General features: G+C 65.5%; 84 protein-coding genes and 1 tRNA gene. 69 read left to right on the top strand and 16 right to left on the bottom strand.

Annotated features, from left to right (window positions below):
• Positions 1-236: 236 nt before the first annotated feature.
• From DK926_RS21335 to DK926_RS21370, 8 genes are all read left to right on the top strand, one after another.
• Positions 237-1,499 (top strand): aminotransferase class III-fold pyridoxal phosphate-dependent enzyme, encoded by a 1,263-nt coding sequence (locus DK926_RS21335; protein ID WP_114332133.1) that lies wholly within the window; start codon positions 237-239, stop codon positions 1,497-1,499.
• Positions 1,500-1,545: 46 nt separating this feature from the next.
• On the top strand, positions 1,546-3,003 hold the full coding sequence (locus DK926_RS21340; RefSeq protein WP_114332134.1) for an NAD-dependent succinate-semialdehyde dehydrogenase: 1,458 nt from the start codon (positions 1,546-1,548) through the stop codon (positions 3,001-3,003).
• A gap of 14 nt (positions 3,004-3,017) precedes the next feature.
• Entirely contained in the window at positions 3,018-3,737 is a 720-nt protein-coding gene (locus DK926_RS21345; protein WP_243636944.1) for a GntR family transcriptional regulator, read from the top strand.
• A 237-nt stretch (positions 3,738-3,974) separates the two neighbouring features.
• Positions 3,975-5,171: a Xaa-Pro peptidase family protein gene (locus DK926_RS21350; protein WP_279387099.1), complete on the top strand. Its 1,197-nt coding sequence runs from the start codon at positions 3,975-3,977 to the stop codon at positions 5,169-5,171.
• A 1-nt stretch (position 5,172) separates the two neighbouring features.
• Positions 5,173-6,402, top strand: a complete 1,230-nt coding sequence (locus tag DK926_RS21355) for a PLP-dependent aminotransferase family protein (RefSeq protein ID WP_114332078.1) — start codon at positions 5,173-5,175, stop codon at positions 6,400-6,402.
• Positions 6,399-7,604 (top strand): M20 family metallopeptidase, encoded by a 1,206-nt coding sequence (locus DK926_RS21360; protein WP_114332079.1) that lies wholly within the window; start codon positions 6,399-6,401, stop codon positions 7,602-7,604. The genes DK926_RS21355 and DK926_RS21360 overlap by 4 nt, the downstream gene beginning before the upstream one ends.
• 100 nt (positions 7,605-7,704) lie before the next feature.
• Positions 7,705-9,159, top strand: a complete 1,455-nt coding sequence (locus DK926_RS21365) for an MFS transporter (RefSeq protein ID WP_243636945.1) — start codon at positions 7,705-7,707, stop codon at positions 9,157-9,159.
• On the top strand, positions 9,156-10,124 hold the full coding sequence (locus tag DK926_RS21370; RefSeq protein WP_114332081.1) for a D-2-hydroxyacid dehydrogenase: 969 nt from the start codon (positions 9,156-9,158) through the stop codon (positions 10,122-10,124). Before DK926_RS21365 ends, DK926_RS21370 begins: the two co-directional genes overlap by 4 nt.
• A gap of 51 nt (positions 10,125-10,175) precedes the next feature.
• Here DK926_RS21370 and DK926_RS21375 read toward each other — a convergent pair whose 3' ends face one another.
• Positions 10,176-11,279, bottom strand: coding sequence for an NADH:flavin oxidoreductase/NADH oxidase (locus tag DK926_RS21375; protein ID WP_165839643.1), 1,104 nt, complete (start codon positions 11,277-11,279; stop codon positions 10,176-10,178).
• Between the two features lie 112 nt (positions 11,280-11,391).
• Between DK926_RS21375 and DK926_RS21380 the strand changes: the two genes are divergently transcribed.
• The 11 genes from DK926_RS21380 (at position 11,392) to holA (ending at position 21,935) form a co-directional block, all read left to right on the top strand.
• Positions 11,392-12,675 (top strand): glutamate-5-semialdehyde dehydrogenase, encoded by a 1,284-nt coding sequence (locus tag DK926_RS21380; protein WP_114332082.1) that lies wholly within the window; start codon positions 11,392-11,394, stop codon positions 12,673-12,675.
• A gap of 23 nt (positions 12,676-12,698) precedes the next feature.
• Positions 12,699-13,586: a MoxR family ATPase gene (locus DK926_RS21385; protein ID WP_114332083.1), complete on the top strand. Its 888-nt coding sequence runs from the start codon at positions 12,699-12,701 to the stop codon at positions 13,584-13,586.
• Position 13,587: 1 nt separating this feature from the next.
• Positions 13,588-15,003 carry a VWA domain-containing protein gene (locus DK926_RS21390; RefSeq protein ID WP_114332084.1) on the top strand — a complete coding sequence of 472 codons (1,416 nt, stop codon included), beginning with the start codon at positions 13,588-13,590 and terminating at the stop codon, positions 15,001-15,003.
• A 28-nt stretch (positions 15,004-15,031) separates the two neighbouring features.
• Positions 15,032-15,796, top strand: a complete 765-nt coding sequence (gene nadD, locus DK926_RS21395; protein ID WP_279387098.1) for a nicotinate-nucleotide adenylyltransferase — start codon at positions 15,032-15,034, stop codon at positions 15,794-15,796.
• On the top strand, positions 15,797-16,192 hold the full coding sequence (rsfS, locus tag DK926_RS21400) for a ribosome silencing factor (RefSeq protein ID WP_114332085.1): 396 nt from the start codon (positions 15,797-15,799) through the stop codon (positions 16,190-16,192).
• Positions 16,189-16,854, top strand: coding sequence for a histidine phosphatase family protein (locus DK926_RS21405; protein ID WP_114332086.1), 666 nt, complete (start codon positions 16,189-16,191; stop codon positions 16,852-16,854). Before rsfS ends, DK926_RS21405 begins: the two co-directional genes overlap by 4 nt.
• A complete protein-coding gene (octT, locus tag DK926_RS21410) occupies positions 16,841-17,611 on the top strand; it encodes a diglucosylglycerate octanoyltransferase (RefSeq protein ID WP_243636946.1) in 771 nt (256 codons plus the stop codon). Before DK926_RS21405 ends, octT begins: the two co-directional genes overlap by 14 nt.
• Positions 17,608-18,441: a DegV family protein gene (locus DK926_RS21415; RefSeq protein ID WP_114332088.1), complete on the top strand. Its 834-nt coding sequence runs from the start codon at positions 17,608-17,610 to the stop codon at positions 18,439-18,441. The genes octT and DK926_RS21415 overlap by 4 nt, the downstream gene beginning before the upstream one ends.
• 90 nt (positions 18,442-18,531) lie before the next feature.
• On the top strand, positions 18,532-19,383 hold the full coding sequence (locus tag DK926_RS21420) for a helix-hairpin-helix domain-containing protein (protein WP_114332089.1): 852 nt from the start codon (positions 18,532-18,534) through the stop codon (positions 19,381-19,383).
• A complete protein-coding gene (locus DK926_RS21425; RefSeq protein WP_114332090.1) occupies positions 19,380-20,918 on the top strand; it encodes a ComEC/Rec2 family competence protein in 1,539 nt (512 codons plus the stop codon). The genes DK926_RS21420 and DK926_RS21425 overlap by 4 nt, the downstream gene beginning before the upstream one ends.
• A gap of 48 nt (positions 20,919-20,966) precedes the next feature.
• Positions 20,967-21,935, top strand: coding sequence for a DNA polymerase III subunit delta (gene holA, locus DK926_RS21430; RefSeq protein WP_084423640.1), 969 nt, complete (start codon positions 20,967-20,969; stop codon positions 21,933-21,935).
• 83 nt (positions 21,936-22,018) lie between these two features.
• Here holA and rpsT read toward each other — a convergent pair whose 3' ends face one another.
• Entirely contained in the window at positions 22,019-22,279 is a 261-nt protein-coding gene (gene rpsT, locus DK926_RS21435) for a 30S ribosomal protein S20 (RefSeq protein WP_068423699.1), read from the bottom strand.
• A 380-nt stretch (positions 22,280-22,659) separates the two neighbouring features.
• Between rpsT and DK926_RS21440 the strand changes: the two genes are divergently transcribed.
• From DK926_RS21440 to DK926_RS21455, 4 genes are read left to right on the top strand one after another with little or no spacing between them, the layout of a single operon-like run.
• Positions 22,660-24,189 carry a circularly permuted type 2 ATP-grasp protein gene (locus DK926_RS21440; protein ID WP_240931447.1) on the top strand — a complete coding sequence of 510 codons (1,530 nt, stop codon included), beginning with the start codon at positions 22,660-22,662 and terminating at the stop codon, positions 24,187-24,189.
• Positions 24,190-25,164 carry an alpha-E domain-containing protein gene (locus DK926_RS21445; RefSeq protein WP_068423697.1) on the top strand — a complete coding sequence of 325 codons (975 nt, stop codon included), beginning with the start codon at positions 24,190-24,192 and terminating at the stop codon, positions 25,162-25,164.
• A gap of 8 nt (positions 25,165-25,172) precedes the next feature.
• The gene (locus tag DK926_RS21450; protein WP_068423695.1) at positions 25,173-26,003 is read left to right on the top strand and encodes a transglutaminase family protein; all 831 of its coding nucleotides are present in this window, start codon (positions 25,173-25,175) and stop codon (positions 26,001-26,003) included.
• 54 nt (positions 26,004-26,057) lie between these two features.
• Complete coding sequence (locus DK926_RS21455) at positions 26,058-26,831, top strand: aquaporin (protein WP_114332091.1); 774 nt, start codon at positions 26,058-26,060, stop codon at positions 26,829-26,831.
• 45 nt (positions 26,832-26,876) lie between these two features.
• Here the strand turns inward: DK926_RS21455 and DK926_RS21460 are convergent, their stop codons facing one another.
• Positions 26,877-27,440: a type II toxin-antitoxin system PemK/MazF family toxin gene (locus DK926_RS21460; protein ID WP_068423691.1), complete on the bottom strand. Its 564-nt coding sequence runs from the start codon at positions 27,438-27,440 to the stop codon at positions 26,877-26,879.
• A 150-nt stretch (positions 27,441-27,590) separates the two neighbouring features.
• Here DK926_RS21460 and lepA point away from each other — a divergent pair, with 150 nt between their 5' ends.
• Both lepA and DK926_RS21470 read left to right on the top strand, forming a co-directional pair.
• Entirely contained in the window at positions 27,591-29,438 is a 1,848-nt protein-coding gene (lepA, locus tag DK926_RS21465; protein WP_243636952.1) for a translation elongation factor 4, read from the top strand.
• Between the two features lie 91 nt (positions 29,439-29,529).
• Positions 29,530-30,549: a nitronate monooxygenase gene (locus DK926_RS21470; protein WP_114332092.1), complete on the top strand. Its 1,020-nt coding sequence runs from the start codon at positions 29,530-29,532 to the stop codon at positions 30,547-30,549.
• A 55-nt stretch (positions 30,550-30,604) separates the two neighbouring features.
• Here DK926_RS21470 and DK926_RS21475 read toward each other — a convergent pair whose 3' ends face one another.
• Positions 30,605-32,647, bottom strand: coding sequence for a glycoside hydrolase family 15 protein (locus tag DK926_RS21475; protein WP_114332093.1), 2,043 nt, complete (start codon positions 32,645-32,647; stop codon positions 30,605-30,607).
• Positions 32,648-32,724: 77 nt separating this feature from the next.
• On the opposite strand from DK926_RS21475, the gene DK926_RS21480 reads away from it, so the two are divergent.
• The 5 genes from DK926_RS21480 to DK926_RS21500 all read left to right on the top strand — a co-directional run bounded on the left by DK926_RS21480 (position 32,725) and on the right by DK926_RS21500 (position 37,117).
• Entirely contained in the window at positions 32,725-32,955 is a 231-nt protein-coding gene (locus tag DK926_RS21480) for a hypothetical protein (RefSeq protein WP_207890882.1), read from the top strand.
• Positions 32,956-33,403: 448 nt separating this feature from the next.
• Positions 33,404-34,426 carry a sulfate ABC transporter substrate-binding protein gene (locus DK926_RS21485; RefSeq protein WP_114332095.1) on the top strand — a complete coding sequence of 341 codons (1,023 nt, stop codon included), beginning with the start codon at positions 33,404-33,406 and terminating at the stop codon, positions 34,424-34,426.
• A 5-nt stretch (positions 34,427-34,431) separates the two neighbouring features.
• Entirely contained in the window at positions 34,432-35,295 is an 864-nt protein-coding gene (gene cysT, locus DK926_RS21490; protein WP_207890883.1) for a sulfate ABC transporter permease subunit CysT, read from the top strand.
• Positions 35,292-36,092: a sulfate ABC transporter permease subunit CysW gene (cysW, locus tag DK926_RS21495; RefSeq protein WP_114332097.1), complete on the top strand. Its 801-nt coding sequence runs from the start codon at positions 35,292-35,294 to the stop codon at positions 36,090-36,092. The genes cysT and cysW overlap by 4 nt, the downstream gene beginning before the upstream one ends.
• Entirely contained in the window at positions 36,092-37,117 is a 1,026-nt protein-coding gene (locus tag DK926_RS21500; protein WP_114332098.1) for a sulfate ABC transporter ATP-binding protein, read from the top strand. Before cysW ends, DK926_RS21500 begins: the two co-directional genes overlap by 1 nt.
• Here the strand turns inward: DK926_RS21500 and DK926_RS21505 are convergent.
• The 5 genes from DK926_RS21505 to DK926_RS21525 are packed head-to-tail and all read right to left on the bottom strand — an operon-like array spanning position 37,114 to position 42,586.
• Positions 37,114-37,908, bottom strand: coding sequence for a sirohydrochlorin chelatase (locus tag DK926_RS21505; RefSeq protein WP_114332099.1), 795 nt, complete (start codon positions 37,906-37,908; stop codon positions 37,114-37,116). The two genes, DK926_RS21500 and DK926_RS21505, sit on opposite strands and share 4 nt — an antisense overlap.
• Before the next feature lies 1 nt (position 37,909).
• On the bottom strand, positions 37,910-39,214 hold the full coding sequence (locus DK926_RS21510; protein ID WP_114332100.1) for a GTP-binding protein: 1,305 nt from the start codon (positions 39,212-39,214) through the stop codon (positions 37,910-37,912).
• Entirely contained in the window at positions 39,214-40,149 is a 936-nt protein-coding gene (cysD, locus tag DK926_RS21515; protein WP_068420397.1) for a sulfate adenylyltransferase subunit CysD, read from the bottom strand. Before cysD ends, DK926_RS21510 begins: the two co-directional genes overlap by 1 nt.
• Positions 40,146-40,856, bottom strand: a complete 711-nt coding sequence (locus DK926_RS21520; RefSeq protein ID WP_114332101.1) for a phosphoadenylyl-sulfate reductase — start codon at positions 40,854-40,856, stop codon at positions 40,146-40,148. The genes cysD and DK926_RS21520 overlap by 4 nt, the downstream gene beginning before the upstream one ends.
• Positions 40,853-42,586, bottom strand: coding sequence for a nitrite/sulfite reductase (locus tag DK926_RS21525; RefSeq protein ID WP_114332102.1), 1,734 nt, complete (start codon positions 42,584-42,586; stop codon positions 40,853-40,855). The genes DK926_RS21520 and DK926_RS21525 overlap by 4 nt, the downstream gene beginning before the upstream one ends.
• A gap of 377 nt (positions 42,587-42,963) precedes the next feature.
• Between DK926_RS21525 and hemW the strand changes: the two genes are divergently transcribed.
• Complete coding sequence (gene hemW / locus DK926_RS21530; RefSeq protein WP_114332103.1) at positions 42,964-44,172, top strand: radical SAM family heme chaperone HemW; 1,209 nt, start codon at positions 42,964-42,966, stop codon at positions 44,170-44,172.
• A gap of 4 nt (positions 44,173-44,176) precedes the next feature.
• Here the strand turns inward: hemW and DK926_RS21535 are convergent, their stop codons facing one another.
• On the bottom strand, positions 44,177-44,482 hold the full coding sequence (locus DK926_RS21535) for a type II toxin-antitoxin system VapB family antitoxin (protein ID WP_068378754.1): 306 nt from the start codon (positions 44,480-44,482) through the stop codon (positions 44,177-44,179).
• A gap of 119 nt (positions 44,483-44,601) precedes the next feature.
• On the opposite strand from DK926_RS21535, the gene hrcA reads away from it, so the two are divergent.
• The 27 genes from hrcA to DK926_RS21670 all read left to right on the top strand — a co-directional run bounded on the left by hrcA (position 44,602) and on the right by DK926_RS21670 (position 68,798).
• Entirely contained in the window at positions 44,602-45,645 is a 1,044-nt protein-coding gene (gene hrcA / locus DK926_RS21540) for a heat-inducible transcriptional repressor HrcA (protein ID WP_068420403.1), read from the top strand.
• Between the two features lie 74 nt (positions 45,646-45,719).
• Complete coding sequence (dnaJ, locus tag DK926_RS21545) at positions 45,720-46,874, top strand: molecular chaperone DnaJ (RefSeq protein WP_114332104.1); 1,155 nt, start codon at positions 45,720-45,722, stop codon at positions 46,872-46,874.
• A 2-nt stretch (positions 46,875-46,876) separates the two neighbouring features.
• A complete protein-coding gene (locus DK926_RS21550; protein WP_114332105.1) occupies positions 46,877-47,653 on the top strand; it encodes a 16S rRNA (uracil(1498)-N(3))-methyltransferase in 777 nt (258 codons plus the stop codon).
• The gene (locus DK926_RS21555) at positions 47,650-48,408 is read left to right on the top strand and encodes an alpha/beta hydrolase (protein ID WP_114332106.1); all 759 of its coding nucleotides are present in this window, start codon (positions 47,650-47,652) and stop codon (positions 48,406-48,408) included. The genes DK926_RS21550 and DK926_RS21555 overlap by 4 nt, the downstream gene beginning before the upstream one ends.
• Before the next feature lie 135 nt (positions 48,409-48,543).
• Complete coding sequence (locus tag DK926_RS21560; protein WP_240931419.1) at positions 48,544-49,545, top strand: PhoH family protein; 1,002 nt, start codon at positions 48,544-48,546, stop codon at positions 49,543-49,545.
• 41 nt (positions 49,546-49,586) lie between these two features.
• On the top strand, positions 49,587-50,129 hold the full coding sequence (ybeY, locus tag DK926_RS21565; protein WP_068420416.1) for an rRNA maturation RNase YbeY: 543 nt from the start codon (positions 49,587-49,589) through the stop codon (positions 50,127-50,129).
• Entirely contained in the window at positions 50,126-51,448 is a 1,323-nt protein-coding gene (locus tag DK926_RS21570; protein ID WP_068420418.1) for a hemolysin family protein, read from the top strand. Before ybeY ends, DK926_RS21570 begins: the two co-directional genes overlap by 4 nt.
• A complete protein-coding gene (gene era / locus DK926_RS21575; protein WP_114332137.1) occupies positions 51,441-52,355 on the top strand; it encodes a GTPase Era in 915 nt (304 codons plus the stop codon). The genes DK926_RS21570 and era overlap by 8 nt, the downstream gene beginning before the upstream one ends.
• 219 nt (positions 52,356-52,574) lie before the next feature.
• Complete coding sequence (locus tag DK926_RS21580; RefSeq protein WP_243636947.1) at positions 52,575-53,267, top strand: response regulator transcription factor; 693 nt, start codon at positions 52,575-52,577, stop codon at positions 53,265-53,267.
• A gap of 280 nt (positions 53,268-53,547) precedes the next feature.
• Positions 53,548-55,152 (top strand): ABC transporter substrate-binding protein, encoded by a 1,605-nt coding sequence (locus DK926_RS21585; protein WP_068420420.1) that lies wholly within the window; start codon positions 53,548-53,550, stop codon positions 55,150-55,152.
• Positions 55,149-56,108 carry an ABC transporter permease gene (locus tag DK926_RS21590; protein ID WP_068420421.1) on the top strand — a complete coding sequence of 320 codons (960 nt, stop codon included), beginning with the start codon at positions 55,149-55,151 and terminating at the stop codon, positions 56,106-56,108. Before DK926_RS21585 ends, DK926_RS21590 begins: the two co-directional genes overlap by 4 nt.
• A complete protein-coding gene (locus DK926_RS21595; protein ID WP_114332109.1) occupies positions 56,105-57,028 on the top strand; it encodes an ABC transporter permease in 924 nt (307 codons plus the stop codon). Before DK926_RS21590 ends, DK926_RS21595 begins: the two co-directional genes overlap by 4 nt.
• Entirely contained in the window at positions 57,025-57,903 is an 879-nt protein-coding gene (locus DK926_RS21600) for an ABC transporter ATP-binding protein (protein ID WP_114332110.1), read from the top strand. Before DK926_RS21595 ends, DK926_RS21600 begins: the two co-directional genes overlap by 4 nt.
• Position 57,904: 1 nt before the next feature.
• Positions 57,905-58,717, top strand: coding sequence for an ATP-binding cassette domain-containing protein (locus DK926_RS21605; protein ID WP_243636948.1), 813 nt, complete (start codon positions 57,905-57,907; stop codon positions 58,715-58,717).
• Positions 58,714-58,896 (top strand): hypothetical protein, encoded by a 183-nt coding sequence (locus DK926_RS21610; protein ID WP_114332111.1) that lies wholly within the window; start codon positions 58,714-58,716, stop codon positions 58,894-58,896. The genes DK926_RS21605 and DK926_RS21610 overlap by 4 nt, the downstream gene beginning before the upstream one ends.
• Positions 58,893-60,311 carry an amidase gene (locus DK926_RS21615; RefSeq protein WP_114332112.1) on the top strand — a complete coding sequence of 473 codons (1,419 nt, stop codon included), beginning with the start codon at positions 58,893-58,895 and terminating at the stop codon, positions 60,309-60,311. The genes DK926_RS21610 and DK926_RS21615 overlap by 4 nt, the downstream gene beginning before the upstream one ends.
• Complete coding sequence (locus DK926_RS21620) at positions 60,308-60,505, top strand: hypothetical protein (RefSeq protein WP_068420430.1); 198 nt, start codon at positions 60,308-60,310, stop codon at positions 60,503-60,505. Before DK926_RS21615 ends, DK926_RS21620 begins: the two co-directional genes overlap by 4 nt.
• 28 nt (positions 60,506-60,533) lie before the next feature.
• Positions 60,534-61,949 carry an amidase gene (locus DK926_RS21625; protein ID WP_114332113.1) on the top strand — a complete coding sequence of 472 codons (1,416 nt, stop codon included), beginning with the start codon at positions 60,534-60,536 and terminating at the stop codon, positions 61,947-61,949.
• Positions 61,946-62,422: an urease accessory protein UreE gene (locus DK926_RS21630; protein WP_068420433.1), complete on the top strand. Its 477-nt coding sequence runs from the start codon at positions 61,946-61,948 to the stop codon at positions 62,420-62,422. Before DK926_RS21625 ends, DK926_RS21630 begins: the two co-directional genes overlap by 4 nt.
• Positions 62,419-63,069, top strand: coding sequence for an urease accessory UreF family protein (locus DK926_RS21635; RefSeq protein ID WP_114332114.1), 651 nt, complete (start codon positions 62,419-62,421; stop codon positions 63,067-63,069). The genes DK926_RS21630 and DK926_RS21635 overlap by 4 nt, the downstream gene beginning before the upstream one ends.
• A gap of 22 nt (positions 63,070-63,091) precedes the next feature.
• On the top strand, positions 63,092-63,730 hold the full coding sequence (gene ureB, locus DK926_RS21640) for an urease subunit beta (RefSeq protein ID WP_114332115.1): 639 nt from the start codon (positions 63,092-63,094) through the stop codon (positions 63,728-63,730).
• Complete coding sequence (ureC, locus tag DK926_RS21645; protein ID WP_206031261.1) at positions 63,730-65,433, top strand: urease subunit alpha; 1,704 nt, start codon at positions 63,730-63,732, stop codon at positions 65,431-65,433. The genes ureB and ureC overlap by 1 nt, the downstream gene beginning before the upstream one ends.
• Positions 65,430-66,044: an urease accessory protein UreG gene (ureG, locus tag DK926_RS21650; RefSeq protein ID WP_114332117.1), complete on the top strand. Its 615-nt coding sequence runs from the start codon at positions 65,430-65,432 to the stop codon at positions 66,042-66,044. Before ureC ends, ureG begins: the two co-directional genes overlap by 4 nt.
• Positions 66,041-66,814 carry an urease accessory protein UreD gene (locus DK926_RS21655; RefSeq protein ID WP_114332118.1) on the top strand — a complete coding sequence of 258 codons (774 nt, stop codon included), beginning with the start codon at positions 66,041-66,043 and terminating at the stop codon, positions 66,812-66,814. Before ureG ends, DK926_RS21655 begins: the two co-directional genes overlap by 4 nt.
• Positions 66,811-67,635: a DNA repair protein RecO gene (gene recO / locus DK926_RS21660; protein ID WP_114332119.1), complete on the top strand. Its 825-nt coding sequence runs from the start codon at positions 66,811-66,813 to the stop codon at positions 67,633-67,635. The genes DK926_RS21655 and recO overlap by 4 nt, the downstream gene beginning before the upstream one ends.
• Entirely contained in the window at positions 67,592-68,410 is an 819-nt protein-coding gene (locus DK926_RS21665; protein WP_114332120.1) for an isoprenyl transferase, read from the top strand. The genes recO and DK926_RS21665 overlap by 44 nt, the downstream gene beginning before the upstream one ends.
• Positions 68,403-68,798 (top strand): hypothetical protein, encoded by a 396-nt coding sequence (locus tag DK926_RS21670; protein WP_068420445.1) that lies wholly within the window; start codon positions 68,403-68,405, stop codon positions 68,796-68,798. Before DK926_RS21665 ends, DK926_RS21670 begins: the two co-directional genes overlap by 8 nt.
• Before the next feature lies 1 nt (position 68,799).
• On the opposite strand, the gene DK926_RS21675 is transcribed toward DK926_RS21670, so the two are convergent.
• On the bottom strand, positions 68,800-69,222 hold the full coding sequence (locus DK926_RS21675; RefSeq protein WP_114332121.1) for a Fur family transcriptional regulator: 423 nt from the start codon (positions 69,220-69,222) through the stop codon (positions 68,800-68,802).
• A 5-nt stretch (positions 69,223-69,227) separates the two neighbouring features.
• Entirely contained in the window at positions 69,228-69,617 is a 390-nt protein-coding gene (locus tag DK926_RS21680; RefSeq protein ID WP_068420448.1) for a metalloregulator ArsR/SmtB family transcription factor, read from the bottom strand.
• A gap of 205 nt (positions 69,618-69,822) precedes the next feature.
• Here DK926_RS21680 and DK926_RS21685 point away from each other — a divergent pair, with 205 nt between their 5' ends.
• Positions 69,823-71,208 carry a glycine--tRNA ligase gene (locus tag DK926_RS21685; RefSeq protein ID WP_114332122.1) on the top strand — a complete coding sequence of 462 codons (1,386 nt, stop codon included), beginning with the start codon at positions 69,823-69,825 and terminating at the stop codon, positions 71,206-71,208.
• An 87-nt stretch (positions 71,209-71,295) separates the two neighbouring features.
• Here the strand turns inward: DK926_RS21685 and DK926_RS21690 are convergent, their stop codons facing one another.
• The gene (locus tag DK926_RS21690) at positions 71,296-73,308 is read right to left on the bottom strand and encodes a TPM domain-containing protein (protein WP_114332123.1); all 2,013 of its coding nucleotides are present in this window, start codon (positions 73,306-73,308) and stop codon (positions 71,296-71,298) included.
• Positions 73,309-73,421: 113 nt separating this feature from the next.
• On the opposite strand from DK926_RS21690, the gene DK926_RS21695 reads away from it, so the two are divergent.
• From DK926_RS21695 to dnaG, 7 genes are all read left to right on the top strand, one after another.
• Positions 73,422-74,333, top strand: a complete 912-nt coding sequence (locus DK926_RS21695) for an ABC transporter ATP-binding protein (RefSeq protein WP_114332124.1) — start codon at positions 73,422-73,424, stop codon at positions 74,331-74,333.
• Complete coding sequence (locus DK926_RS21700; RefSeq protein WP_114332125.1) at positions 74,330-75,112, top strand: ABC transporter permease; 783 nt, start codon at positions 74,330-74,332, stop codon at positions 75,110-75,112. Before DK926_RS21695 ends, DK926_RS21700 begins: the two co-directional genes overlap by 4 nt.
• Before the next feature lie 22 nt (positions 75,113-75,134).
• Positions 75,135-76,253, top strand: a complete 1,119-nt coding sequence (locus DK926_RS21705; RefSeq protein ID WP_243636949.1) for a histidine kinase — start codon at positions 75,135-75,137, stop codon at positions 76,251-76,253.
• Positions 76,250-76,858, top strand: a complete 609-nt coding sequence (locus DK926_RS21710) for a response regulator transcription factor (RefSeq protein ID WP_114332127.1) — start codon at positions 76,250-76,252, stop codon at positions 76,856-76,858. The genes DK926_RS21705 and DK926_RS21710 overlap by 4 nt, the downstream gene beginning before the upstream one ends.
• Positions 76,859-77,024: 166 nt before the next feature.
• A complete protein-coding gene (locus DK926_RS21715) occupies positions 77,025-77,633 on the top strand; it encodes a YdcF family protein (RefSeq protein ID WP_243636953.1) in 609 nt (202 codons plus the stop codon).
• Positions 77,630-78,907: a deoxyguanosinetriphosphate triphosphohydrolase gene (locus DK926_RS21720; protein ID WP_114332129.1), complete on the top strand. Its 1,278-nt coding sequence runs from the start codon at positions 77,630-77,632 to the stop codon at positions 78,905-78,907. Before DK926_RS21715 ends, DK926_RS21720 begins: the two co-directional genes overlap by 4 nt.
• Before the next feature lie 31 nt (positions 78,908-78,938).
• The gene (gene dnaG / locus DK926_RS21725; RefSeq protein ID WP_114332130.1) at positions 78,939-80,864 is read left to right on the top strand and encodes a DNA primase; all 1,926 of its coding nucleotides are present in this window, start codon (positions 78,939-78,941) and stop codon (positions 80,862-80,864) included.
• Here dnaG and DK926_RS21730 read toward each other — a convergent pair.
• The gene (locus DK926_RS21730) at positions 80,861-81,109 is read right to left on the bottom strand and encodes a hypothetical protein (protein WP_068420463.1); all 249 of its coding nucleotides are present in this window, start codon (positions 81,107-81,109) and stop codon (positions 80,861-80,863) included. The genes dnaG and DK926_RS21730 overlap by 4 nt on opposite strands.
• Before the next feature lie 161 nt (positions 81,110-81,270).
• Between DK926_RS21730 and DK926_RS21735 the strand changes: the two genes are divergently transcribed.
• The 3 genes from DK926_RS21735 to DK926_RS21745 all read left to right on the top strand — a co-directional run bounded on the left by DK926_RS21735 (position 81,271) and on the right by DK926_RS21745 (position 82,673).
• Positions 81,271-81,343: transfer RNA gene (locus DK926_RS21735), tRNA-Asn, on the top strand.
• A gap of 299 nt (positions 81,344-81,642) precedes the next feature.
• Positions 81,643-82,158, top strand: a complete 516-nt coding sequence (locus tag DK926_RS21740; protein ID WP_114332131.1) for a helix-turn-helix transcriptional regulator — start codon at positions 81,643-81,645, stop codon at positions 82,156-82,158.
• Complete coding sequence (locus tag DK926_RS21745; RefSeq protein WP_207890884.1) at positions 82,155-82,673, top strand: nucleotidyl transferase AbiEii/AbiGii toxin family protein; 519 nt, start codon at positions 82,155-82,157, stop codon at positions 82,671-82,673. Before DK926_RS21740 ends, DK926_RS21745 begins: the two co-directional genes overlap by 4 nt.
• A gap of 153 nt (positions 82,674-82,826) precedes the next feature.
• On the opposite strand, the gene DK926_RS21750 is transcribed toward DK926_RS21745, so the two are convergent.
• Positions 82,827-83,117, bottom strand: a complete 291-nt coding sequence (locus DK926_RS21750) for a hypothetical protein (RefSeq protein WP_243636950.1) — start codon at positions 83,115-83,117, stop codon at positions 82,827-82,829.
• Between the two features lie 121 nt (positions 83,118-83,238).
• Positions 83,239-83,446, bottom strand: a 208-nt coding sequence (locus DK926_RS21755; RefSeq protein WP_165839644.1) for an IS3 family transposase, incomplete at its 5' end; no start/stop codon positions are given.

Genomic DNA, 83,446 nt, shown 5'->3' on the forward strand with positions numbered 1-83,446 from the left:
CCCCGGAATCGATCATGGCGTAGAAGCTATCGCGCACTTCTTCCGATTTGCCCCGCGTTCTACCCACGACACACCACCTACTTCTTCCTGGTCAGGAGCGGTGGTGCATCGACCGCTTGAGACTGCCCCGAGTGACCGAATGTGACATTCGGTCCGGAAAAGGGGGGGGTGGGCGAACGCAGGAAGTCAGTTGCAGATTGTTGACAATCGGCAATGCTGCGCCCACGATGGACCGCATGACAGCGTCGACCACTCACCTCAGTCCAGCCCTGAAGCAGGCGACCCCTGTCGTCGTGGACCATGCGATCGGTAGTTGGATCCACGGGACGGACGGGAACCGGTACCTCGACTTCACGACGGGGATCGGCGTCACCAGCACCGGGCATTGCCATCCGAGGGTCGTCGAGGCCGCGCGCGAGCAGGTCGGCAAGATCATCCACGCGCAGTACACGACCGTCATGCACAAGCCTCTCCTCGAGCTGACCGAGAAGCTCGGCGATGTCCTGCCGGCCGGTCTGGACAGCGTGTTCTACGCGAACTCCGGCTCGGAGGCAGTCGAGGCGTCGATTCGTCTGGCGCGCATGGCAACCGGGCGTCCGAACATCATCGCCTTCCACGGCGGGTTCCACGGCCGGACCGTCGCGGCTGCGTCGCTCACCACCGCGGGCACGAAATTTCGGTCCGGCTTCTCGCCGATCATGGGCGGCGTCCACATCGCACCGTTCCCGTACGCGTTTCGTTACGGCTGGGACGTCGACACCGCCGTGGCCTTCGCGCTGAAGGAGCTCGACTACCTGCTCGCCACCGTCTCGAGTCCCGCCGACACCGCGGCGTTCATCATCGAACCGGTCCTCGGCGACGGCGGTTACATCCAGACCCCGCCCGCGTTCCTCGAAGGACTGCGCGAACGCGCGGACAGGCACGGCATCGTGTTCGTCGTCGACGAGGTGCAGGCAGGCGTCGGACGCACCGGCAAGTTCTGGGGTCACGAGCATTCGGCAGCGAAGCCCGACATCGTGATCACGGCCAAGGGGCTCGCGTCGGGCTTTCCGATCTCGGCGATCGCCGCGTCCACCGAGCTGATGTCGAAGGCATGGCCGGGTTCGCAGGGCGGCACCTACGGAGGCAACGCAGTCGCCGCGGCCGCGGCCATCGCAACGCTCGACGTCGTCCGCGACGAGGGTCTCGTCGAGAACGCGGCCAAGCAGGGCGCTGCGCTGCTCGACGGTCTCCGGGGTCTGAAAGAGCAGTACTCGGCGATCGGTGATGCACGTGGCATCGGTCTGATGCTCGCGCTCGAATTCGTCGACGACGCAGGTGCACCCGACGCGGCCGCCGCGACCCGTGTGCAGCAGACCGCGATCTCCGAAGGCCTGTTGCTGCTCACGTGTGGAGGGACGGGCAACGTCGTCCGTGTAATTCCTGCGTTGGTGGTGACCGACGACGAGATCGCCGAGGGCGTCGACGCGCTCGCCCGGACCTTGAAGCGTGCGCTGTGACCGAATCGGCGATGATCGCCGCCCGCTACGGAAAGGAGCGGCTCCGGTGACCGCGACAACTACTCGACCCCACATCGATACTCCGACAGGACTTTTCATCGCCGGTGCGTGGCGCGATACGGACGCGACATTCGACGTCGTCGACCCTGCCACCGGTGAGGTGATCGCCGCCGTCGCCGATGGAACGGTCGCCGACGCAGAAGCTGCGATGACAGCCGCCGCCGATGCGCAGGAGGCCTGGACTGCGACGGCTCCTCGCGAACGCAGCAACATCCTGCGTCGGGCATTCGAGCTGATCGTCGAGCGCACGGAGCAACTGGCGGCCGTGATCACCGCCGAAATGGGCAAACCGCTGGCCGACGCCCGCGGCGAAGTCGCCTACGGCGCGGAATTCTTCCGATGGTTCTCCGAGGAGGCGGTACGCATCTCGGGTGATCACACGTCGACCGGCGACGGCAAGAACCGCATCATCGTCACGCGTGCGCCCGTCGGGCCGTGCATTCTGGTGACGCCGTGGAACTTTCCGCTGGCCATGGGTACCCGCAAGATCGGGCCTGCGCTGGCTGCGGGATGCACCGTCGTGTTCAAGCCCGCCGAGCAGACTCCGTTGACCGCGCTGGCGCTCGCGGACATCCTTCACGAGGCGGGCGTGCCCGCCGGTGTCGTCAACGTCGTTCCGACGACGAACGCGTCGGACGTCGTCGGCTCGTGGATGGCGAGCGGCCTCGCGCGCAAGATCAGCTTCACCGGCTCGACCGAGGTCGGCAAGATCTTGCTGGCGCAGGCTGCACCGACCGTCATGCGGGCGTCGATGGAGCTCGGTGGCAACGCACCGTTCATCGTGGCCGAGGGCGCCGACATCGATCGAGCGGTCGACGGGGCGATGGTCGCCAAGATGCGCAACATGGGGGAGGCGTGCACCGCCGCCAATCGATTCTTCGTCCACCGCAGCGTCGCAAAGGAATTCGCCGACAAGCTCGGCGCGCGCATGGGGTCGCTGACGGTCGGTGCCGGCGCTCGGGACGGTGTCGAGGTGGGCCCGCTGATCGACCAGGACGGACGCGCCAAGGTGCAACGCCTCGTCGACGACGCACTGTCGCGGGGAGCTCGTGCGGTGGTCGGCGGGATCCAGGACGACGGACCCGGCTACTTCTATCCGCCCACCGTGCTCGACGACGTCGACGCCTCCTCCGATCTCATGTCGACCGAGATCTTCGGTCCCGTCGCCGCGGTCGTACCGTTCGACACCGAGGACGAAGTGATCGCGCTCGCGAACGACACCGAGTGGGGACTGGTCGGGTACGTGTTCACGCAGGACATCGACCGCGCGCTGCGCATGGGGGAGCGGCTCGAGGTCGGCATGGTCGGCCTCAACACAGGATTGGTGTCCAATCCGGCGGCGCCGTTCGGAGGCGTCAAGCAATCCGGGCTCGGTCGTGAGGGTGGCAAGGTTGGCATCGACGAGTTCTTGGAATACAAATACTTTGCGATCCCGAGGTCTTGACAGGAGGCATGACGATGACCGGTTCGAGGCGGCTGACGCCGATCGATGCGCGGAACACCTCGATGGTGATCGCGGATCAGATCCGCGATCGCATCATCGACGGCTCCTACGCACCAGGGGAGCAGATCAACGAGGCGAATGTCGCTGCAGAGCTTCAGATTTCACGTGGCCCGGTACGGGAGGCGTTGCAGCGTCTCAATCAGGAAGGTCTGCTGGTCAGCTACCGGAACCGCGGTGTCTTCGTCGTCGAACTCAGTGTCGACGACGTCGCCGAGATCTACGGGGCTCGCGCCGCGATCGAGGTGGGTGCCGCGTGGACGCTCGTGAACGGAGATCTCGCGGTCCTGAAGTCCACCGCGGTGGAATTGTCGGACATCGTCGGTCAGATGCAGCCGTTCATCGATCGTGCCGACTGGCTCGGGCTCGCCGAGCGTGACCTGGCCTTCCACACCGCGTTGGTGGCGGCGACGTCGAACAGCAGGATGTCTCGGATGTACGCGACGCTCGCGGCCGAAGCGCGAATCTGCATGGCCAATCTGGAAACCGCGTACTACCGACCGGAAGCACTCGTCGAGGAACACCAATTGCTCGTCGACCTGCTGCTCGGCTCGGATTGGGCGGCGCTCGAAGCGGGCCTGCACGAGCACATGGACACGGCCGTCCACGATCTGACGACGGCGATGACGGCGGAGTCGGCCCCCGCCGAGCACGTTCCACTCCCGGCCTCGTCCTGAGCGGTCCGGGCCGCCGTCGGCTGTCCGCAACGCAGAAGTAACACGACATCCCTTGCAGTGGCTGGGTTTCAGCACCTAGCCTGATTGTCAACAATCTGCAAAACGCGTACAGGCTGGTCGCTGCCGTCCGCGACATCTCGAAAGGGGGTACCAGTGAACGAGAACGAACATCCCGTCGTCGCGCTCACCAGCGCAGTCGGACCGGAGCATGCACCGGGTCTCGCCGAATACGTGGATCTGCCGAACAGCACGCCGATCACCTTCACCGAGGACGAGTACTCCCGTCGTCTGGCCGCGGTGCGGGAACGCATGGCCCGGCAGAATCTGACGGCCCTCATCGTGACCGACCCGTCCAACCTCTACTACCAGTTGGGCTACAACGCTTTGTCGTTCTACACCCCGCAGATGCTGTACGTCCCGCTCGAAGGGGAGTTGTACTTCTTCGCGCGGGCGATGGACGCGGCAGGTGCATTCCGGACGTCGTGGTTGCCGCAGGATCAGACGTTCGGCTACCCCGAAACGTTCGTGCAGCGCAAAGATACGCACCCGTTCGTGTGGGTCGGCCAGAAATTGCGGGAACTCGGTGTGGTGAACAACTTCTCGCACGGCCAGGTCGGTCTGGAGATGGATTCCTACTACTTCAGCCCGCGCGCCTTCGAGGTTCTCGTCAAGGCACTGCCCGAGTATCGATTCACCGATTCCTACGAGTTGGTCAACTGGGTGCGCGTCGTGAAGTCACCCGCCGAGATCGATCTGATGCGGGGCGCCGCGCGTGTGTGCGAATCGGCGATGGAGGCGGCGTTCGAATCGGTCGAGATCGGACGGCGTCAGTGCGACGCGGCCGCCGCCATCATGAGCGCGCAGGTGAAGGGCACCGACGCCTTCGGCGGTGACCACCCGGCAATCGTGCCCATGCTTCCCACCGGTGCGGGCGCGGACACACCTCACCTGACGTGGTCCGATCAAGCTTTCATCGCCGGTGAGACCACCGTCGTCGAGTTGGCCGGTGTGTTTCGTCGGTACCACGTACCGATGGCCCGCACGATCGTCCTCGGCACTCCGAGCACGCGGCTCGACTATCTGGCGAATTCGACCGGCGAGGCCTTGAACGCCGTTCTCGACGCCGTTCGTCCCGGTGTCACGACCAGCGATCTGGCACAGACCTGGAACATCGCTCTCGCCGAGCACGGCTTGCACAAGCCATCGCGCATCGGATACTCGATCGGCATCGCCTACGCACCCGACTGGGGCGAGCGCACGGTGAGCATCCGCACCGACGACGACACCGTTCTCGCCGAGAACATGACCTTCCACATCATCGGTGGAATGTGGATGGACGACTACGGATACGAGGTATCCGAGGCCGTCCGCGTAACCGACAGCGGAGTCGAGACGTTCACGTCCTTCCCGCGGCACCTGCTGACGAAGGAGTGAAATGATTGCGACCACACTGCCCTGGGCGATGCGCACCGACAAGCTCGTGGGTTCGGTGATCGACTCCTCGACATCGCTCCTCGCGTCGCAGAAGCACGACATCGTCCGATTCGCCATGGGATCACCTGCCGCCGAAACGGTTCCGGCGCAAGCGTTCTCGGAGATCGCGTCGTCGGTCCTGACGGCCGATGCGATGGATTACGCCGCGACCGAGGGTGATCCGGCGTTGCTCGACGCGCTGCTCGGCTATCTGGATTCGGTGGGGGAGCCGACGTCGGCGGACCGACTCGTCATCACCTCCGGTGGTATGCAAGGTCTCGACCTCGCGTGCAAGTTGTTCGTGGATCCGGGGGATCTGGTGATCGTCGAAAGTCCGACGTACACGAACGGAACGGCGACGATTCTGAGCTACGGAGGCGACGTTCTCGAAGCGCCGATGGATTCCGACGGTCTCGTCGTCGAGGCCCTCCCGGAGCTGGTCGAACGCGCGGGCAGACGCCCCAAGATGATCTACGTCATCCCGAACTTCCAGAACCCCTCGGGCACAACGATGTCGCTCGCGCGTCGGACCATGTTGCTCGAGCTCGCGCACGCATGGGGCTCGGTGATCCTCGACGACGACCCGTACGGGCTTCTCCGATTCGAGGGCGAGCACATTCCGAGCTTCCCGTCGCTGAGCCCGAACGATCCGCTCGTGTTCTCGGTACGCACGTTCTCCAAGATGATCGCTCCGGGCCTACGCGTCGGATGGGTGGACGCCGCCCCCGAGGCTCGGCAGCTGATCGTCAACGCGAAGCAGGCGATGGACACGTGCACCAACTTGCCGAACCAACGGATGATCGCCGAATTCATTCGACGCGGGTACCTCGACGCTCATCTTCGGTCGCTTGCGGCGGTCTACCGCCCACGGAAGATCGCCATGCAGCAGAGCATCGCGACGTACTTCGGCGACAGCCTCGTGACCACCGACCCCGAGGGTGGATTCTTCCTGTGGGCCACGTTGCGTGGCGAGGCCGCATCGATCTCGACGCAGGAGTTGTTCGAAGTCGCACTGGCCGAGGGTGTTGCCTACATTCCCGGGCCTGCACTCTCGGTCGCGGGCGCGTTCCACGACTCGCTGCGGCTGTGCTTCGCGTCGTCGACTCCGGATCGGATCGACGAAGGTGTGAAACGCCTTGCGGTGGCGGTCGACAAGGTCGTCGACGCACGATCGGGTAGCTCCCGTCGATGACGGACGCCCTCGAGCGTCGAATTCTCGAACGTATCGACGACGACGCAATCGTGTCCCTGGCGTCGGCGCTGATCGATGCCGGTGGTGAGAACCCCGGCAGCACGGAGGGCTCCGTCGCGGCAGTACTCGACGAGCATTGTCGCGCTCTCGGATTCGACGTCGAGTGCGACGATGTCGCGCCCGGACGTCCCAATGTCGTTGTGTCGGTGGGTGGTTCCGACGAGCCAGGGGTTCTGTTCGTCGGCCACTCCGACGTCGTTCCGGCGGGGAGCGGATGGACGTCCGACCCGTTCCGCGCAAAGGTGCGAGACGGCCGACTGTTCGGCCGTGGAGCATGCGACATGAAAGGTGGTCTCGCAGCGGTCGTCATGGCCATGGCTGCGTTGAAAGAGGCAGGCGCGCTGGGTGCTTCACCGGTGACGCTCGCCTGTCTGGTCGACGAAGAGGACACCGGACTCGGCATTCGCGCGTACGTGCGTGCGCCGCGTCGGAGGACGTATGCGTCGTGCATCGTCGCCGAGCCGACGGATCTGGTGACCATCGTGGGATGCCGGGGCGCTGCGAATCTCGAGATCACGGTGACCGGTCGGTCCGCACACGCGGGGCGGCCCAGCAACGGTCGCAATGCGATCTCGGCAGCCTCGCGCATCGTCGGGCTCCTCGACACCATGGCCGAGGAACTGACCGCATCCGCGCACCCGACCCTGGGGCCGGGCACGTGGAACGTCGGAACGATCGCGGGCGGCACGGGTACCTCGATGGTCGCCGATCGCTGCGTCATCACCGCCGACCGCCGACTTCTTCCCGGCGAGGATGCGCACGACATCGCAGCACACCTGGCGAACCGTGTCCGCGCAGCAGGCATCACAGGCGATGGAATCGACGTGTCGGTCGATGTCTCGATGGAGATGCCCGGCTTCCTGACCTCGAACGATGCGGCTGTCGTCGGCACGGTCGTCGGCGCCGTCACCGATGCGGCAGGATTCCGCGGAACCGACGTGTGGACGGCGTCGTGCGACGGAGGTTTCGTGGCGCGCGATCTGGGTACACCGACCGTCGTGTTCGGCCCAGGAGAAATAGAAACGCAGGCTCACCAGCCCGACGAATCGGTGTCGGTTCGGCAATTGTGCGACAGCGCAAGGGCGTACGCATTGATGGCGTCCAGAACCATTGTGCGACCAGCAGTTATGACGAAAACCTAGGGGTAGTGCGAAAACTCTGAATTTTGCTTCCGTAGTGTGAAACGCTGCGAAGTACCTGCCCGACGCTCCACGTTGTTCACAAAGCGAGAGGTAATGGACCGTGACACGATCTTCCAATAGTGGGTCTAGCAGTAGCGAGTCCGACAGTTCGACCACCGGTTATCCGCCGGACACGAAAGAGTTGAACCCGGAGGAGAAGAAAGTTCTGCATCGAGCCATCGGTGGCTCTGCACTCGGTAACGCCGTCGAATGGTTCGACTACGCGGTCTACGGCTACCTGGCCGTCTACGTCGCCGCGAACTTCTTCCCGTCGGAGGACGGCGGGGCCAGCCTGTTGTCCACGTTCGCGGTTCTCGCGGCGTCGTTCATCATTCGCCCGATCGGCGGAATCGTTCTCGGACCACTCGGTGACCGTATCGGTCGCCAGAAGGTCCTGGTCCTGACCGTCACGATGATGTCGGTCGCGACCGCAGCGATCGGCATTCTGCCGACCTTCGACACCGTCGGCATCCTCGCGCCGATCCTGCTCCTCGTCTGCCGGCTCGTGCAGGGGTTCTCCACCGGTGGCGAATACGGCGGCGCCGCCGTGTTCATGGCGGAATACGCCCCGGACAAGCGTCGCGGATTCTTCGGTTCGTTCCTCGAATTCGGCACTCTCGCAGGTACTGTCGCAGGCGCTACTCTGTGCACGTTGCTCAACCTCGGTCTCGGCGACGACACGATGGAGGCATGGGGTTGGAGAATTCCGTTCCTCGTGACGTTGCCCCTCGGCATCATCGCGCTGTGGCTGCGCACGCGACTCGAGGACTCGCCGGTGTTCTCCGAGGCGAAGGCCGACGGCGAGACCGTCTCCGAGGGCTCGGAGGGTGGCGGCGCGATCGCGTCGCTCAAGACCACGATGACGTACTGGCAGCGCATTCTCATCCTGATGGGATTCGTTCTGCTGCTGAACATCGCCTACTACACGGTGCTCACGTTCCTGCCGTCGTACCTCAGTGACACGTTGGGGCACAGCACGACTCAGTCCAACTTCACGCTGGTCGTGATCATGCTCGTCATGATGGCGATCATCAACCCGATCGGCTCGCTGTCCGACCGCGTCGGCCGCAAGCCGCTGCTCCTGGCAGCGTGCGTCGGCTACTTCGTGTTGAGCGTGCCGCTGTTCCTGCTCATCATCAACACCGGACTGGTCGGTCAGACGATCGGTCTGCTGGGTCTCGGCATCCTGCTGGTCATCATGTGTTCGTGCGTGTCGTCGACGCTGCCGGCGCTGTTCCCGACGCAGGTTCGGTACGGCGCGTTCGCGATCGGCTACAACGTCTCGACGTCGTTGTTCGGCGGTACCGCGCCCTTGATCTTGACGTTCCTGATCGACCGGACCGGCTCCAACCTGGTGCCCGGTTTCTACATGATGCTCGCTGCCGCAATCGCTTTCGTCCCGATTCTGCTGATGCCGGAAACCGCAGGACGTTCGTTGCGCGGCACCCAGTGTCCAGGTGACAACGACGACGAGGTCGCGGCGTCGGGCGTCGAGCTGGTGGGGTACAAGGGTTGACGGTCGATCGGCCGATCGTCGTCGTCCTCCACGCCGATCACCTCCCCGAGGGGCTGGACGCGGTATCCGCTGTGGCCGAGGTGCGTTACGCCACCGCGGATACCCTCGGGGATGCCATGCCTGGCGCGGACGTCCTGCTGCTGTGGGATTTCTTCTCGTCGGCGGTCCCCGATGTGTGGGAACGTTGCGATTCGCTGAGATGGATTCACATCGCCGCGGCGGGCGTCGACTCGCTGATGTTCGACGCCCTCGCGGAATCCGATGTCGTCGTGACCAATTCGCGAGGAATTTTCGACCGTCCCATCGCCGAATTCGTACTCGGCCAGATCCTGGCGTTCGCCAAGGATTCCGCGGTGTCCGCGCAGCTGCAGCAGCGACGCGAATGGCGGCATCGAGAAACGGAACTGATCGACACCACGCACGCGATGGTGGTCGGTACCGGCGCCATCGGCCGCGAAATCGCCCGCATCCTGACGGCGGTGGGCATGAAGGTCAGTGGCGTCGGACGCACCTCTCGCGACGGGGACCCCGATTTCGGTGTCGTGCATGCCAGTTCGACGCTGGCGCACGTGGTGCACGATGTCGACTATCTGATTCTCATCGCCCCGCTGACCGACGCGACGCGGCGGGTCGTCGACGCAGACGTGCTCGCCGCGGCCAAACCGGGTGTTCGCGTCGTGAACGTCGGGCGCGGTGAATTACTCGACACCACAGCGCTTCTCGACGCGCTACGCAGTGGTCACGTCGGCGGGGCGGCGCTCGACGTGTTCGACACCGAACCGTTGCCGGAGGACAGCCCTCTGTGGTCTGCCGAGAACGTCGTCGTCACACCGCACATGAGCGGCGACGCCGTGGGCTGGCGCCGCCGCCTGGCGGATCTGTTCGTCGCGAATTTCGAGCGGTATGCGTCGTCGACCGATCTCGAGAACGTGGTCGACAAGAAACTCGGTTTCGTCTCGAGCTGACCCCATGTGCACGAAAATACACAGCGGGCTACGTATTTTCGTGCACGTGGATCAGAAAGCGCGCTCGTACTGCGGAGCCACGGCGGGCGCGATGTCCGCACCGAGTTCGCGCGCCGCGCGACGGGGCCAGTACGGGTCGCGCAGCAGTTCACGGGCGAGCAGGACGGCCTCCGCCTCACCGGAGGACACGATGTCCTCGGCCTGCTTCGGTTCGGTGATGAGGCCGACGGCCGCGGCGGGGATCTTCGTCTCGTTCTGCACTCGCTTGGCGAACGGAACCTGGTACCCGGGTTCGACCGGGATCCTCGCGCGCACGTTGCCGCCGGTGGACACATCGATCAAGTCGACGCCGTGGTCGGCCAGCAACTGAACGAGCGCGACGGTCTGATCCGACGTCCAACTCGGCGCCTCGAGACCCGCGGTGTCCTCGTCCAGCCAATCGGTTGCGGAGACACGGACGAACAGTGGCAGTTCGGCAGGCCAGACCTCACGCACCGCGTCGACGATCTCGACGAGCAACCGGGTACGGCCGGCGAAGTCGCCGCCGTACTCGTCCGTGCGAGTGTTGCTGGCGGGGGACAGGAACTGGTGCACCAGATATCCGTGTGCGGCATGGATTTCCGCGACCTTGAAGCCGGCGCGCAACGACCGTTCGGCCGCGGCGGCGAAGTCGCGCACGATCCGCGAGATGTCTTCGATCGTCGCGGCGCGCGGCGTCGAGTAGTCACCGAACGCGACAGCGCTGGGTCCGATGGTCTCCCATCCGAGTTCCTCGTCGGCAGGAATGGACTTGCCGCCGACCCACGGAGCGGTCGTCGACGCTTTCCGTCCTGCGTGTGCGAGCTGGATCCCCGGAACCGAGCCGTGCTCCTCGATCTTCGCGACGATCTCGGCGAACGCCTCGGTCTGCGTGTCGTTCCAGATTCCGAGGTCCGCTGGACTGATTCGCCCGTCCGGGCTCACCGCAGAGGCCTCCGTCAGAATGAGACCCGCTCCGCCGAGCGCACGACTGATCAGATGGGTCCGATGCCAGTCGTTCGGCGCTCCGACGCGGTCACCTGCGGTATCGGCGGAGTACTGGCACATCGGTGCCATCCACACGCGATTCGGGAACGTCACGCCGCGCAGGGTCAGGGGTTCGAACAGGGCACTCAAGAAACTCTCCTTCGTCGAAATACACTCGCCGTTTCGGTAACCCACCCGAGCGGAGGTGCATTCCCTCGATCACGCTGCAACCCGCCGGGCCGTTCTGGTTACTGTGTAGTGCATGACTGCACCATCCTTTGCGGAGTCTCAGGCCACCGGCGGCACGGAGGAGCGTGAGCAGGTGCACGCTGCAGCTCGGCGTGCACGGGTGGCGTCGCGGGCACTGGCCCTGCTGACCACCGCAGAGAAGGATGCGGCGCTGCATGCGGCAGCCGACGCAGTGCTGGCCGCCGCGCCGCAGGTCATCGCAGCGAACACCGAGGATGTCGACGCTGCTCGCGCCGCGGGGACCGACGAGGGACTACTCGACCGACTTCGCCTGACCGAGGCGCGAATCGACGGCATTGCCGCAGGACTACGTCAGGTGGCCGGGCTGCCCGACCCCGTCGGCGAGGTCGTACGCGGATCGACGCTTCCCAACGGCCTGGACATTCGCCAACTGCGGGTTCCGCTCGGCGTCGTCGGCATGGTCTACGAGGCTCGTCCCAACGTCACCGTCGATGCGTTCGGACTCGCGTTCAAGTCGGGCAACGCCGCGCTGCTGCGCGGCTCGTCGTCGGCTGCACGGTCCAACGCTGCCCTGGTCGACGCGATCCAGGGTTCGCTCGCTGCGCGCGGCCTACCCGTGGACGCCGTACAGCTGCTTTCCAGCGCGAGCCGCGCGTCCGTGACCCACCTCATCCAGGCTCGTGGTCTCGTCGATGTCGTCATTCCTCGCGGAGGCGCAGGGTTGATCTCGGCGGTCGTGCGCGACGCCACGGTTCCGACCATCGAGACGGGCGTCGGTAACTGCCACGTCTACGTGCACGCGGCAGCAGACCTCGAGATGGCCGAGAGGATCGTGCTGAACGCCAAGACCCGACGCGTCAGCGTGTGCAACGCCGCCGAGACCATCTTGGTCGACGCGGCCGTCGCGGAGACCGCCGTGCCACAGTTGCTGCAGGCGCTGCAGGCGCACAGCGTCGTCGTACACGGCGACCTGCCCGGCCTGGTTCCGGCGACGGACACGGACTGGTCGGAGGAGTATCTGTCGCTCGACGTCGCGCTGAAGGTCGTCGACGGCATCGACGCGGCGATCGCACACATCGACACGTTCGGCACCGGCCACACCGAGGCCATCGTCACCTCGGATCTGAAGGCCGCCAAGGAGTTCACCACCCGAGTCGACGCGGCCGCCGTCATGGTCAACGCGTCGACGGCGTTCACCGACGGTGAGCAGTTCGGGTTCGGCGCCGAGATCGGCATCTCGACGCAGAAGTTGCACGCACGCGGGCCGATGGGTCTCCCCGAGCTGACCTCCACCAAGTGGATCGTCTGGGGCGAAGGCCACACCCGACAAGCATGAGCTGACAGCAAAGGACACCAGACGTGGATCGAGCGCTTCCGACTTCCCCTCCCTTGTTCGGCAGTGTCGACGACGTAGTCGCACGACTCGCCGAGACCGGATATCTGGCGAACAAGGCCACGGCGACGTCCGTGTTCCTGGCCGACCGGCTCGGCAAGCCGCTTCTCATCGAGGGTCCTGCCGGTGTCGGCAAGACCGAGCTGGCCAGGGCGGTGGCACAGACGTCGGGCGCCGAGCTCGTTCGACTGCAGTGCTACGAGGGCGTCGACGAGGCGAGAGCGCTCTACGAGTGGAACCACGCGAAACAGATTCTGCGTATCCAGTCGGGATCCGGCGGCGCGCAGGATTGGGACGAGACCAAGCTCGACGTGTTCTCCGAGGAGTTCCTGCTCGCGCGGCCGCTTCTGCAGGCCATTCGTCGTGAGGAACCGACGGTCCTGCTGATCGACGAGACCGACAAAGCGGACGTCGAGATCGAGGGCCTGCTGCTCGAGATACTCAGCGATTTCGCCGTCACCATCCCCGAGCTCGGAACCATCACGGCGACGCGCACCCCGTTCGTCGTGCTCACCTCGAACGCGACGCGCGAGTTGTCGGAGGCGCTGAAGCGGCGATGCCTCTTCCTGCACCTCGATTTCCCGGACGCCGATCTCGAGCGACGCATTCTGGCCAGCCGGGTGCCCGAGCTCCCGGAAGCCGTAGCCGAACAGATGGTCCGTACGGTCCGTGTGCTGCGCGCGATGCAGCTCAAGAAGCTGCCGTCGGTTGCCGAGACCATCGACTGGGGACGCACGCTGCTCGCCCTCGGGCTGGACACCCTCGACGACGACGCGGTGCGTACGACGCTCGGCGTGGTGCTCAAGCACCAGTCGGACCAGGACAAGGCTGCAGCCGAGCTTCGGCTGAACTGACATGCACTCCCCGCACGGGTTTCCCGGTCATCTCGTCGACTTCGTCGAGGCGTTGCGCAGGCGTGGTGTGGCCGTCGGGCCGTCGGAGACCGTCGACGCGGGCAAGGTCGTGTCGGTCCTCGACCTGATGGACCGGGAGGCGCTGCGCGAGGGGCTCGCGTGCTCGCTGCTGCGTCGCCCGACGCATCGGGCCACGTTCGACGCGCTGTTCGACCTGTGGTTCCCCGCCGCGTCGGGGCATCGGGAGTCGGGAAACATCGACACGTCGCTGCCGCGCACACCGGACGGGCAGGTCGATTTCCCCGCACTGCGCGACCTGATCGCCGAGCTGCTGATCGACGGCAGCCCGGACGCCGTCGAACTCACCGAACTGCTCGCGGCTCAGATGGTGGAAGAACTCGGTCAGTACAAGTCCACGAACGGTCCGTCGTTCTCGGCGTATCAAGCGCTACGCGACGTCGCACCCGACACGCTGCTCAGCAGGATTCTCGAAGGATTGCTCGGTCAGGCGGACGACGGGTCCACCCGGTCGGCAGGCGGTTACCAGGACGAGGTGGCCAAGCGGACCGCAGCGCAGCGACTCGCAGATCTGCGCAGAATGGTCGACCAGGAAACACGCCGCCGCGCCGCCGAACAGTTGGGACGCGAACGCGTCGCGAGTTACGGAGTTCCCAAGCTGGCCGAGGAAGTCGACTTCCTTCGCGCGTCGGACACCGAGATGGTTGCGCTTCGACGCAGTGTCGCTCCGCTCGCGCGCCTTCTGGCCAGCAGGTTGGCCGTGCGACGCAGTCGAAGCAGGGCAGGCGCGATCGATCTACGACGCACGCTGCGCAAGTCCATGTCGACGGGCGGCGTCCCGATCGACCTCGTGCAACGCAAGCCGCGCCGGGCGCGTCCCGAGCTGGTCGTGTTGTGCGACGTGTCGGGATCCGTCGCTGGTTTCAGCCACTTCACGCTGCTGCTGGTTCATGCGCTGCGCGAACAGTTCTCACGCGTCCGAATCTTCGCGTTCATCGATTCGACCGACGAGGTGACGCAGTTCTTCGACTCCGGCTCGGACCTAGGCGCCGCGATGACGCGCATCGTCAGGGAAGCGAATCTGATCACGTACGACGGCCACTCCGACTACGGGAATGCGTTCCGAACGTTCGACGATCGGTACGCGTCGGCGGTGACGTCGCGCTCCTCGGTTCTGGTGCTGGGAGACGGCCGGACCAACTACCGCGACCCGGGTACCGACGCGCTCGCGCGCACGGTGTCCGTCGCCAAGCACGCCTACTGGCTGAACCCGGAACCGAAGGGGCAATGGGGGAGCGGTGACTCCGCGGCGAACGTGTACGGCGAGGTGATCGGCATGTACGAATGTCGTTCGGCGGTCCAGCTCTCGGACTTCGTCGCACGTCTGCTGCCGGTGTGACGACACTCGCCAGATAAGCTCGACAATCGTGCACCGACCACCCCAGACCACCGACTCGTCTGCACACCGTCCTGCGGTCCGCAGACTCGGTGTGATGGGCGGGACGTTCGACCCCATTCACCACGGTCACCTCGTCGCTGCCAGCGAGGTCGCGAACAGCTTCGGATTGGACGAGGTCATCTTCGTCCCGACCGGAACACCGTGGCAGAAGGAAGGCAAGGCGGTCAGCCCCGCCGAGGACCGGTATCTCATGACGGTCATCGCGACCGCATCCAATCCACGTTTCTCGGTGAGCCGGGTCGACGTCGACCGCGAGAAGTTGACGTACACCGTCGACACACTGCGCGACCTTCGAGCCCAGCACCCGACCGCCGAGCTGTACTTCATCACGGGAGCGGACGCGCTCGAGAGTATCCTGACCTGGCAGAACTGGGAGGAATTGTTCGAGCTGGCCAAGTTCGTCGGTGTGTCGAGGCCTGGGTTCGAGCTCGGAGTCGAGCACCTCGCGGACCACCTGCAGGCGCTTCCGGACGATGCGTTGACGCTCATCGAAATTCCGGCGCTGGCCATTTCGTCGACGGATTGCCGGTTGCGGGCGGCAGAGAATCGGCCGGTCTGGTACCTCGTGCCCGACGGCGTGGTGCAGTACATCTCGAAGAGGAATCTCTATCGACCCAGAGGCGAGCAACGCCTCGACGGTTCCGTCACAATGTCGGAGCCGGTGCCGCAGAAGATCAAGCAGGCCGATTCCGTGACCGAGGAGTCGAGCCCGAACCAGTGGGAGAGAAGCTAAGTGACTGCAACTGACGAGGCCGTGAACGTCGCACGAATCGCGGCGCTCGCGGCCGACGACAAACTGGCGACCGACGTCGTCGTTCTCGACGTCTCGGAGCAGTTGGTCATCACGGACTGCTTCGTCATCGCCTCCGCTCCCAACGAGCGCCAGGTCAGCTCGATCGTCGAGAACGTCGAGGACAAACTGCGCGAGGCGGGATACAAGCCGGTCCGCAAGGAAGGCACTCGCGAGGGCCGGTGGGCGTTGCTCGACTTCGTCGACGTCGTGATCCACGTCCAGCACAACGACGAGCGCAACTTCTATGCTCTCGAGCGTCTGTGGAAGGACTGCCCGACCGTCGAGGTTCCCGGCCTCGGCGAACGCCGGGACGCCGACTCGGAATCGGAGCAGTGAGTATCGCTGCGAAGCGGCAGTTGATCCTGCTGCGCCACGGTCAGACGGAATACAACGCGAACGATCGTATGCAGGGTCAGCTCGACACCGATCTGACCGAACTCGGTCGCACGCAGGCGAAGGACGCGGCCGCCGTGTTGGCGGCGCGCTCGCCACTCCGCATCGTCTCGTCGGACCTGAAGCGCGCATTCGATACCGCGTCGGCTCTCGGCGACGCGGCGGGCCTCGCCGTCACCTCGGACGAACGCCTGCGTGAGACGCACCTGGGCGAATGGCAGGGGTTGACGCATCACGACGTCGACGCCGTGGCGCCGGGTGCGCGGCTCCGGTGGCGCGCCGACGCGCAGATGGCTCCGCCCGGTGGGGAGAACCGTGTCGACGTCGCTCGCCGTAGTGTGCCGGTGGTACAGGAACTTGTCGCGGCGCTGCCGGAATGGGGTGCGTCCGGCGCCGATCATCCGGTCGTCCTCGTTGCGCACGGCGGCCTGATCGCTGCACTGACCGCAGCGTTGCTCGATCTTCCCGTCGACCGATGGCCGGTCTTCGGCGGGCTGTCGAACACCAGTTGGGTGCAGCTCAGCAGCCACGGCGACGTCGCCGACCTGGGATGGCGTCTGGACGTGTGGAACGCGTCGGCGCGGGTGGCCAGTGACGTCCTCTGACGACTACTCGGCACCACCGGTGGCCGAGGGGACGCCGCCGGTACTGCTGGTGTTGGCGGACTCGCTCAGTTACTACGGCCCCAAGGGCGGCCTGCCGGTCGACGACCCGAGGATCTGGCCCAATCTGGTGGCGTCGGAGCTGGGCTGGACGGTCGAACTGGTCGCCCGGATCGGCTGGACCAGCCGAGACGTGTGGTGGGCACTGACACAGGACCCCCGCGTGTGGGCAGCGATCCCGAAAGCGGGCGCGGTCGTGTTCGGCGTCGGCGGGATGGATTCGCTGCCGTCGCCGTTGCCGACGGCGTTGCGCGAGCAGATTCGCTACGTCAGGCCGCCGGCTCTTCGTCGCCTCGTTCGGAACGGATATCAGTGGGCGCAGCCCCGGCTGTCGCCGCTCGGATGGCCCGTCGCGTTGCCACCCAAGCTCAGCGTCGAATATCTCGAGAAGTCCCGTGCCGCTCTGGCGTACGTCCGACCCGACCTGCCCGTCGTCGGCACCTTGCCCTCGGTGCATCGCAGCGACGCGTACGGCAACGTGCACACCGGGCGGCCCGCAGCCGAGCGGGCACTGCGGCGCTGGAGCTCGGACACCGGCGTGCCGCTCGTCGATCTCGCCGAGGCCGTCCGCGCGAACATCATGTCCGACAACGCGAATCCCGACGGTATCCACTGGGGCTGGGACGCACACGTCGCTGTCGCCGACGCGATGCTCGCGGAACTGCGTCCCCGCGTCAGCGCGGACGGGCAGCAGGCATGAGCGTCGTCGTCGTCACCGATTCCTCGGCGTGCATCGACGACGCCGTAGCCCGGCGAGAAGGCATGGCAGTCGCGCCGCTGCACGTGTTCGTGGGAGGTGCCGATCTTCGTGAGGGGATCGACCCCATTCCCGACGACTTCGCCGCCGACGGCCCCGTGACGACGGCCGGCGCGTCGCCCGACGAACTGCGACGGATCTACGGTGACGCGCTCGACCGCAGTGGGGGCGACGGCGTCGTCGCCGTGCACATCTCGCGCGGGCTCTCCAGCACGTGGGAGGCGGCCCGGCGGGCTGCCGCCGAACTGGGAGACGGCATACGCGTCGTCGACTCCGGGGCGGCGGGAATGGGCGTCGGGTACGCCGCGCTGGCGGCGTCGTCGACGGCTGCGGCAGGCGGGAACCTCGACGCCGTCTACGACGCAGCGGTGTCGGTGTCGGCGCGCGTGCGCTCGTTCATCGTCGTGGACAAACTCGACCATCTGCGCCGCGGGGGCCGGATCGGCGCAGCCGCAGCGTTGCTCGGGACGGCGCTCGCGATGAAACCCGTCCTCCATCTGAGCGAGGGGCGGCTCGTCCTCGCGGAGAAGGCGCGCACGTCCACGAAGGCGCTCGGAAAACTCGTGAACGCGGTCGCGTCGGTCGCGGGCGAGCACGGCGTCGCGCTGACGGTGCATCACATGCAGTGCCCGGAACGCGCCGAGACGCTCGCATCGCAACTGGCAGAACGTGTTTCGCAGGTCGACCGCGTCGACGTCACACCGTTCGGAGCGGTGCTCGGTGCGCACGTCGGGCCGGGAGCGGTCGGCGTCGCGGTCTGCCCCGACGCCTGATCGTCCACAGCCGTCCGGTCTGTCCACAGGGCAATTTCTCACCAGCGCAGACGAGCCAGGCCGGAATCGTCGCCGGGTTAGCGTCGGCCCATGGCAAGTCTCGAGAACCGTACGGTGTCGCGCGCCGGATCTGCACCGCCACGATCGACGGGCGAACACGACGACGATCGCACCGGACAACCGAACTGGTTGCTCGCCGACGATCGTCGCGACACAGCCCTGTCGGCGTATCTACCCGAACGGTGGCGCGGCGCGCGCGTGGACCCGGGACGCAAGGGAATGTTCGCGTTGGCGGGGGTGGGCTTGGTCGTCGTCCTCGTGGCGGCGTACGGCTGGCTTCGTGACGCGCCCGCCGTAGCCCCGGTTCCGGCTCTCCCTGTCGTGCAGCCTGTTTCGGAGGGCGCTTCGGCGTCCGGTAATGCTGCGTCCGGCGGTGCTGCGTCCGATGGTGCTGCGTCCGGAGTTCCCGAACCGCCGGTCGACATCGTCGTCAGCGTCGTCGGGCTCGTCGTCAACGCCGGACTGGTTCATCTCCCGGTCGGATCCCGCGTCGCCGATGCCCTCGCCGCGGCGGGTGGAGCCCGCGACGGCGGCGACGTCGTCGCGCTCAATCTCGCGGCGAAAGTCGCCGACGGCGATCAGATCGTGGTCGGCGCGCTGCCGCCCGAGGGGCGTCCGATCGTCAGCGGAACGACGAGTCAGGCTGGTACGCAGAGTAGTTCGACGGCGGAAGCCGGCCCTGCCGGCGGCGGTCCGGTGAATCTGAACGACGCGTCGGTGGCCGAGCTCGACGCGCTGCCGGGCGTCGGTCCTGTCACGGCCGCCAACATCGTCGCGTGGCGGGAGGTGAACGGTCGCTTCACTTCCGTCGACCAACTGTCGGAGGTCGACGGCATCGGCCCGGTCCGACTGGAGAAGCTGCGCACTCAGGTCTCGGTGTGAACGAACCGGCCATCCGGCCGTTCGATATTCGGTTGGTACCCGCCGCGGCCGCGGCGTGGACCGCGACCGTCGCCGGGGTGCTGTTCGGATCGGCCGTCGCCGTGGTTCTCGCCGTCGTCTGCATGAGTATTGCTGCGCTGCTGTGTGTTTCGACCAGAGGAGTGGGGTGGGGCGTCGGGCTGATCGCGTTCGCGGTAGCGGGCGCCTGCTACTCGGGCGCGACGGCACTGCACTCGTCGGCGGTCGAGTCGAGCCCTGTCACGTCGGCAGCGGCGGACAAGGCGTGGGTCAGCGCGGCGGTCGTGGTTCGTGAGGATCCCCGTCGGTTGCGCTACCCCGGTCCTGCAACGGTGTCGGTGCGAGCGGAACTCGAGCAGATCGACATCGGAGGCGTTCCCGTTCGTCACGGCGGTCGAATTCTCGTCGTCGCGCCCGCCGACGGGTGGGAGCACGTGGTGCCAGGCCAATCGGTGACGCTGCGTGGTCGGCTCGCACTGCCGGACCGCGCCGACCTGACGCTCGCGGTCGTTCGAACGCAGGGACCGCCGCTGCTGGTGGGCGATCCAGGTCCGATCGGCGTCGCAGCGGATTCGATACGGCGTGATCTGACGTCGGCCGCCGGGGCAGCGCTGCCCGACGATCAGGCCGGGCTGCTGCCCGGTCTCGTCGTCGGAGACGTCTCGGCACTGCCCGACGACGTCGAAAGCGATTTCAAGGCAGCAGGTCTGACACATCTGAACGCCGTCTCGGGAGCCAACTTTTCGATCGTCCTGGGTGCCGTGCTGTTGTTGACGCGGGGGATCGGAATCGGTCCACGCCCGACGGTGATGGTGTGTGCCGTCGTGTTGCTGGGTTTCGTCGTGGTCGCGCGTCCGTCGCCGAGCGTGTTGCGCGCGGCCGTGATGGGCGGGATAGGACTGCTCGCGCTCGTGACGGGGCGCCGTCGTCAGGCGGTCCCCGCGTTGTGCGCCGCAGTGCTGGTGTTGCTCGCGTGGTGGCCGGAACTCGCCGTCGACTTCGGATTCGCGCTGTCGGTGCTCGCGACCGCCGGTCTCGTCGTGCTCGCGCCGGTCTGGGTGGACTGGCTGCGTCGTCACGGGTGGGGGAGGGCCGGTGCCGAGATCGTCGCGGTGGCGGCGGCAGCTCACGCCGTCACGGCCCCGGTCGTCGCGGCGATGGCGGGCACGTTCTCGGTGGTCGGTGTACTGGCCAACATCGTGGTCGCGCCGGTCGTCGCGCCGATCACCGTCGTCGGTGCGACCGCGGCAACGATCGCACCGGTCTCGATCGGGCTCGCCGCACTCGTCCTCGAACTGGCGTCCGCGCCGCTGTGGTGGTTGATCGCCGTCGCGCACTGGGCCGCGTCGGCTCCCGGGGGTGCGCTCGTCGTTCCGGACGGAATCGCCGGTGCAGGGCTCGTTCTCGGCGGCACGCTTGTCGTCCTCGTGGCATTGCGATGTCGGCCCATCCGATGGGTGTGCGGAGTGCTCTGTGCGGCGGCGACACTCGTGTGGGTGGCAACGGCACTCTTCTGACGTCGGCGCATTCGGAGAGCGTCGGACCGGCATGGCACGATCTGTGCTGTGACTGCGACAGCCTCGGTTTCTCCTCTGCACCTCGTACTCGGCGACGAGGAATTGCTCATGGATCGGGCGGTCGCGTCGATCGTCGCCGATGTGCGCGCCGGGGCACCCGAGGGTGACGAGGTGCCGGTCACCAAGCTGCGTGCAGGCGATGCCACCGCCCCCGAGCTCGCCGAGCTGCTCAGCCCGTCTCTGTTCGCGGAGGACCGCGTCGTCGTGCTGGAGGCGGCAGCCGAGGCGGGCAAGGACGCTGTCGCCCTCGTGCTCGACGCGGCCGCGGATCCGCCTGCCGGGGCCGTCCTCGTCGTCATGCATTCCGGCGGTGGCCGCGCGAAGGCGATGGCCGGTGCGCTGCAGAAGGCCGGTGCCGTCACGCACGACTGCTCCAAGCTGAAGCCCGGCGACCGCCCCGACTTCGTCAAACGAGAATTCACCGCTGCGGGTGTCAGGGTCAGCGGCGACGTCGTCGAGGCCGTCGTCGAATCCGTCGGTTCCGAACTGCGTGAACTAGCGGCGGCGTGCTCGCAGCTGGTCGCCGACACCGCAGGCAAGGTCGACGTGGCCGCGGTACGTCGCTACTACTCGGGCAAAGCCGAAGTCTCCGGTTTCGACGTCGCCGAGAAGGCCGTCGCAGGGGATGGTGCAGGCGCGCTGGAGGCGCTGCGGTGGGCCATGCACCGGGGTGTGCCCCACGTCCTGCTTGCCGACGCGCTCGCCGACGCGGTGCGGACCATCGCGCTGGTCGGGTCGGCGGGCCGCGGGGACCCGTTCCGCATGGCGAGTGAACTCGGCATGCCGCCGTGGAAGATCAAGAAGGCACAGGCCCAGGCGCGCAGCTGGAACGGGCAGTCGATCGGGGAGGCGTTGCAGATCGTCGCGCAGTTGAACGCCGACGTCAAAGGCCAAGCAGCCGACGCGGATTACGCCGTCGAGCACGCGGTGGCCGTCGTGGCCGGCCTCGGTAGTTGACCGGCCGAAGCGGAGCGAACAGCAAAGAACCCGCTCGGTGATCCGAGCGGGTTCTTGCGAGGTTCTCTGCGAGAAGGTCTGAATCAGAGCTTGTTGACAGCCAGAGCCAGAGCCGACTTCTTGTTGGCTGCCTGGTTCTTGTGGATGACGCCCTTGCTGGCTGCCTTGTCCAGCTGACGACCTGCGGTGACGGCGATGGCGGACGCCGTTGCCTTGTCGCCTGCAGCCTCAGCGGTGCGGAAGGAGCGAATGATCGTCCGCAGCGAGGACTTCACCGACTGGTTGCGCAGGCGGTTGCGCTCGTTGGTGAGAATGCGCTTCTTCTGGGACTTGATGTTGGCCACGCGTAAAATCCTTCTGTCTTCGTCGGTATTCCGGTCAGGGCGATCCATGCTGGAATGCCCGAAGTCTGCTGCGGAGCCATTGCAGCCCAGCGCCGAAGATCGAGAATACCAGCTGGGCGTCGCAGAACCCAATCCGTCGACGCGGCGTCGCGCCGGGCCGTGCGGGACGGGCCGTGTTTCGAGAATTTAACGTGTCCAGCGCGCTCGACGCCAGTCTCTGTAGCAACATGTCGACAATGAGTCCGCGATCCGGAGGCGCCGCAGCCCCAGAGGCCAAGGCCAAGACGAAGTCCAAATCCGCGGCACGTGCGAATCCCGTCATCGACGGGGTGTTCGACGGTTACCTCGACAACGGGAAGTACGGCTCGGCGTTCGACGAGATGTTCGACGGCGAAGGAAAGACCCGAACGCCCTACAAAGGAATTCACACTGCACTCGAACCGTCGAGCTCGGCCGACCTGGACGCGCGGTCCGATGCGTTGGGCCGCGCTTTCATCGACCAGGGCATCACGTTCTCGCTGTCCGGTCAGGAGCGGCCGTTTCCGCTCGACCAGGTGCCGCGCGTCATTGCGGCGGGTGAGTGGTCTCGACTCGAACGTGGCCTCAAGCAGCGCGTCAAGGCGTTGGAGATGTTCCTCGCCGACATCTACGGAGACCAGGAGATTCTGCGCGACGGCGTCGTCCCGAAGCGCCTCGTCACCTCGTGTGAGCACTTTCACCGCGAAGCGATCGGCATCGTCCCGCCGAACGGTGTCCGTATCCACGTCGCCGGCATCGACATCGTGCGCGACGCCCAGGGCACCTTCCGCGTCCTCGAGGACAACCTGCGCTCGCCGTCCGGCGTGTCCTACGTCATGGAGAACCGCCGCACGATGGCGCGCGTGTTCCCCGATCTGTTCGCGACGCATCGAGTCCGCGCGGTGGGGGATTACGCGTCGCACCTCCTTCGCGCCCTGCGTGCGTCCGCCGCACTGAACGAGGCCGACCCCACCGTCGTCGTTCTGACCCCGGGAGTCGCGAACTCGGCCTACTTCGAACATTCGCTGCTCGCTCGTCTGATGGGCGTCGAACTGGTCGAGGGGCGAGACCTGTTCTGCCGCGACAACGTCGTCTACATGCGGACCACCGAGGGTGAGCGTCAGGTCGACGTCATCTATCGACGCATCGACGACGATTATCTCGACCCGATGCAGTTCCGGCCCGACTCGGTTCTCGGCGTCGCTGGGCTCGTCAACGCCGCGCGTGCCGGCAACGTCGTCATCTCCAGCGCCGTCGGAAACGGTGTGGGCGACGACAAACTCGTCTACACGTACGTACCGACGATCATCGACTACTACCTGGGCGAGAAACCGTTGCTCGCGAACGTCGACACGTTTCGTTGCTGGCTCGACGACGAATGCGAGGAAGTGCTCGATCGCGTCGACGAACTCGTCATCAAGCCTGTCGAAGGTTCCGGCGGCTACGGCATCGTCTTCGGTCCCGACGCGTCGCCCAAGGAACTGGCGACCATCAGCAAGAAGATCCGTGCCGATCCGCGCGGGTGGATCGCTCAGCCCGTCGTCCAGCTGTCGACGGTTCCCACCAAGATCGGCGACCGGCTCGTGCCGCGTCACGTCGATCTTCGCCCGTTCGCGGTCAACGACGGGGACGACGTCTGGGTGCTGCCCGGTGGTCTGACGCGCGTCGCGCTCCCGGAGGGGTCCCTGGTGGTCAATTCCAGTCAGGGTGGCGGCAGCAAGGACACCTGGGTGCTGGCGACGCGAACGTCGCAGGAGGAGCAGGAGCTCGCGGGCGAGGAGATCGTCAGTGAACCGCCCGAGTCGCCGACGGTCGAGCAGGGCCCCGAACTGACGATGGACCAACAGCAACAGCAGCAACAGCAGCAGCAGTCGAACGGTGGTGTCAGCTAGATGCTCGCTCGGAACGCGGAATCGCTCTACTGGATCGGGCGATACGTCGAGCGGGCGGACGACACTGCCCGCATTCTCGACGTCACGGTGCACCAGCTGCTCGAGGACGCGACCGTCGACCCGGACCACATCTCGCGAGTTCTGTTGCGCGTGCTGGGTTTTCGATACGAGCCCGACGAGTCGTTCGACGTGTGGTCGCTCACCGAGCTCGTCGCGTTCAGCCGGACAGGCGGCGGGTCCATCGTCGACTCGCTGTCCAGTGCGCGCGAAAACGCCCGCGGCGCAAGGGAAGTCACGTCCACCGAGATGTGGGAATGCCTCAACACGACCTACAACGGGCTGAGCGATCGGATCCGCGCGTCGAAACGCACCGGTCCGCACGAGTTCTTCAGCTACATCGAGGAGAGGGCGGCGATGTTCGCCGGTCTCGCCGACTCGACTCTCAGTCACGACGACGGCTACCGCTTCCTCATCCTCGGCCGTTCCGTCGAACGCGTCGACATGGTCGTGCGGCTGCTGCTCTCACGAGCGGGGGACAGGCCGTCGTCGCCCGCGTGGGTGACGGTGCTGCGCGCGGCAGGTGCGCACGACACCTACCTTCGGACGTACCGAGGGGCGCTCGACGCGCAACGCGTGCTCGAATTCATGTTGTTGGACAGGCTTTTTCCGCGATCGGTGTTCTATGCGCTCAGTGAGGCGGAGCGGTCGCTCGATCAGCTCGATCATCAGCCGAACAGCCGCGTCGGCGCTCGTGCGGAAGCCCAGCGGTTGCTGGGTCGAGCCCGAAGCGAACTGGAGTTCCTGCGCCCCGGTGCGTTGTTGGACGATCTGCAGGACCGGCTGATCGCGCTGCAGGAGACGTGCCGCGAACTCGGCGACGCCATCTCCAAGCAGTACTTTCACGCCGCGCCGTGGGTCGCGTGGACCGACGCCGGCAAGGGGAGCTACGAAGATCAACTGGAAGGTGAACTGTGAGTTGGCGTATGCGCGTCGTGCACACCACGGGCTACAAGTACGACGCGCCGGTGACGTCGTCGTACAACGAGGCGCGTCTGACACCACGAAGCGACCACCGACAGAACGTCATTCTGAACCGGGTCGAGACCAATCCGGTCACTCGGTCGTTCCGGTACACCGACTACTGGGGAACCGCGGTGACCGCGTTCGACCTGCACGCACCGCACACCGAACTCGAGGTGACGGGGTCGTCCGTCGTGGAGACCGACCCCTTCACGCCGCCCGAGGAGACGGCGTCGTGGGAGTACCTGGCGAGCGAAGCAGTCGTCGACCGCTTCGACGAAGTCCTCGGCTTCACGGTCTACGTGCCGCAGAATCGGCAACTCGCGTCGATCGCGAAGAAGCTGACGAAGGGCCTACCGCCGCAGGAATCGGTCGTCGCAATTGCCGAATGGGTACACGAGGAGATGTCGTACGTCCCCGGCACGACGGGCGTGCACACGTCGGCTGTCGAGGCGTGGTCGGAGAAGAAGGGCGTCTGCCAGGACTACGCGCATCTGACGCTTCTGCTGCTGCGTAGCGTCGGTATCCCGAGTCGCTACTGCTCCGGCTACCTGCACCCGAAGAAGGAAGCAGTCGTCGGTGCGTCGGTCGAGGGCCAGAGCCACGCGTGGATCGAGGCATGGACCGGCGCCTGGTGGGGCTACGACCCGACCAACGCCATTCCCGTCAGCGAACAGCATGTGTCGGTGGGTCTCGGACGCGACTACGCGGACGTTCCGCCCCTGAAAGGTATCTATTCGGGTGGTGGTTCCACCGACCTCGATGTCGTGGTAGAGATCACACGACTGGCGTAACCTACTGCTCGGCAGGTTTCTCTTTTCGACTTTTCGATCGAGCAGAGGTGGGCTATGTCGACGGCACAGGAGTACGTGGAACCCGAGGTCATCTCCGATACCAAGAAGTACATCGTCGAAGCGATAGGCACGTTCGTGCTCGTGTTCGCCGCAGTCGGTACCGCGGTCTTCGCCGGCGACAAGGTGGGTAATCTGGGCGTCGCGCTCGCCTTCGGCCTGACCCTGTTGTTCCTGGTCTACGCGATCGGCCCGATCTCCGGATGTCACGTCAATCCGGCCGTGACGTTCGGGCAGTTGCTCGTCGGCCGTCTGACGATCGTTCAGACGGCGCTGTTCATGGTTGCCCAGGTAGTCGGCGGCTTGATAGCCGGCGCGGTGTTGTTCGCGATCGCGAACAGTCTTCCCTCGTACGACCGCAGCGTCGACGGCCTCGGCGCCAACGGCTGGGGACCGCACAGCCCGTCGGCGATCGAAGGTCCGTTGGGCGGGATCCTGGAGAACGGGTACGGGATCACCGCAGCAATCGTCGTCGAGGTGCTCCTGACGGCGTTGCTCGTCTTCGTCGTGTTGGCCTCGACCGATCAGATCTCCGACGTCCCGCTCGCCGGCGTGTCGATCGGCTTCACGCTGGCGGTCATCCATCTGGTGTCGATTCCGATCGACAACACGTCGGTCAATCCGGCCCGAAGCCTGGCCGTCGCCCCGTGGCAGCCCGGCGCGATGGGACAGGTCTGGCTGTTCGTCGTCTTCCCGCTCGTCGGTGGAGCATTGGGCGCGCTCGTCTACCGCGGGGTGTTCGGTGCGGCTGCGCCGCCCGTGCGCGGATAGTTGCACCAGAGGCCAACTTTGCGCGCACGGGTCGCGGAGCGGCACTCAGGACCAGCTGTACTCCGAACGCAAGCGCGCCGCGACGGCGTCGAACTTGCCCTTCGCGAGAACGGCACCCTCGCGGCGGATTCCGGTCTCCGGGACGTCCAGGACACGGTCGAGTCGGATCCAGCTCGGCCGTCCTTCGGCATCCCATGATCCGGAGCCGATCGCGACCCAGTCTCGGTCACCGTCGTGCTTCTGCTGGCTGGACAACATCAGTCCGAGAAGGGTGCTGCCGTCGCGGCCGACGACGAGGACGGGACGGTCCTTGCCCTGGCTCGCGTCCTCCTCGTAGGTGACCCACGTCCACACGATCTCGCCGGGGTCGGCTTTGCCGTCGAGGTCGGGGGAGTATTCGACGCGTCGTGCCCGGTGTGCCGTGGGAACGGCGTTCGACGACACCGGCCGCCCGGCGGGAGCGCTCGGGGCGGGCGTGGTCCTGGAGGCGATTGCGTCCTTGCCCTTCTGGAGGGCACCGGAGTTCTGCAGCTGGCGAAAGAGCCTGGGGCCCTCGCGGAGTGCGATCTTGCCGAGTTCCTTGCCGAGTCTGCTCCAGTTGCCAGCCATGGGAGCCGAGTGTAGTCAGGCGGTGAATCGGCTGCGGCGCGACGCGGAACCGGTGGAACGACGCCGGTGTGGGACGGGCGGGAGTGAAGCCTGCGGAACGACCCTCGTGTGGGAGCATGGAGCAGTTGCTCCTGCAAACGCCAGCAAAGGATACGAGTGCCCAGCTTCGCCGACACGACGTTCACCGATCCCACCAGGATCAGGAACTTCTGCATCATCGCCCACATCGACCACGGAAAGTCGACGCTGGCCGACCGGATGCTGCAGCTCACCGGTGTCATCGACGATCGCTCGATGCGGGCGCAGTACCTCGACCGCATGGACATCGAACGCGAGCGCGGCATCACGATCAAGGCGCAGAACGTCCGGCTGCCGTGGACGGTCGACGGCGAAGAATTCGTGCTGCACCTCATCGACACACCCGGTCACGTCGACTTCACGTACGAGGTGTCGCGTGCACTCGAGGCCTGTGAAGGTGCCGTGCTGCTCGTCGATGCGGCGCAGGGCATCGAGGCGCAGACTCTGGCGAATCTCTATCTGGCGCTCGAGAAGGACCTGACGATCATCCCGGTCCTCAACAAGATCGACCTCCCTGCCGCCGACCCGGATCGCTACGCGGGCGAGATCGCGCACATCATCGGCTGCGAGCCGGACGAGGTGCTGCGTGTGTCCGGCAAGACCGGCGTCGGCGTCACGGAACTGCTCGACGAGGTCGTCAAACAGATGCCTGCACCCGTCGGCGACCCCGACGGCCCGGCCCGCGCGATGATCTTCGACTCGGTCTACGACACCTACCGCGGCGTCGTCACCTACGTTCGTGTCGTCGACGGCGAGCTCAAGCCGCGCGAGAAGATCACCATGATGTCGACGGGTGCGACCCACGAGCTTCTCGAGGTCGGCATCGTGTCGCCCGAACCGAAGGCGTCGACGGGTCTCGGCGTCGGCGAGGTCGGCTACCTCATCACCGGTGTGAAGGACGTGCGCCAGTCCAAGGTCGGTGACACGGTCACGACGTTCCGCAAGGGCGCCACCGATCCGCTGACGGGATACCGCGAGCCGCGCCCGATGGTGTACTCCGGCCTCTACCCGGTCGACGGCTCCGACTACCCCGATCTGCGCGACGCGCTCGAGAAGCTGCAGCTCAACGATGCGGCGCTCACCTACGAGCCGGAGACGTCGGTTGCGCTCGGGTTCGGCTTCCGCTGTGGCTTCCTCGGCCTGCTGCACATGGAGATCACCCGCGAACGTCTCGAACGCGAATTCGGCCTCGACCTGATCTCGACGTCACCGAACGTGGTCTACCGCGTCGAGATGGAGGACGGCACCGAGCACACCGTCACCAACCCGTCGTACTGGCCCGAGGGAAAGACACGCGACGTGTTCGAGCCGATGGTGCGATGCACCATCATCTCGCCGAGCGAGTTCATCGGCTCGATCATGGAGCTGTGCCAGGGACGACGCGGTGAGCTGGGCGGCATGGACTACCTGTCGGAGACCCGCGTCGAGCTGCGGTACACCATTCCGATGGCCGAGATCATCTTCGACTTCTTCGACATCCTGAAGTCGCGGACCCGCGGATACGCCAGCCTCGACTACGAGGAGGTCGGCGAGCAGAGCGCGGCGCTGGTCAAGGTCGACATCCTGCTGCAGGGCGAAGCCGTCGACGCGTTCTCCGCGATCGTGCACAAGGACGCGGCTGCGGCCTACGGCAACAAGATGACGACCAAGTTGAAGGAACTGATCCCGCGCCAGCAGTTCGAGGTGCCGATCCAGGCTGCCATCGGCTCGCGCATCATCGCCCGCGAGAACATCCGCGCCATCCGCAAGGACGTCCTCGCGAAGTGTTACGGCGGTGACATCAGCCGTAAGCGCAAGCTGCTCGAGAAGCAGAAGGAAGGCAAGAAGCGCATGAAGACCATCGGTCGCGTCGACGTGCCGCAGGAGGCCTTCGTCGCAGCGCTGTCGTCGGAGTCGTCGGCGGACAAGCCCAAGAAATAGTGCGCCTGCGGCGCCCGTGCGCGAAAAGTTGGCGCCCGCTCCAACTATGCACGCACGGGTGGCGCAGCCGCCGGGAGTAAGTTCGCACAGTATGACGACACGGATACTGAGCGAACTGAGGATTCCCATCGTCGGAGCACCCATGGCGGGAGGTCCGTCGACGCCCGAGCTGGCGGCAGCAGTGTCGAGCGCAGGTGGCCTCGGCATGATCGCCGGTGCGCTGCTGACGCCCGAAAAGCTTGCCGAGCAAGTGAATTGGGTGCGTGGCACGCTCGGGTCGGTACCGTTCGGTGTCAATCTGTTCATGCCCGAAGACGCGACGGGCGCCGACGTCGACGCCTACGCAGCTCGGCTGCAGCCCTGGTTCGAGAAGTACGACGTCGAACCAGGAGCGCTGCCGCGTCGCGACGACTTCTACCCAGAGAAGTTCGAGTGGGTGATCGCCAACCCGGTGCCCGTCGTGTCGAGCACCTTCGGCACGTTCACCGCCGACGAGGTCGCACGTATGCACGCCGTCGGAACCGAGGTGTGGGCGACGGTCGCGCGCGCCGAGGACGCGTCGGTGGCCACTGCGAACGGGGTCGACGCGCTGATCGTGCAGGGGCCGGAGGCCGGGGGTCATCGCGGTACGTTCGACGGTTCTGCGCCGGAGGCTCCGCTGGCCGAGGTTCTGGGCGCGGTGGCCGCGGTCTCGGGCCTGCCGCGCATCGCAGCAGGCGGCCTCATGGACGGCAACGACGTTGCGCCGCTGTTGGATTCGGGTGCAGCGCACGCAGCTCAGCTCGGGACCGCCTTGCTCGACACCCCGGAAGCCGGCACGAGGCCGGTGCACCGTGAGCAGCTCACCCGCATCGCGAACACTGCTGTCACGCGGGCTTTCTCGGGGCGCCCTGCACGGGGTCTCGAGAACGACTTCATGCGCGAGAACTCCGCCGACGCACCGCTGGCGTACCCCGACGTGCACTACCTGACCGGGCCGATGCGCGCGAAGGCCGCGGCCGCACACGATCCGTCGGCGCTGTCGATGTGGGCCGGTACGGGACATGCTCGCGTGCAGTCGCTTCCGACGGCCGAGCTGATGGCGACATGGGCGAGGCAGTTGGGCCGCTGACGCGGGCCGTGCGTGCGAATGTGCAGCCCGCTGCACATTCGCACGCACGAAAGGGTCAGCTGGTGTGCGCAGGCTGGAAGTGCCCGGCCGCCTGTGCTTCCTCCGCACGGATGACGTGCACGACGGCGTTGATCAGTGCGAGGTGCGTGAACGCCTGCGGGAAGTTGCCGAGGTGCCGACCTGTGCGCGCGTCGATCTCCTCCGCGTACAGCTTGAGCGGACTCGCGTATCCGAGCAGGCGCTCGCACAGGTGCTTGGCCCGCTGCAGTTCACCGATCTCGACGAGCGCCGACACCAGCCAGAAGGAGCAGATGGTGAAGGTGCCTTCCTCGCCCTCGAGGCCGTCGTCCGTGGTGTCGACCTTGTATCGGAGAACGAGTCCGTCGACGGTCAGCTCGTCGGCGATCGCGAGAACCGTTGCGCGGACGCGTTCGTCGTCGGCGGGCAGGAACCGCAGCAGCGGCACGAGCAACAACGACGCGTCGAGAGAGTCGTGGCCGTACCGCTGGGTGAGTACGCCACGCTCGTCGACGCCGTTCGCGAGCACGTCCTCGCGGATCTCGTCGGCGATCTTGTTCCACTCGTCCGCGTACTCGTCCTCGCCGTGGATCGACGCCAGCTTGGCGCCGCGGTCGAGCGCGACCCAGCACATCACTTTCGACGACGTGAAGTGCTGCGGCTCGCCGCGCACCTCCCAGATGCCGCGGTCGGGCTTTCTCCAATTGGCGATGGCCTCTTCGACCTGACGCTTGAGCAGCGGCCACAGCGACTCCGGAACGTGCTCCCGTGAACGCACGTGCAGGTACACCGAATCGAGCATGGTGCCCCAGATGTCGTGCTGCTCCTGGTTGTACGCGCCGTTGCCGATGCGGACGGGCTTCGCACCGTCGTAGCCGGAGAGGTGGTTCAGTTCGCTCTCCTCCAGCGTCTTCTCACCACCGATTCCGTACATGACCTGCAGGGGATTGGCGCTGCCGTCGTCGGAGACCGAGACGTCCGACATGAACGAGAAGAAGTCGTTGGCCTCACGGTCGAGTCCGAGTGTGTACAGGCCCCACAACGCGAACGTCGAGTCGCGCACCCAGGCGTAGCGATAGTCCCAATTTCGTTCGCCCCGTGGGGTTTCCGGTAGAGACGTGGTCGACGCGGCCAGTAGGGCGCCCGTCGGCGCGTACGTCAGGCCCTTGAGGGCCAATGCGCTGCGCTGAAGGTATCCGCGCCACGGATGATCGGGGAAACGTCCGATGGTGATCCACTGACGCCAGCATTCGGACGTGCGCCACATCTTCTCGGCGGCCTCGTCGAACGTCTTGGGTGCCGGGAGGTCGGACCACGAGAGCGCGACGAACACGTTGTCGCCCTCGGTCATTCGCGTACGGGCGCGAGCCTCGCGACCTTCGATGCCGATGCGCAGGTTGGTGGTCAGCTTGAGCGTCGGCTGGTCACCGATCGAACTGGCTTCGCACGTGGCGGTCGCTTCTTCGTAGACCTTGCCGGTGTACTCCCAGCGGGCGGGTGCTCGGTGATAGTCGAACGCGGGCTCACAGCTCATCTCGAGTTCGACGGTCCCGCTGACGCATTTGACCGTGCGAAGCAGTATGTGTTCGGCGTCCCAGTCGCTGGGGGCGCGCTTGTGCGTACGGGAACGCTGATCGGTGTTGTGCCAGGGCCCCATCACCAATGCGTCGCGCACGATGATCCACCCGGTTTCGGTCTGCCATGTCGTCTCCACGATCAGGCCGCCGGGCAGGTAGCGACGCGCGGCGGGAACCGACTGTCCGTAGGGGCCGACGCGGAAGTGGCCTGCGCTTCGGTCGAGGATCGCGCCGAAGACGCTGGGGGAGTCGGGACGCGGCACACACATCCACTCGACCGACCCGTTGCGCGCGATCAGGCATGTGGTCTCGCAGTCGGAGAGGAACGCGTAGTCGTCGATGGGGGGAAACGCGCTGCGGTAGGAGATCGGAGTCGATATCGGGGCTTCCGTGCTGGCCAGGGCGCCCTGGCCATCGTGGCCGTCCGTGTCGGGTGCGCCCGGTAGCGGAATCATGTCGTCGCGTACGGGTACGTTGATCGACTTGTCCTCGTATGCCGTCATACGCCAATCATCGACGCAGGAGTGCGCGTCGTCCACCGATGCGGGTCGTCGGCGTGGCGGCTACTACAGTGACACAGGTGCACGCGTTAGCCACATGGTGGGACGGAATCGAGCTGTGGGTCACCGGACTCCCGTTCGTTGCCCAGTCGATCGTCGTGCTTCTGGTTCTCGTGCCGATCGCGTTCGGGGTGGCGCGGTTGTTCGACCGCGTGCTGGCAGAGGTTCTGCGTGCGCTCGGACGCGATGCCCGGTCCGACCGCGACGTCGCTGTCGCAACGGACGATTCACCGTCGAGGGAAGGTCACTGATGCCGAAGTCGAGAGTCACTCTCGCGCTGATCGCGTTGCTGGTACTCGTCGTACTGGCGTGGCTGCTGACCCGGTAGACCGACGCGATGCGGGGCGCGGAGTCGGATTTTCGGTCCGACGAAGTCCTCTGCTAGATTTCTGTCCGTGTCTGCCGCTGCCGAGTACCGGGTCCGCCATGAGTTGGCGTTGATCGCGGTCGGCAAGCTCGATGTCGCAGATATCGACTGTTGTCGAATCACGTCCTAGACGCGAACTGTTCTCCGGCGGTACATCGCGCATCCATGTAGAGGGTGCGCCTGCGTCGGTGCACGTCTCGCGGACGGTTCGGCTCGTTCGTCGCCCTCTCGGGGTTGTCGACGGCGCAGCCCACGGACCGTCCTCCGGCACGACTTCCGTACGACCTTCCGTGGATCCATCCGAGGCAACACTCGATGAAAGGCCCTACTCGATGAGGCACAGCTCTCGTTACCTGCTCACCACGTTCGCAGCCGTCGGAACCCTCTTTCTCGCTGCGTGCGGGGGTGGATCGAGTGACACGGTCGGCGGCTCGACCGACACGTCGAGCGGTCCTGCTCTGACGCTGGTCGGCTACGCGGTGCCGAAGAACGGATGGGACGCCATCGCTCCCGCGTTCGCGGCCACCGAGGACGGCGACGGTACGTCGATCAATGCCGACTACGGCGCGTCGGGCAATCAGTCACGCAAGGTTGCCGACGGCGCGCCCGCCGACATCGTCAACTTCTCCGTCGAGCCGGATGTGACCCGTCTGGTCAAGGCAGGAAAGGTCGACGAGGACTGGAACCAGAACGCATACGGCGGCGTTCCCTTCGGTTCGGTGGTGACTCTCGTTGTGCGCGAGGGCAATCCGAAGAACATTCAGACGTGGGACGATCTGCTGAAGCCGGACGTCCAGGTCATCAGCCCCAGCCCGCTCAGCTCCGGCTCGGCCAAGTGGAACCTGTTGGCTCCCTACGCGGCCAAGAGCAACGGCGGCCAGGACAAGCAGGCCGGCCTGGACTACGTGCAGCAGCTGGTCTCCGGCCACTTCCCCGTGCAGCCCGAGTCGGGACGCGCGGCGACCGAGGCGTTCCTGCAGGGACAGGGTGATGTGCTGATCAGCTACGAGAACGAAGCGTTGCTCATCGAGGAGCAGGGACAGCCGGTCGAGCATGTCGACGTCGCCGACACCTTCCGCATCGACAACCCCGTCGCCGTCGTCAACACGAGCGCGCAACTCGACAGGGCGAACGCGTTGAACGATTTCGTCTACACCGACGAGGGACAGCGCATCTGGGCCGAGGAAGGGTTCCGGCCGACGAACCCGGAGATCGCCGCCGAGTTCACGGACAAGTTCTTCACGCCCGCGACGCTGCGCACGATCGACGATCTCGGTGGTTGGGAGACCGTCGACGCCGAGCTCTTCGGTGACAACGGAGCCATCACCACTATCTACAAAGAGAACACGCAGTAATCACCATGTCCTCGACGCACATCGATTCGGCCCCCGGCACGCGGCCTTCTCCCCGAAAAGGGCGGAAGTTCCGCGGGTCGGGTTCGGTCGGGCCCTTCGGTCTCGGGGTCGCGGTGCTCTGGCTGAGCATCATCGTTCTGCTGCCGCTGGCGGCTCTGACCGTGAAATCGTTCGACGACGGCATCTCGGGCTTCTGGGATGCGATCACCGAGCCGCGCGCAATCGCGACGTTCAAGGTCACCTTGGAGGTGTCGGTGGCCGCCGCGGTCATCAACCTCGTGTTCGGAACGCTGATCGCCTGGGTGCTCGTCCGCGACGACTTTCCGGGCAAGCGCATCGTCAACGCGCTGATCGATCTGCCGTTCGCTCTGCCGACGATCGTCGCGAGCCTCGTGCTGCTGTCGCTGTACGGTCCCGCGAGTCCTATCGGTCTGGTGTTCAACGCGACGAAGCCTGCAGTCGTCGTCGCCCTGCTGTTCGTGACGCTTCCGTTCGTGGTGCGCGCCGTCCAGCCGGTCCTGATCGAACTGGACAAGGAAGTGGAAGAGGCTGCCGCGTCCCTGGGCGCGAACAACTGGACGATCTTTCGCTCGATCATCCTCCCCGTGTTGCTGCCGTCGATTCTCAGCGGTGCCGGCCTCGCGTTCGCCCGTGCCATCGGCGAGTTCGGTTCCGTCGTGCTGATCGGCGGCAACATTCCCGGTGACACGCAGATCGCGTCGCAGTACATTCGCGAGCTGATCGAATACGACCAGCCCGTCGATGCCGCCGCCATCTCCGTCGTCCTGCTCGCGCTGGCATTCGTGGTGCTGTTCGTACTGCGCATCGTCGGTAACCGGCTCGCCCGGCGTGAGGAGCAGATCCGATGAAGGTCGGACTTCCCGTCAAACTGTCACTGCGCACGGTCGCGCTGCTGTACCTCGCGGCGTTGGTGCTGTTTCCTCTCGCGGCAATTCTGTTCCGCACGTTCGAGGACGGCTTCATGCAGTTCTGGGGCCTGGTCACGACGCCTGCAGCGCAGTCGGCGCTGCAGTTGTCGTTGCTGATCGTCGCGATCGTGGTGCCGGTCAACGTCGTGTTCGGTGTCATCACCGCGTTGGCTCTCGTCCGCGGGCGCTTCCGCGGCAAGGGCATCCTCGAGGCCGTCGTCGATCTGCCGTTCGCCGTGTCGCCCATCGTCACCGGTGTCGCCCTCATCCTGCTGTGGGGTGCCAACGGATGGTTCGGTGGTGTCGAGTCCCTCGGCTTCAAGATCATCTTCGCGTTGCCCGGCATGGTCATCGCGACGATCTTCGTGACGCTTCCGTTCGTCGTCCGCGAAGTCGAGCCGGTGCTCTACGAGATCGGCGAGGAGCAGGAGGAGGCGGCGTCGACTCTGGGAGCGTCGTCGTGGCAGACGTTCTGGCGCATCACATTGCCTGCGATCCGCTGGGGTCTGACCTACGGCATCGTCCTTACCGTTGCCCGTTCACTGGGTGAGTTCGGTGCGGTGATCATGGTGTCGACGAACCTCCCCGGCATTTCACAGACGCTCACGCTCCTGGTCAACTCGAGGTACGAGGACTTCAACCAAGCAGGCGCTTACGCCGCGTCGACTCTGCTCATGGCAATCGCCGTCATCGTGTTGCTGCTGATGACTGCCCTCGACAAAAAGAGGACGAAGTAATGACCGCACAGAAGAGTTCCGACATCGAGATCTCCGTGGTGGGTGCCAAGAAGAACTACGGCGACTTCGCGGCTCTCGACAACGTGAGCATCGACATCCCCAAGGGGTCGTTGACGGCGCTCCTCGGTCCGAGCGGTTCGGGCAAGTCCACGCTGCTGCGTTCGATCGCCGGTCTCGAACAGCTCGACTCCGGCCAGGTCATTCTGGCGGGCGAGGACGTGACGTGGGTCAGCCCGCAGAAACGCGAGATCGGCTTCGTGTTCCAGCATTACGCAGCTTTCAAGCACTTGAGCGTGCGTGACAACGTCGCGTTCGGATTGAAGATTCGCAAGCGTCCGAAGGACGAGATCAAACGTCGCGTCGACGAATTGCTCGAGATCGTCGGGCTCGCGGGCTTCCAGACGCGTTTCCCCGCGCAGCTGTCCGGCGGTCAGCGTCAGCGCATGGCGTTGGCGCGAGCACTCGCCGTCGACCCTCAGGTTCTGCTGCTCGACGAGCCGTTCGGTGCACTCGACGCGAAGGTGCGCGAAGACCTTCGGACGTGGCTTCGCCGCCTGCACGACGAGGTGCACGTGACGACGGTCCTGGTCACGCACGACCAGGAAGAGGCGCTCGACGTCGCCGACCGCATCGCCGTCATGAACAAGGGACGGATCGAGCAGGTCGGGTCACCCGAGGATCTCTACGATCGCCCCGAGAACGACTTCGTCATGTCGTTCCTCGGACAGGTCGCCAAACTCAACGGAATGTTGGTGCGACCGCACGACATTCGCGTCGGACGGGATCCGGCACTCGCACTCGCGCAGAAGAACGGCACCGCGGAGTCGGCCGGTGTGACGCGGGCGATCGTCGAACGCGTCGTCCACCTGGGATTCGAGGTCAAGGTGGAGCTGAAGAACGCTGCGACGGGTGAAGCGTTCTCCGCGCAGATCACGCGAGGCGACAGCGAAGCTCTGCGGCTCGAACCCGGTGAGACGGTGTACGTGCGGGCGACGCGCATCCCGCAGATCGTCCCGACCGGCTAGGGGCCTGCGCCCCCCGTGCGCGGGAATGTACAGCCCGCTACGCATTCGCGCGCACGGGTGGTGGAGCCGCCCACCGCCGCGTCGTACCGTGCCGACACGACATCGGCGACGAAGGGGTGGTCGCCGAGAACGTCGGCGTGGGTGATGTCGATGTCGAGTGCGTCTACCTCGTCGCGCACTCGGTCGGTGAGCAGCCCGGGGGCGATGAACCACGGCGCGATGACGATACGACGCGCCCCGGCTGCCGTCAGGTGCGAGATCGCTTCGGTGGGACCGGGATTGCGGTTTGTCGCGAAGCACGTCACCGCGCCTGCCCATCCCGTTCCGGCGGACACACGCGCTGCCAGTGCGCGTGTACGCCGGTTCGCCGCCTCCCTGGACGATCCGACCGCGGCGACCGCGACGCCGATCGTCGGGTCGTCCATGTCCACGCCCGCGCCGAGAATGCGAGCACGCAGCGCATCGACGAGGCGACTGTCGTCGCCGAGAACCTCGGCTTGCACCAACGAGAGGGACGGGTGCCGTCGTCGCGCGGCATCCAGAATTCCGGGCAGATCGACCCGGGCATGAAAAGCATTGCCGAGCAACAACGGAACGAAAGCAGCGGACTCGTGCCCGTCGGCGGCGACTTCGTCGATGACCTGTTCCACGCTGGGTTCGGTCAGATCCAGATATGCGACCCTGACGTCGAGGTCGGGCCGACGCACGCGAACGCGGTCGACCACCGCGCCCACGGTCCGCGACGAACGAGGCTCGCGGCTACCGTGGGCGACGGCGATCAACACACCCATGTCAGGACGGAACCGGTTCTCCCAGTTCGACTGCCGACAGCGCGTCGCCGACGAGACCGGCGGCGAGGGTGTTGCCTCCGGCAGGATCGATCAGCAGGAAGCTGCCGGTGTGCCGGTTGACGGCGTAGTCGTCGGCGACGATGGGCTCGGCGACGCGCACCGAGATGCGTCCGATGTCGTTGAGCTCCAACGTTTCCGGAGACGGGTCGGCCGTCAGGTTCTGTTCGTCGAACTTCTCGACCAGTGCGCCGACGATGGCCTGCGTCGTCCGGGTTCCGTGCTTGAGCAGCAGGCGTGCACCCGGGCGAAGGGGCTTCTCGGCCAGCCAGCACACGGTGGCGTCGAACTCGCCGATGGGTTCGGGAGCGTCCTGCGGCGAGACGATGGAGTCTCCGCGGGACACGTCGACGTCGTCGGCGAGGATCAGCGTGACGCTGCGTCCGGCGCTTGCGGAATCGAGTTCGCCGTCCGCGGTGTCGATGCGCTCGACCGTGGTCCGGGTGCCGGACGGCAGGACGACGACCTCGTCACCGGGGGCGACGGTACCTGCGGCGACCTGGCCCGCGTAGCCGCGGTAGTCCGGGAATTCGGCTGTTCGAGGACGGATCACGTACTGCACGGGGAAGCGAAGTCCGACGCGGTGCGGCTCGGCGTCGACCGGAACCGACTCGAGGTGCTCGATGAGCGTCGGACCGTCGTAGTAGGGGGTGTTGGTGGATCGGACGGCGACGTTGTCTCCGTGCAGAGCCGACACCGGGATCTCGACGACGTCCTCCGCGGCCCAGCCGAGCGACGAGGTCAGCGAGTTGAACTCGGCGGAGATGTCCGCGAACACCGTCGCCGGATCTTCGACGAGGTCGATCTTGTTGACGGCAAGCACCAGCTTGGGCACACCGAGCAGGGCGAGAACCGCCGCGTGCCGACGCGTCTGCGTGATGACGCCCTTGCGAGCGTCGACGAGCAGGATGACGAGCTGTGCCGTCGACGCGCCCGAGACGGTGTTGCGGGTGTACTGCACGTGGCCCGGGGTGTCCGCGAGGACGAAAGATCGTGCAGGCGTGGCGAAGTAGCGGTACGCGACATCGATGGTGATGCCCTGCTCGCGCTCGGCGCGCAGACCGTCGACGAGGAGCGAGAGGTCGGGAGTGCTGAGGCCGCGGTCGACCGATGCGCGTGTGACGGCGTCGATCTGGTCCGCGAGAACGGACTTCGTGTCGTACAGCAGCCGACCGACGAGGGTGGACTTTCCGTCGTCGACGCTGCCCGCCGTCGCGAGACGCAGCAGCTGTGAATTGGACGAACTCATCAGAAATATCCTTCGCGCTTGCGGTCTTCCATGGCCGCCTCGGAGACGCGGTCGTCGCCGCGGGTGGCGCCACGTTCGGTGAGTCGGGAGGCGGCGACCTCGGCGAGAATCGCCTCGTTGTCCGCGGCGTCGGACAGGACGGCTCCGGTGGTGGATCCGTCACCGACGGTGCGGTAGCGCACAGACAGCGTCTGCAGCTCCTCGGCCTCGGTGGGACCGCCCCACACGCCAGGAGTCATCCACATGCCGTCGCGCTGGTACACCGGACGCTGGTGCGCGTAGTAGATGCTCGCCAATTCGACGTTCTCGCGCGCGATGTAGCGCCAGATGTCCAGCTCGGTGAAGTTGCTGAGCGGGAAGACGCGGACCTGCTCACCGGGGGAATGCTTGCCGTTGTACAGGTTCCACAGTTCCGGCCGCTGCTTCTTGGGGTCCCACTGACCGAATGCGTTGCGCAGCGAAAAGATTCGTTCCTTGGCGCGGGCGCGTTCCTCGTCCCGTCGGGCACCGCCAAAGACGGCGTCGAAGCGGTTCTCGGAGATGGCGTCGAGCAGCGGCACCGTCTGCAGCGGGTTGCGGATGCCGTCGGGGCGCTCGGTGAGGCGGCCGTCGGCGAGGTAGTCCTCGACCTTGGCCACGTGCAGGCGCAGGTTGTATTTGGACACGACGTGGTCGCGGAAATCGAGGACCTCCTGCAGGTTGTGCCCGGTGTCGACGTGCAGCAGAGAGAAGGGCAGGGGCGCAGGCCAGAACGCCTTGATCGCGAGGTGCAGCAGGACGGTCGAGTCCTTGCCTCCCGAGAACAGGATGACCGGCCGTTCGAACTCGCCCGCGACCTCACGGAAGATGTGGATGGCCTCGGACTCGAGTGCGTCGAGGGTGTCGAAGCGCGTGCTGTCGACCTGGGGGCGCTCGGTGGCGAAGTTGAGTGTCATGAGGCGTGCAACCCACATTCCGTTTTGGCCTTACCGGCCCACCGTCCGCTACGCGGATCGGCGCCGGGGGCGGGCTTGACGGTGCACGGCTGGCACCCGATCGATGGATACCCCTCGTCGACGAGAGGATTGACGAGAATTCCGTGTTCGTCGATGTACCGCTGCATGTCGTCGTCCGACCATGCCGCGATGGGATTGATCTTGACGAGGCCGAACGCGTCGTCGAAGGAGATCAGCGGCGCGTTCGCCCGAGTGGGAGCCTCGACGCGTCGGATGCCGGTGACCCACGCGCTGTAGTTCGCGAGTTCCTTCTTCAGCGGCGCGACCTTGCGCAGCGCGCAGCAGCGGTTCGGCTCGCGGGCGAAAAGGTCCTTGCCTTCGATCGAATCCTGTTCGGCGACACTGTGTTCGGCGCGAGCGTTGATGACGTTGACGCCGTAGACGGCCTCGACGGCGTCACGGGTTCCGATGGTCTCCGCGAAGTGGTAACCGGTGTCGAGGAACAGGACGTCGACGCCGGGATGCACCTGAGTCGCGAGGTGGACCAGCACTGCGTCCTGCATGTTCGACGCCACGATGTAGTCGTTGCCGAACTCGCGCTCGGTCCACTGCATCAATTCGGTGGCACTCGCACCGTCGAGTTCGCGGGCGCCGCGCTCGGCGATCGCCCTCAGCTCGTCGACCGTCAGATTCATTCTCGTGCTCATCGCAAATCCGCCTCGTCTGCTCGCACGGCCCACTGCGCGAACCGCTCTCCATCTTCGCGGTGCTTGACGAAGTTCCGCACCACTCGTTCGATGTAGTCGCCCAGCTCGGTGCTGTTCACCTTGTGCTGGCGCAGCTTTCGGCCGAACGCGCTGTCCAGGCCGAGGCTGCCACCGAGGTGAACCTGGAAGCCCTCGACCTGATTCCCGTCGCCGTCGTCGACGAGCTGTCCCTTGAAGCCGATGTCCGCGATCTGCGAGCGCGCGCACGAGTTGGGGCAGCCGTTGATGTTGATGGTCACCGGGACGTCGAGCTGGGCATTGACGTCGGCGAGCCGAGCCTCGAGATCGGGAACGAGGACCTGCGATCGCTTGCGCGTCTCGGCGAACGACAGCTTGCAGAACTCGATTCCGCTGCACGCCATCAGGTTCTTGCGCCAGTGCGACGGCCGAGCCGGCAGCCCGAGTGCGTCGAGATCGGCGATGAGATCTTCGAGCTTGTCGTCCGGGACGTCGAGCACGATGAGCTTCTGGTACGGCGTGAATCGGATGCGGTCCGATCCGGCCTTCTCCGCGGCGTCGGCAACCTTGCCGAGGATGGTGCCCGAGACACGACCGGCGATCGGTGCGACGCCGACGGCATTGAGACCGTTCTTGAGCTTCTGGATGCCGACGTGGTCGCGCGGACGCGCGGGCTTCTCGGGCGCGGGACCGTCGATCAGCTTGCGATGCAGGTACTCGTCCTCGAGAACCTGGCGGAACTTCTCGATGCCCCAGTCCTTGATCAGGAACTTCAGGCGCGCCTTCGTGCGGAGGCGACGGTAGCCGTAGTCGCGGAAGATCGAGACGACGCCTTCCCAGACGTCGGGTACTTCGTCGAGCGGCACCCAGACGCCGACGCGCTGCGCCAGCATCGGGTTGGTCGACAGTCCGCCGCCGACCCATAGGTCGAGACCGGGACCGTGCTCGGGGTGGTTCACGCCGATGAACGCGACGTCGTTGATCTCGTGCACGACGTCCTGCAGGCCGGAGATCGCCGTCTTGAACTTGCGGGGCAGGTTCGAGTACTCGGGCTTACCGATGTAGCGCTCGACGATCTCGTCGATGGCAGGCGTCGGATCGAGGATCTCGTCGACGGCCTCGCCTGCGAGAGGCGACCCGAGCACGACGCGGGGGCAGTCACCGCACGCCTCGGTGGTCTTCAGGCCGACGGCTTCGATGCGACGCCAGATCTCGGGGACGTTCTCGACCTCGATCCAGTGGTACTGAACGTTCTCGCGGTCGGAGAGGTCGGCGGTGTCGCGAGCGAACTCCTTGGAGATACCGGCGAGCGTGCGCACCTGCTCGACGTTCAGCGCGCCTGCGTCGCACCGAATGCGCATCATGAAGTACTTGGCTTCGAGCAGATCGATGTTGTCGTCGCCGGTGTAGGTGCCGTCGTATCCCTGCTCGCGCTGGGTGTAGAGACCCCACCAGCGGAAGCGGCCGCGCAGATCGCTCTTGTCGATGCTGTCGAAGCCCTGCTTGGAATAGATGTTCTCGATGCGAGCCCGCACGTTCAGCGGGTTGTCGTCCTTCTTGGACTGCTCGTTGGGGTTGAGCGGCTCGCGGTATCCGAGTGCCCACTGGCCCTCGGCCCGTCGCTTGGCCGGACGCGGCGTGCGTTCCCGCGGGGCTACGCGCGCCGGGGCGGACGAACCCGCGTCGGTCGGGGCGTCGGTGGTCGACGACATCTACTGCTCCTGCATCTTTTCTCTACCGGGCGGCCAAGGGGAGGGGTTGAGACTCACCACTTGCACACGCGTCCGGACGGATCGGGGGTGTGGCGGGGAACTACCGGGAACGAGCTGTGGGTCGAGGGGGAGCCGGCAACGGGCTCAGCAACACACTCGACAGCATCGACACGACGAGCTGCAGACACGCTTGAGGTCGACGTGGCGGCGCGCCACGAGTCGGATCCCGGTGTCAGTCACGGCGACCATTGTGCCACGTCATTCGGCCAGGTCCGACCATGGACGCCTATTTACCCGAAATTCACGGTAAATAGGCTGGCAGAGGCGTTGCCCTCGCGCCGGAAAGTGTGCCGCACTCGGTCTGGAACACTGGACGGGTGAACATCGTCGCCGCTCCACCCGTGCCCTTCGAGTTGCCCGACGCGGCATTCGACGGCGTCGGGCAACGGCCGTTCGGTGTGTACGTCCATGTTCCGTTCTGTGCGACGCGGTGCGGCTACTGCGATTTCAACACCTACACCGCCGGGGAACTCGGAACTTCCGCCTCACCGCAGTCCTGGCGCGAGGCGATGCGTCGGGAATTGGAGGCGGCTGCATCGCTGTTCGCCGATCGCGCGGGCGTCGTACCGACGGCCGACACCGTGTTCGTCGGAGGCGGGACGCCGTCGCTGCTCGGAGGCGACGGCTTGACCGACGTTCTGAATGCCGTCCGCGCCAGTTTCGGTCTGACCCCTGGGGCCGAGGTGACGACGGAATCGAACCCGGAGTCGACGTCACCCGAGTTCTTCGACGCGCTTCTGTCGGCAGGCTTCACGCGTGTCTCGCTCGGAATGCAGTCCGCGGCACCGCACGTCCTTCGGGTTCTCGATCGCACGCACACCCCGGGCCGGGCAGTGGCCGCCGCGAGGGAAGCGAAGGCGGCCGGCTTCGGCCACGTCAACCTCGATCTCATCTACGGCACGCCGGGGGAGCGTCCCGAGGATCTCGACAGCTCGCTCGACGCGGTGCTGACGGCAGGCGTCGACCACGTCTCGGCCTACGCGCTCATCGTCGAGGACGGCACGGCCATGGCACGCAAGGTGCGTCGCGGGGAGCTGCCGATGCCCGACGACGACGTCCTCGCCGCCCGCTACGAACGGATCGACTCGGTTTTGTCCGGTGCGGGGCTGAGCTGGTACGAGGTGTCCAACTGGGCGAGCGACGCCGACGCGGAGTGCAAGCACAACGTCGGCTACTGGGACGGCGGAGACTGGTGGGGTGCCGGGCCGGGTGCGCACAGCCACGTCGGCGGTACGCGGTTCTGGAACGTCAAACACCCTGCGCGGTACGCGGATCAGCTGGCGTCGGGCGCGTTCCCGGTGGCAGGCAGCGAATTGTTGACGCGCGAGGATCGGCATCTCGAAGAACTGATGCTGAAGATCAGGCTCAGGACGGGCCTGCCGGCCGACGTGCTCGACGCGGACGAGCGTCACGCGGCGGACCAGGTCGTCGCCGATGGGTTGATGACGTTCGCCGATGGGCGATTCGTACTCACCGATCGCGGCCGACTGCTCGCCGACGCCGTCGTACGCAGCATCGCTGCGTGAGGGCTCAGGCTCCCAACAGGTCGTAGTCGAAGACGCGGGCGTGCAGGACGGTTCGGTTGCGTAGCGCGGCGCGCACGGCCCGGTGCAAGCCGTCTTCCAGGTACACGACGCCTCGGTAGTGCACGGCGTGTGGGAACAGGTCGCCGTAGAACGTGGAGTCCTCGGACAGCAGACGATCGAGTTCGAGCACCTTCGTGGTCGTGACGATCTCGTCGAGTCTGAGCTGGCGCGGCGGGATCTTCGACCAGTCGCGCAGCGACAACCCGTGCTCCGGGTAGGGCTTGCCGTCGCGAACGCCTTTGAAGATCATTCGGTATCCGTCGTCGTCGAATGGGGCACCCGACCACAGTAAGGCCTTGCCGTCACCGACGGCGGTAGGGCCACTAGACTCGAACTCCGACGTGAACAGTGGAATGGAGGTGGGCATCGATGTCGAGCACCGAAGACAGGCGGTTCGAGGTTCTACGCGCGATCGTCGCCGACTATGTCTCCACCCAGGAACCCGTCGGCTCGCGGGCTCTCGTCGAGCGACACAACCTCGGGGTGTCCAGTGCGACAGTGCGCAACGACATGGCTGTTCTGGAGGCCGAGGGGTACATCGCGCAGCCGCACACCAGTTCGGGGCGTGTCCCGACGGACAAGGGGTACCGGCAGTTCGTCGACCGCATCGCCGACGTCAAGCCGCTGTCGACGTCCGAGCGTCGCGCGATCCTCGAATTTCTCGAGAACGGCGTCGACCTCGACGACGTCCTGCGCCGCGGTGTGAGGTTGCTCGCGCAGCTGACCCGACAGGTGGCCGTCGTGCAGTATCCGACGCTGTCGGTGTCGTCGGTGCGGCACCTCGAAGTGGTCGCGTTGACGCCTGCACGCCTTCTTCTGGTTCTGATCACCGACTCCGGTCGCGTCGACCAACGCATCGTCGAGTTGGGCGACGTCATCGACGACGAGAATCTCTCCCAGCTGCGCAACCTGCTCGGTGGCGCGCTCGAAGGCAAGCGCCTCGCGGCCGCGTCGGCCGCGGTCGCGGAACTCGCCGAGAATTCGCCGCCCGCGTTGCGCGACGCCATGATTCGGTCGGCGACGGTATTGATCGAATCGCTCGTCGAACATCCCGAGGAGCGTCTGGTTCTCGGCGGCACCGCCAATCTGACGCGCAACGCCGCCGATTTCGCCGGGGACGCGGGATTCCCCGGTTCGCTGCGCGCAGTGCTCGAAGCGCTCGAGGAGCAGGTGGTTGTCCTGAAGCTGCTGGCCGTGACGCAGGACACGCGCACGGTGACCGTGCGTATCGGGGAGGAGACGCAGGTCGAGGAGATGCGCGGTACCTCGGTGATTTCCACCGGATACGGTTCGGCTGGCATGGTGCTCGGGGGCATGGGCGTGCTCGGACCCACACGAATGGACTATCCAGGAACAATTGCATCGGTCGCAGCCGTTGCGAGATACATCGGAGAGGTTCTCGCGGAACGCTGAGGGCCGTCATCCACTCATGACGCGTCGACGACGTCGGCGCACACGGAAATTCGACGAGGATGAAAGAGACATACGTGGCACGGGACTATTACGGGACGCTCGGGGTCGGCCAGAAGGCGACCGATCAGGAGATCAAGCGCGCGTATCGCAAGCTCGCGCGCGAACTTCACCCCGATGTCAATCCGGACGAGGCCGCGCAGGCTCGCTTCAAGGAGATCTCGACGGCGTACGAGGTGCTGTCCGACCCGGAGAAGCGCCGGATCGTCGATCTCGGCGGAGATCCGCTGCAGCAGGGCGGCGGCGGAGGCGGCGGCTTCGGCGGCGCGGGCTTCGGCGGTGGACTCGGCGACGTGTTCGAGGCGTTCTTCGGCGGCGGTGGCGGGGGAGCCGGCCGTGGTCCGCGGGGGCGCGTCCAGCCAGGAGCCGACTCGCTGCTGCGCACCAAGTTGACACTCAACGAGTGCGCGACCGGCGTCACCAAGCACATCACCGTCGACACGGCGATCCTGTGCGACCTGTGCACCGGCTCGGGCACCAACGGCGACTCGAAGCCCGTTCGGTGCGAGACCTGTGGCGGCGCGGGTGAGGTCCAGTCGGTTCAGCGTTCGTTCCTCGGTCAGGTCATGACGTCGCGTCCGTGCCCCACCTGCCGCGGTGCGGGCGAGACCATTCCCGACCCCTGCCGCAAGTGCGCAGGCGACGGTCGGGTCCGTTCGCGCCGCGACATCACCGTGAAGGTTCCCGTCGGCGTCAGCAACGGGATGCGTATCCGTCTGGCCTCGCAGGGTGAGGTCGGCCCGGGTGGTGGCCCGGCAGGTGACCTGTACGTCGAGATCGTCGAGCAGCAGCACGAGGTGTTCGTCCGCGACGGCGACGACCTGCACTGCACCATTCGCGTCCCCATGGTCGACGCGGCCCTCGGCACCAAGGTGTCGGTCGACGCGATTCTCGACGGCCCGACGGACATTGTCGTCGATCAGGGCACACAGCCCGGTTCGATCGCGGTCCTGCGCGGACACGGTATGCCCAAGCTGCGTTCCGGCGTCCGAGGCGACCTGCATGCTCACCTCGAGGTCGTCGTGCCGTCGAAGCTCGACAACAAGCAGACGCAGTTGCTCGAAGACCTGCGCGCGCTCCGCGACCGTGACGCGGCCGAGGTGGTCACCACCGGCTCACAGCACAGCGGCGGGTTGTTCTCCCGGCTGCGGGAAGCGTTCAGCGGTCGCTGACGATGGCGGCGACGGTCTTCTACCTCGATCCTCTGCCCGACGTCGGCGGTACGGCCGTGCTCGACGGCAAGGAAGGGCGTCACGCCGCCACGGTGCGTCGCATTCGGGTCGGTGAGCGCATTCTGCTGTCCGACGGTCACGGCCGCATCGCCGAGACCGTCGTCACGGCCGCCGAACGCGACCGCCTGGAGATGGCCGTCGAAACCCGGTCCGACGTTCCCCGCCCGACGCCGTCGGTCGGGGTGGTCCAGGCACTGCCCAAGGCCGACCGTTCCGAATTGGCCGTCGAACTCGCGACCGAGGCGGGGATCGACAGCATCGTGCCGTGGCAGTCGTCACGATGCGTCGCCAAGTGGGAGGGGGCGAAGGCCGACAAGGGCGTCGCCCGGTGGCAGGCCGTCGCGACCGCTGCGGCGAAGCAGTCGCGTCGTCCGTTCGTCCCGGAAGTTGCTCCATTGCACACCAATTCGGCAGTCGTCGCCCTGGCCCGCGGCGTCGTCGAGCGCGGGGGAATCGTCGCGGTGCTGCACGAGGCTGCGTCCGTTCCCTTCTCGTCACTGTCGTTCCGCGACGTGCCCGAAGTTCTGCTGGTCGTCGGTCCCGAAGGTGGTCTCACCGATTCCGAGGTCGCTGCGCTGACCGATGTCGGTGCGATCCCGGTCATGTTGGGGCCCACCGTGTTACGGACGTCGACCGCTGCAGCGGTCGCGCTCGGCGCGCTCGGAGTCATGACGAATCGCTGGGCGCAGACGCCGCTCGACTTCCAGGCCACTCGGTGATCCGGCAGACCATCTCCTACGGCGACCATCCCGAACAGTTCGGTCATCTCTACCTCCCGGAAACTCCTGTGACCGTTCCGGTTCCGGTGGTCATGGTGGTTCACGGCGGGTTCTGGCACGGCCGCTACGCGCTGAACCTCGGCACGCAGTACGCCGTCGAATTGTCGCGAGCCGGGTTCGCCGCCTGGAACATCGAGTACCGGCGCGTCGGTGCGGGCGGGTCGTGGCCGGAGGTCAGCCGAGACGTCGTCGACGCACTGCAGGCCGTGGGCGGCGTCGTGCAGGAGCGCTCGTCGATCCCACTCGACACCGGCGATGTTCGGCTTCTCGGTCACTCCGCGGGCGGCCACCTCGCGGCATGGCTGGCGAGTCGACGAGAGTTGCCGATCAGGCCGGCGCGGGTCGTCGCGCAGGCAGGGGTGCTCGACTTCGTCGTCGGGCCCGCGGCAGGTGACATCAACCCTGCGGTGCGGGAACTGCTCGGGACGAGCTTCGAGAACGACCCCGATCTGTACCGTTCGGCATCTCCGTTGTGCCTGCTGCCGACCGGCGTTCCGGTGCACTGCATTCATGGCTCGCGCGACGTGCAGGTGCCGGTGTCGCAGAGCGAACGCTACGTGTCCGCGGCCCTCGACGCCGGCGACGACGCGAGCTTGTCGGTGGTCGACGGGGAGGACCACTTCGACTTCCTGAGGCCGGGATCGACGTGCTGGACCGAGTCCATGGCGGCCGCGACCGCGCCCGCCGCCGGGTAATTGGAATGCGAGCCCCGCTGCGCGCGTTAAACTCGTGGGCAGTTCGAGCCCCGTCCGCGACACCCGAAAGCAGGCCATACACACCACGTGAGTGAACACAGCGATCTTCCCGCCGAACGTCTGGTTCGGTCCAGCATGGAACTGGCGCCCGAGGCAGTGCTTCCGCTTCTCGGCGCATCGGACGAGAACCTCAGGACCCTCGAGCAGCTGCTGTCCGCCGATGTGCATGTCCGAGGCAACACGGTCACCCTGAGCGGCAAGGTAGCCGACGTCGCGCTGGCGGAACGTGCCATCACCGAGCTCGCTGCCGTCGTCAAGCGGGCGCAGCCGCTGACCCCCGACGCCGTCCGACGCACGGTCGGGATGCTCACCGACGGAGTCTCCGAGTCGCCTGCAGAGGTGCTCAGCCTCGACATTCTCTCGCGTCGCGGCAAGACCATCAGGCCCAAGACACTCAACCAGAAGCGGTACGTCGACGCGATCGACGCCAACACCATCGTGTTCGGTGTCGGACCCGCCGGTACGGGCAAGACGTACCTGGCGATGGCCAAGGCCGTGCAGGCGTTGCAGGCCAAGCAGGTCAGCCGCATCATCCTGACGCGTCCCGCCGTCGAGGCCGGTGAGCGGCTAGGATTCCTGCCCGGCACGCTGCACGACAAGATCGATCCGTACCTGCGCCCGCTGCACGATGCGCTCCACGACATGATGGACGTCGAGGCCATTCCGAAGTTGATGCAGGCGGGAGTCATCGAGGTCGCGCCGCTCGCATACATGCGCGGACGCACCCTCAACGACGCGTTCATCATTCTCGACGAGGCGCAGAACACCACGGCCGAGCAGATGAAGATGTTCCTCACCCGTCTCGGTTTCGGTTCGAAGATCGTCGTGACCGGTGACATCACCCAGGTCGATCTGCCCGGTGGCGCGAGGTCGGGCCTGCGTGCCGCGACCGAAATCCTCGGCAGTGTCGACGACATTCACTTCGCGCAGCTCACCAGCAGCGACGTGGTCCGGCATCGCCTGGTGTCGGAAATCGTCGACGCGTACGAGCGGTTCGAGTCGTCGAGCAACAGCGATCTCGGGGTGGGCAACCGTGCGCAGCGACGCTCCGGCGGTGCGCGCTCGGCACGCCGGTAAGGTCTGCTGGTCACATTGTCGAGAAAGAGTAGAGAGCAGTAATGAGCATCGAGGTGTCCAACGAGTCGGGGATGGACGTCTCCGAAGCGGAGCTCGTGAGCGTCGCCAGGTTCGCCATCGCGAGCATGGACGTGCACCCTGCAGCGGAACTGTCGATGGTTCTCGTCGACTCGGCGACGATGGCCGATCTCCACATGCGGTGGATGGACCTTCCCGGTCCCACGGACGTCATGTCGTTCCCGATGGACGAATTGGAGCCGGGTGGCCGTCCCGACGCGCCCGAACCAGGCCCGTCGATGCTCGGTGACATCGTGCTGTGCCCGTCGTTCGCGGCGGACCAGGCGGCAGCGGCAGGGCATCCCCTCGAACACGAGTTGGCGTTGTTGACCGTCCACGGCGTGTTGCACCTGCTGGGCTACGACCACGCCGAACCGGACGAGGAAAAAGAGATGTTCGGCCTGCAGAACCGCATTCTCGAGGAGTGGTACGAGGATCTGCGCCGTGCCGAGGAGAGAGAATTGCAGGCAGCGCGCGATCGTCGACTGCTCGGCAAGACTGGCTTCGCCCGGGGCGACAACCTGTGATCAGTGCGCCGGTTCTCATCGTCGCTGCAGTGATTCTGGTTCCGGTCGCGGGATTGTTCGCGGCAGTCGACTCGGCCCTCAACACCGTCTCGCGCGCACGTGTCGAGGACATGGCCAAGGACGAACGTCCGGGAGCCGTCGGACTGCTGACGGTCGTCGCCGATCGGCCGCGGTACGTCAATCTGACTGTGCTGATGCGCATTCTGTGTGAGATCGGCGCGACGGTCCTGCTGGCGGGCGGCTTGATAGAGCTTCTCGACGAGACCCTCGCGCTCGTTGTCACCGCCGTCGTGATGGTCCTCGTCAGCTACGTCGTCGTCGGTGTCGGTCCCAGAACGCTCGGTCGTCAGCACGCGTATTCGATCGCGTTGTCCGCCGCGCTCCCGTTGCGTGGGCTCGGATGGATACTCGGACCCATCAGCCGTCTGCTCATTCTGATCGGTAACGCCATCACCCCCGGCCGTGGTTTCCGCAACGGCCCGTTCGCATCCGAGATCGAACTGCGCGAACTCGTCGACATGGCGCGTGAGCGCGGCGTCGTCGCGGACGGTGAGCGAAAGATGATCCAGTCGGTGTTCGAGCTGGGCGACACGTCGGCGCGTGAGGTGATGGTGCCGCGTCCGGAAATGGTGTGGATCGAATCAGGCAAGTCCGCGGGCCAGGCTACGTCGCTCGCCGTGCGCAGCGGTCACTCGCGAATCCCGGTGATCGGCGAGAACGTCGACGACATCGTCGGCGTCGTCTACCTCAAAGACCTTGTGCAGCAGACGTATTACTCCACCGACGGCGGACGTGGAGTCAAGGTCGATCAGGTCATGCGTCCTGCGGTGTTCGTACCCGATTCGAAGGCGCTCGACAGCCTGTTGGCGGACATGCAGCGTTCACGGAATCACATGGCTGTGCTCGTCGACGAGTACGGCGGCACAGCCGGATTGGTGACCATCGAGGATGTTCTCGAAGAGATCGTCGGTGAGATCGCCGACGAGTACGACGCCGACGAGGTCGCACCGATCGACGATCTGGGCGACGGCAGCTTCCGTGTCTCTGCGCGAGTTCCGCTCGAGGACGTCGGCGAATTGTTCGGCCTGGACATCGAATCCGAGGACGTCGACACCGTCGGCGGGCTGCTGGGCTACGAGCTCGGCCGCGTGCCGTTGCCCGGATCGCGCGTCGAGTCGCACGGGTTGATTCTCGTCGGCGAGGGCGGTGCGGATCAGAAGGGGCGAGTTCGGGTGACTACTGTTCTCGTCGAGAAAGCGCAGTCCTCGGAGCCGTCCGGGAACGACGACGACCACGACACCGAGGATGCCGATGCCTGAATCGAACGACCGAAACTTCCATTCCGGCTTCATCTGCTTCGTCGGACGACCGAACACCGGGAAGTCCACGCTGACCAATGCGTTGGTCGGCACGAAGATCGCCATCACGTCGTCGCGGCCGCAGACCACGCGTCACACGATCCGCGGCATCGTGCATCGCGAGCACGCGCAGTTGATCCTCGTGGACACTCCCGGATTGCACCGTCCCCGAACGCTTCTCGGGCAACGGCTCAACGACCTGGTGCAGGACACGTACTCCGAGGTCGACATCATCGGACTGTGCATCCCCGCCGACGAGAAGATCGGCCCCGGTGACCGCTGGATCCTCGAGCAGGTGCGTCACATCGCGCCCAAGACCACGTTGATCGGCATCGTCACCAAGATCGACAAGGTCAAGAAAGAGCGCGTCGTCCAGCAGTTGATGGCGCTGTCGAACCTCCTCGGCGAGAACAGCCACGTCATCCCGGTGTCCGCCGCGTCGGGTGAGCAGGTCGAGAAGTTGGTCGATCTGTTCGCGGCCGAGCTGCCCGAGGGCCCCGCGTTCTACCCCGACGGCGAGCTGACCGACGAGCCCGAAGAGATCTTGATGGCCGAACTCATCCGTGAGGCCGCACTCGAAGGCGTGCGCGACGAATTGCCGCACTCTCTCGCCGTCGTCATCGAGGAAGTCAACCCTCGCGAGGGGCACGACAACATGCTCGACGTGCACGCCATCCTCTACGTCGAGCGCCCCAGCCAGAAGGCCATCATCATCGGCAAGGGTGGATCGAGGCTCAAGGAAGTCGGAACTGCCTCCAGACTTCAGATCGAGAAGCTTCTCGGCACGAGGATCTACCTCGACCTGCACGTCAAGATCGCCAAGGACTGGCAGACCGACCCCAAGCAGATGGGAAAGCTTGGTTTCTGAGTCTCGCCCCACGGTTCACGCAAACGCATATGCATTTGCGTGAACTGGGTGCCCTTCCCACGCAAACGCATGTGCATTTGTGCGGGTTCGGCGATCCAACAGTTGAAACGGTGAGTTAACACCACTGAAAGCGTTCTGCTGTTTACTCGGATCGACTGCCCGTCGATCCGAAGGACGCACATTATGCCCGATCACGACATCGCGTCCATTGTTGCTGCAATGTCCTCGTCAGCGGCGCCGCGACGTATGCACGGCGCAATCGATTACCTTCGGTACGAAGGCCGTTGCGACAGTTTCCTTCTCGCATACCGAGACCAGTCGACCGAACGGTTCGTGACCGTCGAACAGCGCGGATACGGAGACGACGTAGCGCAGTTCCTCACCGGCGACATCGATACGCTGCCGGAGTTCGAGAAACAGTTCAGCCACCTGGACGAGGTCTTCGACTGGACCGAGGTCCCGGGCTTCGGGACATCTGAGACGGCGGTGACGGTGTTGCGCCCCGGCGGGTTCGCCAACGGCGTCCTCATGCTCCTGCACGACGACGCCGGTTCGATCATCGGAATGTGTCACGGAAACGTAGAGCGGGAGCAGTTTCCCGATCCCGCGAAGACTATCCTCGAGCGAATGCGGCCCGCATTCACCAGGTACGCGAGTGATCTGCGCGCGAAGTCGCGCTTCCGGCTCACCGCACGCGAGACGGAGATCTTGTCGCTCGTGCGTCAGGGACTGTCCAACGCCGAGATAGGGGAGACTTTGGTGCTGTCCCCACGCACGGTCACAACCCACGTCGAGAAAATTCTGCGCAAACTCGGTGTACCCAACCGCGTCATGGCTGCGGTCTACGCCACCGAACTCGGCCTCGGTGACGACCGACGTACCGTCGATTCGATGGCGCTCGCGGCGCCGTAGCGTACTTTCTCACACACTTCCAACACGGCCGTCACACGGCGGAAACATCGGGCTTTGTCATGCCCGATAGATTCATATGCTCTGTGACGCACGGCATTTCGAAGAGTGAAGAGATACGCATTTCGACGTATTCCTTCCGGCTTCTCGGTTCCTTACGGTTGCACTATCCCGCTCGGTTCGACGGTGCACCGTTCGGCAAAACGGAGGCGTATCGCTCTCCTTCAGACCCGTAGATCGAAGGAACAACTTCCATGAACATCGCTCTTGACGGGTTGAACGAATGAAGCCCGGTCGTACACTGGCAGGCCTCGCTGTCGCCGCTGTGCTGACGATGTCGTCCCTCACTGCGTGCAGTACTGCCGACGCCGTCGTCACCGACAACACGTTCGTCATCGCCATCGAATCCGAAGCGGACGTCCTCGATCCGCAAGTCGCGGGCGGTTGGGTGACGTGGCGTATCAATCAGCAGATCTTCGAACCTCTCGTCACCGAGGACTTGCGGACTCCGTCCAGCGAAGCGCCCGTGCCCGCGCTGGAACCCGGTCTGGCCGAATCGTGGGACATCTCGCCCGACGGGCTGACTTATACGTTCCATATTCGGCAGGGCGTGAAGTTCCACGACGGGACGCCGCTGGACGCCGCAGCCGTGGAGTACAACTTCCGCCGCATGTGGGACAAAGAGGCTCCGCAGTACTCGGCCAAGGCGGCTGGCCAGACGAACTTCATCTGGCAGAACACCGAATCGATCCAGGCGACAGACGAATTCACGCTGGTCGTGAAGCAGAGCACTCCGTTCTCACCATTCCTTCGTATGCTGGCACAGGGCGGCAACGGGTCCACTGCGATCATGAGCCCGACGGCCATCGAGACGTACGGCGCGGACATCGCCGATCACCCCGTCGGCACCGGCCCGTTCGTGTTCGACGAGCGTATCCGCGGTGAGCGGATCAGCCTGAAGCGCAACGACGATTACTGGGGCACCGAGCCGTCCATCCAGGGTGTCGTATTCCGCCCCCTTCCCGACGCGTCGGCCCGCGTCGCCGCACTGCGCAGCGGTGACGTCGACATGATCGCCGTGCCGAGTCCGGACAGCGTCGACAACCTCGTCGACGAGGGTTACCAGTTGTCCGAGGGCACTCCGCCTCACGTCTGGTACCTCTCGTTCAACATGCAGGACCCGAACATGGCCATCAAGGAGGTTCGCCAGGCGATCAACCTCGCGATCAATCGCGACGGAATGGCCACGGACCTGCTGCGTGGCACGGTGAATCCGGCCTACGGAGTGCAGGCACCCGCCAACGGTGCCTACGTCGAACGCACGGACGCCTACACACGTGACATCGACAAGGCAAAGGAGCTTCTCGCGTCCGTCGGACTACAGGATGGTTTTTCGACCACGTTGATCACGTCGGTCGACGGCTCCGGCCAGATCATCCCGACGCAGATGGCCGAATACCTCCAGCAGAACCTCGCCGAGATCGGCATCACGATGAACATCGAGACGCAGGAATGGATCTCGTACCTCGGTACCTGGGCGCAGGGAATGAAGCCCGGGACCGGAATGGCGCAGATGTCCTGGGGAATGACGACGCCGTACTGGCTGTACATCGTCACATCGTCGAAGCTGCAGGCGCCGAACGGCGTCAACGTCGGCTATTACTCGAGTCCGGAGTTGGATGCGGTGATGGACAAGGCGATTCAGGCCACCGACGAGAACGTCGCGAACGACTTCTGGCGGCAGGCGAACGACATCGTCACCGAGGACGCGGCACTGGCGCCGGTCGTCAACGACAAAGCTCCTTACGTTCTCGCGCCGTACGTCTCGGGATTCGTCTCGGCCAGCGAGGAGTGGTACGACCTGAAAGAAGTGAGGCTCGAGCAATGACCGGAACTCTGCGTTCACGACTACTGTCCACCGTCGCTGTACTTCTCGGCGTCAGTCTTATCGTCTTCCTGCTCCTTCAGTTGGTCCCGGGTGACCCTGCTTTGACCATTCTGGGTTCGGGCGCGACACAGGAATCCGTCGCGGCAGTCCGGAGCGAGCTGGGGCTCGATCGCTCCCTGCCCGTTCAGTACCTCGACTACATGGGCGGCCTGCTCCAAGGCGATCTCGGACGGTCGCTAACGGTCAGCAAGCCCGTCACCGAAATCATGATGCCGCGGTTCTGGAACACGATCATCTTGACCGTCGCTGCTCTCGCGTTGTGCATCGTCATCGGTGTTCCGCTCGGAATTGCTGCGGCCCGCAAGCAGAACGGCGTGTTCGACCGCATCGCGATGTTCGTGTCGCTGGCCGGTGCCAGCGTCCCGGTGTATTGGTTCGGGCTTGTCCTGATCGGTTTCTTCTCGATCAACCTCGGAATCTTTCCGACGTCGGGCATGTACAACAGCCGGCACCCGGGTGGCTTCGTCGACATGCTGACGCACCTCGCCCTTCCGGCGCTCGCGGCGGCACTCGTGCCCCTTGCCGTGATCGCTCGCATGACGCGAAGCGTCATGGTCGACGTCCTGCAGCAGGACTACATCCGTACCCTGCGCGCGTCGGGCCTGTCCGAGCAGTCGATACTGTGGCGGCACGGACTCCGAAACGCGTTGCCGCCCATCGTGAACGTGATAGGCCTGCAGGTCGGCTACCTGCTCGGTGGCGTGGTGTTCGTCGAGGTGGTCTTCGGATGGCCTGGCCTCGGTCAGCAGCTCTACACCTCGATCACCCAACGCGACATTCCCGTCGTGCAAGCGGGTGTGCTGTTCATCGCACTCGCATTCGTCGTGGTCAACCTCATCGCCGACATTGCCGTCGGACTCCTCGATCCGCGTACCAGAAAGACGGTGAACGCATGAACGCCGCAGTCGACATCGATATTCGTACGACCACTGCCGCGGCGCAGGGAGCAGCTGCTCCCGAAGCCTCTACGTCGCAGTGGAGATTGGGGCTCCGCACGTTCTGTCGTGACAAGGTGGCACTGGTCTCGGCGATCTTTCTGATCCTGGTGGCACTCGCCGCGATCTTCGCGCCGATGCTGACGTCGTACAGTCCGATCGCGGGCGATCCGGTGAACAGATTGGCCGGCATCGGAACCGACGGGCACATCCTCGGTCTCGACGGCCAAGGTCGAGACATTCTCGCACGCCTACTCTACGGCGGTAGGAATTCGCTTCTCGTGGCAGTGATTCCGGTGCTCGTCGTGTTCCCGCTGGCACTGCTGATCGGACTGTTCGCAGGCTACAAGCGCAGCCGTGCGGGCGAGGTCCTCATGCGGGTACTGGACGTGCTGTTCGCGTTCCCGCTGGTGCTTCTCGCCATCGCGCTGTCTGCTGTTCTCGGTGCGGGGCTGGGCAACGTGATGCTGTCGATCGGCGTGACGTTGGTGCCGTACATGGCCCGCGTCGCCTACACCGCGACCGTGCAGGAAGCGAGCAAGGAATACATCGAAGCCGCTCGGGCGTACGGAGCCAACCCCGGGCACCTGATGTTCCGCGAACTCGCACCGAACGTCGTCGCGCAGCTGATCGTGTACGCAACGACGTTGTGCGGCCTGATGATCGTCGTCGCGGCCGGATTGAGCTTTCTCGGTGTCGGTGTCGTGCCTCCGACGCCGGACTGGGGCATCATGACCTCCGACGGCTCGAGCGTTCTGCTCGAAGGCATCTATCACATCGCCACCATCCCCGGCCTTGTCATTCTTTTCGTCGCTCTCGCGTTCAACCTCGTCGGCGACGGAATCCGTGACGCTCTCGACCCCAGGAAGCAGACACGATGACCAACCAGCCTTTGTTGGACGTGCAGAATCTGCGCGTCGACTTTCACACCGACGGCGGCGTCGTACATGCCGTCAAGAACGTGTCGATCACGGTGCAGCCGGGCGAGATTCGCGGCCTGGTCGGCGAATCAGGTTCCGGTAAGAGCGTCACGTCGCTCAGCGTCCTCGGATTGCTGGGGACCGACCGCGCCCGCATCGAGGGCGGAAGCATCATGTTCCGCGGAGAGAATCTGCTGGAGAAGTCCGACAAGGACATGCGCGGAATCCGCGGTAGTCACATAGGACTCGTGTCACAGAATGCCTTGAGCGCGCTCGATCCGTCGTTCACGATCGGCTCGCAGCTGATCGAGGTCATCCGGCTGCACCAGAAGGTCGACAAGGAGACCGCACGCAAGAAGGCGCTCGAATCCCTCGAATTGGTCGCGCTGCCAGATCCGGTACGGCGCATGAAGGCTTACCCGCACGAGCTCAGTGGTGGTCAGCGTCAGCGCGTCGTCATCGCGATCGCGTTGGCGTGCAGGCCGGAACTTCTGCTCGCGGACGAGCCGACGACGGCTCTGGACGCCACCGTGCAGAAGCAGATTCTCGACTTGCTGCTCGACATCAATCGTGAACTGGGAACGGCGGTTCTGATCGTCACCCACGACTTCGGCGTCGTCGCCCACCTGTGCTCTCAGGTAACGGTCATGCGTCACGGCGAGGTCATGGAATCCGGTGCGACCTCCGACGTACTGGAACGTCCGCAGCACCCGTACACGCAGGGGTTGATGAACGCAGTACCGAAACTGCATCTGGACGAGTCGGCGCGTGCGATACCGCGCCGCAACCGCCGGCTCTTCGAATTCAAGCAACTCGCCACCGCCGGAGGTAATTGAGATGATCGAACCAGACTTTGCCGACCCCCTGATTGCCGTGCGCGACCTGCGCAAGGTGTACAAGGTTCGCGGTGACAAGAAGGCCGCCACTGAATTCGTCGCCGTCGACTCGATCAGTTTCGACATTGCCAAGGGCGAAACCTACGGCCTGATCGGGGAATCCGGGTCGGGTAAGACCACTACGGGCCGCATGGTCCTCGCTCTCGAGAAGGCCACATCGGGTTCGGTTCATTTCGAGGGCAACGACATCACCACGATGTCCGAGCTCGACATGCGTCGTTACCGCAAGCGCATGCAGATCGTGTTCCAGGATTCCGGGTCGGCATTCAACCCGCGTCGCAGCGTCGGCGCGCAGATCGGATTCGCGCTCGAACGATTCCGCATGGCGGACAAGGGAGAGATTCGCAGCCGCGTCCTCGACATGCTCAGCCGCGTCGGCATGGAAGCGGCGCACTACGACCGCTACATCCACGAATTCTCCGGCGGTCAGCGTCAGCGCCTGGGCATCGCGCGGGCGCTGATCACCGACCCCGACTTCCTCGTACTCGACGAACCCACCGCAGCCCTCGACGTCTCGGTGCAGGCGCAGATCCTGAACCTTCTCAAAGACCTTCAACAGGAACGAGATCTGACGATGCTTCTGATCACCCACAACCTCGCGCTGGTCGAGCACATGTGCGACCACGCAGGTGTCCTCGACCACGGAACGCTCGTCGAATCGGGGCCCGTCGACGATCTGCTGACCACACCCGAGACTGCCCTCACACGCGCTCTGGTCGACGCGGTCCTCGAACCCGCGGCGGTGGCATCGTGAGCGAATACAGTTGGGCAGCAGAATATCTGCGCTCTCACGGAATTGCAGACGCAATCGTCGGCGACGTCGACCAGGCGGCTGGGTCATCGCTGGCATCGGCGAAGCGACTGGCTGCGGCCGTCGCACCCAGCGATCCACTGCCGCTGATTCTCGACACGACCGCAGGAGGCCCGCGATGATCGAACCCACACAGGCGACCGCGCTGGCCATCAATCGCGGCGTCGAATCGGGCGAGCTCGACCCCGTCGACGTCGTGGACGCATACTTGGACCGGATCGCGGCCGTCGACCCAGCTCTCGAATCGTTCGTCCTCGTCGCTGCCGAAGAAGCACGAGCCGATGCGCTGCTGCAGCGTGAAGCCGTGCGGTCCGGCATCCCAGGTGGGCCGCTGCGCGGAGTTCCGTTCGCGGTCAAAGACCTGTACGACACCGTCGGGCATCCCACCCGATCCGGATCGCTCGCGTCGTCGGATGCACCGGCGGCAGCCGACGCGGCAACGGTGACGGCACTGCGGGACGCTGGTGCAATCTTGATCGGCAAGACCACGACGCACGAGTACGCGTACGGCGTCACGACGCCACCGACGAAGAACCCGTGGGGGTTCGATCGTGTCCCCGGTGGGTCGAGCGGTGGTTCGGGTGCGGCGGTCGGTGCTCGGTTAACGCCCATCGCGATGGGAACCGACACCGGTGGTTCCATCCGCATCCCGGCTGCACTGTGCGGGGTCACGGGCATGAAGGCGACGTACGGCCGAGTCAGCAAACGCGGTGTGACCGTGCTCAGTTGGACGCTCGACCATGCCGGACCGTTGACGACCACCGTCGCCGACGCGGCCGCCGCTCTCGGTGTGCTCGCGGGTCACGACCCGCAGGATCCGTACAGTGCGCAGATCGCGGTACCGAATTTCACCGCAATGCTGGACCGCGGAGTCGACGGCCTGCGTCTCGGAGTCAGCGAGCAGTACTTCTGCGATCGCCTGGAGCCCGGCGTGGCGTCGGCGTTCGAGGACGCCGTTCGCGAACTGGAACGGGCGGGCGCGACCATCGTGCCGGTGACGTTCCCCGGCGTCGAATTGTCGCCGGACATTGTCGGAGTCGTCGCCAGCGTCGAAGCGGCGTCGTTCCATCAGCACCGCGCGAACGAACGCCCGGATCTGTTCGGCCCCGACGTCGTCGACGCGCTCCGCGCCGGTCACCTTCACACGGGTGTTGCATACGTGGACGCGCAGCGCGCCCGATCCGTCGTCACGGCCGGCATGCACAGCGTTTTCGCCGGCGTCGACGCGTTGCTGTCGCCGACGATCGCCGGTACCGCACCCGTTCTTGGCTCCGTCCGATCGCCGTTGGGCGACAACGACATCGACGTGCTCAACGCACTCAACGCACTGACAGTCCCGGCCAACGTCACCGGGATGCCCGCGCTGTCGGTGCCGTGCGGATTCGACGACGGAGGGCTGCCGGTGGGCTTGCAAATCATGACACCACCATTCCAGGAAGCACTTGCCTTCGCCGTCGGGCAGGCATTCGAAGCCCGGACCGACTTCGCCGCGGCAGTACCCTCCGCGGCATCCGTCAAGACAGGAGAATTACTATGACAGACAACGATTTCCAGCCGTCGAAAGAGCAGCTCGCGACGGTGTTCGAGTACGCCGGATTACCGGTGAGTGCCCAGCGTCTCGACTCCGAATTCGACACCTACAGCTCCACTCTCGCGCTCATCCGCAAAGCCAGCATCCGCGGCATCGGCGAAACCGTCCCCGCCGCAGCATTCAACGCGTCCTGGGAATAGGCACACATAGCATCGGAAAGGCACGCACATGGAACTCTACGAACTCTCGCTGTCCGACGTCGCTGACAAGATCAAATCGAAGGAAGTCTCGCCCGTCGAGGTCGCGCAGTCCTCACTCGATCGTCTCGCCGAGGTCGAACCCGCCATCACGTCGTTCGTCACGGTGACGGGGGAGCACGCACTCGCGCAGGCCGCGGCCGCCGAGGCGGAGATCGCCGCAGGCAACTACAAGGGCGCACTGCACGGAATTCCGCTCGGCGTCAAGGACCTCTACGACACCGCAGGGATCCTCACCACCTCCAGTTCGGCGCAGCGTGCCGACAACGTGCCGACGGCGGACTCGGCGTCCGTGGCGAAGTTGTACGACGCGGGCATGGTCATGGTCGGCAAGACCCACACGCACGAGTTCGCTTACGGCGCAACGACTCCGACGTCCGGAAACCCGTGGGATCCCACACGCACACCCGGTGGGTCGTCGGGTGGATCGGGCGCGGCCGTCGGTGCAGGCATCGTCCACGTGGCTCTCGGTAGCGACACGGGCGGTTCGATCCGTATTCCGGCGGGTCTGTGCGGAACCGTCGGGCTCAAGCCGACGTTCGGACGCGCTTCGCGAGCAGGCGTCGCGTCGCTGTCGTGGTCGCTCGACCATGTCGGACCACTGACACGCAACGTCGTCGACGCAGGCCTCGTCATGGCAGCCATGTCGGGATACGACCGTCGCGACCCGGCCTCGGTGAATCTCGGCATTCCCGACTTCGTCACCGGGATCGACGGCGGTGTGGCAGGCAAGCGAATCGGCATCCCGACGAACTTCTACACCTATCACGTCGAGCAGGAGACCCAAGACGTCGCGCGACGCGCAGCGGAGGTGCTGCAGGGCCTCGGAGCAGAACTGGTCGAGGTGGAGATCCCGCTGGCCGAGTACATTCTGCCGGTCGAATGGGGCATCCTGACGGCCGAAGCCAGTGCCTACCACATGGATGCGCTGCGGCACTCTCCCGAGAAGTTCACCGAGGAAGTCCGGACTCTCGTCGAGGCAGGCGAAGCCGTTCTGGCCACCGACTACATCAACTCCATTCGCCTGCGCACTCGGATTCAAGAAGCGTGGCGGGACATGTACAAGGACATCGATGTTCTACTCGGTCCGACTGTTCCCGGTGTCGCAGCGTTGCGCGAGGACCCGTACTTCCGCTGGAACGACGGTGTGGTCGAGGGCGCGACGAGCGCGTATTCGCGAATGTCCGCTCCGGCCAACGTGACCGGCCTTCCCGCGTTGCAGGTCCCTGCAGAGTTCTCCGCGATGGGCCTCCCGATCGGTGTCCAGATCATCGGCAAGCCATTCCACGAAGCCGAAATCCTGCAGGTCGGGTACGCGCTGGAGCAGGCGAGCGACGTCGTCGGACGTATCGCGCCGGTGGCCTCTGCGGCGCCAGTACCGGTATGACGGCCTCACGTGCCGCGGTCTCGTCTATCGTCGTGATCGAGGAGATCGTGGGGCACGAGCTCGAGTCCGATATCGCGACCGTCTTGCACGAACTGCGTCACGGGCATCGCGTCGAGTACGTGCACCTCGATCCCGCCGATCTCGATCGCAGTCGTCTTCGGGTGACGTCCGACGCCGGTGTCGACTACGCGATCGCACTGCCGCGAGACAAGAGGTTGGTCGACGGGGCCGTCCTGCTGATGAACGACAGCGGCGCGGTCGTCGTCCGTGCCGGGCAACCACGTGAAATGGTCCTGCACGCGACGGATGCAGCATCGGCACTCCGGTTGGGCTTCCTGGCAGGGCACCTGCACTGGAAGGCAGCGATGGTGGACGCGACGATGACGGTGACGCTCGAAGGACCCGAATCGGATTACCGTGCACGCATCGAGGACCTACTCGCATCGGGCGGCGTCGAACAGATTCCCGAGTGACGTCGACGGAGCTACTCGCCGTTCTCCGGTTGGCGGACAGCGCCTTCCCATCGGGAGGATTCGCTTTCTCCTCGGGACTCGAAGGCGCCGTCCGTGACGGATTCGTCGTCGACGAGGCCGACGTCGCCGCGTTCGCGGAGGAAGCCATTGCTTCTCGGTGGCACACCCAAGATCGTGTCGTGCTTCGGCGGGCATGGAACGATCCTCGTGAGGCGGACGACCTTGCGGAGGCGTCGACCGTGACGTCGACCCTCCGCGAGGCGTCGCGGCGATCGGGAGCGGCGTTGCTGTCGACCTTCGCCTCGCTCGACAATGCCGACGCCGTCGCCTATCGGGCCATGGTCCTGACAGGCGATGCACCCGGTCATCTCCCGGTCGCACAGGCAGTCTCCTACCGCGGCCTCGGTCTGAGTACGTCGGCGGCCGAGGCAATCAGCGGATGGCAGGTTCTGTCCGGAATCGCCAGCGCTGCACTGCGACTCGGTGTGACCGGACACATCGGGTCGCAGCGAGTGATGATAGCCGCAGAGGCCGTGCTGTCCGAGATCCTGGACGCGCCCGTCGACCGACAACCGTCGTCGTTCACCGCGTTCGCAGATATCGCCGCGCAGCGTCGCAGCGACGGAATCCGATTGTTCGCCAGCTAATTTTCTTCCGAAGGAGACATCGGTGTTGCTCACCCCTACCGAGATGGAGCGTCTGACGGTGTTCACCGCAGCGCAGATCGCTCGGCGCAATCTAGCCGAGGGCGTCCGGCTCACCCACCCCGAGGCCGTCGCTCTTTTGACCGACGAAATCATGCTGGCCGCCAGGAAGGACATGACGTTCGACGCGGTCATCGACCACGCGTGCCACGTGCTGACCGCCGATCAGGTGATGGACGGTGTGCCGCAGATGATTTCGATCCTGCTCGTCGACGCCCCGTTCGCGGAAGGAACCAAGCTCGTCACCGTCGTCGACCCGATTGCGGGCGGCCCTGACGAGATCGTGCCCGGTGAAATTCTCGCGTCGGACTCGCCCGTCGAGGTGTTCGGCGATCTCGAATCGATCGAAGTGCGCGTCGTCAACACCGGAGACCGGGACGTGCAGGTCCGTAGCCAGACGCATTTCTTCGAAGTCAACGACGCACTCGAGTTCGACCGGCGGGCGGCGTGGGGACACAAGCTCGAGGTCGCGGCGGGAGCGGGAGTCCGCTTCGAGCCGGGGATTGCGGTGACGGTCCGGCTCGTGCCGATGCAGGGCGATCGCGTTGCACACGGTTTTCGCGGTCTGGTCAATGGTCCGCTCGATGGAGGTGAGGCCGCGTGATGCGCATCGATCGTGCGTCGTACATCCGCATGTTCGGCCCGACGACGGGAGACCGTATCCGGCTGGCGGATTCGAATCTGTTCGTCGAGATCGAGAAGGATTTGACGACATCCGGATACGAGTTGCTGGCCGGCGCAGGGAAGAACGTACGTGACGGCGAGGGATATCGACCGAATACGACGTCGTCGACCGGGGCGCTGGACTACGTGTTCACGAACGCGACCATCATCGATGCGGTTACGGGAATCATAAAGGCGGACATAGGTATTCGTGACGGAATAATCGTGGGTATCGGCAAGGCGGGTAATCCCGACGTCATGCCCGACGTGACTCCGGGGATGACCGTCGGGCACATGACCACACCGATTCCGTCCGAAGGCTTGATAGTCACGGCCGGCACGATCGAGACTCATGCACATCTGATTTCTCCGCAACAGTCCGAACATGCTTTGTCCACGGGCACGACGACGTTGATCGGTGGTTCACCGGGCCCGGCGTTCGAGGTCGGGTCCGGTAGTACGCGCAACCTCGGACTGTTCCTCCGGGGCGGTGAGTATTCCGCGATGAACTTCGTGGCGTTCGGACGTGGGTCGTCCGACGCGGATTCCGTCCTGGAATCCGTTGCGGCAGGGGCGGGGGCGGTGAAGATCCACGAGGACTTCGGTGCGTCGCCCGCGGTCATCGACGCCACGTTGCGTGCGGCCGATTCGGCGGACTTCGCCGTCCACCTGCACACCGACTCCATCAACGAGTTCGGATTCGCAGAGACGACGATGTCGACCATCGGCGACCGCACCATCCACATGTATCACGTCGAGGGAGCAGGCGGAGGGCACGCGCCCGACCTGATCCGATGCGTCGGATACGACAATGTGATTCCGGCGTCGACCAATCCGACGAATCCGTACACCGCGTACGCGCTCGACGAAGGTGTACCGATGACGATGGAAGCGCACAACATGAACTGGAACGCGCCGGAGGACGTCGCGTTCGCAGAAGCACGGATTCGGCCGCAGACGATGATCGCCGAAGACTTCCTTCACGACATGGGAGCGATCTCGATCTTCGGAAGCGACACCCAGGGAATGGGTCGAGTCGCCGAGAACACCGCGAATTGCTGGCAGTTGGCGGACGTCATGAAGCAGCGCGTCGGGCGGCTTCCCGAGGAGACAACGGCCGCGTCGGACAACGAACGCGTCAAGCGGTATGTGGCGAAGCTGACGGTCAATCCGGCGATTTCGATCGGTGCGGGACGACACCTCGGGTCCGTGGAGGTCGGCAAGATCGCGGATCTCGTCCTGTGGTCACCTGCGTTCTTCGGGGTGAAGCCGAACTTCGTCATGAAGAACGGATTCGTCGCGTGGGCGGCGCTCGGTGACGCCGCCGGAAGCATCTCACGGTCCGAACCCGTTGTGCAGAGGGCGAACTGGGGTTCACTCGGCAGCGCGCCCGAGAAGCTCGGTTTCGTTTTCATGTCGTCCTTGGCGACCGACGCCGGACTTCCCGAGGCGCTGGGCCTGCGGAAGAACGTCGTGACGATCGACTCCGTACGGCACTTGCGCAAGAGCGACATGGTGCGCAATTCGGCATTGCCACACATCGACGTCGACCCCCGCACATTCGACGTGCGTGCCGACGGACAACTGCTCACCGGTGAGCCGGCAACGTCGGTTCCCTTCTCGCGGAGGTACATGCTTCGATGAACGCATTACGGGCGGCACGAATCGGAATCGGCGGACCCGTCGGCTCGGGAAAGACGGCTCTGGTCGAACAATTGATCGCGGAGTTCGCCAGGAGACATCGGTCGGTGTCGGTCATCACCAACGACCTGGTGACCGAGGAGGACGCCGAACGAGTCCGGCGATCGGGCTTGATCGACCCGGCGCGCGTCCGTGCGGTCGAAGCTGGGGGATGCCCGCACACCGTGATCCGAGAAGACCCGTCGCTGAACATCGCGATGGCCGACCGGCTCGAAGCCGAATTTCCCGACACCGAGGTTCTGCTGCTCGAGAGCGGCGGTGACAACCTGGCGTCGACATTCTCGCGCGACCTCGTCGACTATTGGGTGTTCGTCATCGACGTTGCCGGGGGAGACGACATACCGCGTAAGCGCGGACCGGGCGTCGTGCGCTGTGATCTGTTGGTGGTCAACAAGATCGACCTCGCGCAGTACGTGGGTGCCGATCTGCAACTGATGCTGAAACAAGCCGACGACGTGCGCGGCGGACGTCCGATCGTGTGCACCAACGCGCGCGCAGGAATCGGAATCGGCGAGGTGGTCGACGTATTCGACCACGAGGTTCTGTTCGGGTGACCACTCCGCTGGCACTGGACCTGTCGTTCACCACGACCGGGGCGCGCACGGTGTTCGATCGGCGACGCTATCGCTGGCCCCAGACGGTGGGCCGGATGTTTTACCTCGACGCGTCGGATCCCGGTCGTGGTCGGGTCATCGTGCAGAACTCGGGTGCGTCGCTGCATCCGGGGGATCGGATCGGACAACGGATCGCGGCAACGACTGGCGCCCGCATCGAGGTCGTCGGGCAGGGGGCGATGCTCGTCACCGGTGTGCCCGACGGTCGCGCAGGTGCCGAGCGCACCGAGCTACGCGTCGACGACGGTGCGGAGCTGGCCTTCCGACCCGAACCGCGGATACTCACTGCGTTCGCGCATGCGCGTCAGGACACGCACGTGAAGTTGGGGTCGGGAATCGTAGTGCTCACCGACGCGGTCGTCGTGCACACCGAGGTGACGGCCGAGACGTTCGGCAGCTTTCGCTCGTGTGTCAGGGTGACTACGGCCGGTCGCATCCTGGCGCTCGACGCCCAGCATGCGTCGTCGTTGCCGTCTCCACGCTCGGGCCTGCGTGCCTTCGCAACGGTGTATTTGCTTGGGCGTCGCCCCGATGATGCGGTCATGAAGCGTACGACCGCACCACTGGACAAGATGGACGGTCGATCCGGCGTCTACGCAGCGGTGACCTCGCTGCCGAACGGCGTTGGGCGTGCGGTTCGGCTCGCAGCGACAGGAGGAGGACTCTTGCGAGCTGCGATGGCGGAGGTCGTGGGACACTGGACCACGTGAGGCTCTACCGGGACAACGCAGTCGTGCTGCGCCAGCACAAGCTGGGCGAAGCCGACCGCATCGTCACGCTCCTGACGCGCGACAACGGCATCGTCCGAGCCGTTGCGAAGGGGGTGCGCCGCACGAAGTCCAAGTTCGGCGCGCGGTTGGAGCCGTTCGCGCACATCGACGTTCTGCTCCACCCCGGCCGTAATCTGGACATCATCACCCAGGTGCACACGGTCAACGCGTTCGGTGGCGACATCGTCACCGATTACGGCTGCTACACCACCGGCTGCGCGATCCTCGAGACCGCCGAGCGGCTCGCGGGTGAAGAACACGCGCCGGCGAAGCGGCTGCATCAGCTCACGGTCGGGGCATTGCGTGCATTGGCCGACCGCACTCGGCCCCCCGAACTGATTCTCGACGCGTTCCTGCTGCGTGCGATGGGTTTCGCAGGCTGGGCGCCGTCGTTGACCGAATGTGCACGCTGCGCGGCGCCTGGACCGCATCGTGCGTTTCATGTCGCCGCGGGTGGTTCGGTGTGCGTGCACTGCAGGCCTCCCGGCTCGGCGACGCCGACGAGCGGTGTCCTCGACCTGATGGTCGCGCTCGAACGCGGGGAGTGGGCCTTCACCGAGACGACGTCGGTGGCCGTGCGTGGTCAGGCCAGCGGTCTCGTCGCAGCCCACCTGCAGTGGCATCTGGAGCGGCAACTGCGGACGTTGCCGCTCATCGAACGAGAAGCGCCGCATCGCAGCGAGCCTGATTCGGCCCCGGCGCCGGCCGTCGGGCAGGATGAAGACCGTGATTCTTCGACGCGAGCCGCGCACTCAGCCTGACGGGATGCGGGGGGTACGTCCTCCGGATCCGCACCCGTCGGGGGCCAAGCCGCCGATCCTGCAGCCGGAGTTGATTCCGAAGCACGTCGCACTCGTCATGGACGGTAACGGTCGCTGGGCGCAGGAACGTGGCATGCCGCGTACCGCGGGCCACGAGCGTGGCGAGGCAGTGCTCATGGACACCGTGTGCGGATGCATCGACATCGGCGTCAAGTGGTTGTCGGCGTACGCGTTCTCGACGGAGAACTGGAAGCGCAGTCCGGACGAGGTGAAGTTCCTGATGGGCTTCAACCGCGACGTGATTCGTCGTCGACGCGACGAGATGAACGAGATGGGTGTTCGGGTCCGGTGGGCCGGTAGGCGACCGCGGTTGTGGCGCAGCGTCATCAAGGAACTCGAGATCGCCGAGGAACTGACGAAGAAGAACACCGTCATGACGTTGACGATGTGTGTCAATTACGGCGGTCGCGCCGAGATCGCCGATGCGACAAAGGAAATCGCACGCGAGGTCGCGGCAGGTAGGTTGGATCCGGAACGAATCACCGAGGCAACCGTCGCCAAGTATCTCGACGAGTCCGACATGCCCGACGTCGACTTGTTCCTGCGCCCGTCGGGGGAGCAGCGCACGTCGAACTTCCTGATCTGGCAGTCGGCGTACGCGGAGTTCGTGTTCCAGAAGAAGCTGTTTCCGGACTTCGACCGCCGAGACCTGTGGGCAGCGTGTGTCGAATTCGCCTCTCGCGACCGCAGATTCGGGGGAGTCAAGTATGAGTGAGGGCCTGACGCTGCAGTCACGAGCCGAGATCGCGCTGTCGCAGTTCGCGACCGTGAACGTGGGGGAGGACGGTTCGCTCGGATTCGATTATGCGGGCGCGCTGTGCTCGCTCAGGTCCGTCGAGCTCGCACCGGGTCTGGAAGTGCTGTCGTTGACGGCGGTCTTGGCGTGGGATCGGCCCGTCAAAGCGTCGCTGCACAAGAAGGTGGCAGATCGCAATTCCGAGTCGCAGTTCGGATCCATCTCCGTGAACGTGCACGGCAAGATGGCAGATGTGTTGCTGCGCTACATCTTTCCGGCGTCCGGCCTCAACGACGAACCGTTGATGACGATGCTCGTTCTCGTCCTGGCCGGAGTCGAGAAGGCCCGCGAGGGACTCCTGCCCTGAGCTACTTGGCCTTGCACTCGCTGCAGGTGCCGAAGATTTCGACCGTGTGGCTGACGTCGCTGAACCCGTTGCTCTCGGCGACGTTCTGCGACCACTTCTCGACGGTCGGGCCCTCGACCTCGACCGTGTAACCGCAGTCGCGGCACACGAGGTGATGGTGGTGGCCGGACGAGCAGCGTCGGTAGACGGATTCGCCGGTGTCGGTGCGCAATACGTCGACGGTGCCCGCGTCGGCCAGCGTCTGCAGCGTTCGGTACACCGTGGTCAGGCCGATTCCCTCACCGCGCTTGCGCAGTTCGTCGTGCAGATCCTGTGCCGACCGGAACTCCTCGATGTTGTCGAGAAGATCGGAAATGGCGCTGCGCTGCTTGGTTGCGCGGACGCCGACGGCCACAGGTTTGCGCGGCGCGGGAGATTCGGTCACGAATATCAGCTCTCTTCTGCGTGGGCGACGGCGTCGACGACGATGTGTGCGAGATGATCGTCGACGAGACGATAGAGCACCTCACGACCGTTGCGTTCACCGCGGACGACACCTGCCGACTTGAGCACACGCAGGTGCTGGCTGATCAAGGGCTGGGTGACGCCGAGCGCACCGACGAGCTCGTGGACGCATCGCTCGGACTCGCGCAGTTGGAGAACGATCGCGATGCGTACGGGCGCTGCCAATGCGCGCAGAATGTCACCGGCTGCGACCAGCGTGTCCTTCGGAGGAACGGGAGCAGGGGGGACCGACGCGAACGGGTCGTGGGAGTGGGCAGCCAGGCCCTCGTCCGTGCGATCGTCGTCCCCGAGAGGTGAAGGGTCGGTTTCCAGCATTGCCAACGGAAAACTCCTTCGGGTGGTGTCGGGGTATCGCTACAGACTAGTCCAGCGACTGTTAATGCAAATCACTTCCATTTTGATATGCATAAGTGCGCATGTCAAACGAGGTAGGCAGTGTTCGGAGAAAGTGGTCACGACCGATAGGCTCGGTGCCTGAAGAAAGTCCCTCTCACCAGACACAAGATGGAGAGCTCCGCCAGTGGCACCCAAGTCCAAAGTCGAAACCGTCGCCAACCTCGCCAAGCGTCGAGGACTCGTGTACCCCTGCGGCGAGATCTACGGCGGTACCAAGTCTGCCTGGGACTACGGCCCCCTCGGCGTCGAGCTCAAGGACAACATCAAGAAGCAGTGGTGGCGCAACATGGTCACCAGTCGCGAAGACACCGTCGGCCTCGATTCGTCGGTGATTCTGCCGCGTGAGGTGTGGGAGGCCTCAGGTCACGTCGAGACGTTCTCCGACCCGCTGGTCGAGTCGCTCATCACGCACAAGCGCTACCGTGCCGACCACCTCATCGAGGCGTACGAGGAAAAGCACGGGCACCCTCCCGAGAACGGCCTCGCCGACATCCGCGATCCCGAAACCGGCGACCCTGGCCAGTGGACCGAGCCGCGCGCGTTCTCCGGTCTGCTCAAGACCTACCTCGGTCCCGTCGACAACGAAGAGGGGTTGCACTACCTGCGCCCCGAGACGGCACAGGGAATCTTCGTCAACTTCGCCAACGTGCTGACGACGTCACGCAAGAAGCCGCCGTTCGGTATCGGTCAGATCGGCAAGAGCTTCCGCAACGAGATCACCCCCGGCAACTTCATCTTCCGCACGCGCGAGTTCGAGCAGATGGAGATGGAGTTCTTCGTCAAGCCCGGCGAGGACGACGAGTGGCACCAGTACTGGATCGACTACCGCATGAAGTGGTACACCGACCTCGGCATCGACCCGGAGAACCTGCGTCTCTACGAGCACGCTCAGGAGAAGCTGTCGCACTACTCCAAGCGGACGGTCGACATCGAGTACCGCTTCCGCTTCCAGGGCAGTGAGTGGGGCGAGCTCGAAGGCATCGCCAACCGCACCGACTACGACCTGTCGGTGCACTCGAAGGCGTCGGGCCAGGACCTCAGCTTCTACGAGCAGGCCACCGACACTCGCTACACGCCGTACGTCATCGAACCTGCAGCAGGTCTGACGCGTTCGCTGATGGCGTTCCTCGTCGACGCGTACACCGAGGACGAGGCCCCCAACGCCAAGGGCGGCGTCGACAAGCGCGTCGTGCTCAAGCTCGACCGTCGTCTGGCGCCGGTCAAGGTCGCGGTTCTGCCTCTCTCGCGTAACGCCGACCTGACGCCGAAGGCGAAGGACCTCGCTCAGCAGTTGCGTCAGTTCTGGAACGTCGAATTCGACGACGCCGGTGCCATCGGCCGTCGCTACCGTCGCCAGGACGAGATCGGTACACCGTTCTGCATCACGGTCGACTTCGACACCCTCGACGACCAAGCCGTCACCATCCGTGAGCGTGACACGATGGCGCAGGAGCGGGTCGCACTGGATCAGGTCGAGGCCTACCTGGGAGCGCGCCTGCTGGGTGCGTGATTCCGGCTAGCAGTACTACCGAATGACGCCCTCGGTCACTCAGAGTGACCGAGGGCGTCATTCGCTCTATCCGGGGGAACCGTCGGACTAGAACCGGCCACCACTTGCGCGTCCGCCGCCCCCGCCGCCGCCGAACCCTCCACCGCCGCCGAAGCCGCCACCACCGAATCCGCCCCCGCCGAATCCGCCCCCGAAACCGCCGCCCCCACGGCTTCCGCGGAGCACGCTGTCGATGAGGATGCCGCCGAGGACCGCACCTGCGGTACCGCCCCCGGATCCTCCGCGTGGGCGCCGGCTGTCTTCCCAGTCCCGGACGTCGGCCTGTGCCTGCTGCGACGCGCGCGACGCCAATTGTGCTGCAGCTTGGGCATGTTGGAGTGCCGCGGCCGGATCCGACGCCTCGAGGTGCCGTGCCGCGTCGAAGTGCCGTTCGGCTTCGGCGAGATGTGTCCTCGCAGTGGCGCCGACGCCACCACGCCGGGTCGAGATGTAGTCCTTGGCTGCGGTGATCTGGGATTGTGCGCCGCCGAGGTCCCGCTGCAGCCGAGCGCGAAGGAGGTCCTCCTGCGTCTTGGCTTCGGTCGCGGAGTCGATCACGGCGTCGAGGTGACGATCCGCCTCCACGAGTCGGTTGAAGCTGCCCAGCGGATCGGCGGACTGCGACGCCACCGCGCTCCGTAGCGCCTCCTCGGCCGCGGCGCGGGCGGTCTGCAGTTCCTGACCGCCGTGCTCGGTCAACGTGGCCGCGTTCGCGATGTCGCGTCGCACGTCCTCGATCGCCGCGGGCAGCGTTGCGATGGCGTTCCGAATGTCGTTCTGCGCGTGGTCGACTGCATCGAGCAACGACCGCGCCTGGTCGACGGCTTTCTCCGCCGTGCGCACGGCGGAGACGAGTTCGCCCTGCTGGCCTGCGGGTTTCGCGGCTGCTGCACGGCCCACCTCGATGTTGCGCTCGGCCAGTTCGATGTCCTCGCGGGCCATCACGATGTTCGTCGAGATCGACGCGAGGGCCGGTTCGGCGAATTCGGTGTGCAACCGAGCCAGCACGGCCTCCGATTCCGGCACGCGGACGGTCAGCGCGACGACCGCCTGCGTCAGCGAGTCGAGCGTCGACCCCGCGTTGATCAGCAAGTCGCGCATCTGCTCGAATTCGGCCACGCGAGAGTCGAGTTCGTGATCGGCCCGTCCGCACGACGAGATGATCTGGATCAGCATCGAGCGGCGCTGATCAGGGGTTTCGGGAATCGCGTCGTCGAGGCGCTGGCGAACTTCGAACGCGGCGCCGAGCGCTTTCTTCGCCTCCTCGAACGCGGTGATGAACGGGGCCGCCGTCGTGTCGCCGAACTCCGATCGCGCGATCGCGAGTTCTTCTTCGCTGGCCCGTACCGCGTTGTCGGTCTCGACGAGCATGGAGTGAGCCCGCGCGTCGAGCACGTCGAGCGGCAGGGCCGACAGTGCAGCGGTGTCGGTGGGGTCGATACGTTCCGCGGCCTCGATGCTTGCCTGCTGGTGCTTCTTCTTCCGCCGCGAAGAATAGGCGACGGCACCGCCACCCGCGACGACGACCGCACCCGCGCCGATGAGCCACGGAGTCGCCGATCCGCCGGATCCCGAGGACGAATAGGCGTCGGAGAGGGAGCCGGCCGTGACGATCGCCGCCCCTGCCCAATCCTTTTCGCGCAGAGCGGGTTCGATGTTGTCCGTCTGCATCTCCGTGATCTCGGCGTCGGTGATCTCGGTCAGCCCGGTGGGGACCCACATGCTGTAGGAACGGTCGACGGTCGCGACTGCGAGCAGGACGTCGCGATCGCCGAAGCTGCTGGCCTGAGCCGTCGCCTGTGCCCACGCCGCTGGATCGGTGTTGTCGAAGTCGGCGACGTAGACCACCCACAACCGGACACGATCGGAGTCGTACAGGTCGTCGATCGCAGCCTGCACGTCGGCGATCTGACCGTCGTCGAGAGCTTGGACGGTGTCGGTGATCTGACCCGCGAGCCGGGACGGTCGGTCGGCCGACGCCGGTGCCGCGGCAACCAGCAACGCTGCGAATCCGAGAATCGTCGTGAGGACACTGACTGCGAAGAAGCGCCGGACTGCCATGGGAGAAGAATCTACCGGCACGGTCGTTCCGGGCGGAGTCGTGACAGTTGTCATGCCAGGGTCGTGACGCTCGAACGAGGCTACGGACCTGCATCGACAGCAGAGTTGTTCTCATGACAACGACACCAGCAGTGCTTCTCGAGCATCTGAACAAGTCCTACGGGTCCGTGCAGGCTGTCGCCGACGTCAGTTTGCGCGTCGAACCAGGGGAAGTGGTCGCGTTCCTCGGTCCGAACGGCGCAGGCAAGACGACGACCATCGACATGATGCTCGGTCTCGCGACCCCGGACGCCGGCAGCGCCCAAGTCTTCGGGACCTCCCCGGCCGACGCGATCAGCGCGGGACGCGTCGCCGCCGTCATGCAGTCCGGTGGGCTGATCCGTGACCTGACCGTGCGGGAGACGGTGCGCCTCACCGCAGCGCTGTTCCCTCGAACCCAACCCGTCGACGACGTGCTCGAGCGGGCAGGTATCGCTGATATCGGCGGCCGACGCGTCGGGAAATGTTCGGGCGGCCAGCAGCAGCGTCTGAAGTTCGCGCTGGCGTTGCTGCCGGAACCGGACCTGCTCGTTCTCGACGAGCCCACGACCGGCATGGACGTCGAAGGCCGACGCGACTTCTGGGATGCGATCCGTCACGACGCCCGCCGCGGCCGAACCGTTCTGTTCGCTACCCACTACCTGGACGAGGCCGACGCGTATGCGGACCGGATCGTGCTGCTGCGCCATGGCCGGATCGTCGCCGACGGCAGTGCAGCCGAGGTCAAGAATCTCGCATCGGGCCGCACGGTCACCGCGACCGCACCGGGCATCGATCGATCCGCGGTCCTGCAGCTGCCCGGCGTCGACAAGGTGGAGACGCGCGGGGACCGCGTACTCGTCCACGGACGGAACTCCGATGCCGTCGCGCGGTACTTGCTGGACGTCGGCGCGACCGATCTCGAAATCGTTTCCAGGAATCTCGAGGACGCGTTCCTCGCACTGACCACCGATCGTTCCGCCGACCTCGTAGGGAGCTGGACATGACCACACTTGCATCTCGAAAGACGTTGGCGCTGGGCGGTTTCAGCCCGACGTTCCTCGGCCTGGAGATCACACGCCTGATCCGCAATCGCCGGACCGTCGTGTTCACGTTGGTGATGCCGCCGGTGTTCTTCGTGATCTTCGGGACGCAGTCCGACTACACGAGCAACTACGCGTTCGCGAACGGCAACGTCACGGCGTTCATCGCGATCAGCATGGCCGTCTACGGTGCGATGCTCGCCGCGACGAGCGGGGGAGCGATGGTGTCGGTCGAACGTGCACAGGGCTGGAGTAGACAACTGCGACTGACCCCGCTGCGTCCGGTCGCCTACATCGTCACGAAGATGTCGGTCGCGATGACGATGGGCCTGGCGTCGGTGGTCGTCGTGTTCGCCGTTGCGGCCGCGTTCGGGGCGGACATGCCGCTGTGGGTGTGGTTGTCGACGGGAGTCATCGCGTGGCTCGGCAGCTCGGTGTTCGCCGCGTTCGGGCTGTTCATGGGATACCTGCTGCCGTCGGAGAACGTCATGCAGGTGCTCGGCCCCGTGCTTGCGGTGCTCGCGTTCGCGGGCGGATTGTTCGTTCCGCTCGCCGACAACGGCTGGTTCCCGATTCTCGCGAGGTTCACCCCGCTGTACGGACTCGCGACCGTCGCCCGCGCGCCGTTCACGGAACCGTCGGCCGGCACGCTCGCGATCGCCGCGGTGAACCTGGTCGTGTGGGCTGCGGTGTTCGTCGTCGGCGCCGCGATGTTGTTCCGACGCGACACTCGGCGTGTCTGAGGCCGGTACTACCGTGAGCACCATGACACCAGCCGAGACGGAGGCATCCGAGAACGTGGGTCGGATGTCCCGTTTCGGCTGGGCCTTCGGCATGATCTGGCTGTTCTACCTCGCTTACCCACTCGGAGAGGCTTTTTCACTGCCGGCCGTGTGGCTGAAGGTGCTCGCGACGCTCGTGATCATCGCGTTCGGTGCCACGTTCGTCGCGACGTTCTGGGGTTTCCGCAACGCGAATCGAGCAAACCGACGAATTCCGATGAGCTACGCGTGGGCAGGACTCGGCGTGATGGGCGCTCTCGTCGTTGCTCTCGCGGTAATGGTGGGTACCCAGGCGTTCGGCGCGACGATCTACATGGCCGTCCTCGCCGTCATGACGCTGCCGAGCAGACAGGCCTGGACGACGGTTACCGTGATGGTCGCCGTCGTCGAGATCGTTCCCCGCCTCGTCCCCGAATGGAATCCCGGCACGTTCTTCGCGTTCCAACTCGTGATCAGTGCCGTTGCCGCCTGGGGAATCACGCAGGTGTTCAAGCGCAATCACGAACTTGCCGCTGCGCGTCAGCAACTCGCAGACCTGGCGATCGTCGCCGAGCGGGAACGCGTCGGCCGCGACGTGCACGACATCCTCGGCCATTCGCTGACCGTCATCACGGTCAAAGCAGAACTGGCCGGGCGGTTGATCGATATCGACCCTGCCCGTGCTGCCGTCGAGATCGGGCAGGTGGAGTCGCTCGCCCGTGAGGCGTTGAGCGACGTCCGGTCGACCGTCGGAGGCTTGCGCAAGGTCGACATCGCCACCGAATTGGCCAGTGCGCGTTCGGCACTGGCGACCGCGGGAATCGAACCCGATCTACCGGCCGACGCCGACGTCGTGCCTCTGCGTAACCGCGAACTGTTCGGATGGACGTTGCGCGAGGCCGTCACCAACGTGATTCGGCACAGCGGCGCCGAGCGGTGCACCGTTGTCCTCGGTGCGACGCGCATCGAGATCTCCGACGACGGTTCCGGCATGACCGGTCGGTCGGGGGAGGACGGAAACGGGTTGCGCGGCTTGGCCGATCGCGTCCGCGCGGCACAGGGGTCGCTGTCCGTCGGTCGATCGGCGGCGGGTGGCTTCAGTCTCGCGGTGGAGTGCTTATGAGTATTCGATTGATGCTCGCCGACGATCAGGCGCTCGTGCGTGGGGCGCTGGCCGCCCTGCTCGACCTGGAGTCCGATCTCGAGGTCGTCGCGGAAGTCGGCCGAGGGGACGAAGTCGTGGCTGCCGCCGCCCGCCATCTACCCGACGTCGCGTTGCTCGACGTGGAGATGCCGGGTCTCGACGGGATCGCCGCGACTGCAGCCTTGCGTCGGGCGGTGCCGTCGTGTCGGGTGATGATCGTCACCACCTTCGGCAGGCCCGGATATCTGCGACGTGCCCTCGATGCGGGCGCCGACGGATTCGTCGTCAAGGACACTCCCGCCCGCCAGCTCGCCGACGCCGTCCGACGCGTCCACATGGGCTTGCGCGTCGTGGACCCGACGCTGGCGACGGAAACCCTCACCGACGGCGTCTCGCCGCTGACCGCCCGTGAGCGGGATGTTCTGCGCGAAGCCGCGGCCGGTGGCACAGCTGCTCGCGTCGCCGCGGCGCTGCATCTGTCCGAAGGAACCGTGCGCAACCATTTGTCCTCGGCGATCGGAAAAACGGGTACGACGACGCGTGCCGAGGCCATCCGTGTGGCCGAGAGCCGCGGGTGGCTGTGACCCGGTCTGCGTGTCGTCGTGTCGCGCTCACCGGCGTGGCTGGCAAACTCGAGGGGTGAACTCGACTCTCGACCGTGATCCGTACGGAGATCATTACGGCGACCCGTACGGTCCGCCGGATCCCGAGCCCGCGCGGCTCGGCTTCTTCGGCACGCTCGGACGGTGGGTGTCACGGCTCGTGCTGGGCGTCGTGCTGATCGGTCTGCTCGTCGTCGGTGGTACCGCCTTCCGCGTGTGGCAGGTGGCCCGGATCGACGACAACACCGCCGCCGACGCGATCGTCGTGCTCGGTGCGGCTCAGTACTCGGGGACACCGTCGAGCGTGTTCGAAGCGCGACTGTCCCAGGCTGCAGACCTGTTCGAGCAGGGCGTCGCGCCCGAGGTCGTCACCGTCGGGGGCAAGCAGGAAGGCGACCTGTACACCGAAGCTGCGTCGGGTCGGAACTATCTCATCGAGCAGGGTGTCCCGGCCGATCGCGTGATCGCGGTCGAGGAGGGCTCGGACACGCTCGAGAGCATCGAGGCCGTCAGCCAGACGCTGCTCGCGCAGGGCAAATCGTCCGTCGTACTGGTCAGTGACCCCTGGCATTCGCTGCGCACGCGCACGATGGCCCGCGACGCAGGCCTCGACGCATGGACGTCGCCGACGCGTACCGGCCCTGCCGTCTACACCCGCGAGTCGCAGGCGCACGGAATCGCTCGCGAGACCGGCGCGTTGCTCTGGTACCAACTGACGCACTTCAATGCGGACTTCTCCTACACGGCAGGCCAGTGAACTTGAGCTCCTACAGCGAACACGACTACGAGCGCTTCGTCGCCGAGGCGCCGAAGACAGCCGGGCTCGACGCGACCCATGAGAACGCGTCGCACCGCAGCGCGTTCGCCCGTGATCGCGCCCGCGTGCTGCATTGCGCGGCACTCCGGCGACTTGCCGACAAGACCCAGGTCACCGGCCCACGCGACGGCGACACCCCACGCACGCGGTTGACCCATTCGCTCGAGGTCGCGCAGATCGGCCGCAGCATCGGCGAGGGTCTCGGCGCGGACCCCGACCTGGTCGACCTCGCCGGGCTCGCGCACGACATCGGCCACCCGCCCTACGGCCACAACGGTGAGAGGGCGCTCGACGAGATCGCCGCCGACTGCGGTGGCTTCGAGGGCAACGCTCAGAACCTGCGCATCCTCACCGGACTCGAACCGAAGGTGCTGGACGGCGACGGCAGGAGCGTCGGGCTGAACCTCACGCGCGCCTCGCTCGACGCAGCCATCAAGTACCCCTGGCTTCGGCCGTCGCCCGGTGCGAAATTCGGGGCGTACGACGACGACAAGCCGATTCTCGACTGGGTGCGCGACGGGGCGCCCAACCGTCGGCGATGCCTGGAAGCGCAGTCGATGGACTGGGCCGACGACGTCGCCTACTCGGTGCACGACGTCGAGGACGGCGTCATCGATGCCCGTATCGATCTGCGAGCACTGGGCGATCCGACAGCTCAGCGCGAGTTGGCCGAACTGGGTGTCCGCGAGTTTCGCGGTCTCGACGCCGGAGAGTTGATCGAGGCGGCCGACAGACTGTCCCGCATGCCCGTCGTCGTCGCGGTCGGAACATACGACGGAACGCTCGCCGCATCGGTCGCGCTGAAGCATTTGACGAGTGAACTGGTCGGTCGCTTCGCCACCGCTGCGATCGACGCCACCCGGGTCAAGTGGGGGACCGATCCGCTGTCGCGGTACGACGCCGATCTGGAGATTCCCGCGGTGGTCGCGTCCGAGGTTGCGCTGCTGAAGACGATGGCGCTGCGTTACGTGATGTCCGACGCGAGTCACAAAGTGCGCCAAGGACGCCAACGTGACCGGATTCACCGCGTCGCCGAGTGGTTGTTGCGCTCTGCGCCCGCCGAATTGGACCCGATCCTGGTCCCCGCCTGGAACGCGGCGGGGAGTGACGGCGAACGGACACGCGTGGTCGTCGATCAGATCGCGTCGTACACCGAGAGTCGGCTCGAGCTGGTCGACAAGCGCAGCCTCGGAGCTCAAGCCAGCTGGGGCTGAGTCGACCACGGGAAGTACTAGACTGCCGTGCGTGGCCGGCCGAATTCCTGAACGTGACATAGCCGCCATTCGCGAACGCACACGGATCGAAGACGTCGTCGGTGACTACGTCTCGCTCAAGCGCGCGGGCGGCGACTCGATGAAGGGGCTCTGCCCTTTCCACGACGAGAAGTCTCCGTCCTTCCACGTACGGCCGAATCACGGGCACTTCCACTGCTTCGGCTGCGGCGAGGGCGGCGACGCCTACTCCTTCCTCCAGAAGATCGAACACATCTCGTTCGTCGAGGCCGTCGAGCAACTCGCGGATCGACTGAACTACTCGATCAACTACGAGGGCGGAGGAACCTCGGTCCAACGTGACCGAGGCACCCGGGCGCGTCTGATAGCTGCGAACACCGCCGCGCAGGAGTTCTACGCAGCGCGGCTGCGTGAACCGGATGCGCAGACCGCCCGTGACTATCTCACCGAGCGCAACTTCGACGGCCAGGCGGCTTTGACGTACGGCTGCGGGTATGCGCCCGACGGCTGGGACACCCTCACCAAGCATCTGCTCGGTCGGGGTTTCGAGGCCAAGGAGATCATCGACGCCGGGCTGGCGACGCCGGGCAAGCGCGGAACACCCATCGACCGATTCCGTCGACGGCTCGTCTGGCCGATCCGCAGTCAGAGCGGCGACGTCATCGGCTTCGGTGCGCGCAAGCTGTTCGACGACGACACCATGCCCGGCAAGTACATCAACACGCCGGAAACCATGCTGTACAAGAAGTCTCAGGTGTTGTTCGGCCTCGATCTCGCGCGCAAGGAGATCGCGAAGTCGCATCAGGCCGTCATCGTCGAGGGCTACACCGACGTCATGGCGATGCATCTCGCCGGCGTGAAGACCGCAGTCGCGTCGTGCGGCACGGCGTTCGGTGAGGACCACCTCGCCATGCTGCGACGACTCATGATGGACGACAGCTACTTTCGCGGCGAGGTCATCTACACGTTCGACGGCGACGCCGCCGGTCAAGCCGCCGCGATGAAGGCGTTCGAGGGTGACCAGAAGATCGCCGGACAGACCTTCGTCGCCATCGCGCCGGAGGGCATGGACCCGTGCGAGTTACGGCAGAAGTCCGGTGACGGCGCGGTGCGCGATCTCGTTGCGCGTCGGACACCGATGTTCGCGTTCGTCGTCAAATCGCTTCTGAGTGAACATGATCTGGACACGCCCGAGGGACGCGTCGAAGCGTTGCGTCGGACGGTTCCGGTCGTCGCACGCATCAAGGACGCGTCGCTGCGAGACGAGTACGCACGCCAGCTCGCCGGCTGGGCCGGGTGGGACGACACCGCGATGGTGCTGAAGCGCGTGCGGGACGAGGCCAAGAAGGGTGCGCGCGGCGGGGATGCCCGAGGCAAACGGGCGCCGTTCGAAAAGCCGCGGAACGAGCCGGAGGTCGCGTCGGGTCCTGCGCGACCGCACCCGAAAGACCCGGTCCTGTGGCCGCAGCGCGACGCGCTCAAGTCGGTGCTGCAGCATCCGGCGATCGCGGGTTCGGTGTTCGATTCGTTGCCGCCGGAGACGTTCACACACCCCGCGTACGCGGCCGTCAGTGCGGCTGTCGCCGCCGCGGGCGGTACCGCGGCGGGGTTGGGTGGGGGAGCGTGGGTCGATGCCGTCGCGAAGCAGGCCGACGGACCCGTCGTGCAGTCGCTGGTGATGGAGCTCGCAGTCGAGAACATCAACGTGGCCGACGCGGCGCTCACCCGCTACATCGGCGGAGTGCTCGCGCGTCTACAGGAGGTGTGGGTGGGTGAACAGGTCGCCGAACTGAAGTCGAAGATGCAGCGCATGTCACCGGCCGACAATCAGGACGAGTACTACGCGCTGCTCGGGGACGTCATCGCCCTCGAACAGTACCGACGGAGTCTGCTGGAGCAGGCCATCGGCAACGTCGAGGACGACTCCGCCGCCGGCTAGCCCTTACGCAACTGATCCTGGGGGATGTACAGCTGGGTCTCGTCGTCGATGGGCTTCATCGGCTCGAGCCTCGGCTGCGTGTTCAGCGAGTCGGACAACTTCTGACGGCTCACCTCGATGACCTTCTTCGTCGCCGGACTGCCCGCCACCGCGGCCGCGGTCTTGCGAATCTGCTCGTAGCGACCACGCCCCGCCTTGGCTCCGAGTACATACGCTGCCCCGGCAGCCAGAACCACACGAATCATCACTGTCCTCCTCTATGTCCGGCAGGTCGTCCGCAGGCTCCACACGCCATACCCGTTCTCACGTGCTGTCCATCCTGCCTGACGGGGGCGATTTGGTACTTCCATGGGGGTGTGCGCTATTGTTTCTCTCGGCCGCACGAGAGTGCGAAGCCACGGAGTAATCCCCTGTAGCTCAATTGGCAGAGCTTCCGACTGTTAATCGGACGGTTGCTGGTTCGAGTCCAGCCGGGGGAGCTCGATAGGCCTCCTGAACTGCACGACTGTGCGGGGCAGGGGGCCTTTTCCGTATCTGAACACGTGTCGGCAAAGTCGGACGGTCAGAGGTCCACGTGGGTTCGGTCAGGCGCTCGACCTGGAGGTCTTGTGGTCTGTGCTCGCCGGCTTGTCACGGGTTGTTGCAAATCGTTCGTAACTTCTGTGAAGGGGCCCCGTCGGTCGGTAGTCGAATTCCGGTTGGCGCCGGATGCTGGGCAGAGTTCGTTTCTGGGCGTAAGGTATCCGATTGGATACATAGCCTCGAGGGGGTAGTGGTCATGGCTGGACACGGGCTCGTCGAGCGTGCGCGTCGTGCTGCTGGGTTGACGCAGGACGAGCTCGCGCGCCGGGCGAATACGTCGCGTCCGACGTTGTCGGCGTACGAGAACGGCCGCAAGTCACCGTCTTTGGAGACTGTGGAGCGGTTGTTGGGGGAGGCGGGCTTCGATGTAGCGGCTGTGCCTCGTGTGGAGTTCGTGGATGTGCCGGGTGCTCGTGGTCGGGTGTATCGGGTGCCGACGTCGTTGCCGCGGTTGCCGGTCGCAGAGGCGTTGGCGACGGTGACGTTGCCGGTGGAGTTGAACTGGTCCTCTCCCGGCCAGGAGTTCCGGTTGGCGGACCGTGTGGAGCGAGCTCGGTTGTACGAGATCGTGCTGCGCGAGGGTCGGTCGGAGGATGTGCTGAGGTATATCGACGGTGCGTTGCTGGTCGATCTGTGGCCGGAGTTGGTTGTGCCGCGCGATGTTCGGGCGGCGTGGCAGTCCGTGGTCGACGAATTGACTGCTGACGCGTGAGCGACGTAGGCGGGGGTGTGCTTACGGCGTTCCAGGTTCGAGTGGCCAGGTTGTTCTTTTCGTTGCCTGCCAGTAAGGGGTTTCTTCTCGCGGGTGGGGCGGCGTTGGTGGCGCAGAATCTGACGACGCGTCCGACGCAGGATCTCGACTTTTTCACTAGCTCGGCGGGCGCGTCTGTAGGTACGGCCCGCGATTCGTTCGAGGCTGCAGCCGCCGAGCGGGATTGGCGGGTTGAACGCATTCAGGACGCGGAAACGTACTGCCGGTTGCTGATTCACGGCGATGAGGATCTGCTGGTTGATCTCGCACTGGATTCCGTGCCGGGGATGGCGCCGACGGCGAGCATTGTGGGACCGACGTTTGCGCCCGAAGAGTTGGCGGGGCGAAAGCTAATTGCACTGTTCGATCGTGCCGAGGCAAGGGATTTCGCGACGTCTATGCGTTGCGAACTCGGTTCGATCAGGTCACCCTGCTGTCACGCGCTGCCGAGGTGGACAGGGGCTTCGATCGCCTGATCTTCGCGTCCATGCTCGACAGTTTGAATCGATTCCCGGACGGCATGATTCCTGTTGCTTCGGAGGAGGTCCCGAGGTTGCGGGCCTACTTCGCGGAGTGGGCGTCGGCGCTCCGACGCTGACGTGAGATGCGTTGCGAACGGGTTCCTGGTGTCAGTTGTATCGGCTGCACAACTCGCCAGTGATGTATCCCTGTTCGCAGCCGTGTTGGGTTTGGATGTCGCCGCTGGTGGGTTCTTCGCCGCAGGCGAGGCCGCAGCGTTCGTAGCCGTTGACGACTCCGTCGCCGTTGCGGTCCTCGGAGGCAATGTATGGGTAGCCGCCGCCGGGGTTCACAGGCTCGTCGTCGTGGATGCACGCGGGGTCCGTCCCTGATGATGTTCCGTCTGTGTAGACGGCAGTCTGGGGGTAGTCGCAGTACCAGAGGACTTTCTCGACGGGCACTTGGTAGGTGTCGCAGCTGGCTTCGTATCCGGTCGTCCCATCTGAGTACAGGGCGGTTCCGGATTGGTAGAGAGAGAAATCGCCACACTCGAATGTGATTGAAGTACCCCAGGTTTTGTTCCTATGCGGTTACGAGGGCCGGGGTGGCCGACTCGCTGGCGTGTGAGATGTCGATCAGGGTGGTCTCGTATTCAGCCGGGGACATGTAACCGAGCGCTTCGTGCAGACGCTGATGGTTGTACCACCACACGTATTCGAGCGTCGCGAACTCGACGTCGTCGACCGTTCGCCACGGTCCACGCCGGCGGATCAGCTCGGTCTTGTAGCTC

The sequence above is a fragment of the Rhodococcus sp. Eu-32 genome, from assembly GCF_003336925.1.
Taxonomy (GTDB): Bacteria; Actinomycetota; Actinomycetes; order Mycobacteriales; family Mycobacteriaceae; genus Rhodococcoides; species Rhodococcoides kyotonensis_B.

Bases quoted from the DNA above. Each gene is read 5' to 3' on its own strand.
- DK926_RS21335 (WP_114332133.1), top strand. From the start codon at position 237: ATGACAGCGTCGACCACTCACCTCAGTCCAGCCCTGAAGCAGGCGACC.
- DK926_RS21345 (WP_243636944.1), top strand. From the start codon at position 3,018: ATGACCGGTTCGAGGCGGCTGACGCCGATCGATGCGCGGAACACCTCG.
- DK926_RS21355 (WP_114332078.1), top strand. From the start codon at position 5,173: ATGATTGCGACCACACTGCCCTGGGCGATGCGCACCGACAAGCTCGTG.
- DK926_RS21360 (WP_114332079.1), top strand. From the start codon at position 6,399: ATGACGGACGCCCTCGAGCGTCGAATTCTCGAACGTATCGACGACGAC.
- DK926_RS21380 (WP_114332082.1), top strand. From the start codon at position 11,392: ATGACTGCACCATCCTTTGCGGAGTCTCAGGCCACCGGCGGCACGGAG.
- DK926_RS21390 (WP_114332084.1), top strand. From the start codon at position 13,588: ATGCACTCCCCGCACGGGTTTCCCGGTCATCTCGTCGACTTCGTCGAG.
- DK926_RS21415 (WP_114332088.1), top strand. From the start codon at position 17,608: ATGAGCGTCGTCGTCGTCACCGATTCCTCGGCGTGCATCGACGACGCC.
- DK926_RS21420 (WP_114332089.1), top strand. From the start codon at position 18,532: ATGGCAAGTCTCGAGAACCGTACGGTGTCGCGCGCCGGATCTGCACCG.
- DK926_RS21440 (WP_240931447.1), top strand. From the start codon at position 22,660: ATGTTCGACGGCGAAGGAAAGACCCGAACGCCCTACAAAGGAATTCAC.
- DK926_RS21445 (WP_068423697.1), top strand. From the start codon at position 24,190: ATGCTCGCTCGGAACGCGGAATCGCTCTACTGGATCGGGCGATACGTC.
- DK926_RS21450 (WP_068423695.1), top strand. From the start codon at position 25,173: ATGCGCGTCGTGCACACCACGGGCTACAAGTACGACGCGCCGGTGACG.
- DK926_RS21455 (WP_114332091.1), top strand. From the start codon at position 26,058: ATGTCGACGGCACAGGAGTACGTGGAACCCGAGGTCATCTCCGATACC.
- DK926_RS21460 (WP_068423691.1), bottom strand. From the start codon at position 27,440: ATGGCTGGCAACTGGAGCAGACTCGGCAAGGAACTCGGCAAGATCGCA.
- DK926_RS21470 (WP_114332092.1), top strand. From the start codon at position 29,530: ATGACGACACGGATACTGAGCGAACTGAGGATTCCCATCGTCGGAGCA.
- DK926_RS21475 (WP_114332093.1), bottom strand. From the start codon at position 32,647: ATGACGGCATACGAGGACAAGTCGATCAACGTACCCGTACGCGACGAC.
- DK926_RS21485 (WP_114332095.1), top strand. From the start codon at position 33,404: ATGAGGCACAGCTCTCGTTACCTGCTCACCACGTTCGCAGCCGTCGGA.
- cysT (WP_207890883.1), top strand. From the start codon at position 34,432: ATGTCCTCGACGCACATCGATTCGGCCCCCGGCACGCGGCCTTCTCCC.
- cysW (WP_114332097.1), top strand. From the start codon at position 35,292: ATGAAGGTCGGACTTCCCGTCAAACTGTCACTGCGCACGGTCGCGCTG.
- DK926_RS21500 (WP_114332098.1), top strand. From the start codon at position 36,092: ATGACCGCACAGAAGAGTTCCGACATCGAGATCTCCGTGGTGGGTGCC.
- DK926_RS21505 (WP_114332099.1), bottom strand. From the start codon at position 37,908: ATGGGTGTGTTGATCGCCGTCGCCCACGGTAGCCGCGAGCCTCGTTCG.
- DK926_RS21510 (WP_114332100.1), bottom strand. From the start codon at position 39,214: ATGAGTTCGTCCAATTCACAGCTGCTGCGTCTCGCGACGGCGGGCAGC.
- cysD (WP_068420397.1), bottom strand. From the start codon at position 40,149: ATGACACTCAACTTCGCCACCGAGCGCCCCCAGGTCGACAGCACGCGC.
- DK926_RS21520 (WP_114332101.1), bottom strand. From the start codon at position 40,856: ATGAGCACGAGAATGAATCTGACGGTCGACGAGCTGAGGGCGATCGCC.
- DK926_RS21525 (WP_114332102.1), bottom strand. From the start codon at position 42,586: ATGTCGTCGACCACCGACGCCCCGACCGACGCGGGTTCGTCCGCCCCG.
- DK926_RS21535 (WP_068378754.1), bottom strand. From the start codon at position 44,482: ATGATCTTCAAAGGCGTTCGCGACGGCAAGCCCTACCCGGAGCACGGG.
- hrcA (WP_068420403.1), top strand. From the start codon at position 44,602: ATGTCGAGCACCGAAGACAGGCGGTTCGAGGTTCTACGCGCGATCGTC.
- DK926_RS21550 (WP_114332105.1), top strand. From the start codon at position 46,877: ATGGCGGCGACGGTCTTCTACCTCGATCCTCTGCCCGACGTCGGCGGT.
- DK926_RS21560 (WP_240931419.1), top strand. From the start codon at position 48,544: ATGGAACTGGCGCCCGAGGCAGTGCTTCCGCTTCTCGGCGCATCGGAC.
- ybeY (WP_068420416.1), top strand. From the start codon at position 49,587: ATGAGCATCGAGGTGTCCAACGAGTCGGGGATGGACGTCTCCGAAGCG.
- era (WP_114332137.1), top strand. From the start codon at position 51,441: ATGCCTGAATCGAACGACCGAAACTTCCATTCCGGCTTCATCTGCTTC.
- DK926_RS21580 (WP_243636947.1), top strand. From the start codon at position 52,575: ATGTCCTCGTCAGCGGCGCCGCGACGTATGCACGGCGCAATCGATTAC.
- DK926_RS21585 (WP_068420420.1), top strand. From the start codon at position 53,548: ATGAAGCCCGGTCGTACACTGGCAGGCCTCGCTGTCGCCGCTGTGCTG.
- DK926_RS21590 (WP_068420421.1), top strand. From the start codon at position 55,149: ATGACCGGAACTCTGCGTTCACGACTACTGTCCACCGTCGCTGTACTT.
- DK926_RS21595 (WP_114332109.1), top strand. From the start codon at position 56,105: ATGAACGCCGCAGTCGACATCGATATTCGTACGACCACTGCCGCGGCG.
- DK926_RS21600 (WP_114332110.1), top strand. From the start codon at position 57,025: ATGACCAACCAGCCTTTGTTGGACGTGCAGAATCTGCGCGTCGACTTT.
- DK926_RS21605 (WP_243636948.1), top strand. From the start codon at position 57,905: ATGATCGAACCAGACTTTGCCGACCCCCTGATTGCCGTGCGCGACCTG.
- DK926_RS21615 (WP_114332112.1), top strand. From the start codon at position 58,893: ATGATCGAACCCACACAGGCGACCGCGCTGGCCATCAATCGCGGCGTC.
- DK926_RS21620 (WP_068420430.1), top strand. From the start codon at position 60,308: ATGACAGACAACGATTTCCAGCCGTCGAAAGAGCAGCTCGCGACGGTG.
- DK926_RS21625 (WP_114332113.1), top strand. From the start codon at position 60,534: ATGGAACTCTACGAACTCTCGCTGTCCGACGTCGCTGACAAGATCAAA.
- DK926_RS21630 (WP_068420433.1), top strand. From the start codon at position 61,946: ATGACGGCCTCACGTGCCGCGGTCTCGTCTATCGTCGTGATCGAGGAG.
- ureC (WP_206031261.1), top strand. From the start codon at position 63,730: ATGCGCATCGATCGTGCGTCGTACATCCGCATGTTCGGCCCGACGACG.
- ureG (WP_114332117.1), top strand. From the start codon at position 65,430: ATGAACGCATTACGGGCGGCACGAATCGGAATCGGCGGACCCGTCGGC.
- DK926_RS21665 (WP_114332120.1), top strand. From the start codon at position 67,592: ATGAAGACCGTGATTCTTCGACGCGAGCCGCGCACTCAGCCTGACGGG.
- DK926_RS21670 (WP_068420445.1), top strand. From the start codon at position 68,403: ATGAGTGAGGGCCTGACGCTGCAGTCACGAGCCGAGATCGCGCTGTCG.
- DK926_RS21680 (WP_068420448.1), bottom strand. From the start codon at position 69,617: ATGCTGGAAACCGACCCTTCACCTCTCGGGGACGACGATCGCACGGAC.
- DK926_RS21690 (WP_114332123.1), bottom strand. From the start codon at position 73,308: ATGGCAGTCCGGCGCTTCTTCGCAGTCAGTGTCCTCACGACGATTCTC.
- DK926_RS21695 (WP_114332124.1), top strand. From the start codon at position 73,422: ATGACAACGACACCAGCAGTGCTTCTCGAGCATCTGAACAAGTCCTAC.
- DK926_RS21700 (WP_114332125.1), top strand. From the start codon at position 74,330: ATGACCACACTTGCATCTCGAAAGACGTTGGCGCTGGGCGGTTTCAGC.
- DK926_RS21705 (WP_243636949.1), top strand. From the start codon at position 75,135: ATGACACCAGCCGAGACGGAGGCATCCGAGAACGTGGGTCGGATGTCC.
- DK926_RS21710 (WP_114332127.1), top strand. From the start codon at position 76,250: ATGAGTATTCGATTGATGCTCGCCGACGATCAGGCGCTCGTGCGTGGG.
- DK926_RS21730 (WP_068420463.1), bottom strand. From the start codon at position 81,109: ATGATTCGTGTGGTTCTGGCTGCCGGGGCAGCGTATGTACTCGGAGCC.
- DK926_RS21740 (WP_114332131.1), top strand. From the start codon at position 81,643: ATGGCTGGACACGGGCTCGTCGAGCGTGCGCGTCGTGCTGCTGGGTTG.